This window comes from Methylophaga sp. UBA3192 (assembly GCA_002363955.1).
Classification (GTDB): Bacteria; Pseudomonadota; Gammaproteobacteria; order Nitrosococcales; family Methylophagaceae; genus Methylophaga.
Genome location: DEXE01000007.1, coordinates 1 through 115343, shown reverse-complemented (window position 1 = coordinate 115343; position 115343 = coordinate 1). Strand labels below are relative to the sequence as shown.

Annotated in this window: 103 protein-coding genes and 2 riboswitches (1 of these 105 running past the window's edge); of the genes, 84 read left to right on the top strand and 19 right to left on the bottom strand. The window is 42.8% G+C overall.

What is annotated here, in order from left to right; translation table 11 throughout:
- The 18 genes from ileS to B2337_RS11405 all read left to right on the top strand — a co-directional run.
- On the top strand, positions 1-1087 hold the final stretch of the coding sequence (gene ileS, locus B2337_RS11490) for an isoleucine--tRNA ligase (RefSeq protein ID WP_292414835.1). The gene continues 1715 nt to the left of window position 1, outside the view; only the last 1087 of its 2802 coding nucleotides appear in the window; its start codon lies off the left edge, out of view; it ends in the stop codon at positions 1085-1087.
- A gap of 10 nt (positions 1088-1097) precedes the next feature.
- Positions 1098-1565 (top strand): signal peptidase II, encoded by a 468-nt coding sequence (gene lspA / locus B2337_RS11485; protein ID WP_292414846.1) that lies wholly within the window; start codon positions 1098-1100, stop codon positions 1563-1565.
- Positions 1562-2659, top strand: coding sequence for a histidinol-phosphate transaminase (gene hisC / locus B2337_RS11480; RefSeq protein ID WP_292361687.1), 1098 nt, complete (start codon positions 1562-1564; stop codon positions 2657-2659). The genes lspA and hisC overlap by 4 nt, the downstream gene beginning before the upstream one ends.
- Positions 2656-3543, top strand: coding sequence for a prephenate dehydrogenase (locus B2337_RS11475; protein WP_292361688.1), 888 nt, complete (start codon positions 2656-2658; stop codon positions 3541-3543). Before hisC ends, B2337_RS11475 begins: the two co-directional genes overlap by 4 nt.
- An 8-nt stretch (positions 3544-3551) precedes the next feature.
- Positions 3552-4880 (top strand): 3-phosphoshikimate 1-carboxyvinyltransferase, encoded by a 1329-nt coding sequence (aroA, locus tag B2337_RS11470; protein ID WP_292414833.1) that lies wholly within the window; start codon positions 3552-3554, stop codon positions 4878-4880.
- Entirely contained in the window at positions 4873-5535 is a 663-nt protein-coding gene (gene cmk, locus B2337_RS11465; RefSeq protein ID WP_292361690.1) for a (d)CMP kinase, read from the top strand. Before aroA ends, cmk begins: the two co-directional genes overlap by 8 nt.
- Positions 5536-5645: 110 nt before the next feature.
- Positions 5646-7319 (top strand): 30S ribosomal protein S1, encoded by a 1674-nt coding sequence (gene rpsA / locus B2337_RS11460; RefSeq protein ID WP_292361691.1) that lies wholly within the window; start codon positions 5646-5648, stop codon positions 7317-7319.
- Between the two features lie 110 nt (positions 7320-7429).
- Positions 7430-7720, top strand: a complete 291-nt coding sequence (locus B2337_RS11455; protein ID WP_069296502.1) for an integration host factor subunit beta — start codon at positions 7430-7432, stop codon at positions 7718-7720.
- Positions 7721-7725: 5 nt separating this feature from the next.
- Positions 7726-8112 carry an MTH938/NDUFAF3 family protein gene (locus B2337_RS11450; protein WP_292361692.1) on the top strand — a complete coding sequence of 129 codons (387 nt, stop codon included), beginning with the start codon at positions 7726-7728 and terminating at the stop codon, positions 8110-8112.
- A gap of 707 nt (positions 8113-8819) precedes the next feature.
- Entirely contained in the window at positions 8820-10241 is a 1422-nt protein-coding gene (ccoN, locus tag B2337_RS11445; protein WP_292361693.1) for a cytochrome-c oxidase, cbb3-type subunit I, read from the top strand.
- A 10-nt stretch (positions 10242-10251) separates the two neighbouring features.
- The gene (gene ccoO / locus B2337_RS11440; RefSeq protein ID WP_292361694.1) at positions 10252-10929 is read left to right on the top strand and encodes a cytochrome-c oxidase, cbb3-type subunit II; all 678 of its coding nucleotides are present in this window, start codon (positions 10252-10254) and stop codon (positions 10927-10929) included.
- A gap of 34 nt (positions 10930-10963) precedes the next feature.
- The gene (locus B2337_RS11435) at positions 10964-11131 is read left to right on the top strand and encodes a cbb3-type cytochrome c oxidase subunit 3 (RefSeq protein ID WP_292414844.1); all 168 of its coding nucleotides are present in this window, start codon (positions 10964-10966) and stop codon (positions 11129-11131) included.
- A complete protein-coding gene (gene ccoP, locus B2337_RS11430; RefSeq protein WP_292361696.1) occupies positions 11124-12056 on the top strand; it encodes a cytochrome-c oxidase, cbb3-type subunit III in 933 nt (310 codons plus the stop codon). Before B2337_RS11435 ends, ccoP begins: the two co-directional genes overlap by 8 nt.
- A gap of 278 nt (positions 12057-12334) precedes the next feature.
- A complete protein-coding gene (ccoG, locus tag B2337_RS11425; protein WP_292414831.1) occupies positions 12335-13774 on the top strand; it encodes a cytochrome c oxidase accessory protein CcoG in 1440 nt (479 codons plus the stop codon).
- Entirely contained in the window at positions 13771-14277 is a 507-nt protein-coding gene (locus tag B2337_RS11420) for a FixH family protein (protein ID WP_292363955.1), read from the top strand. Before ccoG ends, B2337_RS11420 begins: the two co-directional genes overlap by 4 nt.
- A 30-nt stretch (positions 14278-14307) precedes the next feature.
- Complete coding sequence (locus B2337_RS11415) at positions 14308-16764, top strand: heavy metal translocating P-type ATPase (protein WP_292414830.1); 2457 nt, start codon at positions 14308-14310, stop codon at positions 16762-16764.
- A gap of 3 nt (positions 16765-16767) precedes the next feature.
- Complete coding sequence (gene ccoS / locus B2337_RS11410; protein WP_292414828.1) at positions 16768-16977, top strand: cbb3-type cytochrome oxidase assembly protein CcoS; 210 nt, start codon at positions 16768-16770, stop codon at positions 16975-16977.
- 414 nt (positions 16978-17391) lie between these two features.
- Complete coding sequence (locus B2337_RS11405; protein ID WP_292414826.1) at positions 17392-19776, top strand: EAL domain-containing protein; 2385 nt, start codon at positions 17392-17394, stop codon at positions 19774-19776.
- Here B2337_RS11405 and B2337_RS11400 read toward each other — a convergent pair.
- From B2337_RS11400 to pip, 3 genes are read right to left on the bottom strand one after another with little or no spacing between them, the layout of a single operon-like run.
- On the bottom strand, positions 19755-20381 hold the full coding sequence (locus B2337_RS11400) for a lytic murein transglycosylase (RefSeq protein ID WP_292414824.1): 627 nt from the start codon (positions 20379-20381) through the stop codon (positions 19755-19757). The genes B2337_RS11405 and B2337_RS11400 overlap by 22 nt on opposite strands.
- A gap of 12 nt (positions 20382-20393) precedes the next feature.
- Positions 20394-20837 carry a D-aminoacyl-tRNA deacylase gene (dtd, locus tag B2337_RS11395; protein WP_292414822.1) on the bottom strand — a complete coding sequence of 148 codons (444 nt, stop codon included), beginning with the start codon at positions 20835-20837 and terminating at the stop codon, positions 20394-20396.
- The gene (pip, locus tag B2337_RS11390) at positions 20834-21799 is read right to left on the bottom strand and encodes a prolyl aminopeptidase (protein ID WP_292361704.1); all 966 of its coding nucleotides are present in this window, start codon (positions 21797-21799) and stop codon (positions 20834-20836) included. The genes dtd and pip overlap by 4 nt, the downstream gene beginning before the upstream one ends.
- Before the next feature lie 140 nt (positions 21800-21939).
- On the opposite strand from pip, the gene sucC reads away from it, so the two are divergent.
- The 4 genes from sucC to B2337_RS11370 are packed head-to-tail and all read left to right on the top strand — an operon-like array spanning position 21940 to position 25972.
- Positions 21940-23103 carry an ADP-forming succinate--CoA ligase subunit beta gene (gene sucC / locus B2337_RS11385; RefSeq protein WP_292414821.1) on the top strand — a complete coding sequence of 388 codons (1164 nt, stop codon included), beginning with the start codon at positions 21940-21942 and terminating at the stop codon, positions 23101-23103.
- Between the two features lie 6 nt (positions 23104-23109).
- The gene (gene sucD, locus B2337_RS11380) at positions 23110-23982 is read left to right on the top strand and encodes a succinate--CoA ligase subunit alpha (protein ID WP_292361706.1); all 873 of its coding nucleotides are present in this window, start codon (positions 23110-23112) and stop codon (positions 23980-23982) included.
- Positions 23982-25625, top strand: coding sequence for an NAD+ synthase (locus B2337_RS11375; RefSeq protein ID WP_292414819.1), 1644 nt, complete (start codon positions 23982-23984; stop codon positions 25623-25625). Before sucD ends, B2337_RS11375 begins: the two co-directional genes overlap by 1 nt.
- 8 nt (positions 25626-25633) lie before the next feature.
- The gene (locus tag B2337_RS11370; RefSeq protein ID WP_292355467.1) at positions 25634-25972 is read left to right on the top strand and encodes a P-II family nitrogen regulator; all 339 of its coding nucleotides are present in this window, start codon (positions 25634-25636) and stop codon (positions 25970-25972) included.
- A gap of 27 nt (positions 25973-25999) precedes the next feature.
- Here the strand turns inward: B2337_RS11370 and B2337_RS11365 are convergent, their stop codons facing one another.
- Positions 26000-26782: an outer membrane protein assembly factor BamD gene (locus tag B2337_RS11365; RefSeq protein WP_292414818.1), complete on the bottom strand. Its 783-nt coding sequence runs from the start codon at positions 26780-26782 to the stop codon at positions 26000-26002.
- A 204-nt stretch (positions 26783-26986) separates the two neighbouring features.
- Here B2337_RS11365 and B2337_RS11360 point away from each other — a divergent pair, with 204 nt between their 5' ends.
- Complete coding sequence (locus tag B2337_RS11360; RefSeq protein WP_292361709.1) at positions 26987-28150, top strand: L,D-transpeptidase family protein; 1164 nt, start codon at positions 26987-26989, stop codon at positions 28148-28150.
- Positions 28151-28230: 80 nt separating this feature from the next.
- Here the strand turns inward: B2337_RS11360 and B2337_RS11355 are convergent, their stop codons facing one another.
- Positions 28231-28530, bottom strand: a complete 300-nt coding sequence (locus B2337_RS11355; RefSeq protein WP_226073992.1) for an Lpp/OprI family alanine-zipper lipoprotein — start codon at positions 28528-28530, stop codon at positions 28231-28233.
- A gap of 223 nt (positions 28531-28753) precedes the next feature.
- Between B2337_RS11355 and suhB the strand changes: the two genes are divergently transcribed.
- From suhB to B2337_RS11330, 5 genes are all read left to right on the top strand, one after another.
- The gene (suhB, locus tag B2337_RS11350) at positions 28754-29548 is read left to right on the top strand and encodes an inositol-1-monophosphatase (protein ID WP_292361710.1); all 795 of its coding nucleotides are present in this window, start codon (positions 28754-28756) and stop codon (positions 29546-29548) included.
- 64 nt (positions 29549-29612) lie between these two features.
- A complete protein-coding gene (gene typA / locus B2337_RS11345) occupies positions 29613-31445 on the top strand; it encodes a translational GTPase TypA (protein WP_292361711.1) in 1833 nt (610 codons plus the stop codon).
- 89 nt (positions 31446-31534) lie between these two features.
- Entirely contained in the window at positions 31535-31753 is a 219-nt protein-coding gene (locus B2337_RS11340) for a PP0621 family protein (RefSeq protein ID WP_292361712.1), read from the top strand.
- Positions 31753-33348 (top strand): sensor histidine kinase, encoded by a 1596-nt coding sequence (locus tag B2337_RS11335; protein WP_292361713.1) that lies wholly within the window; start codon positions 31753-31755, stop codon positions 33346-33348. The genes B2337_RS11340 and B2337_RS11335 overlap by 1 nt, the downstream gene beginning before the upstream one ends.
- Positions 33345-34712: a sigma-54-dependent transcriptional regulator gene (locus tag B2337_RS11330; protein WP_292361714.1), complete on the top strand. Its 1368-nt coding sequence runs from the start codon at positions 33345-33347 to the stop codon at positions 34710-34712. Before B2337_RS11335 ends, B2337_RS11330 begins: the two co-directional genes overlap by 4 nt.
- Here the strand turns inward: B2337_RS11330 and B2337_RS11325 are convergent.
- On the bottom strand, positions 34704-35633 hold the full coding sequence (locus B2337_RS11325; RefSeq protein ID WP_292414817.1) for a YgfZ/GcvT domain-containing protein: 930 nt from the start codon (positions 35631-35633) through the stop codon (positions 34704-34706). The genes B2337_RS11330 and B2337_RS11325 overlap by 9 nt on opposite strands.
- Positions 35634-35713: 80 nt before the next feature.
- Between B2337_RS11325 and B2337_RS11320 the strand changes: the two genes are divergently transcribed.
- A complete protein-coding gene (locus B2337_RS11320) occupies positions 35714-36151 on the top strand; it encodes a protein YgfX (protein ID WP_292414816.1) in 438 nt (145 codons plus the stop codon).
- Here the strand turns inward: B2337_RS11320 and nadB are convergent.
- On the bottom strand, positions 36126-37727 hold the full coding sequence (gene nadB, locus B2337_RS11315; protein ID WP_292414815.1) for an L-aspartate oxidase: 1602 nt from the start codon (positions 37725-37727) through the stop codon (positions 36126-36128). The genes B2337_RS11320 and nadB overlap by 26 nt on opposite strands.
- Positions 37728-37855: 128 nt before the next feature.
- Here nadB and rpoE point away from each other — a divergent pair, with 128 nt between their 5' ends.
- From rpoE to B2337_RS11275, 8 genes are all read left to right on the top strand, one after another.
- Positions 37856-38431, top strand: coding sequence for an RNA polymerase sigma factor RpoE (rpoE, locus tag B2337_RS11310; protein WP_292355489.1), 576 nt, complete (start codon positions 37856-37858; stop codon positions 38429-38431).
- 2 nt (positions 38432-38433) lie between these two features.
- Entirely contained in the window at positions 38434-39000 is a 567-nt protein-coding gene (locus B2337_RS11305) for a sigma-E factor negative regulatory protein (protein ID WP_292361718.1), read from the top strand.
- Between the two features lie 2 nt (positions 39001-39002).
- Entirely contained in the window at positions 39003-39983 is a 981-nt protein-coding gene (locus tag B2337_RS11300) for a MucB/RseB C-terminal domain-containing protein (protein WP_292361719.1), read from the top strand.
- Positions 39980-40402, top strand: a complete 423-nt coding sequence (locus B2337_RS11295) for a SoxR reducing system RseC family protein (RefSeq protein ID WP_292414814.1) — start codon at positions 39980-39982, stop codon at positions 40400-40402. The genes B2337_RS11300 and B2337_RS11295 overlap by 4 nt, the downstream gene beginning before the upstream one ends.
- Positions 40402-41841, top strand: coding sequence for a DegQ family serine endoprotease (locus tag B2337_RS11290; RefSeq protein ID WP_292361721.1), 1440 nt, complete (start codon positions 40402-40404; stop codon positions 41839-41841). The genes B2337_RS11295 and B2337_RS11290 overlap by 1 nt, the downstream gene beginning before the upstream one ends.
- Before the next feature lie 184 nt (positions 41842-42025).
- Positions 42026-42730: a response regulator transcription factor gene (locus B2337_RS11285; protein ID WP_292414813.1), complete on the top strand. Its 705-nt coding sequence runs from the start codon at positions 42026-42028 to the stop codon at positions 42728-42730.
- A complete protein-coding gene (locus B2337_RS11280; RefSeq protein WP_292414812.1) occupies positions 42727-44076 on the top strand; it encodes a sensor histidine kinase in 1350 nt (449 codons plus the stop codon). The genes B2337_RS11285 and B2337_RS11280 overlap by 4 nt, the downstream gene beginning before the upstream one ends.
- Positions 44077-44190: 114 nt before the next feature.
- Positions 44191-46161: a TonB-dependent receptor domain-containing protein gene (locus tag B2337_RS11275; protein WP_292414811.1), complete on the top strand. Its 1971-nt coding sequence runs from the start codon at positions 44191-44193 to the stop codon at positions 46159-46161.
- Positions 46162-46254: 93 nt separating this feature from the next.
- Here B2337_RS11275 and B2337_RS11270 read toward each other — a convergent pair whose 3' ends face one another.
- The gene (locus B2337_RS11270) at positions 46255-47601 is read right to left on the bottom strand and encodes an MATE family efflux transporter (protein ID WP_292414810.1); all 1347 of its coding nucleotides are present in this window, start codon (positions 47599-47601) and stop codon (positions 46255-46257) included.
- Between the two features lie 653 nt (positions 47602-48254).
- Between B2337_RS11270 and lepA the strand changes: the two genes are divergently transcribed.
- The 14 genes from lepA to B2337_RS11200 all read left to right on the top strand — a co-directional run bounded on the left by lepA (position 48255) and on the right by B2337_RS11200 (position 61919).
- Complete coding sequence (lepA, locus tag B2337_RS11265) at positions 48255-50051, top strand: translation elongation factor 4 (protein ID WP_292361726.1); 1797 nt, start codon at positions 48255-48257, stop codon at positions 50049-50051.
- Between the two features lie 12 nt (positions 50052-50063).
- Positions 50064-50825, top strand: coding sequence for a signal peptidase I (gene lepB, locus B2337_RS11260; RefSeq protein WP_292414809.1), 762 nt, complete (start codon positions 50064-50066; stop codon positions 50823-50825).
- Between the two features lie 13 nt (positions 50826-50838).
- Entirely contained in the window at positions 50839-51222 is a 384-nt protein-coding gene (locus B2337_RS11255; protein ID WP_292363956.1) for a DUF4845 domain-containing protein, read from the top strand.
- Positions 51219-51902 carry a ribonuclease III gene (gene rnc, locus B2337_RS11250; RefSeq protein WP_292361729.1) on the top strand — a complete coding sequence of 228 codons (684 nt, stop codon included), beginning with the start codon at positions 51219-51221 and terminating at the stop codon, positions 51900-51902. Before B2337_RS11255 ends, rnc begins: the two co-directional genes overlap by 4 nt.
- Complete coding sequence (gene era, locus B2337_RS11245; RefSeq protein WP_292414808.1) at positions 51899-52804, top strand: GTPase Era; 906 nt, start codon at positions 51899-51901, stop codon at positions 52802-52804. The genes rnc and era overlap by 4 nt, the downstream gene beginning before the upstream one ends.
- Positions 52805-52816: 12 nt before the next feature.
- Positions 52817-53533, top strand: coding sequence for a DNA repair protein RecO (gene recO / locus B2337_RS11240; RefSeq protein WP_292361731.1), 717 nt, complete (start codon positions 52817-52819; stop codon positions 53531-53533).
- Between the two features lie 12 nt (positions 53534-53545).
- Positions 53546-54277, top strand: a complete 732-nt coding sequence (gene pdxJ / locus B2337_RS11235; protein ID WP_292361732.1) for a pyridoxine 5'-phosphate synthase — start codon at positions 53546-53548, stop codon at positions 54275-54277.
- On the top strand, positions 54274-54654 hold the full coding sequence (gene acpS / locus B2337_RS11230; protein WP_292361733.1) for a holo-ACP synthase: 381 nt from the start codon (positions 54274-54276) through the stop codon (positions 54652-54654). Before pdxJ ends, acpS begins: the two co-directional genes overlap by 4 nt.
- Before the next feature lies 1 nt (position 54655).
- Positions 54656-55543, top strand: a complete 888-nt coding sequence (gene cysM / locus B2337_RS11225) for a cysteine synthase CysM (protein WP_292414807.1) — start codon at positions 54656-54658, stop codon at positions 55541-55543.
- A 64-nt stretch (positions 55544-55607) separates the two neighbouring features.
- On the top strand, positions 55608-57671 hold the full coding sequence (locus B2337_RS11220) for a hypothetical protein (protein ID WP_292414806.1): 2064 nt from the start codon (positions 55608-55610) through the stop codon (positions 57669-57671).
- A gap of 11 nt (positions 57672-57682) precedes the next feature.
- Positions 57683-58279 carry a YdbL family protein gene (locus B2337_RS11215; protein ID WP_292414805.1) on the top strand — a complete coding sequence of 199 codons (597 nt, stop codon included), beginning with the start codon at positions 57683-57685 and terminating at the stop codon, positions 58277-58279.
- Positions 58280-58363: 84 nt separating this feature from the next.
- Positions 58364-59692, top strand: coding sequence for a 23S rRNA (uracil(1939)-C(5))-methyltransferase RlmD (gene rlmD / locus B2337_RS11210; RefSeq protein WP_292414804.1), 1329 nt, complete (start codon positions 58364-58366; stop codon positions 59690-59692).
- A 152-nt stretch (positions 59693-59844) separates the two neighbouring features.
- A riboswitch (cyclic di-GMP riboswitch) is annotated at positions 59845-59923 on the top strand.
- Positions 59924-59942: 19 nt separating this feature from the next.
- Positions 59943-60692, top strand: coding sequence for a choice-of-anchor K domain-containing protein (locus B2337_RS11205; protein WP_292361738.1), 750 nt, complete (start codon positions 59943-59945; stop codon positions 60690-60692).
- Between the two features lie 81 nt (positions 60693-60773).
- The gene (locus tag B2337_RS11200) at positions 60774-61919 is read left to right on the top strand and encodes a DNA alkylation repair protein (RefSeq protein ID WP_292361739.1); all 1146 of its coding nucleotides are present in this window, start codon (positions 60774-60776) and stop codon (positions 61917-61919) included.
- 89 nt (positions 61920-62008) lie between these two features.
- Here B2337_RS11200 and ppsA read toward each other — a convergent pair whose 3' ends face one another.
- Together ppsA and B2337_RS11190 are read right to left on the bottom strand one after the other, a co-directional pair.
- Positions 62009-64366 carry a phosphoenolpyruvate synthase gene (ppsA, locus tag B2337_RS11195; RefSeq protein ID WP_292361740.1) on the bottom strand — a complete coding sequence of 786 codons (2358 nt, stop codon included), beginning with the start codon at positions 64364-64366 and terminating at the stop codon, positions 62009-62011.
- A gap of 5 nt (positions 64367-64371) precedes the next feature.
- Complete coding sequence (locus B2337_RS11190) at positions 64372-65262, bottom strand: pyruvate, water dikinase regulatory protein (protein ID WP_292361741.1); 891 nt, start codon at positions 65260-65262, stop codon at positions 64372-64374.
- A gap of 99 nt (positions 65263-65361) precedes the next feature.
- On the opposite strand from B2337_RS11190, the gene B2337_RS11185 reads away from it, so the two are divergent.
- Both B2337_RS11185 and lexA read left to right on the top strand, forming a co-directional pair.
- Entirely contained in the window at positions 65362-65523 is a 162-nt protein-coding gene (locus tag B2337_RS11185) for a hypothetical protein (RefSeq protein ID WP_292414803.1), read from the top strand.
- A gap of 880 nt (positions 65524-66403) precedes the next feature.
- Positions 66404-67006, top strand: coding sequence for a transcriptional repressor LexA (lexA, locus tag B2337_RS11180; protein ID WP_292414802.1), 603 nt, complete (start codon positions 66404-66406; stop codon positions 67004-67006).
- 45 nt (positions 67007-67051) lie between these two features.
- Here the strand turns inward: lexA and galU (B2337_RS11175) are convergent, their stop codons facing one another.
- From galU (B2337_RS11175) to B2337_RS11160, 4 genes are read right to left on the bottom strand one after another with little or no spacing between them, the layout of a single operon-like run.
- Positions 67052-67897, bottom strand: a complete 846-nt coding sequence (gene galU, locus B2337_RS11175) for a UTP--glucose-1-phosphate uridylyltransferase GalU (RefSeq protein WP_292414801.1) — start codon at positions 67895-67897, stop codon at positions 67052-67054.
- A gap of 34 nt (positions 67898-67931) precedes the next feature.
- Positions 67932-69683 carry a sugar phosphorylase gene (locus B2337_RS11170; protein ID WP_292414800.1) on the bottom strand — a complete coding sequence of 584 codons (1752 nt, stop codon included), beginning with the start codon at positions 69681-69683 and terminating at the stop codon, positions 67932-67934.
- Positions 69684-69692: 9 nt separating this feature from the next.
- Positions 69693-70916 carry a glycosyl transferase gene (locus B2337_RS11165; RefSeq protein ID WP_292414799.1) on the bottom strand — a complete coding sequence of 408 codons (1224 nt, stop codon included), beginning with the start codon at positions 70914-70916 and terminating at the stop codon, positions 69693-69695.
- A gap of 17 nt (positions 70917-70933) precedes the next feature.
- Positions 70934-72691: an HAD-IIB family hydrolase gene (locus tag B2337_RS11160; RefSeq protein WP_292414798.1), complete on the bottom strand. Its 1758-nt coding sequence runs from the start codon at positions 72689-72691 to the stop codon at positions 70934-70936.
- Between the two features lie 591 nt (positions 72692-73282).
- Here B2337_RS11160 and B2337_RS11155 point away from each other — a divergent pair.
- Positions 73283-73648, top strand: coding sequence for a hypothetical protein (locus B2337_RS11155; protein ID WP_292414797.1), 366 nt, complete (start codon positions 73283-73285; stop codon positions 73646-73648).
- Positions 73649-73867: 219 nt separating this feature from the next.
- Positions 73868-74884: a PQQ-binding-like beta-propeller repeat protein gene (locus B2337_RS11150; RefSeq protein WP_292414796.1), complete on the top strand. Its 1017-nt coding sequence runs from the start codon at positions 73868-73870 to the stop codon at positions 74882-74884.
- On the opposite strand, the gene galU (B2337_RS11145) is transcribed toward B2337_RS11150, so the two are convergent.
- The gene (gene galU / locus B2337_RS11145; RefSeq protein ID WP_292414795.1) at positions 74876-75733 is read right to left on the bottom strand and encodes a UTP--glucose-1-phosphate uridylyltransferase GalU; all 858 of its coding nucleotides are present in this window, start codon (positions 75731-75733) and stop codon (positions 74876-74878) included. The genes B2337_RS11150 and galU (B2337_RS11145) overlap by 9 nt on opposite strands.
- Positions 75734-75989: 256 nt before the next feature.
- Here galU (B2337_RS11145) and galE point away from each other — a divergent pair, with 256 nt between their 5' ends.
- The 14 genes from galE to B2337_RS11075 all read left to right on the top strand — a co-directional run bounded on the left by galE (position 75990) and on the right by B2337_RS11075 (position 93513).
- On the top strand, positions 75990-76970 hold the full coding sequence (galE, locus tag B2337_RS11140; RefSeq protein WP_292414794.1) for a UDP-glucose 4-epimerase GalE: 981 nt from the start codon (positions 75990-75992) through the stop codon (positions 76968-76970).
- 16 nt (positions 76971-76986) lie between these two features.
- Positions 76987-78387: a mannose-1-phosphate guanylyltransferase/mannose-6-phosphate isomerase gene (locus B2337_RS11135; RefSeq protein WP_292414793.1), complete on the top strand. Its 1401-nt coding sequence runs from the start codon at positions 76987-76989 to the stop codon at positions 78385-78387.
- A gap of 33 nt (positions 78388-78420) precedes the next feature.
- Positions 78421-79824 carry an undecaprenyl-phosphate glucose phosphotransferase gene (locus B2337_RS11130; protein ID WP_292414792.1) on the top strand — a complete coding sequence of 468 codons (1404 nt, stop codon included), beginning with the start codon at positions 78421-78423 and terminating at the stop codon, positions 79822-79824.
- A 391-nt stretch (positions 79825-80215) separates the two neighbouring features.
- Positions 80216-80298: riboswitch (cyclic di-GMP riboswitch) on the top strand.
- A gap of 30 nt (positions 80299-80328) precedes the next feature.
- On the top strand, positions 80329-80859 hold the full coding sequence (locus B2337_RS11125; protein WP_292414791.1) for a hypothetical protein: 531 nt from the start codon (positions 80329-80331) through the stop codon (positions 80857-80859).
- 137 nt (positions 80860-80996) lie between these two features.
- Positions 80997-82328 (top strand): IS4 family transposase, encoded by a 1332-nt coding sequence (locus B2337_RS11120; RefSeq protein ID WP_292414789.1) that lies wholly within the window; start codon positions 80997-80999, stop codon positions 82326-82328.
- An 87-nt stretch (positions 82329-82415) separates the two neighbouring features.
- A complete protein-coding gene (locus tag B2337_RS11115) occupies positions 82416-82967 on the top strand; it encodes a polysaccharide biosynthesis/export family protein (protein WP_292414788.1) in 552 nt (183 codons plus the stop codon).
- 26 nt (positions 82968-82993) lie between these two features.
- Positions 82994-84157, top strand: a complete 1164-nt coding sequence (locus tag B2337_RS11110; protein ID WP_292414787.1) for an autotransporter domain-containing protein — start codon at positions 82994-82996, stop codon at positions 84155-84157.
- 30 nt (positions 84158-84187) lie between these two features.
- The gene (locus tag B2337_RS11105; protein ID WP_292414786.1) at positions 84188-85960 is read left to right on the top strand and encodes a GumC family protein; all 1773 of its coding nucleotides are present in this window, start codon (positions 84188-84190) and stop codon (positions 85958-85960) included.
- A gap of 32 nt (positions 85961-85992) precedes the next feature.
- The gene (locus B2337_RS11100; RefSeq protein ID WP_292414785.1) at positions 85993-86841 is read left to right on the top strand and encodes a CpsD/CapB family tyrosine-protein kinase; all 849 of its coding nucleotides are present in this window, start codon (positions 85993-85995) and stop codon (positions 86839-86841) included.
- A 3-nt stretch (positions 86842-86844) separates the two neighbouring features.
- Positions 86845-87735, top strand: coding sequence for an ExeA family protein (locus B2337_RS11095; RefSeq protein WP_292414784.1), 891 nt, complete (start codon positions 86845-86847; stop codon positions 87733-87735).
- A 391-nt stretch (positions 87736-88126) separates the two neighbouring features.
- Positions 88127-89896, top strand: a complete 1770-nt coding sequence (locus B2337_RS11090) for a hypothetical protein (protein ID WP_292414783.1) — start codon at positions 88127-88129, stop codon at positions 89894-89896.
- A 124-nt stretch (positions 89897-90020) separates the two neighbouring features.
- Positions 90021-90758 carry an SGNH/GDSL hydrolase family protein gene (locus B2337_RS11085; protein WP_292414781.1) on the top strand — a complete coding sequence of 246 codons (738 nt, stop codon included), beginning with the start codon at positions 90021-90023 and terminating at the stop codon, positions 90756-90758.
- Between the two features lie 21 nt (positions 90759-90779).
- Positions 90780-92453 (top strand): MBOAT family O-acyltransferase, encoded by a 1674-nt coding sequence (locus B2337_RS11080; RefSeq protein WP_292414779.1) that lies wholly within the window; start codon positions 90780-90782, stop codon positions 92451-92453.
- The gene (locus tag B2337_RS11075) at positions 92443-93513 is read left to right on the top strand and encodes an SGNH/GDSL hydrolase family protein (protein ID WP_292414777.1); all 1071 of its coding nucleotides are present in this window, start codon (positions 92443-92445) and stop codon (positions 93511-93513) included. The genes B2337_RS11080 and B2337_RS11075 overlap by 11 nt, the downstream gene beginning before the upstream one ends.
- 48 nt (positions 93514-93561) lie before the next feature.
- Here B2337_RS11075 and B2337_RS11070 read toward each other — a convergent pair whose 3' ends face one another.
- Genes B2337_RS11070 through B2337_RS11060 form a run of 3 tightly spaced genes read right to left on the bottom strand, consistent with a single transcriptional unit; the run spans position 93562 to position 96621 of the window.
- Entirely contained in the window at positions 93562-95016 is a 1455-nt protein-coding gene (locus B2337_RS11070; protein ID WP_292414776.1) for a GMC oxidoreductase, read from the bottom strand.
- Entirely contained in the window at positions 95013-95204 is a 192-nt protein-coding gene (locus B2337_RS11065) for a hypothetical protein (protein WP_292414774.1), read from the bottom strand. Before B2337_RS11065 ends, B2337_RS11070 begins: the two co-directional genes overlap by 4 nt.
- Positions 95191-96621, bottom strand: coding sequence for an O-antigen ligase family protein (locus tag B2337_RS11060; protein WP_292414773.1), 1431 nt, complete (start codon positions 96619-96621; stop codon positions 95191-95193). Before B2337_RS11060 ends, B2337_RS11065 begins: the two co-directional genes overlap by 14 nt.
- A 117-nt stretch (positions 96622-96738) precedes the next feature.
- On the opposite strand from B2337_RS11060, the gene B2337_RS11055 reads away from it, so the two are divergent.
- From B2337_RS11055 to B2337_RS10985, 15 genes are all read left to right on the top strand, one after another.
- Positions 96739-98088: an oligosaccharide flippase family protein gene (locus B2337_RS11055; protein ID WP_292414772.1), complete on the top strand. Its 1350-nt coding sequence runs from the start codon at positions 96739-96741 to the stop codon at positions 98086-98088.
- 10 nt (positions 98089-98098) lie between these two features.
- Positions 98099-99013, top strand: a complete 915-nt coding sequence (locus B2337_RS11050) for a glycosyltransferase (RefSeq protein WP_292414771.1) — start codon at positions 98099-98101, stop codon at positions 99011-99013.
- Positions 99014-99309: 296 nt separating this feature from the next.
- Positions 99310-100227, top strand: a complete 918-nt coding sequence (locus B2337_RS11045) for a glycosyltransferase family 2 protein (RefSeq protein WP_292414770.1) — start codon at positions 99310-99312, stop codon at positions 100225-100227.
- A 478-nt stretch (positions 100228-100705) separates the two neighbouring features.
- Positions 100706-101860, top strand: coding sequence for a hypothetical protein (locus B2337_RS11040; protein WP_292414769.1), 1155 nt, complete (start codon positions 100706-100708; stop codon positions 101858-101860).
- 130 nt (positions 101861-101990) lie between these two features.
- The gene (locus tag B2337_RS11035; RefSeq protein ID WP_292414768.1) at positions 101991-103028 is read left to right on the top strand and encodes a glycosyltransferase family 4 protein; all 1038 of its coding nucleotides are present in this window, start codon (positions 101991-101993) and stop codon (positions 103026-103028) included.
- 31 nt (positions 103029-103059) lie between these two features.
- Complete coding sequence (locus B2337_RS11030; RefSeq protein WP_292414767.1) at positions 103060-103995, top strand: sulfotransferase family protein; 936 nt, start codon at positions 103060-103062, stop codon at positions 103993-103995.
- 10 nt (positions 103996-104005) lie between these two features.
- Positions 104006-104980 carry a glycosyltransferase family 2 protein gene (locus tag B2337_RS11025; protein WP_292414765.1) on the top strand — a complete coding sequence of 325 codons (975 nt, stop codon included), beginning with the start codon at positions 104006-104008 and terminating at the stop codon, positions 104978-104980.
- On the top strand, positions 104967-105860 hold the full coding sequence (locus B2337_RS11020; RefSeq protein WP_292414764.1) for a sulfotransferase family protein: 894 nt from the start codon (positions 104967-104969) through the stop codon (positions 105858-105860). Before B2337_RS11025 ends, B2337_RS11020 begins: the two co-directional genes overlap by 14 nt.
- Entirely contained in the window at positions 105857-106375 is a 519-nt protein-coding gene (locus B2337_RS11015; RefSeq protein WP_292414763.1) for a serine O-acetyltransferase, read from the top strand. Before B2337_RS11020 ends, B2337_RS11015 begins: the two co-directional genes overlap by 4 nt.
- Complete coding sequence (locus tag B2337_RS11010; protein ID WP_292414761.1) at positions 106368-107369, top strand: glycosyltransferase family 2 protein; 1002 nt, start codon at positions 106368-106370, stop codon at positions 107367-107369. The genes B2337_RS11015 and B2337_RS11010 overlap by 8 nt, the downstream gene beginning before the upstream one ends.
- A gap of 21 nt (positions 107370-107390) precedes the next feature.
- A complete protein-coding gene (locus B2337_RS11005; RefSeq protein WP_292414760.1) occupies positions 107391-108314 on the top strand; it encodes a glycosyltransferase family 2 protein in 924 nt (307 codons plus the stop codon).
- A complete protein-coding gene (locus B2337_RS11000) occupies positions 108307-109569 on the top strand; it encodes a glycosyltransferase (RefSeq protein WP_292414759.1) in 1263 nt (420 codons plus the stop codon). Before B2337_RS11005 ends, B2337_RS11000 begins: the two co-directional genes overlap by 8 nt.
- A complete protein-coding gene (locus tag B2337_RS10995; RefSeq protein WP_292414758.1) occupies positions 109566-110693 on the top strand; it encodes a WecB/TagA/CpsF family glycosyltransferase in 1128 nt (375 codons plus the stop codon). The genes B2337_RS11000 and B2337_RS10995 overlap by 4 nt, the downstream gene beginning before the upstream one ends.
- Positions 110694-110755: 62 nt before the next feature.
- On the top strand, positions 110756-112258 hold the full coding sequence (gene xrtD / locus B2337_RS10990; RefSeq protein ID WP_292414756.1) for a VPLPA-CTERM-specific exosortase XrtD: 1503 nt from the start codon (positions 110756-110758) through the stop codon (positions 112256-112258).
- A 15-nt stretch (positions 112259-112273) separates the two neighbouring features.
- Complete coding sequence (locus B2337_RS10985) at positions 112274-114652, top strand: tetratricopeptide repeat protein (protein ID WP_292414754.1); 2379 nt, start codon at positions 112274-112276, stop codon at positions 114650-114652.
- Between the two features lie 63 nt (positions 114653-114715).
- Here B2337_RS10985 and B2337_RS10980 read toward each other — a convergent pair whose 3' ends face one another.
- Positions 114716-115243, bottom strand: coding sequence for a cytochrome b (locus B2337_RS10980; protein ID WP_292414753.1), 528 nt, complete (start codon positions 115241-115243; stop codon positions 114716-114718).
- Positions 115244-115343: the final 100 nt, after the last annotated feature.

The following is a 115343-nucleotide window of genomic DNA, read 5'->3' as shown; positions in this document are numbered from 1 at the left end:
ATCAGTTGCCACCACTGGCAAAGCACCATACAAAACTGTGCTGACTCACGGTTTTACCGTGGACGCCGAAGGCAAGAAAATGTCTAAATCCAAGGGCAATACGGTTTCACCGCAAAAAGTGGTGAATAACCTGGGTGCCGATATTATTCGTCTTTGGGTGGCGGCGACTGATTACAGTGCTGAAATGACGGTGTCGGATGAAATCCTCAAACGCACAGCGGACTCATATCGCCGTATTCGTAATACCGCACGGTATTTATTATCGAACCTGAATGATTTTGATCCTGCCTCCAATCTGGTCGCAACTGAAAAGTTATTACCACTGGATCGCTGGGTACTGGATCGTGCCTATCATCTGCAGCTGGAAATCCTGGCAGCCTATGAAAGCTATCAGTTCCATCTGATTTATCAGAAAGTGCATAATTTCTGCGCCAATGAACTGGGCAGTGCCTATCTGGATATCACCAAGGATCGGCAGTACACCATGCCGGCAGACAGTCTGGGCCGTCGATCTTCTCAAACCGCGATGTTCCATATTCTGGAAGCGTTAACCCGTTGGATTGCGCCGGTTCTGAGTTTCACTGCCGATGAACTGTGGGAGTTTATTCCGGGCCAGCGTAACTCGTCAGTGCTACTGAATAACTGGTATTCAAATCTGGTGCCATTATCGTTGGATAGTGTTTTGTCGGTGGCGGATTGGCAGCAATTATTCGCTGTTCGTGATGCTGTTGCCAAAGAACTGGAAAATAAACGTAACCAGGGTGCAGTGAAAGGCGGTTTAACTGCCGATGTTAGTTTGTACGCTGAAGACAGTTTGCTGAACGTATTAAATAAAGTTGGCGATGAACTGAAATTTATCCTTATTACATCGTCAGCCAAGCGTTTTTCATTGGCAGATAAAACGGCGACAGCAATCGACACCGGATTAACTGGTTTGGCAGTGGATATTCATGCCTCGCCAAACGCCCGTTGCGAACGTTGTTGGCATCAAACTGATGATGTAGGTAGCCATGCAGATCATCCGGAATTGTGTGGCCGTTGCGTTGAAAACGTAGATGGCGATGGCGAAACCCGCCGTTTTGCCTGAGGCAGTTACTATGTTGAAGTGGTTATGGGTAAGTGTGTTGATCATTATATTGGATCAACTGACCAAGGTGGTCATGGCTAATTGGCTGGAGTTATACCAAACCGTTGCCGTGATGCCGTATTTCAATTTTACTTTGGCACACAATAGCGGTGCAGCATTCAGTTTTCTGGCAGGTGCCGGTGGCTGGCAGCGCTGGTTTTTTATCGGGCTGGCGGTGTCCGTTTCAATCGTATTAATTATTTGGCTGTCCCGTCTTAAGGCGCAGGCAAAAGTGGAAGCGATAGCGATTTCACTGATTATCGGTGGTGCAATTGGTAATGTGCTTGACCGGTTTTTCTATGGGTATGTAATTGATTTTATTGATATATATTTCGGTACCTATCATTGGCCGGCATTTAATGTTGCTGATGCAGCCATTTGTATCGGTGCTGTGTTGTTGATTTTGGATAGTTTCAGAAAACCAGCGGAGCAAAAATGAATCTATGTGATTTAGCGGTAGATAGCATTGCCGCGTTGCAGCCTTATGTACCCGGAAAGCCGATTGAAGAATTGCAGCGGCAATATGGTGTAAGAGATGTTATTAAATTGGCCTCAAATGAGAGTCCGATTGGCCCATCTCAGGCCGCACTGGCCGCAATTGCGCTGGCGACCCGCGATTTAACGCGTTATCCCGATGGGAATGGCTTTACATTGAAACAGGCTTTGGCCGAAAAATTTCAGCTGGATGCCGGGCAGATTACCTTGGGCAATGGTTCCAATGATGTATTAGAGTTGATTGCCCGTTGTTTTGTCTCACCTGTTGATGAAGTCATATTTTCTCAACACGCTTTCGCCGTTTATCCATTGGTGGCACAGGCGATAGGTGCTTCGCTGGTAGAAGTTCCAGCCAAGGATTTCGGCCATGATTTAACCGCAATGCAGCAAGCCATTACGCCTAAAACCAAACTGGTTTTTATTGCGAATCCTAATAATCCCACCGGCACGTATGTAGCAGCTAATGAAATTTATGGTTTTCTGCAGGCCATTCCAGACAATGTGATTGTGGTACTGGATGAAGCTTACGTTGAGTATGGCGACAATGAACAGAACAGCATTGACTGGTTGAAAGAATTTCCTAATTTAATTATTTGCCGTACCTTTTCCAAGGCTTATGGTCTGGCGGGTTTGCGGGTTGGTTTTGCTCTATCAAGTCCGGAGATTGCTGATTTATTAAATCGTCTGCGCCAGCCGTTTAATGTCAATCATCTGGCAATGAGTGCTGCGATTGCGGCGTTGGGCGATGAAGATTATCTGCAGCGAGCCAAACAGGTTAATGCCGAAGGCATGCAACAATATATTGAGGGTTTTAACAAGCTGGGACTAAGTTATATTCCCTCCAAGGCAAATTTTATCTGTGTGGATGTCGCCACCCATGCGGCTGACATTTATGAAAAACTGTTGCAACAGGGTGTCATTGTCAGACCTGTTGCAGGTTATGGTTTACCCACACATTTACGCATCAGTATTGGTCTTGAACATGAAAACCAGCGCTGCCTGGAAGCGCTGGAAAATAGTCTTGCAGAGGCCAAATGATTAAAAAACTGGCAATTATCGGGGTTGGACTGATTGGTGGTTCACTGGCTTTGGCATTAAAAAAAGCCGGGCTGGTTGAACAGGTAACCGGTTATTCACGATCGGCAGCAGCACGTGATGAAGCATTGGCATTGGGCATTATTGATAATGCAGCTGATTCATTGAAAGAGGCTGTCGCAGATGCGGATATGGTCTTTGTGGCTGTACCCATGGGCGCGATGCAAACGGTTTTTGAGCAAATGGCTCCTCATCTGAAGTCACAAGCGATTGTTACCGATGCGGGCAGTGCTAAACATCAGGTAGTTGAAGCCGCCCGTCGGGCTTTAGGTGATAAGTTTGACCGTTTTGTCCCGGGACATCCAATAGCGGGTACTGAGAAAAGTGGACCATCTGCAGCGTTTGCGGAGCTGTACCAACAACATCGCGTGGTATTAACCCCAGTTGCCGAAACGGACAAAAACGCGCTCGAGCAAGTACGTCAAATGTGGCAACAGGCCGGTGCCGACGTATTTGACATGGAAGTTGAACATCACGATGTGGTGTTGGCTGCGACCAGTCATTTGCCGCACGTTTTAGCCTTCAATCTGGTGGGTATGCTCTCCAAACGAGATGACTGTGATGAAGTATTACGTTACGCCGCAGGCGGTTTCCGTGATTTTTCCCGTATCGCTTCAAGTGATGCCGTTATGTGGCGGGATATCTGTCTGGGAAACCGTCACGCCATTTTAGAATTATTAGAACAATACCGACGTGGTCTGGATCAGATCGAACAGGCGATTCGGCAAGATGATGGTGATTATCTTATTGATATTTTTGCACGGGCCAAGCGGGCCAGAGATACCCGTTTTGCCGATCCAAGTCTAAAAGACAATAGTGAAGTGTAGTGGGAGTGATGAACAGCGTGAGCGGGCAACAGGATCGTAAATTTGTGGTACAGGCCGGTGGTCAGTTAACGGGCAGTTTTCGTGTGGCCGGAGATAAATCCATTTCACACCGTTCTATCATGCTGGGTTCATTGGCTGAGGGCGTCACCGAAATCAGCGGTTTTCTTGATGGTGAGGATGCGCTGGCTACACTGGCTGCTTTTCGAGCCATGGGAGTTAAGATAGAAGGCCCGGTCGACGGCAAAGTCACCGTGCATGGTGTCGGCATGCATGGATTGATGGCACCCGAAAATGACTTGTATGTGGGAAATTCCGGCACTTCGATCCGTTTATTAAGTGGTCTGCTGGCGGGGCAATCCTTTGACGTGATAATGAGTGGGGATAAATCCTTATCAGGCCGTCCGATGCGTCGGGTGACCGATCCATTGGCACTCATGGGAGCACAGATTGATACTACCGACGGCAAACCACCGCTGACGATTCATGGTGGTCATAAATTAGCGGCTATTAATTACGACTTGCCGATGGCCAGTGCTCAGGTGAAATCCTGTCTGTTATTAGCCGGTATGTATGCGGAAGGCACAACCTGTGTAACTGAACCTGCGCTGACACGAGATCATACTGAACGCATGCTACAGGGCATGGGATATCCAGTGAATGTTCAGGGTAATCGTATCAGTATTAAAGGTGGCGGCAAATTAACCGCCACTAGTATCGATGTACCAGGGGATATTTCTTCGGCTACTTTCTTTATGGTCGGTGCGGCAATTGCGCCGGGTTCAGATATCACTTTGCAACATGTGGGTGTTAACCCGACACGCATTGGTGTGATCAATATCCTGCGTGAAATGGGCGCCGATATCAGCCTGAGTAATGAAGCTGTCACCGGTGGCGAGCCGGTTGCCGATATTCGTGTTCGTTATGCACCATTGAAAGGCATTGACATTCCAGAAGATCAGGTGCCACTGGCAATTGATGAATTTCCGGCAATATTCATTGCCGCGGCCTGTGCGCAAGGTCGCACAGTCTTAACCGGCGCGGAAGAATTACGCGTCAAGGAAAGTGATCGAATTCAGGTGATGGCCGATGGTTTACAAGCACTGGGTATCGATGCACAGCCAACAACAGATGGGATGATTATCGAAGGTGGCGTGATAGGCAGTGGTGAAGTGGACAGTCACGGCGATCACCGCATTGCGATGTCATTTGCCATGGCCGCTTTACAAGCAGGTGGCGCTATTCAAATTAATGACTGTGCCAATGTGGCGACTTCTTTTCCCAACTTTGTCGAATTAGCAAATAACAGTGGTTTACAGATCGATGCTTTCGATGTCTGAGATACCGGTTTTGACGATAGATGGTCCAAGCGGTTCTGGTAAGGGTACTTTAGCGCAACGTATGGCAGAAAAGCTGGGTTGGCATTATCTGGATAGTGGAGCGATTTACCGTGTTCTTGCACAAGCCGCCCTGAAACATCATATTGACTTAGCCGATGAAACTGCGCTGGCAACACTGGCTGGACAGTTGGATGTAAAGTTTCTGTTAAAAGATGGTCAGCTGCAAGTTGTCCTGGAAGGTGATGATGTTTCACTGTTGATTCGTTCCGAGCAAGCCGGTAATGCCGCATCAAAAGTTGCCGCATTACCGGCGGTACGTGCAGCTTTATTGCAAAGACAACGCGATTTTCGCCAGGCCCCCGGATTGGTGACTGACGGTCGCGATATGGGGACCGTAGTGTTTCCTGACGCAACATTTAAAGTCTTTCTGACAGCCAGTGCGGAGGTTCGGGCGGAGAGACGATATAAGCAGTTGAAAGAGAAAGGAATTGATAGTAACCTTTCCGATCTCGTAGCTGAAATATCTGAACGTGATGATCGGGATATGCAACGTGAAGTAGCGCCGCTACGGCCTGCCGATGATGCCGTTATTCTGGATTCAACACAACTCGGAATAGAAGCAGTTTTAGAAAAAGTCAGTGCATTAACTGGCTGATTTATTAGGGTACTTAGTTGGGTGGTCCAGCTAGGTTTTTTTGTTAATTTCCTGCATTTGCAGGTCTAACGGGCGATTCTGTTATCTATACAGGGTCAAGGATATTTATAATGAGCGAAAGCTTTGCTGATCTCTTTGAAGAGAGTCTAAACGCAACCCCAATGCAACCAGGCAAAATTGTTACCGGTACGGTAGTCAATGTCGGTCCTGATGTTGTTATGGTTAACGCAGGTCTGAAATCTGAAGGCGCTATCCCAGTTGCCGAATTCATGAACGAAAAAGGTGAAATCACCGTTTCTGTTGGTGATTTGGTCGATGTTTCTCTGGAAACACTGGAAGATGGATTTGGTGCAACGCAGTTATCACGTGAAAAAGCCAAGGCGGCTGAAGCATGGATCAGACTGGAACACGCATTTGAAGCCAATGAAACGGTTATGGGGATCATTTCCGGAAAAGTCAAAGGTGGTTTCACTGTTGATCTGGAAAACATCCGTGCATTCCTGCCAGGTTCACTGGTTGATGTGCGTCCTATTCGCGATACTTCACACCTCGAAGGCAAAGAGCTTGAGTTCAAACTGATTAAGCTGGATCGCCCACGTAATAATATCGTCGTTTCTCGCCGTGCCATAATGGAAGCTGAGAACAGTGTTGAACGCGAAGCCCTTCTGGAAACATTGGAAGAAGGCAAAGTGGTTAAGGGTATCGTTAAGAACCTGACCGACTACGGCGCGTTTGTTGACCTTGGTGGTATTGATGGTCTGTTGCATATCACTGATATGGCTTGGAAACGTGTTAAACATCCTTCAGAAGTTGTTGCTATCGGTGACGAAATCGATGTACAGGTTCTGAAATTTGATAAAGAACGTGAACGTGTATCGCTGGGCCTGAAACAACTGGGCGACGATCCATGGAAAGATATTGCACGTCGTTATCCAAACAGCACCCGCATCCAGGGTAAAGTCACTAACATTGCCGACTACGGTTGTTTTGTTGAAATCGAAGATGGCGTTGAAGGTTTGGTTCACATGTCTGAAATGGACTGGACCAACAAAAACGTTCACCCTTCAAAACTGGTTACTTTAGGTGATGAAGTTGAAGTGATGGTTCTGGACATTGACGCTGAACGTCGTCGTATCTCACTGGGAATCAAACAGTGCCAGACAAACCCTTGGGAAGAGTTTTCCATGACTCATAACAAAGGTGATAAAGTCAGTGGTGCTATCAAATCCATCACTGATTTTGGTATCTTCATTGGCCTGGATGGTGGCATTGACGGCCTGATTCACTTGTCAGACATTTCCTGGGAAGAAGAAAACGAAGAATTGATTCGTGACTTCAAAAAAGGCGATGAAGTTGAAGCCGTGGTACTGGCTATTGATCCAGAACGTGAACGCATTTCATTGGGTATCAAACAATTGCAAGACGATCCGTTCTCTGCTTATTTGTCTGAACACCCACGTGGCACTGTTGTTACCGGTAAAGTCACTGCAGTTGATGCAAAAGGCGCAACAATTGAATTGGCTGAAGGTGTTGAAGGTTATGTTCGTGTTGCTGATATCTCACGTGAACGTATCGAAGATGCCAGCAAAGTGCTGAATATCGGTGATGAAGTCGAAGCTAAATTTACAGGAATGTCCCGTAAGGATCGCACGCTGACTCTATCTATCAAAGCGAAGGATGATCAAGAAGAATCCGAAGCAGTGAAAGAGTACAGCAATGTCAGTTCCGGCAATACCACTTTAGGTGATTTGCTGAAAGAACAAATGAATCAGAAAGATAGCTAATCTGATCATTAATAAGCATCCGGTCAAGCCGGATGCTTATTTTCTTGTTGTACAGCTGCCTTGATGTTTAAGGCATAACCCAAAGTCTACTGCCGGGAATCTAGGAAATTATGACCAAGTCTGATTTGATAGAAATACTATCCGAAAAACAATCTCTATTAAATTACCGAGACGTTGAACTAGCGGTAAAGTTAATTCTTGAACAGATGAGCGACTGTCTGTCACGTGGTGATCGTATTGAGATCAGAGGGTTTGGCAGTTTCACACTGCATCATCGTCCCCCCAGAGTGGGACGGAATCCAAAAAGTGGTGAATCCGTCAAGCTTGATGAAAAATATGTACCTCACTTCAAACCCGGAAAAGAATTACGCGATCGTGTAAATAATGCCGCTGGTTTTTAACAGAAATGAAAATTAGTCAGGAAGCCGTTACTGACGCTCTTGTAATAAAAAGTTATGGCGACGGCTTTCTACTGATTCAAGCTCCAAATCAACCGCAACAACGAATAACCCACAATTGCACACTGTCACCTGAGGGCGTATTTGATACGTTTGATCTGAAAACTTTGGCTGAGAAGCAAAGCAACACTCTCATTGAAAAAATAAAAGCCTTTAATGCTGACGTTATCATCATGGTGAATGACGAAGGTATAACTCCTCAAGTATTACAAATCACCACCAAATTGGCTGAGCATGGTATTTCACTGGAAACCATGTCACTTGGTGCTGCATGCCGTACCTACAATTTGCTCTTGAATGAAGGCAGAAAGCCGATAGTACTGGTTAGTTTTTAGTCCGGCTACCGGTTGATTTTGATCGGTGCCTCCAAGGTAACTTGAATCAAGATTTATAAACTGTGCGCAATGCCAGTTACGAAATATATCACTGTAATTGTCTTTGAGACTTACAGACAAAAACTTCGCAGACATTTCAGTACTTTTTCCAAATCAAATACCAGCCATTGTGGACAGCTTTTACAGACACAACCCAAATGGTTGGGAGTACTTTCCCGATCTCCTGCAGTGTTGGAAATCTTTCATATTAAAGTCACTCCCCAAGTTAAACAAAATTTCCAGTTGCAGTGGTGGTGTTTAGAAATAAACAGACTGCGGTGCGGGTGAACCTCTTACAGATGCAGATAACCAGATAAATACCCATATTAAACTTAAGGTTTAAATCCTTGTTTTTAGGTTACTTATTAGCGGATACTGAAATAGCTTAAATGCTAAAACTTGACCACGCTGAGTGAAGTCAGGAAAATTCTCCTAGTTTGAATATAGTTAAGCAGGAAAAGTCTTAGCGAAAGTAGCAAACTGTGGCAAAAGACTCAGCAAAACCAGCAAAATTGATCTGGATCACGGATTTGAAATCATCAACATAGTTGTTTTGCGGTAAAATTCATTGGGCTTGATTGTTAGGCAGTATGAAATTGGGTTCTGTTTCTGAAAATAATTAAAAGAAGCAGTGAAAGAGTTTTCATGAGAGAGAAGGTGTGATCGCTATGCAGGCGAAACAACAGTACAACTTTGAAGTGGTCAAATGGTTCGCCTACATGGCGGTTGTCTATTTGGTTGCTGGGACAGGCATGGGTGTATTTATTGCATCACAATTAGCCTGGCCGGATCTGAATTTTGATAATCCTTATATCAGCTTTGGTCGCTTGCGTCCGTTGCATACCAATACGGTAATCTTCGCCTTTGGTGGTTCAACCCTGATGGCGACAGCATTTTATGTGGTTCAACGTACCTCAGGCGTAAGACTTTGGAGTGATAAACTGGCTTGGTTCACCTTTTGGGGTTGGAACCTGATTATCCTCGGTGCAATTATCACACTGCCATTGGGTTTAACTCAGTCAAAAGAATATGCCGAGCTGGAATGGCCATTGGATATTCTGATCGCAGTGGTCTGGATCAGTTACATGTTCAATTTCATTATGACCTTATCCATCCGTAAGGTTTCACATATCTATGTTGCCAACTGGTTCTTCCTGGCAATGATGATCATGATCACTTACCTCCATGTGGTTAACAGCTTGTCGATTCCTGTGAGTATGTGGAAATCCTATTCTATTTTCTCAGGTGTTCAGGATGCGATGATTCAATGGTGGTGGGGCCATAACGCTGTTGGTTTCTTCCTGACGGCGGGCTTCCTTGGCATCATGTATTACTTTGTACCTAAACAGGCAAATCGCCCGGTTTACTCTTACCGTCTGTCCGTTATCCATTTCTGGGCATTGGTATTTGGTTACGTATGGTTAGGTGCTCACCATCTTCAATACACCGCGTTGCCTGACTGGACCGGTTCATTGGGTGCTGCAATTTCTCTTGCGATGATTATTCCTTCATGGGGCGGGGCATTAAACGGTATGTTCACGCTAAGCGGGGCCTGGGATAAATTGCGTACTGACTACATCTTGCGTTTTCTGATTGTTTCTTTGGCATTCTATGCAATGTCAACCTTCGAAGGTCCGGTTATGGCTTCGAAAACTGTAAACGCATTGTCACACTACACTGACTGGACTATTGGACACGTCCATTCGGGTGCATTAGGTTGGGTTGCAATGGTGTCTGTTGGTGCTCTGTACCATATGGTGGAACGTATGTGGGGAACTACCATGTATTCCGTCAAACTGGTTAATCTGCATTTCTGGATGGCAACCATTGGTACCGCTATATACATCACTGCAATGTGGGTATCCGGCATCATGCAAGGTTTGATGTGGCGTGCTTATGATGAATATGGCAACTTGGCTTATACCTTTGTCGAGTCGGTAGCTCAAATGCATCCTTATTACGCGATGCGTGCAATTGGTGGATTGATATTCTTCCTGGGTGCGGTCGTCATGCTGTTTAACGTAACAGTGACCATTCGCCGCGCGATTGCAAAACCGTCCGCCGAAATGGCAACTGCAGCGAATATTTGAGGGTATCAGCATGGCTAAAAAATCTAATAAACGCATTAGTTTTCAAGAGTGGGTTGAACAAAACGTTTGGGGACTGGTGCTGGCAACGGCCTTGGTTGTTTCAGTCGGTGGTATTGTAGAAATTGTGCCATTGTTTTATCTGCAAAATACATTTGAGGATGATGTTTATCCTGAATATGAAGAACTGCAAGGCGTCCGTCCTTATACTGCTTTGGAATTAGCTGGACGTGATGTCTATCAACGTGAAGGGTGTTACCTGTGTCATTCACAAATGGTGCGTCCATTCCGTGATGAAAAAGATCGTTATGGTCATTATTCGCTCGCAGTGGAATCAAAATATGATCACCCGTTCCAATGGGGGTCTAAACGTACAGGTCCCGATTTAGCACGTGTGGGGGGTAAATACTCCGATGCTTGGCACATTCAGCATTTACGGGATCCACGTTCTGTCGTACCTGAATCTGTTATGCCGCGTTACCCGTGGCTGGATAATGCCACCATTGACGGAGAAGGCATGATTAAACGCCTGAAAGCGATGAAGGTATTGGGTGTGCCATATAGCGATGAAGAAATCCTGGGTGCAGCTGAAGCGGTAGAGGGTAAAACAGAAATGGATGCTTTGGTGGCCTATCTGCAGGTATTAGGCACTATGATCAATTTCGAACCTGGTAGAGATTACCGTGAGTGATTTTCTATCCTACTTCAATACAAATTGGTCAGCAATGACCGTAAGCGATTGGGTTGGTACGATACTGACGGTCATAATTTTCTTACTGATGTTTGGTATGTATTTCTGGGTCTTACGTCCAAAAAACAAAGAAAAGCTTGAATCACATCGTGACTTGCCGCTGAGAGATGACGATATAAATTCGGAGAAAAATGATGGCTGATAACAATAAAAACCCAAATGAATGTCCAGATACTGGTCATGAATGGGATGGCATCAGAGAGTTAACTAATCCACCGCCACGCTGGTGGACAATAGCCCTGTATCTGAGTGGTTTATTAGTGCTGGTCTATTTTATTTTGTATCCATCTCTGCCATTGGTAACAGGAAATACCAAAGGTATTCTGGGATGGACCCAGATTAAAGAATACAAAGAAGATCTGGCAAAAATCGAAGAAAAACGTGCACCGTTTGAAGATCGTATCGCTGCACTGTCTGCTGAAGAGATTCTTGAAGATGATGAATTGTTGCGTTATGCGGTAGGTTCCAGCAAGGTGCTTTATGGCGATAACTGTGCTGCCTGCCATGGTGTTGGTGGCTATCCACAACCTGGTTCTGGTTATCCCATTCTTGCCGACGATGACTGGTTGTATGGTGGTACTGTGGACAAAATTATCGAAACACTGGCTAAAGGCCGTCAAGGCATGATGCCTGCACATGCTGAATTATTGACGGATGAAGAAGTTGATGGTTTGGTTGAGTTTGTTATAAACAGTTCTAATGGCGAAGCCACAGAAGCTGAGTGGAAGCTATATAACGAAAAAGGCTGTGTGGCTTGCCACGGTGCAGATGCCAAAGGTATCCAGCAGCTTGGTTCAGCGAATCTTGCGGACAAAGTTTGGCGTTTTTCGGGTGAGCCCGATGAAATTCGCCATACCATTCTTCATGGTGTGAATGATGCCAACGATCCGCAAACACGCGTAGCTGTTATGCCTGCCTGGAATGAAAAACTTGCCGTGCGTCTTGAGGCAGAAGAGTACGGTGATGATCCTGAAGAATATTACGAAGGTGATGAAACAGAACGTTTAACTGAAAACGAAATTAAAAAGCTGTCAATTTATGTACACCAGCTTGGTGGTGGCGAATAGTAAACGTAAACTGATTATTGCGTGTCGACAGATGCAAGGAGATTGATATGGGGTTAGATGCTGTAGCGATTGGTTCCATTATAAGTCTTGTATTGACGATAGTTGTCATTGGCGTCATTGCATACAAGGTAGTCAAAAATATGGAAGATAGTTCCAACGATAATTAAGTAAATGATAAACGCAAAAAAAGCCGATTATTTCGGCTTTTTTTGTAAATTAAAAACTAAATCAGTAAATGCTTATGTGCTCGAACGTGTTACAATTCCATCGGATAAGCTGTGAATGAGGTCCAAACTGTGTCGGAACAAGCGAAGTCAGCTGAGCTCAATATTAATGACATCTATGATGAGGTCTCTGACTGGCATGTTAACGCCGGCGGCACTAAAGTCGTAGCAAAACGTATGTCGGGCCGTTTCAGACGACTGAAATGGTTTGGCATGTCAGTGTGGTTAATCTTCTTTCTTGGTCCCTACCTCCGTTGGAATGGACAACAAGCTGTTCTTTTTGATATTCCCAATCGGCAGTTCAATTTTTTTGATATCACAATTTTTCCGCAAGATATCTGGATGTTGTCCCTTACCTTGTTGTTTTTTGCCATATTACTGGCTGCAGTCACCAGTATAGCCGGTCGCGTATTCTGTGGTTATTTCTGTTTTCAGACTGTCTGGACAGATGTTTTTACGTTTATCGAAACACGCATCGAAGGGGATACCCCTCAGAAGGCGATGAAATTTAAAAATGCGCCGGCCTCCATCAGCAAAATCTCACGTATTACTCTGAAGCACGGTCTTTGGTTGGCAATTGCCCTGTTAACAGGGGTATCGTTTGCTGCCTGGTTTACTGATGCTTACCAGCTCTGGCATGACTATTTCACTTTACAGGCTTCGTTGGTGGCTTGGATTGTATTAGGTATGTTTACCGTTGGTACCTATGTTTTTGCGGGTTTTATGCGAGAGCAGGTTTGTTTCTGGCTTTGTCCATACGCACGTTTACAGGGCGTAATGTATGACCAGGATACGGTGCTGCCAGCCTATGATGCCGAGCGTGGCGAGCCACGCGGTAAACTGAAAAAGGGGGCTGTTGATGCCACTAAAGGTAGCTGTATTGATTGCAAGGTGTGCGTGGCTGTGTGTCCGACCGGCATCGATATTCGTAAAGGCCAGCAAGAAGGCTGTATCACCTGTGGTATGTGTATTGACGCGTGTGACAGCATTATGGATAAGACCAATCAGCCTCGTGGATTGATTCGTTACGCATCCTATAAGGATTTACATCATAATGCTCAACCCGCTGCTTTATACAAGCGCCCAAGAGTTATCATTTACTCATTCATTTTAATGATGGCACTGTCGGGCGTCGGATATGGTTTTGCGACGCTTTCCACAACTGAATTTCAGGTGATTCATAACCGCCAGCCTGTCTTTGTCCAGCTTAGCGATGGGTCTATTCAAAACCGTTACACACTTAAAATGCTCAACAAGACGAATGAAAACATTGAGGTAGAATATGCCATCAGTGGTTTGGATGGAGCAACTTTGCATGGTATCGATCACAACGTTATTATCGAACCCGGTAAGGTTATTCCATTGCAGGCGCTAGTCAGAATTCCTGATGGAATGCTCAACAAAGATCTTGAGCATGTCACATTTATCGCGAATGTTGTTTCAAATCCGGATATTTCTGTGCAATACGAAAGTATTTTTATGGGGCCGAAATGATGGCTATTTCACAAGACAATAATCAGGCATTAAAAAACCCGTGGGTTTTAGGTTTTTTAGCATTTTTATGCACCTTTGTAACCGTCAATATTATCTTTATTTATCTGGCATTCAGTTCGCCGCCTAATCTGGTGGTTGATAACTATTACGAGCGTGGTAAGAAGTATGCCCAGCAAGAGTTGCAAATGGAGCAGGAAAAAAAACTGGGCTGGAGCGGCGTTATTATGGCTCCGCCCAAAAGTCGGGTAAATCAACGTCAGGCCTATGAAGTGTTTATTCAGGGCAAAAACTCAACGGCAGTACAGTTGGACTCCGTTACCCTGTTTGCTTATCGTCCATCCGATATGCGTGAAGATTTTTCAGTTGAGATGAACCCAATAGGACTGGGTCGCTATGGCACCGATGTTGAATTTGGTTTGCCGGGAAACTGGGACATCATCGTTGAAGCCAAACGTGGTGAAGATGAATTTTTAATCACTCGACGTATTTTTATCGATCCTTAAATTCGTTAGTAACTGGTAAGTTGAAACTCATTGTCTGAAGCTACTACGCAAGTTAAAGCCTGCGATTGTTTTCACTGCGGGCTTCCCGTCAGGAATTCCGGTGAATTTGTTGCACAAATTCAGTCAACCACGCATGAGTTCTGTTGCCATGGTTGCAGAATGGCCTGCCAGACGATCTATGCTGCAGGTTTACAAAGCTTCTATAGCAAAACTCCAGAGGGCGAACGACTCGCCCCACCCCCCGATACTGCAAATGATTTCCATGCCTACGATCTCGATGAAATTCAGGCTGATTATGTCGACACCGTTGATGAAAAACGCACGATAAATCTGTTAATTGATGGCATTCATTGTGCAGCCTGCGTCTGGTTAATTGAGCATGCTTTATATAAATTGCCAGGTGTATTGGCGGCGGATGTGAATCTGACAGCAAAACGTTGTCGCATCTGTTGGGATAATCGCAAAACGTCCTTATCCATTTTAATGCAGCATTTAGCTGAGCTTGGTTATGCCGCTGTTCCATTTGATCCGGAAACGGCAGAAGGGGCATTGGCTAAGCGACACCGTGGATTAATCTATCGTATGGCATTTGCCGGGTTTGCGATGATGAACCTGATGTGGGTTTCGATTGCCCTTTATTCCGGTGCTGCTGAGGATGAGTTTCGAGACTTGTTTCATTGGGTTGGTTTTTTGATTGCTACTCCAACCTTACTTTACTCGGGTTATCCTTTTTTCCGAAATTCAATCAGCGGATTACGCAGTCGTTATTTAACAATGGATTTACCGATTGCTATCGGTGCAACGGCCACTTATCTCTATTCTTCCTATATTACTTTTACTGGCTCAGTTGAAGGCGAAGTTTTCTTTGATACAGTCGTGAACTTTATATTTGTTATTCTGATTGGGCGTTATCTGGAAGCGCTTTCCAAACGCAATGCGTTATCAGCCACCCGTCGCATGCTCGAATTGCAGCCCAAACTGGCAACAGTCATTGAAGCAGGGATACAGAAAACAGTACCTATTCGTTCGGTTAAGGTCGGTGATTTGGTTTTAGTGCGGCCGGGTGAAAATATTCCAGTTGATGGCGTTGTGACAGATGGCGAGAGCGCCGTAGATGAATCGATGCTGACAGGGGAATCGCAACCTGTGCGCAAACAGGTAAACGATATGGTTGTCGCTGGAAGCATCAATAGTGAAGGTGCATTTGTGGTGAAAGCGCAGCAGGTATTACGCCATACTGCCTTAGCCAAAATAATCGCTTTGATGGATGAGGCACAAACTTCAAAAGCCCCCATTCAAACATTGGCAGACAAAATCGTGCCCTGGTTTGTCGTTATTACGCTGACGCTTGCAACGCTAACATTTGTATTCTGGGTTGGGAGTGATTTTGAAAAAGCCTTACTGGCCGCAGCCTCGGTTTTAGTGGTGACGTGTCCCTGTGCATTTGGTATGGCCACGCCAATGTCCATTGCTGTTGCCAGCGGAGTGGGGGCCAGCAATGGAATCCTGATCAAACAGGGTGTTGCATTGGAATCGTTATCCCGCGTAACACATTACGTGTTTGATAAAACCGGTACCTTGACTGAAGGACGACTTAAGCTGGTTGAACGAATTACCGCAGAAGGAATCTCCGAACAACAGTTACTGCAGATTGCGGCTTCGGCAGAGCAGCAATCCGAGCATGGTATTGCAAAAACGATTGTTTCAGCCGCTCAGCAATATGCCCTCCCGTTATTTGAGATATCTCAGTTTTATGCCTCTCCGGGAAGAGGCGTGGAAGCGCAGATTGAAGGCAATAAAATTATTGTTGGCACCGCGGATTGGATGCTTTCACATCAGGTTATTCTTAATAACGCCTGGCAGTTAAAAGTCGATCAGCTGGAGCAGCAAGGTATCAGTTGTGTGTTTGTCGCCAGCGAGAAAAAATTAATCGGCATATTAGGCCTGTTTGATACATTACGTGATGACGCCAAAGCCATGATTTCGGACATGTTAGCCAATGGTCTTAAAGTGACTGTGTTAAGCGGAGACCGACAGCAGGTAGTCAATTCAGTAACGGCCGACCTTGGAAATATTCAGCGCATGGCCGAGGTCTTGCCTGCTGATAAACGCCGGTTTATTCAACAATTACAACAACAGGGCGATTGTGTTGCCATGGTAGGGGATGGCATTAATGATTCGCCGGCATTGATTCAGGCTGATGTAGGCATTGCGCTGGCTTCCGGAACGGATGTATCTATTGAAAGTGCAGATATTGTTTTATCACACAATCAATTAAGTCAGGTGGCATTAGCGCGGCAATTGGCTGCCCGGACGTTACGCACTATTCGCCAGAATATTGTATTATCGATCAGCTATAACGTGATTATGGTTCCATTAGCAATGATGGCATTAGTCAGTCCTTTACTGGCAGCAATCACGATGCCGATAAGTTCGTTACTTGTCATTGGTAATGCTGCCAGGATTAGTCGAATATTTAAGAGGTAGGCTATGGAGGTCATATACGGACTTTTACCCGGGATGTTATTACTGGGTTTAGTGGGAGTTGTGGTTTTTTTCTGGGCCGTTCGCAGTGGTCAATATGATGATATGGAAGGCGCCGCTAATCGAGTTTTGATGGAAGATGATAATCATTCAGAAGAAACCGAAGTGGAATCAGACGTGGAAAATACAAATAATAATGAGCATAAATCTGATTAGATTATTATTCCATCCGCAACCCCGTTTATGCCAACTAACAATGGCTTGGCAGCAGAACGGTACTTTAATATGAATGGGAGTATCAACGGATCATTAGCTGTAGTTGGCCTGCATATAATTGTGCTTTTATCCAGGAAAAATCATCAGAAAAGCAATCTTTATGCAGCTTTTATATGCCCCGACTGAACAGTGCTATGCCTTGTGCAACAGGGACACTAGTTAAGATAGCGAGATGGACCTTTTCCAGTATCAACAGTATGTCCGTCTCAGTAGCAAAGTTTGACTTAGCAAATTACAAAATGGAATGTATCTCCGATTCAAATCGGATGCTTTTGAGTTTTCATACCAGCTCCATGAACGAGTGTGAATTATATGAACAGGGAAAATATGTTTAAGCATTGGAGCATCCGGACCATGCTGAATTTATGGGCTGTTATTACGCTATTAATGGTATTGGTGATTGCTGGAATTTCCATTTCTGTATTCAGTCATTACAGATGGTTGATGATCTTTAGCAGTTTAATGATTGTTTTAGGAATAACCTGGTTTGTACTCAGCATGAAAGCGCGTATCAACCAGCCTATGCAGCGATTACGAAGTGCAATGCATGCCTTGTCAGAACAAAAATTTGATACCCGAATGTCAATCAGTAATGGTCAGAGTGAATTTAATTTACTTGCCAATGACTTTAATGTCTTTGCTGCACAAACCCAGGAGTTGATTGCAAAGCTGGATGAAACCAAGCATTCGCTCGAAATCCGTGAAACAAGGCTTCGAGCCATTCTTAACGGCGTCCCTGAAGCGATTCTGGCTATCCAGGCGGATGGATCAATTAGCTCATGCAATCCTGCTGCTGAACGAATATTACAAGCGAGTGAAAACCAATTAGCTGGACAGAATATTCTGCAGTTCATTGCCCCATCCGAGCACATTAAATCACTCAACGATATTGCTGAATCACAAAAAATTAATCGTGAATTTGAAGGGCGAAACTGGTACGGGGAGACTTTTTCCATGTGGCTGTCACTTCGCCCTTTATCACAATTTGACGATGATATCTGGGTTTGCGTGATTTCAGACATCAGTTCATGGAAGCGAACCAAGTTGGCGTTGGTGCAGACTAGCAATGAATTAAACGCCATTCTGGAAAACGCCATGGTGGGTATTGCCTTTATTAAAAACCGTCATATTATTCGGGTGAATAATAAATTCGAACAACTGTTTTTGTTTCCACGCGAAGATATTGAAGGTCAAAGCACACTTTGTCTTCATCCAAGCGAGGAAGCATTTAAGCGTTTCGGAGATCAGGCTTATAACGCCCTGTCTGAAGCAGAAAATTTTGAAGCCCAGGTCGAGATGAAAAGGGCCAATGGTGAGAAATTCTGGTGTGCTGTCGCCGGGCAAGTCATTGATCCTGAAAACCCGTCAGAGGGATCTATCTGGCTATATGAAGATGTTACCAATCAACGGCAAAATGAAGAAAGACTGACACGTTTAGCCAGCAGCGATATTCTGACCGGGTTGCCAAATCGTGGCGTGTTTAAAGATCGTCTAGAGCATGCCATTCATAAAGCACAACGACAAAATGGTCGTTTGGCAGTATTTTTCCTGGATCTGGATCACTTTAAACATATTAATGATTCGCTAGGCCACAAGGCAGGAGATATTTTGCTTTGTGAGGTGGCGCGGCGAATTCGTTCCTGTGTTCGGGAGAGTGACACTGTAGCCAGGCTGGGTGGTGATGAATTTACCGTGATTCTGGAAGATATCAACTCAGCGCAATATGTCGGAAAGGTTGCTGAGAAAATTCTCAATACAACATCACTGCCCTATATGCTGGATAACATTGAAGTGAATATCAGTCCCAGTATTGGTATCAGTTTATATCCTGCGGATGGTCGTGATGTAGACATGCTGGTGAGAAATGCCGATGCGGCAATGTATTACGCCAAGAGTACAGGACGTAATAATTTTCAGTTTTATTCCTCAGAAATGAATGCACAGGCATCGCAGCGTCTGGCGATGGAAACCGCCCTGCGTCGTGCGGTTGAGTTGCAGGAGTTCTATTTGCAATTTCAACCGCAAATTGAACTTGAGACCGGTCGTGTTGCTGGTGCAGAGGTGTTATTACGCTGGCATACCGAACAATGGGGAGATGTGTCGCCCGCGATATTTGTGCCGGTGCTTGAAGATACGGGTTTGATCAGTACTGTGGGTGAATGGGTGTTAAAAAAAACCTGTGAAGCCTTCATGGCTAATTGTGATTATTTACCGGATGACTTCTTAATGGCTGTTAACCTTTCAGGGCGCCAGTTCAAAGGCAATCTGCTGGTTAACTTTATTCGTAATTTGCTGGAACAATCAGGTATGCCAGCAAAAAATCTGGAATTGGAAATCACCGAAAGCCTGTTAATGGAAAACACTGAGCAGGCTGTGCAAACCTTACGTGAATTAAGCTTGCTGGGTATCACGCTGGCAATTGATGACTTTGGTACGGGGTATTCTTCACTGTCTTATTTGAAGCAGTTTCCACTCAATGTGTTAAAAATTGATCGGACTTTTGTCCGTGATGTCACTGAAGACAGTGATGATGCGGCAATCGTTAATGCCATTTTGGCGATGTCTAACAGTCTCGCCTTGCAAGTTGTTGCGGAAGGGGTTGAAACGGCAGAGCAACTTGCATTTTTACGTAAGAGCCAGTGTAAACGTGCTCAGGGATTTTATTTCAGCAGGGCTATAAACTTAAACGAGCTGATGGAATATATAAAACAAAATGATCAAAAAGTCCGAGCTGTATAAGTCAGCACGGGCCTTTCTTCCGGATGCAGTCTGATGGTCAGTCCAAATGCAGGATAATGCCAGATTTCAGCTGCACTTTCTTCAGCTTCATCACTGATTTCATCGGGCTCACCAAAGCGATTACGAACCATCTCTGCATCTAGTCTCACGCTAGGGATATAGGTAATGGCGGTCGCCGGAGCAGACAATAAACGTTGTTTATCATCAAATGCCGGATCATAACGTCGTGCACCACTTGGCTGTAACTTCGCCGAAGCGGCCCGTGACGCCATGGATTTTAATTCATTGTCATCCAGCAATAGATTAACCACCACGCGAGCAGACAATCCCCCAAGATTGACGGATTCAAAAAAAGCTTCTGCAGTAATACGTTCGTTAACACTGATAAATAAAGCGACTTCCCCTGCTTCACGCCATAACTGCTGAATCTCGCCGTAGGAAGTGCTGCCTAAATGCACGCCCATTACTTCAATCTGTTCATCGGGCATAACCGTAATTTCCCACGGTTTTGGATCCGTCGGTTGCGGTGACGGAATCAGCATTAATGCAGCAATGCCAATGATGACTAAAGCTGTACCGAGTAAAAATTTGAGCAATATACGCATAAAAATCCGAAATTAATTAACGTGTAACCAAAAAGTGACCGGCCCGTCATTGGTCAGTGAAACCTGCATATCTGCACCAAACTGTCCCGACTCAACAGTCATTGAAAGATCTTGAGTCCGTGTCAACAGATAATCAAACAGTTTTTTGCCCTGTTCAGGGGGGGCTGCTGGGGTAAAGCTGGGGCGATTACCTTTGCGGGTATCCGCCGGCAAAGTAAATTGTGGTACCAGCAATAAATCGCCTTTTATATCCTGCAAGCTTAAATTCATCTTATCGTCAGCATCACTAAACACCCGATAGTTTACAATCCGCTGCAACAACCTGTCGGCGATAAGCGGGGTGTCAGCCTTCTCCACACCAACAAACACAAGTAAGCCTTGTTTAATTTGCGCGATGGTCTGGTTGTTGGCAATGGTGACATTTGCCTGGCTGACCCGTTGTAACAAAGCGATCATACAAATTGCATTGCTAGTTTATCGGTAGTTCGAACCAGCGCATCAATAATTGCTGGCTCACTTGCTGCATGACCGGCCAGGGGTAACACCTCAAAGCAGGCCTTTGGCCAACGCTGATAGACCTCCCAGGATTGCTGCATGGGACACACCATATCGTAACGGCCATGAATAATGGTTGCCGGGATATGGTTAATTTTTTTAATACTGTCGAGTAATGGACTCTCGGCCAAAAAACATTCATTCAAAGCATAATGCAATTGGATTCTGGCGTGTGCCAGCGGTCCCGGTGATGCCTCAGCTTCTGGTTGATAATGCTGATCGCGCATCATCACAATAGTCGCTTCCCAGCTTTGCAGGGTATTGGCGGCCATTATCTGTTGTTGTTCATTCTGGTGGGTTATTTGCTGATAAAAGTAAGTTAACGGCTTTTCCTGTTCGCTTTCAGGTACATCTTTAACCAGTGCATGCCACGCTTCAGCAAATATTCTTGATGCGCCTCCTGCAGCGTATACCCAGTTAATATCTTGCTGCCTGCCAAGAAAAGTGCCGCGTAACACCATTTTTGAGACATGCTGTGAATACTGTCGGGCATAAGCCAATGCCAACGTTGCTCCCCAGGAGCCGCCAAATAGCATCCACTTTTCAATATTCAGCAATTTACGAATAGCTTCCATATCCGCTATCAGATAATCAGTTGTATTATTTTCCAGCTCACCTGACGGCTGTGAACGTCCACAACCTCGCTGATCAAACAGAATGATGTGGTATCGCTCAGGATCAAAATAACAGCGATGCTGCGGGCGACATCCGGAGCCGGGACCTCCATGCAAAAAAATCACTGGGATCCCTTCAGGATTGCCGCACTGTTCAATATAAACTTGATGACGGCGTCCATCTGACATTTCTTCACAGGCTAATAACTGGCTGTGAAAAGGCTCGATATCAGGGTAAAGAGTACGCATAAACGGTTCCGTGTTAGTTTTCAGCAGGCAACTATATCATGTCAGATGATGGTAATTATTACCTTGATGGGCGAAAATATAACGTTTAACTGTTGGCACTGCTGGTCAGCAGTAATAAAGACATACAAGGCGAACACAACATGAACCTGCATGAGTATCAGGCAAAACAATTGTTTAACCGATATGGCATCGAGACACCCAAAGGACAGATGATATCCAGCTCTGATGAAGTAGCATCGGCCATAACGGCGATTGGTGGTCAACGTTGGGTGGTGAAGGCTCAGGTACACAGTGGGGGACGAGGTAAGGCCGGCGGTGTCAGAGTTGAAGACAGTCAATCAGCGGTAACTGACGCAGTAAATGCCATGCTGGGAAGTCAGCTGGTAACACATCAGACGACGGCCGAGGGGCTACCGGTTAATAAAGTCTGGATTGAGGCACCATCTTCAATTGAACGCGAACTCTATCTGGCTGTACTGGTGGACCGGGTGACACAGCGGGTAGTGTTTATGATTTCTGCCGAGGGTGGCATGGACATTGAAGAGGTAGCCGAGAAAACACCAGAGGCTATTCTGACGTTATATATCGAGCCGGTTGCTGGCTTGCAACCCTATCAATGTCGTCAAGCAGGTTTCTTTTTGCAGCTCACCGGTGCGGCGTTCAAACAACTGCAACAGCTGATGCAAAACCTGTATCAGCTGTTCTGTGAAAAAGATATCAGTCTGCTGGAAATCAACCCATTGGTGATAACCAATGCGGGTGATTTACTGGCACTGGACGCCAAAATCAACGTCGATGAAAATGCGTTATATCGCCATGCCGATTTGGCTGAATTATTTGATCCGACCCAGGAAAATCCTGCCGAAGTAATTGCCCGTGATTTCGGACTGAATTACATCGCTCTGGATGGCAATGTGGCGTGTATGGTAAATGGTGCTGGTCTGGCAATGGCCACCATGGATTTGATTCAGAAGCAGGGCGGAGAGCCGGCCAATTTTCTGGACGTTGGTGGCGGGACTACCGCGGATCGTGTTGCTGAAGCGTTTAAACTGATTTTATCAGACAAAAAAGTAAAATCCATCCTGGTCAATATTTTTGGTGGCATTGTGCGTTGTGATTTGATCGCACAAGGCATTATGCAAGCCGCTAAAGAAGTCGGTTTATCGTTACCGGTTGTGGTTCGGTTGGAAGGCACCAATGCCGATTTAGGGCGCACATTGCTGGAAAACAGTGGTATGAATCTGCGCGTAGCACAGGATTTAACTGAAGCAGCAGCTATGGCTGTCGCTGCGGCAGGGGAGTAATACAACGTGAGTATCTTGGTTAATAAAGACAGCAAAGTGATCTGTCAGGGATTTACCGGTAAACAGGGCACTTTTCATTCCGAGCAGGCCATTGCCTATGGCACCCAGTTTGTTGGCGGTGTAACGCCTGGTAAGGGCGGTCAATCACATTTGAATAAACCGGTCTTTAATACCGTGCATGAAGCGGTAACTGAAACAGGTGCTGATGCCAGTATGATTTATGTACCTGCAGCTTTTGCTGCCGATGCGATCCTCGAAGCGGCAGATGCCGGTATAAAGGTGATTGCCTGTATTACAGAAGGTATACCGGTACTGGATATGTTGCGGGTTAAACATGCATTGAAATCCTATGATGCCAGATTGATCGGACCAAATTGTCCGGGCCTTATCACGCCGGGTGAATGCAAAATCGGTATCATGCCGGGCAGCATTCATTTGCCGGGAAAAATCGGTATCGTCTCGCGTTCAGGAACACTGACCTATGAGGCGGTTTATCAAACCACGCAGAATGGATTAGGCCAAAGTACCTGTGTGGGAATAGGAGGCGATCCCATACATGGAATGAACTTCATTGATTGTCTGGAATTGTTTGAAGCTGATCCGCAAACCGAGGGTATTGTGATGGTCGGAGAAATCGGTGGTCAGGCTGAAGAAGATGCAGCGGAATATATCAAACAGTATGTCAGCAAACCGGTCGCAGCCTATATTGCCGGTTTAACCGCTCCTGCAGGCAAACGTATGGGGCATGCCGGGGCCATTATCAGTGGTGGTCAGGGTACCGCCAAGGCTAAATTAGCCGCATTGGAAGCCGCCGGTGTTGCCATTGCTGGATCCCCGGCAGAAATTGGTTCAACTATGCTGCAACTGATGGAAAGTTAATGGCCAATAATCAAATTCGGGTAGTGCTGGCACAAATCGATCCCATTGTTGGAGATGTGGCTGGCAATACCAGAAAGGTGATTGCTGCAACTCAGCAGGCGAGACAACAACATGCCGCTGAACTGGTGGTGTTTCCAGAATTATGTCTGACCGGCTATCCACCGGAAGATTTGTTATTAAGGCCTGGCCTGCTGAAGCGTGTTGATAAGTCACTAAAAACACTTTGTCAGCAAATAGACGATATCACGATTATTGTGGGTCACCCGTTAGGTGAAGTTGGTAAAGAGTTGTTTAATGTGGCTTCTGTCATCAGCAAACATCAGATTACCGCACAATACTTCAAACAAAAACTACCCAATTACGGGGTGTTTGATGAAAAGCGTTACTTCATCGAAGGCCATGAAGCCACCATCATTGAAATAAACCAGATTAAGATCGGTTTAACCATCTGCGAAGATATCTGGTTTGTCGAGCCAACGGCTCAGGCTGTGGATGCCGGGGCTGAAATCATTGTTAATTTGAATGCCTCTCCATTTAAGCAGGACAAAACGCTGTTGCGTGAGGCCGAAGTGTGCAAGCGGGCGCGGGAAAATAATGTCCCGATTTTATATGTGAACCAGATTGGTGGTCAGGATGAGCTGGTATTTGATGGCGCGTCATTTGCGGTCAATGCGTCAGGTGAAAAAAGCGTCCAGGCCATACAATTTGCAACAGCATTGGTGCCAATTAAGGTGCACAAAACCGGACAGGAAGTTCAACTGGAAGGACCACAACAACCATTGATGGGTGAGCTGGAAACGGTATATAACGCTTTAGTTTGTGGTTTGCGGGATTATGTGGAAAAAAATCACTTTCCGGGTGTAGTCATCGGTTTATCCGGTGGCATTGATTCAGCTTTAACCATGGCGTTGGCCGTTGATGCACTTGGTGCTGAACGTGTACAGGCAGTGATGATGCCTTCACGCTATACCTCGCAAATCAGCCTGGATGATGCAGCAGAAATGGCCGCTATCCTGAACGTTCAATATCGGATAATTGGTATTGAAAATTTGTTTCGATCATTTCTGCATGAGTTGGAAGATGTTTTTGCGGGCACACAGCCGGATGCCACCGAAGAAAATATACAGGCCCGTTGTCGCGGAGTATTGCTGATGGCGATATCTAACAAAACAGGTGCTATGGTGCTTTCTACCGGTAATAAAAGTGAAATGGCCGTTGGTTATTCCACCCTGTATGGTGATATGGCAGGCGGTTTCTCGCCACTGAAAGATGTATATAAAACCCTTGTTTATAAGCTGGCGCATTACCGAAATAGCCTGGCCCGGGCGATCCCTGAACGAATTATTACGCGCCCACCTTCGGCAGAGCTTTCAGCCGATCAGCTGGATCAGGACTCATTGCCTGCATATGAAGTATTGGATGACATCCTGGAAGCCTATGTAGCGAATGATGGCTGTTTTGAGGATCTGGTCGCATCCGGATTTAATGCAGAAACGGTTGCACAGGTCATTAAAATGGTAGATCGTAGTGAATATAAACGGCGTCAGGCTCCGCCGGGAATTCGCATTACCGGCAGAGCATTTGGCAGAGATCGTCGCTATCCGATAACATCAGGTTATACCGTAACGTCAACTATAGAGTAGGCAATCACATGAAAAAAATCGAAGCCATTATTAAACCGTTCAAACTGGATGATGTACGTGAAGCATTGTCTGATATCGGGGTCACCGGTATGACGGTTTCCGAAGTCAAAGGTTTTGGCAGACAAAAAGGTCATACAGAACTGTATCGTGGCGCGGAATATGTTGTGGACTTTCTACCGAAAGTAAAAATGGAAATCGTGCTGGCAGATGATCAGGTGGATGCGTGTATCGAAGCCATTACCAAAGCCGCACATACCGGTCGGATTGGCGATGGCAAAATTTTTGTTTCACCTCTGGAACGAGCCATTCGGATCCGTACAGGTGAAGATGGCGAAGCGGCTATCTAAATTCAGCCGGCCAATAAAACGACGCTGTTAATCAAACAGCGTCGTTCTGCGTACATCGGCTACCCCTGTATGACCAGGGTAGTTTCTTTCCAAAACGCGTAATGCGTCTTCAGACAAATCATCCAGTTCCAGAATTTTATAAGCCTTGGCCATGATCACTAATGCATCCGGCATTGCTGGAGTGCGCGGGTAGTTCTCAATGACATACTTGGCACGGTTAGCGGCCGCAAGATATGAAGCACGACGCATATAATAGTTGGCAACATGTAACTCATGTTGGGCTAAACGATTACGCAGATAAACAACGCGTTGAGCAGCATCATCACTGTAACGACTGGTTGGGAAACGATTTACCAGCGTTGTGAAATCACGCAGAGCCTGTAAGGCTGATCCGGGATCACGTTGTGTTTCATCGCGGGGAATATATTTTTCCAGAATACCCATATCGCGGTTGAAATTGATAAGCCCACGCAGGTACATGGCGTAATCAACGTTCTCGTTAAGCGGATAGACACGCATAAAACGATCCAATGTAGCGATAGCGGTTTCCGGCTCGTCTATTTTGTAATAGGCATAAGCCGAATCAAGTAATGCCTGTTGCGCATATTGACCAAATGGAAAACGCGCTTCCAGTTGTTCGTAGTATTCAATGGCTGTGCGGTAATCATTAATGTTTAAAGCCGCTTTGGCTTCGGCGTAAACCCGTTCTACGGTCCAGCTTTCTTCAGCAACTACAGGCTCTCTCCCTGAAAAGAAAGAACATGCAGTTAGTGTCAGCAACAGGAACAATGTCAGGATGTATTTCATCATTGGCTTCTATCTGTATCAAAACAAAAAATTACAGCCTGCGATTGTAGACTGTTTAACTTGGCAAAGCATCACCACGGACAGTTTATCTTTCAGTGTCACTAATGAAGGCTACTTTTTTTGTTCAACATTCCTCAGTAGTAACACTTGTCATGGAACATTGTACAATAGCTGCTGTTTATTCACCCTTAACTCTATAGGTTTGTAATGATTAGTCGTTTATTTATCGGTTTGGCCACTAGTTTATTAGTATTGCCAGTCGGTGCAACCACCTTTGAATTGCATGATGAGGAAACCCGTGTCATCGGACACAACCTCGTAGTTTACAGTCGACACGAAGATACTTTACTGGATATTGGTCGTAAATTTGATATGGGTTACACCGATATGGTTGCGGCGAATCCAAATCTGGATCCCTGGTTGCCAGGCGATAATCAACCGGTATTGATACCGAACAGATTCATTCTGCCTGATGCTCCCCAAAAAGGTGTCGTGATCAATATTCCGGAAATGCGATTATTTTATTTTCCGCCGAAACAGGCCAATCAAGCACAACAAGTCATCACTCACCCAATCGGTATTGGCCGTGAAGGCCGGGACACGCCTTTAGGTAAGCTATCTATTATTCAAAAGCGTGAAAATCCTTCATGGACACCACCAGAATCTGTACGTAGAGAACATGCGGCAGAGGGCGATATCCTGCCAGCAGTTGTACCTCCTGGCCCGGATAATCCTCTTGGCACACGCGCTATACGTTTATCCAATCCAAGCTATTTGATTCATGGTACTGCCAAACCATACGGGGTTGGTTTACGAGTCAGTAGCGGTTGTATTCGTTTGTATCCGGAAGATATTGAACATTTGTATAGCCTGGTCTCATTAAACACCCAAGTGAATATTATTCATCATCCTTATAAAGCTGCCCTGTCTAACGGCAAGCTATATCTGGAAGCGCATAAGCCGATTCCTGAAATGTATGATGGAGTGAGCGGTAATATGACCCCCATGGTGATGGCCGTATTGGATGCACAGGATTCCGTGTTATCAGAACAGGACTGGCCCTTTGCTGAAGAGATTGTCATGTCTACGCATGGTGTCGTTAAGCAGCTTAATCAGCAAGAAGAAAAGATTGTTGATAATGTCTGGTTTGTACATGGCGGTTTAAAGTTGGAAACCGGCGCGAAAATGCGCAAAGCATTACAGGAATTGAATATGCAGGACAAATTCTGGCCATTGAGAAATAAAGCGATTGATGAAGTAGTAGTAGGGCCGTTTGATAGTCTGCAAGCTGCGCGTGAAGCGGCGGATAGAATTTCTGCAGCAGCAGGTATTCCAGTTTGGCCTGCGCATCTGTCAGAAGAAATGTTCTGACAAAACAGCAAACGGCAGAATCAAAAAAGCCGGGATAAATCCCGGCTTTTTTGTTTTAGCTTTGAAAATAATTGTTTAGATTATTTGCTCATTGCTTTTTCAAACATACGGTCGATTTTTGCACAGCAAGCATCAACTTGTGCTTGTGCATCTTCAGCCGCTTTTTGAGCATTCATTGCAGCCAGTTCAGCGTCAGAAGCTGTACGTTGTGCAGTATCAGCAGTACTTTGCGCGTTGCGAGCTGCAACTAAAGCAGAATCAGCTGTTGATTGTGCAGATTCTACTGAACCTTTTAATGCTTCCATTTCAGCAGTATTTGCACATGCAGTCAGTAATGCCAAAGGCAGGATAACGGCGCTCAGTTTAGCTAATGATTTCATTTGTATCTCCTTAAAGTGTACTAGGGTTGGTAGCATTTCCATTTCGTTTGTAAATGCAGGCCTGTCAAAAGGCTAGCAGGAAATATTTCTGCTGTCTATTGCCACAAATTTAAACTGCGAATCGGTGGCGATAGTTGCTATAATTATGCTCTCTTTTTTTGGACTGGAATAGTATTTACTATTTCTGTCGCATTCTTTTTTTTGCTCTGGAAAAATTTGTTCTATGCATCCGATGCTGAATATAGCCGTACGTGCGGCTCGTCAGGCAGGTAGCCTGATTATGCGCTCTTTACAACATGTCGATCATTTAGAGGTTACCGCTAAGGGATTGAATGATTTTGTGACTGATGTTGACCGCCTGGCGGAACAGGAAATCATTAACACGATTAAAAAATCTTATCCGGATCATGCCATCATGGCAGAAGAGTCCGGTGAAACCGGACAAAATGATGTGGTCTGGATAATTGATCCATTGGATGGAACGACAAATTATCTGCATAGTTTTCCGCATTATTGTGTATCAATTGCTGTGATGGTCAAAGGTCGTATTGAACATGCGGTAGTGTTTGACCCGATGCGTGATGAATTATTTACGGCCAGTCGCGGTGAAGGCGCTCAATTAAATGACCGTCGCTTACGTGTCAGTAAACGTAAAGATCTCAATGGCGCGTTAATTGCCACCGGTTTTCCTTTCAAATATCCGCAACATTTAGATGCTTATATGCAGATGTTTTCCGCGGTTTTACCAAAAGTGGCGGATATTCGTCGCGCCGGTTCGGCAGCACTTGATTTAGCGTATGTCGCTGCTGGACGTGTCGATGGTTATTGGGAAATCGGCCTGGAAAACTGGGATGTGGCTGCAGGAAAATTGCTGGTTGAAGAAGCGGGTGGTTCGGTGACGAACTTTACCGGCGGTGACAAGGTTTTAGATAAAGGGCACGTTATTGTCGGCAACTTATCAATCCATGCTCATCTGCAAAAATGTATTGCCCCGTTTGTGATGGACAATCTGAAGTGATTGAGGTCCCCAACGGGACATTTTTTAACAGCGCATGCCAGACATGCCTTAATGAACTGATTTTATGAGTAATAATTCTAGAGATATAAACAAACTACGTAACATCGCCATCATCGCCCACGTCGATCATGGTAAAACGACCCTGGTTGATCAGCTGCTGCGTCAGTCCGGTACCTTCAGTGAACATGAAGAGTTACAGGAACGCGTAATGGACTCCAACGATCTGGAACGCGAGCGTGGTATTACCATTCTCTCCAAAAACACAGCCATCCGCTGGAATGACTACCGTATCAATATCGTTGATACACCTGGCCATGCTGATTTTGGCGGTGAAGTTGAACGCGTTCTGTCGATGGTCGATTCAGTCTTATTGCTGGTTGATTCATCAGAAGGACCTATGCCGCAAACGCGTTTTGTCACACAAAAAGCATTAGCTTTGGGTCTGAAGCCTATCGTGGTTATCAACAAGATTGATAAACCAAGTGCTCGTCCGGGCTGGGTCTTGGATCAAACGTTTGATCTGTTTGCCAATCTGGATGCCACTGACGAGCAGTTAGACTTTGATGTCATTTATGCATCAGGCCTGAATGGTTTTGCCGGTCTGGAAGATACCGTTCGTGACGGTGATATGACACCGTTATTTCAACTGGTTGTTGATAAGGTTAGTCCGCCAGCGGTTGATGCGGATGGCCCTTTCCGTATGCAGGTTACCTCGCTTGATTACAACAGCTATGTCGGTGTTATCGGTATCGGCCGCATTGAGCGTGGCAAAGTAAAAACCAATACCCCTGTTACAGTCGTTGACCCGGAAGGCAAAAAACGCAATGGTCGAGTGATGCAGGTCATGGGCTTTATGGGGTTACGTCGCGAAGAAGTTGAAGAAGCACATGCTGGCGACATTATTGCGTTTACTGGTCTGGACCCGCTAAATATTTCTGACACTTTATGTGATCCGAATGCTGTGGAAGCGCTCCCCCCGTTGAGCGTTGATGAACCGACAGTGACGATGACCTTCCAGGTCAACAATTCTCCGTTTGCCGGTAAAGAAGGTAAATTTGTCACCACTCGTCAAATTAAAGAACGTCTGGATCGTGAGTTAATTCATAACGTCGCATTGAAAGTAGAACAGCTGGTCGATGACCCGGATAAATTCCGTGTTTCTGGCCGGGGTGAATTACATCTTTCGGTATTGATTGAAAATATGCGTCGCGAAGGTTTTGAGATGGGGGTTTCCCGTCCTGAGGTTATTATTCGTGAAGTTGATGGTGTTAAAGAGGAACCTTATGAAGCGGTGACTATTGATGTGGAAGACACGCATCAAGGCACTGTGATGGAAAAAATGGGTACCCGTGGTGGCGAACTAAAAGATATGTCACCAGATGGTAAAGGCCGAGTGCGTCTCGACTTTATTATTCCGTCACGCGGTTTGATTGGTTTCCGTACTGAGTTTTTAACTGCTACCCAAGGTACTGGTTTGATTTACAGCGTATTTGATCACTACGCACCGGTGAAAGCGGGCACTTTTGGGAAACGCATTAATGGTGTTTTGATTGCCAATGGTGTCGGTAAAGCGGTGGCATTTGCCATCTTTAACTTGCAGGATCGTGGGCGCATGTTTATTGGCCATGGCGATGAAGTCTATGAAGGCATGGTGATTGGTATTCACTCACGTGATAACGATTTGGTGGTCAACCCTCTCAAGGGTAAACAATTAACCAACATGCGTGCATCAGGTTCTGACGAAGCGGTGACACTGGTTCCACCCATTCGTATGAGTTTGGAACAGGCGCTGGAATTTATCGGTGATGATGAATTACTGGAAGTGACTCCTAAATCCATCAGAGTACGTAAGAAATTCCTGCTGGAACATGAGCGCAAACGTGCTTCACGCGGTTAGGTCAGGTTGATCTTTCATACCCTGGCTGTATCACCAACGGAACAAGAAAGGGTATCCTATATCGGATGCCCTTTTTTTTGAGGTAAACCATGCGAATTTTGATCCTGCTGGCGATAGGCCTGCTTTTATATGTCATTTTCCGGAATTTATACCGGCAGATAAAAAATGAGAGGCGAATCGAGAAAACAGAAAAAATGGTGCGCTGTGAACAATGTGGCTTGCATTTGTTAGAACAGGAAGCAATACAGAAAAATCAGCATTATTTTTGTACTACCGAGCATCTTGAGGCTTATCAGCACCAAAAATAATGGCTGGCGAATATTTCACCACCACTAAATCAGAACAGGATCAGGCTTCCTGGCGGGCGCTGACCTTCTTTTCCGGCTACCGTTTATTTCTGGCAGCTATTCTGTTTGTGGTTTTTTACCTTGAGTTAACACCGGAATTCATCGGGAATAAATATCCCTTATTACATCATTATGTCAGCCTGACCTATCTGATGGTTGCTGTATTGTTGATGATATTTTCCAGTCGACACTGGGGTATATTTGTCACGCAGTGCAGTATTCAGCTGATTATCGATATTATTGCGCTGGCGCTGATTATTCATGCGGCAGGCGGTTTGCAAAGTGGTCTGGGGGCACTACTTGTCGTGGTTGTCGTGGCAGGTGGTGCGCTGATTCCTGGCCGACTGGCCGTTTTTATTGCAGCCATAGCGACCTTATCGGTTTTACTTGAAGCGGTTTATGCTGAATTGACCGGGATAGGTCAAAGCCATTTTGCTCAAGCCGGTATGCTGGGGGCGATATTCTTTATTACGGCGCTTTTGGCGCATCTGCTCTCACGAACCATGCAGCGATCCCAGTTGCTGGCGGAACAGCAAGCTCAGGATTTGAATAAACTGGCAAGCCTGAATCAACACATCATCAGCAGAATGCAGGTGGCTGTTTTGGTTCTGGATGAGCAGGGAAAAGTCACACTTTGTAATCAATCTGCTGCTCAGTATATGGGAATAGAAGATGCTCCCTCACAGTTTTTACTAAAACAATATGTACCGGAGCTGGCTGATCAGATCTGGCGTTGGAAACAACATTTACCGGATGCCTTTGAACCTTTTCAGGCCAGGGCTGATTTACCTGAATTATTAGCGCGAGCCACGCAGCTTGATTCAGGAGAAGTTTTGGTGTTTATCGAAAATACCACGGCATTGGCACAGCAAGCCCAGCAATTAAAACTCGCTTCGTTGGGACGTTTAACAGCCAGCATCGCTCATGAGATTCGTAATCCTTTGAGTGCTATCAGCCATGCCGGAGAGCTGCTGGCGGAATCGTTAAGTCATGATGCGTCAGTCAGCAAGCTTACCGGAATCATTCAACGACATAGTGTCCGGATGAACAGCATTATCGAAACCATTTTAGAAATGAGTCGGCGTAAAAATGTTGAGCCTACCGTAGTGGTATTGAGTCCGTGGCTGGAAAAACTGGTAGAAGAGTATTGCGAAATAAAACATATCCCGGCCCGGCAAATCGCGTTGATTTCGTCGGTGCCGCTGGCACGTATTTGCACTGATGAAGAACAATTGCATCAGGTGATGTGGAATTTGATTGATAATGCATGGCACTATGCTGATAAAGAGCAGGAGCAGCCAGTAGAAATCCGTATCACACTGCAAGCCGACGATATCAATATCGATGTTATTGATAATGGTGCTGGTGTCAGCCCACAGGCAATGCAACATTTATTTGAGCCGTTTCATTCTGAACGGAGCGGTGGAACAGGGTTGGGACTGTACCTGGCCCGTGAGTTATGCCAGGCCAATGGAGCCAGACTAAACTATCTGCATGAGTTCGGTAGTTGTTTCAGAATCAGTTATCCAATGCAAAGACAAGAGTTTATTCAATGAATCCACAAGCGTTGATTGTCGATGATGAGCCAGACATTCTTGATTTACTGTCAATGACCTTGTCTGGCATGTCGATAGATTGTGTTTCGGCCGAAACTATCGCAGAAGCGGAAAGACTGTTGTCACAGCAATCATTTGATTTATGTTTCACCGATATGCGATTACCGGATGGTGATGGATTACAGCTGGTCAAAAAAATCCAGGAAAGTCATCCTGACCTACCCGTTGCGGTTATTACAGCCTATGGCAATATGGATTTAGCCGTGACCGCTTTGAAGTCCGGTGCGTTCGATTTTGTTTCCAAACCTTTGAAGTTGCAGGTTTTACGTGAACTGGTGGAAGCGGCATTAAAATTGTCACCTAATCGACCCCATAAAATCGAACGGCGATCCAGAGACCGTTTACTGGGTGAAACGGAGCTGATGCGTGAACTGCGTGGCAAAGTGGCCAAATTGGCCCGAAGTCAGGCACCGGTTTATATCAGTGGTGAATCCGGTACGGGTAAGGAATTGGTGGCCAGATTAATTCATGATTTGGGAGCGCGCTCTGAAAAAGCATTTGTGCCGGTGAATTGTGGCGCTATTCCCAACGAGTTGGTAGAAAGCGAATTCTTTGGCCACAAAAAAGGGGCTTTTACCGGAGCTGTTGCTGATAAACAGGGATTATTCCAGCATGCACATGGCGGCACGTTATTTCTCGATGAAGTTGCTGACTTACCATTAATGATGCAAGTCAAACTGCTAAGGGCAATTCAGGAAAAAGCGATTCGTCCGGTAGGTGGTCATGATGAAATTAATGTCGATGTCAGGATTTTATCGGCGACGCATAAAAATCTGGCGGAATGCGTCGAAAAAGGGACCTTTCGCCAGGATTTATTCTATCGGCTGAATGTCATTGAACTACATGTACCGCCATTAAGAGAACGTCAGGCTGATATTCAATTGTTAGCTGAACATATCCTGAAAAAACTGGCGGGTAAAACCCATTCTGCGGTCACTACATTAACGGCTGAAGCCATGACGGCTTTGCAACAATATCCCTTTCCGGGAAACGTTCGTGAACTGGAGAATACGCTGGAGCGGGCGTTGACCTGGGCAGAGGGGACACGGATTTCGGCAGAGGATTTGATGCTGCCAGCTATAACACAACCCAATGGTAACGCCTTTACCATCCCTGAAACAGGTATATCTATATCTGCCCCCGCTCTGAATCAGGACTTGGAAAGTCATCTGGAAGAACAGGAGCGGGCCATTATTGAAAAAGCACTTAATGAAACCCGCTGGAATAAAACTGCTGCGGCAAAACGTTTAGGGATTACTTTCCGGGCGTTGCGCTATAAACTTAAAAAGCTTGATCTAGAGTAACCCTTCCCTCGCCGGGGCAGAAGCTTGAACCTGTTCCAGCAGCGCCCCGTCGTTTAAAAACAACTGTTGTTCCGCACCTTCCAGTTTTAGACTTAGTTGCAGTAATAACTGGTCATCATGGCCATGAACAGCCCTGACGATATGGCCGACCACCGCACCTTCTTTATCGTTAACCGTTTCACCCACCGCAGGAATGTCAGCTTTGTTTGCAACAGCGTGAAACAAACGACGTTTTGGTTCACCCAGATAGTGCAGGCGAGCGACTACTTCCTGTCCCGGATAGCAGCCTTTACGGAAACTGACACCGCCAATTAAATCCAGGTTAACTTGTTGCGCCGTAAACAGTTCGCGACTTTCTGGCACAATCAGCGGAATGCCTGCCTCAATTTCACTAATATGCCAGCTGGCTTCTGCTGCAAGCTGCCATTCCTGGTCCAGCAAAATTTCAATTCTGGAACCCATTTGTTCTGCTGAGTGAATCAATAAAGCAGATGACGGTACAGTTAATGGAATGGCATGATCGACCGGAGCATTGCCCAATAAAGCACAGACGGATAACTGTTCACTGCTATCTGCAACCTCAACTTTGCTGCGTAATTTAAACATCTGCAGTCTTTGCGCCAGAAAAGCGCATTGGCTTCTGGGTAACACTAACTGATAACTCTCTTGTGTTTTAATCAGCAGGAAAAGTGCCAGCAGGCGTCCTTTTGGATTACACATTGCTGAAATCTGACATGTCTGCTGAGTGAGTTGGTTTACATCATTTGTCAGTAAATTCTGTAAAAAACCTGTAGCTTCTTCACCGCTTACCGTTATCACCCCATAACTTGGTAATGGAATCAGATAATGGGTATCACTACTGCTTTCTGCGAGTCCGGCAGAAGCCTGTTGATGCAAAATGGATTGATAGTCAGCGGTCATGAATTTACTCTTATGGATAGCATGAAGAAGGATGAGTCATTGTAGCGAGTTTGCGGCATTAGCGAAAATAAGGGATGAAGATGCAGGAAAAAGGATTTTATCTGCCATTAACCCGATCACGGTATATCGTTATTTACAGTTTTCTAGTGCATATTCTGGCAGTGCTGAGCATATCGCTGCTAGCGGTGAGCATGATAGTGAAAATACTGTTGGTCACGGTGGTTTTAATCAGTCAGGTTTTACATAGTTACCGATTGGGTATTGTTGGTGAATATAGCAAACGCCCTGTCGCGCTCCGGACTTTCAGTGAAGAATATTGGCAGATCCGCTATGCCGATAATTCTCTGATTCCTAATCTTGTTCTGGAGTCAGCCTGGGTCACACGCTTTGCTGTCATAATCACGTTCAAAACACCTGATAAGCGAAGCCTGTCGATACTGGTCGTTAAAGATGCTGTCGATAAAGAACAGTTTCGACAGTTACGAGTGAGAATCAGACTGGCTTTTTTCCGGCAATAATACTATTACTGACCGCGGTATCAGACATTTCAGGATAATCAAGAGTGTAGTGCAGGCCCCGACTTTCCTTGCGCTGCAATGCAGATTCGATGATGAGTTCAGCCACATCTGCGAGATTCCGTAATTCCAGTAAATCGTTGCTGATATGGTGCTGACTGTAAAACTCATTAATTTCCTGCTGTAGCAGAAACAGACGCTGGCGAGCACGATTGAGCCGTTCAGTACTGCGCACAATGCCCACATAATCCCACATAAAGCGGCGCAATTCGTCCCAGTTGTGGCTAATGGCAACGGCTTCTTTAGCCGGATTTACACGGCTGTCATCCCAATGTGGAATATTTTCAGGAAACGGCTTTTTCGAAAGCGTGGCGATATCTTTTGCAGCTGCATCGGCGAAGACCAGGCATTCCAGCAACGAGTTGCTGGCCATGCGATTGGCACCATGCAATCCGGTATGTGCAGTTTCTCCAATAGCATACAACCCCTCAATATCGGTACGTCCGCGCATATCGGTCATAATGCCGCCACAGGTGTAATGGGCTGCCGGCACCACTGGAATGGGTTCTTTTGCCATATCGACACCAAATTTCAGGCAACGCTTATAGATAGTGGGGAAGTGGGTTGTAATAAATTCTTTGGGTTGATGACTGATATCCAGATACACACAATCCTGCCCCAACCGCTTCATTTCGTGGTCGATTGCCCGGGCAACAATATCTCTTGGCGCCAGTTCAGCCTGAGGATGAAATGCCGGCATAAATCGGGTGCCATCGGCTAATTTCAACGTGGCACCTTCGCCACGCAATGCTTCGGAAATTAAAAAGGATTTGGCTTTCGGATGAAATAAGCAGGTGGGATGAAACTGGATGAATTCCATATTGGCAATTCGGCAACCGGCACGCCAGCCCATGGCAATACCATCGCCGGTCGATACGTCTGGGTTACTGGTATACAAATACACTTTTCCGGCACCACCTGTTGCCAGAACCGTAACTGGCGCCAGAAAGGTTTTCGGTTGATCGTTTTTAATATCCAGAACATAACAGCCCAAACAGGTATTCTCTTCTGTGGCCAGATGTTTGCGTGTGGTGATCAGATCAATACCGATATGATAAGGAAACAATGAAATGTTCGGATGGGCTTTGGCTTTATCCAGCAGTGTGGTTTCCACTGCCCGGCCTGTTGCATCAGCTGAATGAATCACCCGTCGATGACTGTGACCACCTTCCTGAGTCAAATGATATGTCTCGGTGGTCATATCATCACGGGTAAACGAAACGCCTTGCTCAATCAACCACTCAACACTTTCCCGCGCATGTTCAACGGTAAACCTTACGACTTTCTCGTCGCATAATCCGCCGCCGGCGCGCAAAGTATCATCAATATGGGATTGCAAAGAATCGGCTTTATCGAGTACAACTGATATGCCGCCTTGAGCATAAAGTGAAGCACCTTCCTCAAGCTGGCTTTTGGATAGAACGGCAACACGGGCCTTGTCTGCCATCTTTAAAGCCAGGGTCAGACCTGCTGTTCCGCTGCCGATAATCAGCAGATCAAAATGATGAGTTGTCGTCATGGGTCCTGTTAAAGGTAGAATGCCAACAATTATTGTGCACTGATTGTGGAACAAAAATAAATGACATTGGTCAATCTAGCATTAAACAGAAATTGTCTCCGGCTTGTCGGAGTAGGCCGGATATATAAATGAACGTGGATCAGGAATTAGTTCAGCGGGTACAGGCGGGCGACAAAAAGGCGTTTGATCTGCTGATAATGAAGTACCAACAGCGAATCATACATGTGATAACCGGATTTGTTCATGACCCAGTTGAAGCAATGGATGTAGCGCAGGAGGCTTTTATTAAAGCTTATCGTGCGTTGCCGAACTTTCGCGGGGACAGTGCGTTCTATACGTGGCTTTATCGTATCGCTATCAATACCTCTAAAAATCATCTTACTGCCAGTTCGCGTCGACCACCGATGAGTGATGTCGATGCTATGGATGCAACAAATTATTACGATGCACCCGAACTTAAGGAATTTGAGACCCCTGAAAACAGTCTCATGTGTGTAGAGTTGGAAGAGGCTATCCAGCAAGCAATTGAAGATTTGCCGGAAGATACCGCTACAGCTATCAAGTTGCGAGAATTTGAAGGTATGAGTTACGAAGAAATCGCGGAAGCGATGGACTGTCCGATCGGCACTGTCCGGTCAAGAATATTCAGGGCTAGGGAAGCTATCGATAAACAAGTTAAGTCAGTGATGGGTGAAGAGGAATAACAATGGCAATTAATCATCTCGAATTAGTGTCTGCTTTGGTTGATGGCCAGCTGACCGGTAGTGAACTCGAACAGGCGTTGGAATTAATTAATAATGACAGCAGCGCCCGTGAAGCATTTATGCGCTACCAGCAAGCAAGCGATATATTGCATGGCTATACAAGAAGCATTAATCAACGTCCACTGGATTTGACATTCCGTATATCAACTGCATTGGATAATGAACCCGCTTACACGATTGCAACAGAAACAAAATCAACAGCAAAACTGTTCCGTTTCCCTGATAACTTCTGGAAACAGGCCACTGGGTTGGCGATGGCCGCTTCAGTGGGGGCACTTGCCGTCGTGGGCGTGGTTCAGCAACAATCCGGTTTTGATAATATGCCGGTGGCCAGTGTGGTAGCCAACGAAGCACCTGCTACCATGATTAGTCAGTCGAACCGGTGGACAGTCGCTGAGCCGGAAGTCGAAGACAGACTGAATAATTATCTGGTTGACCATAACGAGTATGTTGGTACATCAGGCATGTTTTCTTATGGACGTGTCGTTTCCTATGGCACGGAGCGATAAAGATGCGCCAGGTATTTCGTTTTTGCGTTGCGCTGTTGGTGTTGTTTATTCCAACAGTACAGGCTGAGTCTGCTTCGATAGAATTACTTGAGCGAATGAGTCAGGCAGCTAAGCAACTCAACTATGAAGGTGTTTTTGCCTACCAAAGTGGCAAAACATTCCAGTCGGTACGTATTTATCACCGTAATAATGACGGTACCGAATCAGAAAGGCTGATTTCACTTAATGGCGCTGCCAGGGAAGTAATCCGTTCAAACGATACGGTTACCTGTATTAATCCTGATGGTAAACAAATCAATGTCAGTCAGCGTCCTTTAGGCCGAGGATTTCCAAGCGATTTACCTCGTCGTCTTCGCTCGGCGACACCTTTCTATGAATTAACATTGGAGGGCGAGGATCGTATCGCCGGCAAATTAACTCAGAGATTGGAAATCAAACCTGTAGATAGTTATCGTTATGGCTATCGATTGTGGATGGATAAAGAAACCGATTTGCTGCTTAAATCAGAATTGATAGGTGAAAATAAAGAAGTACTCGAAACCTTTGAATTTACGGATATAGAAACCGGCATTGAGATACCGGATGCATCTTTGAAAGCACAAATGTCAGGCAATGAAATGGTATGGCACCGCACCGAACCTGGCGAAATGACAACACAGGATTTAGTCGCTTTCTCCAACTGGCAGGCAAAATGGTTACCTGATGGTTTTACCCTGGTGGCTCATCAAAACAGATTACGTGCCAACAATGGGGCACACATAGAACAACGTGTCTATAGCGACGGGTTAAGCTCAGTTTCCGTGTTTATCGAAAAAATGCGTGCGCAACACAATCATTTTCATGGTGGTTCTCATATGGGGGCCGTGAATGCATTTGGTAGCGTCATTCACGCGCATTTTGTAACGGTTGTGGGTGAAGTACCTGCGGTAACAGTAGAGAAAATTGGTGCAGCCATCGAATATGCCGGTCCTGAATCCCGATGATCGAACAAAAAGCTACGGTCATCCGTTATGATGAGTCAACCATCTGGCTGCAAGCTGAACGTCAATCCACCTGTGATAAATGTCAGGTTAAAAAAGGCTGTGGTACCGGGTTGCTAAGTGAACATGTCGGTCGACGTTTTTCGACGATTGCCGTTCCTAAAAAACAGACGGTGCAACCTGGACAGCAGATGAATGTCTCAATTCCTGAGGAAGCATTATTGCATGGTGCTTACATGATGTATCTTCTCCCAATACTGTTCATGTTTGCAGGCGCGGTAGCCAGCCGTTTTATGTTTGCAAACGAACTGGTGGAAATTATTGCCGGACTGGCTGGTCTGATGCTTGGATTTTATTGGGTCAAAAACCGACTTAAAAATCAGAAAATTGCCATCGAAACTCAAATCATAGAGGAAAAATAATGACGCAATACAAAACAACAGGTGCAATGGTTATGGCATTGCTGATGTGGTTAATGTTGAGTTCAGCTGTTCAGGCAAGGGGAGGTTTACCTGAGTTTACCGAACTGGTAGCCGAGAATGGCGATGCCGTCGTTAATATAAGTACTAAAAGTAAACCAAGTGAGAATACTGCTGGCGGGCCACTTCCATCATTACCTCCCGGTATGGAAATGCCTGAAGGCACACCATTTGATGATTTTTTCAGACGCTTTTTTGGCGACCCTTCTCAGCCACGTGCCCCAATGCCAAGTTCATTAGGCTCTGGTTTTGTACTTTCATCTGATGGATTTATTCTGACAAACCATCATGTCATCAAAGATGCCGATGAAATCATCGTGCGTTTCAGTGACCGTACTGAGCTAGTTGCAGAATTGCTTGGTAGTGATGAGCGTAGCGACGTGGCGTTGTTAAAGGTTGATGCTGAAGGCATGAACCTGAAAGCGGTTAAACTAGGCGATTCAAATGACCTGAAAGTGGGAGAGTGGGTTTTAGCCATCGGTTCACCTTTTGGTTTTGATTATTCCGCAACAGCGGGGATTGTCAGCGCTTTAGGACGCAGTTTACCGAGTGATAGCTATGTCCCATTTATTCAAACGGATGTGGCGATTAATCCGGGTAACTCGGGTGGTCCGTTATTTAATCTTGATGGTGAGGTTATTGGTATCAATTCACAGATATACAGCCGTACCGGTGGGTTTATGGGGGTTTCATTCGCAATACCTGTCGACACTGTAATGAATGTGGTTGAGCAAATTAAAGATAAAGGTTATGTCAGCCGCGGTTGGTTGGGTGTGGTCATCCAAGATGTAACACGTGAACTGGCTGAATCATTCGGACTGAGTAAACCTCGTGGTGCTTTGGTTTCTCGTGTCGTTGCAGGCAGTCCTGCTGAGAAGGCCGGTTTTGAAGCGGGTGACGTTATTCTCAAGTTTGATGATCGTAATGTTGATGCTTCCTCCGATCTTCCGCCTATCGTCGGTCGAACCGAGATTGGTAAAAAATCGAAAGCGGAAATTATTCGTAATAACAAGAAAATGACGATTTCCGTTACAGTGGAAGAATTACCGGAAGATGAACAGATTGCCAGCGGAAGCGGGCCTAAAATTAGCCAGTTCTATGATAATCGTCTGGCCATGGAAGTCACTGATTTATCGGCTGAGCAGCGCGCTGAGTTAGGACCAAATCAAAGCGGTGTCACAGTGAGAAAAATTGAGTCTGGGCCTGCTGTAGAAGCCGGTATTGCTCCCGGTGATATTATTCTCAGTATAAATAATGAGAAGATTACAGACGCTAAACAGTTTATTGAACTGGCTAAAAAGCTGCCGACCAATAAAGCGATTCCCGTGTTGGTACAACGTTCCGGAGCTTCGCAGTTCCTGGCGTTAAAAATTCCGGAATAATGTATAAGCAGCTTATGTAATAAATTATTCTTGGCAAGTTTAAAAGGCAGTTGATGGAATTCTATCAGCTGCCTTTTTTATTGTTTGCAATAAGGATGGAATAAAACAAAGTTTCATATTTTGGTGATTGGCTTTATCATTAATGATAATTATTATCATCTAGATGAGTTGAACTTCGTATTCCATGTCAGATAAAAAGAATTCCCACAGCAATATTCTGGTAATTGAAGATGATCTGGTTTTAAATCATCAATTAAAACAGCTGCTTGAAAAGAAAAGTTTTAGAGTTATTCAATGCTTTAACGGTGAAGAGGGGCTACTTAAAGCTGTAAGCGGTCAATTTGACCTGATTCTGCTGGATGTCAGCTTGCCTGGACGTGACGGTTATTCGGTATTGAATACGCTGCGACAAAGTCGACAAACTCCGGTGCTCATTCTGACGGCTCATGGTGCCGAAGAGGAACGCATTATGGGGTTTAAAAACGGCGCTGACGATTATTTGCCAAAGCCATTTAATTTCACTGAACTGGTGCTGCGTATTGAAGCGATCCTGCGAAGAGTCAGAGCTATCGACCATCCACATCAGGAAAATTCTGTTTTGGAGCATGAAGGTCTGATGCTGGATAGAAAAAAACAGAAAGTATTTTTTCATGAACAAGTTGTACAACTGACGCCTATCCAGTTCAAATTATTATGGACGTTGACGCAACATGCCAATCATCTATTAAGCAAACCACAATTGTATCGACTCGTGATGGAACGCGATTTCAGTCGTTATGATCGAAGCCTGGATATGCATATGAGCCGGGTCAGACGTAAATTGATTGATGTCGGTATGCCGGTGGACAGGCTGCAAACCGTTCACGGAACAGGTTATATGCTGTTATGAAACGTCGTCTGTTCTGGAAATTATGTGCGACGATTACGATTGGTACCATTGCCTTGTTCTGGATAATCCATCATTTGATTCTGCGCACTGAGCAGCATATGAGTTTTATTGATAAACAATATCAGCAACAGTTAGTCGACTATGCCAGAAAGGCAGAAGAATTGTATATAAAAGGCGAGGTAGAAAAACTGGCCGACTGGATCAATACCATCAAACAGCGAGAAGATACCTGGGTTGCACTGGTAAGATCACAGCTTACCCCGTTGGCAGACAGCGAAATGGACGATTACTTTATTAATAATTTCGCTTTGGGCCGGGATATTACATGGAAAATACATCTGTATTTTGCTCAGAATCCCATTATGGATGTCACTTTTGCAGATAGACATACTCATTTTCTGATCCGTCTGCCACAACGCATGCGTCCCGGAGGATATTGGACTTATGCCAGTCTGTTATTACAAATAGCCTTGCCTATGTTACTGATGGCTATCCTGAGCTTAGTGATTTACCGGCATGTCATCTCGCCTTTAAGACAACTTGAAAAAGCCACTAAACAATTCAGCGATGGCGATTTTGCCGTACGAGTGCGTGATGATTTGGGTAAACGTAACGATGAAATTGCAATACTGGCCAGTACGTTCGATAGCATGGCAGAAAGGATAGGAGAGCAGATTCAGACTCAGCGCCACCTGACTTCAGATTTATCACATGAATTACGTACTCCCTTAACACGGGTTGAGCTGGCACTAAGCATCGCTGAACAGACCAGCCCGGACAATGAAGCGCTGCAGCGGATTCGATATGAATGCCAGCAGATGCGAGAATTAGTTGAAGATGCGTTAACACTTGCCTGGTTAGAGAACGAGCGACCGGCTTTACGTAACGAGTCACTCGATCTGACCGATCTGATCGACAGTATTGTGGAAAATGCACGATTTGAATTCCCCGAACATGTGATTATTGTGAAGATGCCGGAAACAGCTTGTCTTCATCAAACAAGTGATCGAGCGTTAGGCCATGCTATTGAAAATATACTGCGTAATGCACTGTCATACACCCCGTTATCCGGGACTGTCAGCATAACTCTGCACCAGCATTCCGATCGTTATGATTTGCTGATTGATGATCAGGGACCGGGTGTGCCTGAACAGCACCTGCAAAATATCTTCAAACCTTTCTTCCGCCTGCACAGTTCTCACCCGAATGAACATAAAGGCTTTGGCGTGGGACTAGCCCTTGCCAGGCGACAAGTGGAAGCGACGGGGGGGGAGTTATGGGCACAAATTCATCAATTCGGTGGATTAACGATGATCATGCAGTTGCCCATAACCGCTAAAAGTTAACATCTTGATCACCTGCCAATTGTAACAATTGTAAATTTGGTTTTAATCTCCGTTCACTCTGACTAGAATGCGAATCTGTTTTATTTGATAATGATTATTATTCGCGAGGTTAAAGTGAAAATAAACCGGAGTGTTGTAAGTCGCCCGACTATATTGACGTTGGCAATAGCCGCTGCTTTATCAGGGCCGGCGGTTTGGGCTGCTGAAAAGGACAATGTGCAACTGGATGTTGTAAAAGTGACCGGCCAATCGATTAGCTTAGATAATAATAGCGTTGATGCAGATCAGATCGAAAAAATGCAGGCCAATGACTTGGCTGACCTATTCCGCCATTCTCCGGAGGTCACTGTAGGTGGCGGTGTGCCGATCGGCCAGAAACTCTACATCCGTGGCATTGAGGATAAACTTTTAAATGTGTCAATTGATGGTGCTAGCCAAGGCGGCAGTTTATACCACCATAATGGCCGTATCACGATCGAGCCAGAATTGCTGAAGCGGGTTGATGTAAGTGCCGGTGCCGGTTCGGCATTAAATGGCCCGGGTGCATTGGGGGGCGCGGTTAAATTTATTACTAAAGATCCAACTGACATGCTCAAACCCGGTAAAGATTTCGGTGCCTTACTCAAGGCAGGATATTTCAGTAATACAGACAGTTTTAAAACCAACACCAGTCTGTTCGGTCGTGTATCAGATAGTATCAGCGCTATGGTCTCTTATACCAAAGCGGATATAGATGACTATGAAGATGGTAATGGTATTGAACGCATTGGCACTGGCTCAGACCAGGATTTCCTGTTTACCAAAGTCGTTGGTGAAATTACTGATAGCCAGACAGTTCGGTTGAGTTACGAAAAACGCAAGGATGAAGGCGACCGTGCTGCCCGACCTCAGTGGATTGTGTCAGAAGGCTTTAATGATCTTTATCAAATGGATCTGGAGCGTGAAACCATTACGCTGAATTATGACTTCAACCCTGCTGATAATCCGTGGGTTGATAGCAAGGTGACACTGTTTAATACTGAATCCGAGTTATATCAGAATGGTCGCTTTGGACCTTACTATGGTTTTATCAAAAGTAAGGGAATGGATATACGTAATACCAGTGTGATTGGTATAAATTCAGTCACCTATGGATTTGACTATCGAGAAGATGAAACACGTGCCGGTGCCGAAACCAACAGACGTGAAGCAAAAGAAACAGGCAAGGTGAAAGGCATTTATATCCAGGATGCTATTCAACTGACTGATGCGCTGCTTTTATCTGCAGGCCTTCGCTACGACAAATATGAACTTGAAGATAATAATGGTCTTGAGCTGAATGAGAGTGAAATAAGCCATAACATTGGTCTGAATTATGAAGTCTCGGACACAGTCAATGTGTTTGCAAGTTATGCTGAAGCCTTCAGAGGCCCGATGGCACAGGATGCATTCAAACTGGATGGGTGGGCAAAAGACCCGAATCTCAAGCCGGAAGATGCTGATAACACAGAAGTTGGCATTGCTTATGATGATTCCCGTTTATTTGCTTCCGCAAAACTATACAAAACAAATATCGATAATTTGATTGCTGATCCCATTGGCAGACCAAACTTATATGAAAATGTTGGTGATTTAGAGTCAAAAGGTTATGTACTTGAAGCAGGTTATCGCTGGACTCAGTTACTTGCCAGTCTGAGTTTCCATCATAACAAAGCTGAAGTGGGTGAATTAGATGCCAATGCCTATGATCACGGTGGCATTGCTAATAGTATCGGTAATACCCTGTCAGCCAAACTGGATTATCAGCTGAATAGTACCTGGTCTTTTGGTTGGAACGGACATTTTGTCGAGCGATTAAAAGATGTCAAAACCTCTCAAGGCGACTTGGATAAACCGGGTTATGCCATTCATGACCTTTATGCGCAATGGTTACCCATGCAAAGTCAGGATTTACGAGTCACCTTAACCGTCAATAACCTGTTTGATAAAGATTATCTTAATCATGCCACCAACGCAGATTTCAGCCAGTTTGCCGATTTTGAAAATATTATCGGTTTGCCTGATCCCGGTCGTGATGTTCGATTAAGCGTGGCCTGGCAGTTCTAATCCATCAAGCTGTATCCCCTGAATGAAGGTTTGATGATTTTGGGCCGGATGTTGCAATGACATCCGGCTTTTCTTTTTTAGCGTATTAAGATCCTAATGAATAATCCTGCCGGGAGAGTATTTCCAGCAAAGTATTAAGGCCAGGATTAAGGTCAGACCTTCGGCAAGCGGAAGCGCAATAAGAAATTGTTTGTCTGGTAGCCATGCAGACAATAAGAGCAATAAACCGACAGGAAGTATAAAACCACGGCTTAACGCGACACTCATAGAGGGCAATGGTTTTTGCATGGCTGTTAAGTAAACTGACAAGGTGACGTTCAGTCCATTCACGGCAAACAATGGCCAGACCAGTTGAATAAACTCAGCCGACAACTGTTGGCTTTCCAACGCACCTTCCTGTAAAAATAATTGGATCAACCACTGCGGATAAAGCAATAAAACACTGACTAAAATGATTGAAACAGCAAAAACCATCGCCAAAGCTGTGATGACAAAATCGTGAATTCGTCTGGCTTGTGCTGCCCCATGGTTTTGACTGATCAGTAAATGCAAAGCGTCTGCAATACCGTAATAAATCATCAGACTGATAAAAATCAGATAATTAATCACGGCAAAAGCAGCTAATCCGCTGACGCCCTGGTAGATAACCAGCAACCAGTTGAGCAGCAGAATGACCATACCGCCTGACAGTTCGTTTACAAATTCTGACAGACCGTTGTAAGACACTTTAGCGACCTCAGACCAGTTGCCGGGTCGTAATATCAGTTTTAGGCGTCGTTGTTTACGGACAAAATAAACAGAAAGAATCAGCATCTGAATGATTTGCGCAGTAAAGGTTGCCCAGGCAGCACCTTTTAACCCCATCTCCAGAGCAATGATGAATATCGCATCCAGAACAATATTGATTAATGCGCCGGCTACCAGAGCCGATGTAGCCAGCTTTTGATTGTTATCCAGCCGAATAAAGTAATACAGCACCATGCTGGTTACCTGCATCACCAGCACCATACAGATAATATGGAAATAGGGCAGAACCAGTGCAATCAACTCTTCAGGTGCACCGAGCAGCGATAATATTTGCCGATCCAGCATGTATGAAATACTCATAAACAGCAGACCAACAATAAAAATGCTTATCAGACATTTACTGAATACCGCGGAAGCTGCTTCGATATTGTTTTGTCCCAGATAATTGCCGGCGCGAACGGCACCACCAATCGACAACATCAAGGCAATGGCAAAAACCAGCGTAAAAAATGGAATTAATAAGGTGATGGCTGCCAGGCCTTCTGCGCTGACAAATTGTCCGATAAAAATACCATCCACAATACTGGCAGTCGTAATGGCCAGTAATCCCAGAATCGATGGGATGGCATAGCGAAGAAAAGTAGAAATAATCGGACCGTTGAGGACGTCGTTGTCAGTTTTGCTGGCCTGCATCAGGTATCCGTTTTAAAGAAGTTGGGGTGAGGAGCACTTAATGCTAATGATCCATATTCGTTATGCAAAGGCTTTGTTGTGATTATTGTGTGATGTGAAAGCAGCGCGACAGACTATCCCAGGGTCTGTTGATCTTTCATAGCCGCCTCTGTTGTGACTTAAAATGCATCAATCAAGGCGTAAGGAATGCAGTTTGTGAGATATATCCATGTATCTTACCCCTTTGGGGCTTACGCTCAAAAACACTCCCGGCGTTTTTGTAGTCGTTCTAAATAAATGACGAGCAAAGCTTCCGCATCCTGCTCAAGCCCCTGACTTACATCCATGTAGGCCACGTAGAGTGGTGCATTTTAAGCCACAACCCGAAGGGCTGGGACTATTTTTCCGCCCAACTGCGTTAAAAATAATTTATGTAGAACACTACATCGCATCATTTCCGCCTTGTTGGACAAAAAAATAGTCTCCGGCATTGGTGGCCCTGAAAGATCAACAGACCCTAGTATTTATTATCGTTATAACTCAGTTAAGTGCGTATAATACCGGGTCATTTGCACGATGCGTGTTTCGCATTGGCAATACATTCCAAATCATGGAGATGAACACATTTTGCAACTCGTTATTTCAACCTCCAACACGTTCATAATCGCTACTCAATGAAAAATATTAGAAACTTCTCAATCATTGCCCATATTGATCATGGTAAATCCACAATAGCGGATCGTTTTATTCAAATCTGTGGTGGTTTGACTGAACGTGAAATGTCACAACAGGTTCTTGATTCGATGGATATCGAAAAAGAACGGGGCATTACCATCAAGGCGCAAAGTGTCTCACTTGACTACAAGGCGAAAGACGGTGAAACCTATCATCTCAACTTTATCGATACGCCCGGTCACGTTGACTTTTCCTATGAAGTATCCCGCTCGCTGGCGGCCTGTGAGGGTGCCTTACTCGTCGTTGATGCCGCACAAGGAGTTGAAGCCCAGAGTGTGGCGAACTGCTACACCGCTATCGATCTTGGCCTTGAGGTATTACCGGTATTAAACAAAATCGATTTGCCCGCAGCGGAACCGGATCGGGTGGCGCAGGAAATTGAAGATATTATCGGTGTCGATGCACTCAATGCTGTGCGTTGCAGTGCCAAAACCGGTGTCGGCATCGATGAAGTGCTGGAAGAATTGGTCGCTCGCGTTCCACCGCCGCAAGGTGATCCGGAAGGTCCATTAAAGGCCCTGATTATCGATTCATGGTTTGACAGCTACGTCGGTGTCATCTCATTGGTGCGAATTAAACAGGGCAGACTGAAAACCCGCGATAAAATCAGAGTGATGTCTACCGGACAGGAATACCAGGTCGATGAAGTCGGTGTGTTTACGCCTAAGCGCAGTAAGCGCACAGCATTGAATTGTGGTGAAGTGGGTTATGTGATTTCCGGTGTTAAAGAAATCGATGGGGCACCAGTAGGCGATACATTAACCACCTCTCAGCATGGCGCAACCGAAATGTTGCCTGGCTTTAAGTCTGTTACACCACAGGTTTATGCCGGTGTGTTTCCGGTCAGCAGTGATGATTACGATGCGTTTCGTGAAGCATTGGGGAAATTGCGCTTAAACGATTCTTCGTTGTTTTATGAACCAGAAAACTCACAGGCTTTAGGTTTCGGCTTCCGTTGTGGTTTCCTCGGATTATTACATATGGAAATCATTCAGGAACGACTGGAGCGTGAATACGATCTGGATCTGATCACAACCGCTCCGACGGTGGTGTTTGAGGTGGTCACCAAAAAGGGTGATGTGATAAAGATTGAAAATCCGGCTTCACTGCCCGATGCCGGTTCAGTTGAAGAAATTCGCGAGCCAATTGTGGTTGCCGATATGCTGGTTCCGCAGGATTATCTGGGGGCCGTGATAACGCTTTGCGTTGAAAAACGTGGCGTACAGAAATCCATGCAATATATGGGGAAACAGGTTGCCCTGACCTATGAATTGCCCATGAATGAAGTGGTGATTGATTTCTTCGACCGTATTAAATCAGTGAGTCGTGGTTATGCCTCACTGGATTATCATTTTATTCGTTTCGAAGCGGCAGCGTTGGTAAAACTGGATGTATTAATCAACGGTGAAAAAGTCGATGCTTTATCGATGATTGTTCACAAGGATCAGAGCGTGTCGCGTGGCCGTCAGTTAGTCGAAAAAATGCAGGAACTGATCCCGCGCCAAATGTTTGATGTGGCGATTCAGGCTGCCATCGGAGGGCATATTATTGCGCGCTCAACGGTCAAAGCGATGCGTAAAAATGTTTTGGCAAAATGTTACGGAGGCGACGTTTCTCGCAAACGTAAATTGCTAGAAAAGCAAAAAGCCGGTAAAAAACGTATGAAATCCATCGGCAAAGTGGATGTGCCGCAGGAAGCCTTCTTGGCGGTTTTGCAGTTATCCAAGAAATCTTAAAAGGAGCGTCAAGTGAGTTTCCCAGCAATAATGGTGTTACTGGTCGCGATAACCGGCCTGATATGGTTAGTTGACCGTTTTTGGTTAGCCCCCCAGCGCCCTGTCAGTGAAAATGAACCGGCGATAGTTGAATACGCTAAATCATTTTTCCCAATTATTCTGCTGGTGTTGGTTATTCGCTCCTTTGTCGCAGAACCATTCCGTATTCCTTCATCCTCCATGTTACCAACCTTGCACGTTGGTGATTTCATTCTGGTGAACAAGTTTTCCTACGGCATTCGTCTCCCCGTGATTAATACCAAAATTATCAATACCGGCACTCCGGAACGGGGTGATGTCATGGTATTCCGATATCCAGAGCAACCCCAAATTGATTACATCAAACGGGTCATCGGATTACCCGGTGATAAAGTCGGTTATTTCAATAAAACACTTTATATAAACGGACAGGAAATCAAGCAGGAATCCGGTACTAAACCCTCAGAGCTGGCAGGAATGATCGCACCGCGCGCCGAGCTTAAGCGAGAAAGTTTAACTGGCGTGACGCATGATATTTTAGTGGATCCGCAGCGACAATCGATGGAAGGGGAGATCACTGTCCCGGAAGGTCACTTCTTTGTGATGGGTGATAATCGCGATAACAGTAATGATAGCCGTGTGTGGGGAACAGTACCGGAAGAGAATCTGGTCGGGAAAGCGTTTTTTATCTGGATGAGCTGGAGTTGGGATGATGGTGGTGTCGTCTGGTCGAGGGTTGGACGTTCTATTAACTAGGGTCTAGGAGTACATGATGAAAAAACAACAGGGAATGACGTTAATCAGCTGGGTAATTGTACTGGCAATCATCGCATTTTTTGCCACATTAACTATGCGGTTGGTGCCGATGTATCAGGAATACTACGGTGTTTTACAAATCATGAAATCAATGGAAACAGAATTGAAAAATAACAAACTCACCAATGAGCAAGTGATGTTGTTACTGAGTAAGCGCTTTAATACCGGCTATATATCCAGCGTTAAAAAAGAAAATATCGAACTTTCCCGTGGTAGAAGTAATGCTTACGTCACCAAAATCGTCATTGATTATGAAGTGCGTAAACCGTTTTTTGCCCATATTGATTTAGTAGGACATTTTGTCACTGATGTGGATGTGGAACCGGCCGTTAGATGATAAACATCAAGCAGAAAAAACTGTGCCAGCAACTTGGCATTGAATTTAAAAATACAGACCTATTATTGCAGGCGCTTACTCATCGGAGTGCCGCACCAAAGAATAATGAACGACTGGAATACCTGGGCGATGCCATATTGAGCTTTGTGATTGCCGAGGAATTATTTAACCGTTTTCCACAGGCCAGAGAAGGCAAGATGAGTCGCCTCCGTGCCAGCCTGGTTAAAGGGGAAACACTGGCAGAAATCGCACGTGAACTAAAATTGGGTGAAGTGTTGATTCTTGGTCAGGGTGAATTAAAAAGTGGTGGGTTTCGTCGAGAATCCATTCTGGCAGATGCGCTGGAAGCTATTTTTGGGGCGCTGTTTCTGGATAGCGGTATCGATGTGGTAAAGCCTCTTATTTTGCGGCTTTACGATGAACGTCTGGATTCCATCGATGTCACTGAAACCATTAAAGATCCCAAAACCCGTTTGCAGGAATTATTGCAAAGCCGCAAATTACCACTACCACTTTATAGTGTAAAAGAAATCGAATCTGCCGATAAACAGCCCGTATTTGAGGCATCCTGTCAGGTGAGTTTGTTGAATAAATTAGTTGTGGCTCAAGGAAGCAGTCATCGGAAGGCTGAAAAAAAAGCCGCTGAACGCGCCCTGACGTTAATCGAGTCAAAAATATGAATGATCAACCTGCTTTTCGTAGTGGCTATGTCGCCATTATCGGTCGTCCCAATGTCGGTAAATCCACCCTGATTAACCGGGTGCTGGGACAAAAATTATGTATTACCTCTCGCCGTCCACAAACCACCCGCCATCGTATTCTGGGCATTAAAACAACAGATACGGGTCAGTTCATTTATGTTGATACGCCCGGTATCCACAGTGATGGCAAACGAGCGATGAATCGATATATGAACCGTGCGGCTGCGGCTTCGGTAGAAGATGTCGATGTCGTGGTGTTTGTTATCGAAGGCATGAAGTGGACCGAAGAGGATGAGCGGGTATTACAGAAATTAAAGGAAACCAGCAAGCCAGTCATTTTAGTGATGAATAAAATTGATAAATTAGAAGATAAAGCTACTTTGTTTCCACAGGTAGAAAAGCTGGCTGCATTGTATAAATTTACGGATATCGTGCCTTTATCTGCGCGTAAAGGCATCAATCTGGAATCTCTGGAAGAGTCGATATATAAATTAATGCCAGAAGGCGAGATGATCTTTGATGAAGATCAGCTTACCGATCGCAGCTCACGTTTTCTGGCGGCCGAAATGGTTCGCGAAAAACTGTTCCGTCATTTGGGCCAGGAGCTACCCTATTCACTGACGGTGGATATTGAACAGTTTGAAGACGATAACGGTATGTTCCGTATCAGCGCCGTGATTTATGTTGAACGCAGTGGTCAGAAATCTATCGTCATTGGTAAAAAAGGCGAGTTGCTCAAGCAAGTCGGTAAAGATGCCCGTGAAGATATGGAAAAATTATTCGGCTGCAAAGTGTTTCTGCAATTATGGGTCAAAGTACGTGAAGGCTGGTCTGATAATGAGCGCATGTTACGCAATTTGGGTTATAACGACGATCTTTGATTAGGCAATCCTGTGGAATTCACCCAGGCATTTGTATTACATCAACGTCCTTATCGTGAAACCAGCTTGTTGCTGGACGTGTTTACTGCCGATTATGGACGTTTAAGTCTGGTGGCGAGGGGGATGCGACAAAGTAAACGTCGTCATAATAATCCTCTGCAATTATTTCAGCCATTGTGGTTGAACTGGTTTGGTCGTGGTGATTTACTCACACTCAGTAAAGTTGAAACCATCAGTGCACCCTATTGGTTGCAGGGAAATGCTACTTTGTGTGGTTTGTACATCAATGAATTACTGGTCAGATTGCTGATGCAACAGCAACCTGAACCATTGGTGTTTGAGGCCTATCAGAAAGCATTGGAAGGATTGCAAGAAGCTGACCAGGCGGAACAGGTGCTGAGACTTTTTGAAAAGCGCTTGCTCGAAGCTTTGGGGTATGGTCTGGATTTGACCACAGACAGCCAGGGTGAACCGGTTGAGCAGCACCTGCATTACAGCTATCAGCCTGATCAAGGGTTGCAGCTTTGTCTGGTAAATGACACAAAGCGCATTATTTCAGGTGCCAGTTTGTTACAACTGTTGCAGGAAAATCTGAATGATCCGACTAGCCTGAATGAAACAAAGCAGCTTATGCGTTTAATAATAAACTATTATTTAGATGGCAAACCGCTGAAAAGCCGGCAGTTGTTTGCAGAAATGCAGCGTTATGCCGGAACTAAAAACAGTTAATTAAGGAACATCATGTCGATTTATCTTGGCGTCAATATTGATCATGTGGCTACGTTAAGACAAGCCCGCGGTACCCGTTACCCCGATCCGATTCAGGCGGCTATTGAAGCCGAACAAGCCGGAGCTGACAGCATTACATTGCATTTACGCGAAGACCGCCGGCATATCCAGGATCGCGATGTCAAAATGCTGGCGGATATTCTGCAAACTAAAATGAATCTGGAGATGGCGGTCACCGAAGAAATGCTCAGCATTGCCGAACATTATCGACCAGCCGATTGTTGCCTGGTACCGGAACGTCGTGAGGAACTCACGACCGAAGGTGGACTGGATGTTGCCGGTCAGCAATCACGTATGCATGATGCCTGCGTTCGCCTGGCTGAAGCTGGAGTAACAGTTTCATTGTTTATTGATCCGGAATTAAAACAGATTGAAGCAGCTGTTGCCTGCGGTGCTCCGGTGATTGAATTGCATACAGGTCGTTACGCAGAAGCCAGTTCCGCTGCAGAAGCTAAAAAGGAACTGAAAATTATCCGTAAAGCTGCTGAACAAGCTCATGCACTGGGACTGCAGGTTAATGCCGGTCATGGTTTGCATTATCACAATGTGCAGCCGATTGCAGCTATTAAAGAGTTGGTTGAACTCAATATCGGTCATGCCATTGTGGCTCGCTCATTTTTTACTGGCTTTCAGTCTGCAGTTCGTGAAATGAAGCAATTGATGCTGGAAGCCCGTCGCGGATGATCAGTGGTATTGGCACAGATTTAGTGCATATTCCGCGGATAACAGAAATGTTAAACAAATACGGCGATAAAGCGGCGCAGCGGATTCTGGATGCCAGCGAGTTCGAGCAATTTCAAAAAAACAAGCAACCGGCAGCATTTCTGGCAAAACGCTTTGCCGCTAAAGAAGCCGCAGCTAAAGCACTGGGAACTGGATTTCGTGATGGTCTGAGCCTGCAGCATATTGCAGTTCGCAATAATAGTCTGGGTAAACCAGAGCTGATATTTCATGACTATGCCGAGCGATTATTATCCCAAAAAAATATTCAGACGGCCATGCTCAGTCTGAGTGATGATGGCGATTATGCCACCGCTTACGTTGTATTAGTGGAAGGCTGAGATGGCTGAATATCCGACGATTGAATCTTTTATTGGGAATACACCGCTGGTGCGTTTGCAGCGCCTTCCCGGTGAGACCAGTAATATCATTCTGGGCAAGCTGGAAGGCAATAATCCTGCAGGCTCTGTAAAAGATCGGCCGGTCGCCAGTATGATTCGTCATGCGCAGCAACGTGGCGATATCCAACCGGGCGATACACTGATTGAAGCCACCAGTGGTAATACCGGTATTGCTCTGGCAATGGTCACGGCCATTCTGGGGTATCGCATGATTTTGATTATGCCGGAAAGCATGAGTCAGGAACGCCGTGCATCAATGCGGGCTTATGGCGCAGAAATTATCCTGACCGATGGAATGGAGTCGGCACGCGATTTGGCGTTGCAAATGCAGGCGATGGGAGAGGGTAAAGTACTGAACCAGTTCGGTAATTTTGATAATCCCCTGGCACACTATGAAACTACCGGGCCGGAAATCTGGCGTGATACAAAAGGTGAAGTAACCCATTTTGTCAGTGCCATGGGAACCACCGGCACGATTATGGGGGTATCCAGATATCTAAAAGAACAGAATTCAGAGGTGCAGATTGTTGGTGTGCAACCGGTTGACGGTGCAAAAATTCCCGGCATCAGACGTTGGCCAGAAGCCTACCTGCCGGAAATCTTTGAACCGGAAAGAGTTGATCTGACGCTGGATATAGAGCAGGAGGTTGCTGAAGAAACGATGCGTCGACTCGCCAGTGAAGAAGGTATCTTCTGTGGCGTTTCATCAGGCGGCAGTGTTGCTGCGGCATTACGTTTATCGGCAACGGTCAGCAATGCGGTAATCGTCTGTATTATTTGCGACCGTGGTGATCGTTACCTTTCCACGGGTGTGTTCCCTGCAGAGTAATGTCCGCCACGACGGGATATCCACGAGGGTCTGTTGATTTTTCAGAGTCACAACAGAGGCGCCCATGAAAAATAAACTGACCCTGTTTTTAACGGTTTTGTTACTCGTAGCAGCCACATCGGTCTGTGCAATAGAACAGGTATCAATCCAGATTGGTAACTGGTCAAGCGAACAGGTTGATATCAGTGGTTTGCAAGTGGAAATTGATTTAAAAACCACGGGGTTGGTTATTAGCGCCACTGCCAACGGTGTTCAGTTAGCTGAACCTTTTGGCCGATTATCAGATGTCAGACTTCATTGTGACACGCTACGCTGGGTATCCGGACAAATTGACTGTCAGGCCGGTCAAGTCGACTTCACTCATGCACAATGGGGCAGTCAAAAATTATCGTTTAGCGTTCAATCCCAGGTCGAAGAAGACAATTATCAGCTTTCACTTAAAAACATTCGGATTGAGCAAGGCCAATTATCCATTCAGGCCAGTTATCAACAAGGCGACTGGCAAGCTGAGCTAACCGGACAGCAACTTGCACTGGCGAGCCTGATGCGTGTTGTCAGCCCCTATATTAACCAGCAACAGCTTAATCTGTTTTCACAATGGAATGTTAATGTCATCGCCGATATTGAGGCTAAACTAAAAGGCCAGCAGCAAAATCTGACATCAGCTTCGGTTACCGGCGCACTAAGTAATGTCGGATTTTCTGACCCCAGTGGACGTTATGTAGCAGAAACAGTAGACGCGCAGCTCACGCTGGAACTGCAAGCCGAGTCGGGAAGCTGGCGCTGGGAACAAACCCTGACTGTCGATGATGGGCAGGCCTATTTTGAACCCATATTTTTAGATTTGGCTGAACAGCCCGTCATGCTAAGCAGTGAGGGGCAACTTTCTTTCAACGAACAACGTTGGCAGATACAAAAGCTGCGGTTTGAACACGGAGAATCTGTTCAGGCAGCGGGACAATTGCAGGGGCAAAATACGCAATTACAACACCTGAAAATGGATCTGAATAGCAGTGACATAAGCATATTGTATAAAGACTGGCTGCAGCCGTTTATTCCGGGATCCTCGCTGAGTCACTTGCAGGCAAGCGGGCAACTTGATGCCGATATCCAATGGGACAATGAGCAGTATCAATTCATAGTGGATCTGCAGTCAGTCAGTTTGGCAGATGAGGCTGGGCGATTCAGCATTGACAGGCTCGGAGGGCAAATGGCCTGGACCAACCAAACGGCGGTATTGCCGGTCATATTAAGCTGGCAATCCGCATCAGTTTTATCGATGCCTTTGGGCGGCTCAACATTGCAGGCAGAAGTCAGTCAGAATCAGATTCAGTTTACCGACAGTTTGTTATTACCAATTCTGGACGGTGAATTAACACTGAATAATTTTCAATTAAGTCTGGCAGAAGAACAGGGAACACGCTGGCAGTTTCAGGGCTTATTAAGTCCGGTTTCGATGGATCAGCTAAGCCGTTTGCTGGGCTGGCCTGAACTGCAGGGAAAATTATCCGGTATGATTCCAAAAGTCAGTTATGCTGACGAGATCATCAGTGTGGATGGGGCGCTGTTATTGAAGTTATTTGATGGCACAACGGTAATAAAAGATCTTCGTTTACAACAGCCGTTTGGAAGCCTGCCTCAGCTTTATGCGAATATTGATATAAACCGTCTGGACTTACAGACACTCACCAGTACCTTTGATTTTGGTAATATAAGCGGCAAAATTAACGGGCGAATACATAATCTTCGCTTATCCAACTGGCAACCCGTGCAATTTGATGCGGTATTTATGACGCCGGACAAGGATCCTGGGCGCCGCCGAATCAGTCAGCGTGCAGTGAATAATATTTCGCAGATAGGTGGTGGTCCGAGTGCGATTTTATCGCGGGGCTTTATGGGCTTGTTTGAAGATTTTTCCTATCAGAAAATTGGTCTAAGTTGTCGGTTGATGAATTCGGTCTGTCAAATGGATGGTATCGAAGCAACCGAGCAGGGTTACTATATTGTCAAAGGTGGCGGTCTGCCTCCATGGATTAATGTAGTCGGCTACACCCGGGAGGTGGATTGGCCGGAATTAATTGCCAGATTAAAAGCGGTCAGTCAGAGCGACGGACCGGTCATTCAATAAAGGAAAGTCTAATGCGTTTATTTAAATGGTTAATGGGCACTACAGCGGGCTTGATGCTGATTTCCTGCGTCACCATCAATATTTATTTCCCTGCTGCTGCCGCTGAAAAAGCCGCAGACAGAATTATTGAAGATGTATGGGGACGGGAAACCCAACCGCAACCGAGTGCGCCTGAGGAGAAGGAGACCAGTGAAGTAAACCACAATACTCCTGTTGCGTTAAAAGTATTGAACTGGATGGTGTCACCTGCCCATGCAGAAGCTAATATCAATATTAATTCGCCGGCCATTAATGCCTTACAGGCGAAAATGAAACAACGTCATGAGCGCTTACATCCGTTTTATCAAACCGGAGCAATTGGCTTAACCAGTAACGGTTTGATTACCTTACGAGAAGCTTCAGCCGTGCCGCTTAAAGATCGCAATACTGTTAATACACTGATTGCAGAAGAGAATCAGGATCGCAAAGCGTTATATGCTGAAATTGCCCGCGCCAATGGTCATCCTGAATGGGAATCAGATATCCAGGAAACCTTTGCCAGACGCTGGATAAGTAACGCAGCTAAAGGCTGGTGGTTCCAACAAGGTGGCAGTTGGAAGCAAAAATAATAATCTCATCACTGGAAAGTCCGGTTGTGCCACGGCATAACCGGACTTTTTTTATGACTATCCAATTTAAACAGGTTTGAACAAATGGCACGACGTAATCAAAGAAAACGGCTACCTACTGAAGCTGTCCAGGCAAATATCGAGAGTCTTTCACATGATGGTCGTGGCATTGCCAGAATTGAAGGCAAAACGGTTTTTGTTGATGGTGCACTAGCTGGTGAGAACGTGTCTTTTCTCTATACCCGGCTGCATAAAAAATACGATGAGGCCAGAGTGATTTCTGTCGAAAATGCTTCCGTGGATCGCGTTGAAGCTAAATGCCGGCATTTTGGTGTGTGTGGTGGCTGCAGTCTGATGCACATGTCTCCACAAGCCCAATTAAGCTTGAAACAAGATACCTTAAAGGAGCAACTTTCGCATTTTGGTCAGCTTACTCCTGAGCAGTGGTTGGCTCCCTTAACTGGGCCATTATGGGGCTATCGGCGAAAAGCCCGTCTGGGTGTTCGATATGTGACAAAAAAAGAAAAAGTTCTGGTTGGTTTCCGCGAAAAGGGATCACCATATCTGGCTGAACTATCTCAATGCGAAGTCCTCGACCCTCGGGTGGGTTTACGTCTGGAAGAACTAGGCAAAATGATTGCCGGACTGGAAGCCTACAACCGTATTGCCCAAATCGAAGTTGCAATGGATGATGCCAACACTGCACTGGTATTCCGTAATCTGGATCCATTGTGCGAAACCGATATACAGAAATTAATCCACTATGGTCAGCAACATGATTTATGGATATATCAACAACCGGGTGGGCCGGATACCGTCAGCCCGTTATGGCCGGAAGCACCACAATTGCACTATGCTCCTGAAGAAGGGCTCAGACTGGAATTTGCACCGGGCGACTTTACCCAGGTAAATGCCGGTATCAACCATAAAATGATTGCCAAGGCGATTGAATTACTGGATTTGCAGGAAACAGATCGGGTTCTGGATCTATTTTGTGGATTAGGCAACTTTACACTACCTCTGGCTAAGCGTGTCAGCAGTGTGGTTGGGGTCGAAGGTGATAAATCGCTGGTGGCGCATGCTCAACGTAATGCGCAACTCAATGGTTTGGATAATGCTGAATTTGAAATGGCTGATCTGACTGTCACCCAACTTAAAGACTATCCATGGGCAACAGCCGGGTTCACCAAAGTATTACTGGACCCGCCCAGGAGTGGCGCTTTAGAAGTTCTTGGTCAAATTGCTGATCTGGGGGCCGAAACTATTGTTTACGTATCCTGCAATCCGGCAACGTTGGCTCGTGATGCCGGAGAGTTAGTCAATCAATATGGTTACACGCTCATGCAAACAGGCATCATGGATATGTTTCCACATACCAGTCATGTTGAATCCATAGCTTTATTCAAAAAATGAATAAAAGATTCGGGTGAATAAACCTTTAAAAATATCTCAGAATGTGACTAAGTACGCGAAAAAGTGACTGATAGTACCAAGGTACAATGGTTTTCAGGTTTTTTTTCTCTAATATAGGCACCGTTGCTCAAAGTATGAGCCGCAATAATATTAATACAGAGTGCCAACCTTGGTGTGAACCAAGAGACGGAAAACCACGGGTCTTAATGAAAAGACAGCCGGGTTGCTTTTTTTCTGAAAAGGAAATTTTATGAAAAATTTGCTACTTTTTGTTTCACTTTTAGCTGTTTCATTAACCGCTAATGCCGCTACATTCCAGGGCAGTACTTCAGGCACTTTTGAAAATCCTACTGGTCCTTCCGGTATGGTTACTTCAGGTGTTGGTACTGACCATTTTACATGGGGCGAAGGTGCTCTGACTCACTATACTTACGAATATAACAAGGTTTGTCACGGTTTTTTCTGTTACAACACGAAAGATAAGGTTGCTCAATATTCAGACCCAAGTTCGTTAACTTATTACAATACTGGTTTTAATACTGAGGTTAATCAGACTTTTGTTGCGGGATATCTAAACTTCAATAACGGTATCATTTATTCTGGCACTCAAGCTGAAAGTGTTGATTTAGCACTGACTCTTGATTTCAGTAGTCCGTCTTTATTTTCTGAAACCTTTACCTATGGATTTTCACTTGATAATACAGTGAATCCTGAAGGTGACAGCATCACTTTCCTGAATTCTGTACCGACGAAGTTTTTAAGTCACGAAGGCACAGATTATTTCTTTGAATTGACCGGCTTTGGGATTCATACCAAACATGGTATTAAACTGGTGGATGAAATCTTCCTGAAAGAAGGTAAAGACAAAACAGTTAAATTGCTTGGCCAATTTACTTCAATGCCATCTGCAGTGCCTTTACCTGCAGCAGTATGGTTATTCGGTTCTGGTTTAATGGGCTTTATAGCTCTGCGTAGAAGAGCAAAATTACAACAAGCTTAAACCTCTCGTAAATACCGTAAAATAAAAAACCGTGGTTTTATACCACGGTTTTTTTATGTCTGAAATATGCGAGTAATACATATGGAAAAGTCTGATATGCCGGCTGAAACCAATGCAGCACCTTTATTGAAAGATCATATCAATGCCGGATCCATCGAAATACTAGCCCGGTTAATCAAACAATATAAGCCGTCTTTTCCGGCAGATGAGTTTATACAAAAGTCGACTGATGATCTGGAAGCTAAGCCGCTTAAAAGCCGAGTCAGCCACCTGAGCACGGTATTAACGGAATTATTAATTGAGGATTATTCAGACACGGCTAAATGGCTCAAACAGCTTGCTGACAACTGGCCAGATAAAAATATTAATAAGGGCTGGTACAGTTTTATGGCATGGCCATTAATCGACTATGCTGGCAAACAAGGATTGCATCAGCCTGAAACGGCATTGGATTTATTAAGTCATTTGACTCGACTGTTTACCGCTGAATTTGCTATCAGGCCCTATATCGACCAGCATTTTGAGTTAACCTATCATCACCTGCTGCAATGGAGCCAGGATGCTGATGAGCATGTCCGAAGACTGGCTTCCGAGGGAATGCGACCAAGATTGCCCTGGGGAGGGCATTTAACAGCCTTGAAACTAAATCCCCAGCCAATATTTACGGTACTTAATTATCTCAAAGATGATCATAGTCGCTATGTACAAAAATCGGTCGCCAACAATCTGAACGATATCAGTAAAGATCATCCCCAACAGGTTATTGAGCTTTGTGGTGATTGGTTAAACGATTCAACAGCCCAACGCCGCTGGATTATTCGTCATGGTCTCCGCAGTCTTATTAAAGCGGGGGAGCCCGCAGTATTTCCATTACTGGGATTCACTCAGAAGCCTCGAGTCCAGGTTGATTTAGTTCTCACTGAGCAACAGCTAAAACTGGGGGAATCGCTGGTTCTGCAGGCCGAAATACATTCTGCAGCAGATCAAACCCAGGTATTGGTCGTGGACTATCGTGTATGGCACGTTAAAGCCAACGGTACGACCACTGCAAAAGTATATAAATGGAAAAATATCGAGTTACTGGCAAGAGAAAGTATTCGTCTGAGTAAGTCACATGGATTTTTAAAACTCACTACCAGACAGTATTACAGTGGCCGGCACACCTTTGAAATACTTATCAATGGGGTGGTTTACAATCAAGCCTCAATGAATCTATTGCTTGACTGAATTTTACCTAAACGTATTGCCGGAAAAACGCTGAACGAACACATAACACTAAGAGCCCCGCAGGGCTCATAGTATTTGTAGTGCAAATCTTACTGTTTGGCTAATGCCTGCCAGGTACTGACGACAGTATCCGGGTTTAATGAAATACTGCTGATACCTCGCTCAAGCAGCCATTCTGCCAAATCAGGATGATCTGAAGGACCCTGACCACATATACCGATATATTTATCGGCTTTGTGACAAGCTTTAATCGCCATATCCAACATTGCCAAAACGGCTGGATCGCGTTCATCAAACGCTTTAGCAATTTGTGCTGAATCACGATCCAGGCCAAGTGTCAGCTGTGTCATATCGTTAGAACCGATGGAAAATCCATCAAAGAATTCAAGGAACTGATCGGCAAGTACTGCGTTTGAAGGTAATTCACACATCATGATCACACGCAGACCATTTTTACCACGTTCCAGTCCGTTCTTTTTCAGAATCTTAATAACAGCTTCAGCTTCAGTTAATGTACGAACAAAAGGAATCATGATTTCGACGTTGGTTAAGCCCATTACATCACGGACACGTTTGATTGCTTCACATTCCAGTTCAAAGCAAGCTTCGAATTCAGGCGAGCTGTAGCGTGCCGCACCACGAAAACCAATCATCGGGTTTTCTTCGTGAGGTTCAAATTGCGCGCCACCAATCAGATTGCCATATTCATTCGATTTAAAATCGGACATACGTACAATCACTTTAGATGGATGAAATGCTGCAGCAATGGTCGAAACGCCCTCAGTGATACGACTGATATAAAACTCAACCGGATCACCGTAGGCGGTGGTTCTTTCTTTAATTATCTGTTGTACTTCAGCATCCATTTTATCTGCGGCCATTAAGGCTTTAGGGTGAATGCCGATAGTGTTATTGATAATGAATTCCAGCCGGGCCAAACCAACACCATCGTTAGGCAGTTGTGAGAAACTCATGGCACGATCCGGATTACCCACATTCATCATGATTTTGACGGGTAATTCGGGCATTTGATCCAATGACTGAACACGGTGTTCAAATTCCAGAAGTCCCTGGTAAATATAACCTTCATCGCCTTCAGAACAGGAAACCGTTGCCGAAATGCCTTCAGCGACTTTTTCAGTGGCATCGCCACAACCAACGACTGCCGGAATACCTAATTCACGCGCAATAATGGCTGCATGACAGGTACGTCCACCACGATTGGTTATAATCGCGGCTGCTTTTTTCATGATCGGTTCCCAATCAGGATCGGTCATGTCAGTTAATAAAACGTCACCGGCTTCAAATTGATCCATTTGATCCAGGCTGCTCAAAATCCGGACCCGGCCGCGGCCTATTTTTCTGCCAATCGCGCGACCTCTTGCTAATAACTCACCTTTGTCTTTCAGGATGAATTGTTCAGTGACATTTACACTGCGGCTTTCAACAGTTTCGGGACGTGCCTGGACAATATAAATCTGACCATCATTGCCATCTTTGGCCCACTCAATATCCATTGGTCTTTGATAATGCTTTTCGATAACCATCGCCATGCGGGCCAATGACTCAATTTCTTCATCATTCAGACAAAAGTGTAATCGTTCTTCGGGGTCTACATCGACGGTTTTAACGGGTGATTTATCGTCTCCGGAATAAATCATTTTCAGCGCTTTCTGACCGAGTGTTCTGCGTAATACCGCCGGGCGTTCAGCCGCCAAGGTTGTTTTATGAACATAAAACTCATCGGGATTTACCGCACCTTGCACGACCATTTCACCAAGGCCGTAACTACCGGTGATAAAGACGACATCACGAAAACCACTTTCTGTATCCAACGTAAACGCGACACCGGCAGAAGCGATGTCAGAACGCACCATCTTTTGAATACCAGCAGATAAAGCTACTTCACTGTGCTCAAAGCCCTGATGATCGCGATAGGCAATTGCCCGATCGTTGAATAGCGACGCAAACACTTCTCTGATGGCAAACTTGATATTGTCTAAACCGGAAACATTGAGAAAGGTTTCCTGTTGACCGGCAAATGATGCATCCGGTAAATCTTCTGCAGTTGCAGATGAACGAACAGCCCAGCTGGTTGACGTACCATATTCTTGAACTAATTTGTGATAAGCCTCATCAATCGCGGCTTCCATTTTTTCCGGATAGGGAATGGTCATGATCCAATCACGGATGGTTTTGCCCGCTTTTTGCAGCGCCACGACATTGTCCACATCCAGTTCACGTAATAAATCGTTTATCTGGTCTTGTAGCCCGTCATGTTTTAAAAACTCTCTGTAGGCATCCGCTGTGGTTGCAAAACCGCTTGGTACGGCGACGCCCAAAGGTGCTAAATTCTGCAACATTTCGCCTAAAGACGCATTTTTTCCACCAACTCTCCCGACATCATTCATGCACAACTTATCGAGTGGAATTACATATTCGGTCATGGCAACTACCTTAAATTTTTAGTTTTATTAAATGTAATGGTTGATTCGCGGATGCGCTCACGCGCAAGCCCCATGGAGCGAACAACACGGCTGGATATTTCTTCAATAGAGGTATTCGTAGTATCAAATACCGGAATATCAACTTTCTCAAACATACTCATTGCTTTATCTAGTTCTCGCTGACAGATTTCCAATGAGGAGTAATTACTGTCAGGGCGACGTTGGCGGCGAATACGACTCAGGGGTACAGGTTTAATGGTCAAACCGGCAAGTTTATGCCGATGAATTTTCAGATACTCCGGCAGTTCTTCTGCTTCCAAATCTTCCGCGGTCAACGGATAGTTAGCCACTTTAAGGGAAAAGTTCATGGCTAAATATAAGCTGGTAGGCGTTTTACCGCAACGTGAAACACCCACTAAAATGATATCAGATTCTTCATATTGATCCGGGCGAATGCCGTCATCATGAGTCAGTGCATAGTCAATCGCATCCAGACGTTTTTGATAGGTGGTATCACTGATCGAAATTCGTGAAACACCTTGTTTCTGAGAAGATTGCACCTGAAGAAACTCTTCCATAGAACCGATAAACTGATGAAACAGGCTGATTACAAAGCCATCACAATCTTCGATAATCTGTTGGGCTTCGTTATTCACTAAGGTGCTGAAAACCAGAGGCGGTAGATCAGATTCTGTACACAGCGCGTTAATTTGTTCGCGAGCATCTTCTGCTTTTTCTTTGGTATCGACAAAAGCCAGTGTAATTGTTTCGAACTCAATTTCAGGAAATTGCGCTAATAAGCACTTTCCATAAGATTCTGCCGTTAAACCGGTACGATCCGATACAAAAAAAACGTTTCTGATTGGTTGGTTATAATTTTCGGTTAGTTCACTCATCTAGTAATGATGTGCTGAAATGGCTGTTTTGATCAACAAAAAGTTTGGAGGCGCTGGGGGCAAGCTTGAATACAAATTTTAGAAAACGAAGATAACTCTTTGTATCGTAAATTACGAGCGGTTATTACCTATCATATTGCGCCGAGAGAACATGAAGTTTCTGACAGAGTGGCAATGCTGAATGAACGTTATTTTGCGGCATTATTAATGGTCATTCTGGACATGTTTCCGCCGGTAAAACAGTCAGGTTTGGCAATTTAAATGTGTAGTAAGAAGGCTTTACGCAAACGCCCCAATGACATAAATATGCAGAGGCTGGGTTTTCTATTTAGCAGGGAAACGATATCCGACTGTTTGCTGCTTTAAACCGCTGAAACTGAATTATAAAAAACAAATGTCCTGAAAGAATCTTATGTTCTATTCCTCAAGGAATATGAATTCAGATCCAACTTCAGGACATCAGTGTCTGCTATGTTTCATAGCCACTACTGTAGGGATTCTTTATTTGGCCCAACAACTGCCTTGGAAATGACCCTAAAGCACCATCAAAATCAGACCAGTTTAACGAGATCTGACCCTTAAAATGTTCAGGCCATCAATAAACCGAAAGCTACAAGCCCTATGCAGGCGAGCGACATAACTATTATAAATTCGATGAAATGTTCCATTAGCCATTCTTCAAGTTTGTGCATGATAAAACTCCTTAATAACGGTTAGATATTTCGTCTATCCGTTATCAATTATCAAGCTGTATCACCCAGAAGGCATTGATCTGGATCAAATCATAGCCATTAGGTTTATCCTTGATGGCAGGCCATTTAAAGCTAATTCTGAACTACGATAAATACCATCCGATTGCGACCAAACCCAACCAGAAAACGGTGAATAGCAGAATGATATGTGGAAACTTCTGCATCAAAAATTCATCAATCTTTTTTAACATTTTTGCCTCATACACCAATCATTTTCGACTAATAAAGATACCATCTGCAAATTGATTATGCCAGTCAAAAACAATGCTTCTTCCATGATTTCAATGATATGGCCGGTGATGCAAAAGAAATAAAAATATTTCTTGTGTATGCAGTAAAAATTCTCTATATTTTCTCTTCTCGTTATATTCTCATGTCAGGTGAAAAGTATGCTAACTAAAAGACAACAAGACACGCTCAACTTTATTCGCCAATACATTAATGAAAATGGTGAAGCACCTTTAGTCACTGAAATTGCCGAGGGGCTGGGTATCAGTTCACAGGGTACCGCTCACAGATATATTCAGGCTTTGATTGATGGTGGCTATCTGGAACGGCTGACAGGCAGAACGCGAGGGTTGAAGTTGAATGAGCAGGTGTTTTCAGAGCAATCACTGGTTTTTCCGATGATGGGAAAAATCGCGGCCGGACGTTTGATCGAGGCCGTAGCCGATGAGTCTGAAATTGACCTTGGTAGTATGTTCAAAGGGAAAGGTCGTTATGTCTTGAAAATCAGTGGTGAATCCATGATTGGCAAAGGCATCATGTCGGGTGATTATGTGGTTGTAGAATCAACAAGACAGGCAAGGCATGGTGACATGATTGTGGCACTGGTTGATGGTTATGATGCCACCCTTAAAACCATGCTGGTCAATAAAGATGGCACCATTACCTTAATGCCGGCAAATGAAGCGTTTGAACCTGTGAAGATTGATGCTAAACGACTCAGTATCCAGGGGGTAGTGGTGGGGCAGTTGCGAACTTATCCCTGAATAGCGGTTGCGTGAAACTTAACAGCCGGTTTTTACCTGGCAGGCTTAACCATACTGTTGAGTATAGTAATAATTGGTTGCTTCGACATAACCCGCGATACTGCCGCAATCAAAACGATGTCCTTTAAACTTGACTGCCAGTACCGGTTTTTCCTGAGCCATTGCCCGTATGGCATCGGTAATCTGTACTTCGCCATTGGCACCTGGGGGAGTATTACGCAGGTAATCAAAAATATCGGGCGTCAAAACGTAACGCCCGATAATGGCCAGATTACTGGGCGCATCTTTCGGTTTAGGCTTTTCAACCATATCGGTAATGCGATAAATATCGGGTTCAATTTCATCACCGGATATCACACCATAGCTACCGGTTGCGTCGGCTGGAACTTCTTCTATTGCCACGATGCTGCATTGATGTTTCTGATAAAGATCGACTAACTGGCCTAATGCACGTTTGCCACCGGATTCAGGTGTCGCGCATAAATCGTCTGCCAGCAATACCGCAAAAGCTTCATCGCCTATTATCGGCTCACCTGTGAGGATGGCGTGACCCAGTCCCAGCATGGCGCGCTGACGCATAAAGATAAAATCACAGGAATCCATTACATTGCGAATGTCGTCAAGATGAGATTCCTTGCTGGTTCCGTAAATCTGATGTTCCAATTCAAAACTGGTGTCAAAGTGATCGGCAATAGCCCGCTTTCCGCGTCCGGTAATAAAGCCCATGCTATGCAATCCAGCCTCCATGGCTTCTTCAACTCCATATTGGATCAAAGGTTTATTAACAATTGGCAACATCTCTTTTGGCATTGCCTTGGTGGCTGGTAGAAAACGGGTGCCATACCCGGCGACCGGGAAAAGACATTTACGGATTGAAGCTTTTACTGTCATGAATATTGATCCTTGTGGTTTATTGCGGTGGAAATCAGCGATTACTCAACCACACACATTGGTATGGAGAGAGCTGAATTTCACTTTGCCAGGAGTCGATAGCAGCACTACTGACTAGATCATGCCAATTGTCAGTAGCGACCAGGTTGAGATCGGCAATACGCAGTGTTTGTGATTTATCACTGATATTAAATATACAGAATATGCTTTGGCGACGATCAATACTTTGTCTCCAGAAGCCAAATAAAGCATCGCCAAGTTGCAAAGTATATTGCGTAGCATTGGGATGAAAAGCCGGTTGTTGCATGCGAAGCTTAATCAGTGCAGTGAGTTTCTGATAAATCCGTGAATGATTATTGTCGGGATGTTCAAGTGCTGCCCGAATGGCCGTATCATCCCATTGATGACGATTAATTGCGCGATTATGCTGATGTTTCTCCAGCCGTTGGTAATCATTGCCGGAGGCTAACAGACTATGAATATAAATTCCCGGTATACCTTCGAGTGCCAGCATAATTGCATGGGCACAGATAAACCGGGCCTGTTGCCACTGATCGGGACCTTTTAGTGTTCCCTGCAACGCATCGAATAGCGCAATATTGATTTCATAGGGTTTTTTAATACTGTTTTCAGCGGCACGCCAGGAAATTTCACCACCAAAACCCTGCATGGTAGAGATCAGAGCGGCAATTTCACTATCCGTTAACAGACCTTCGGCAGGCCGCAGGCCAATACCGTCATGTGAGGCAATAAAGTTAAAATAGGCAGTACCATTTTGCGCGGGTGGCATACTCATAAGCCACTGGCGCAAATAAAAACATTTACCAGTTATTAAGGTGTTGAGTAATAACGGGGGTAACGAAAAGTTATAGATCCAATGGGCTTCATTGGCGTTACCAAAATAACTGAGATTTTCCCGATTCGGAATATTGGTTTCGGTAATGATTACCGCATCGTTTTGTGCCTGCTCAATCAATAAACGCAATAACCTGATTAGTTCATGTGTTTGCGGCAGGTTCAGACAATTGGTGCCAGCCTGTTTCCATAAAAACGCCACAGCATCCAGGCGAAACAGGCGTATTCCCTGATCCAGATAAAACCGAATTATTTTGACAAAGGTTTTGAGTACTTCGATATTCCGAAAGTCAAAATCGACCTGTTCATGGCTGAAGGTACACCAAACATGCTTAACACCATGAGCCGTTTCTGTTTCACGAAGCAGTGGTGTGATTCGCGGGCGTACCACAAGAGCAGTTGGCGTATCTGCCTCACAGGTATAAAAAAAATCATGACCTTCACCCTGGCCGGCAATAAAATTCTGAAACCATTGGCTACTACTTGAACCATGATTAATCACCAGATCGGCCATCAGTCGATAATCTTTAGCAATGGCATTAATGTCTGACCAGTCACCTAATTCCGCATTGACCTGAAAAAAATCTTTAACTGCAAAACCATCGTCGCTGCAGTAAGGAAAAAAGGGCAGAATGTGTACTGTGTTAATACAGTCAACAAAATAATCGTCTAAAAAGCGTTTAAGTGTCTGCAAAGGTACTTCGTCTTTTTGCAGAACGCTGTTACCGTAAGTAATCATGGCAATATCAGTGGCGTGCCATTTATTCTGGTAGGGTTCCGGAGACTGCGCTTCAGGACTGACTTGCATGATGTCCAATAATTCTTTGGCCAGAGAAGATAGCCTTTCAGCGTCTTCAAGCTCACCATAAACGGTGCTCAGATGATAAAGCACATTGTGGAAAACAGCTGGACGTTCAGAAATCTGTGTCATGTTCATCCTTTAGCCGGTAAATTCCTGATAGTCGTCCTCCACTGCCTGATAGATACGCTCAAATATATCAGGCAAAGCACTTTGCACACGGTTCCAGCTTGGTATGAAAGGAGTCTCCATCGGATTTTCCAGAAAAACCTGTCCCGCATCCATGATGTTACGCGCGAACATTTCTACCGACGCTTCTTCCTGATGAATATCGAATTTAAGGCCATTCATTACGGCATCATTTCGATAGGTTTCTACGAAATCCAGTGCGATTCGATAATAGGTAGCCTTAATACTGCGAAAATGTTCGGCACTGAAAACGGTGCCTTTGGTGGCAAGCTTACGGAACAATGCCTTGGAAATATCTATCGACATTTTCGATAAGCCAGCTTGTTGATCATCGGTAGAAAGATCCTGATGTTTATGATCATAAATATCGGCAATATCGACCTGACATAGACGGTTATTGGCATAGTTTCGGTGCATTTCAGACAGCACGCCAATTTCCAGACCCCAGTCACTGGGGATACGGATATCACTCAATACATCACGACGGAATGAAAATTCTCCCGACAGTGAATATCGAAAACTATCCATGTAATCAAGATAATCACTTGGGCCCATGACCGACTTAAGTGCACGTAAAAGTGGTGTGATTAATAAACGGTTAACACGCCCGTTCAGCTTTCCGCCTGAAATCCGCGCGTAATAACCTTTGCAGAATTCATAATTAAACATCGGATTGGCGACCGGGTATATCAATCGGGCCAGTAGTTCGGTGTTGTATGTGACGATGTCACAGTCATGCAAAGCAATCGATTCGGCTTTGCCAGAGGCTAAAATATAGCCCATGCAATACCAGACATTGCGGCCTTTGCCGGCCTGGTGGGGAGCGAGATTCAAAGCCTGCAATTCAGTATCAATAGCGCTTAATCGTGGTCCGTCATGCCACATTATCCGATGATGTTGTGGCAGATCATTAAAAAATGCCAAAGCATGTTTAAACTCATCAGCATTGGCCCGATCCAGACCAATCACAATTTCTGACAGATACGGGACGGTTCTTAATTGTTGCACAATCGCTGGAAGAGCTTCACCTTGCAGCTCTGAGAATAAAGAAGGTAATAATAATCCCATCGGCCGTTGCTGACTGAACTGCAATAGATCCTGTTCCAGATCAGCCAGATGGCGATGCGTCAGATTATGTAGCGTTGTAATAATGCCATTTTGATGAAAGTCTGCCATGGTGGCCTCTTGTAATTTTAGTGCACGAATGCCGTGCTTATATGCAGCTGTTGCAAGACTTGCTGTACACCTTCTGCCCACCCACGCGGCCCGCAATGTGAAGCCTGCATGACATTGTTATGGCGCGTTAAGGAAGGTAATGAATTGACGGGTGAAGGAATTAATAAAGCCATGTCCGCGGTTTCCAGCATGGCGACATCATTCTGGCTATCACCGATCGCCAGACTGGTAAAACGTTTATCCGGGCAAAAATGTTCGTAAACCTGTTTCAACCATTGAATGGCGCAACCTTTGTCGCATTGTCCTGAAACATGTAAAAAGCGACCGCCAATCAAAACTTGAGCACCACGTTTACGGACTTCTTCAATAAATTGTTTTTGTTTACCCGGATTGCCATGCCATGCCAGAGCTTCACCGTATTGTCTTCTGGCAGCGCGGGCCGCGGCATGCACATCCAGACCGGTCATGGCGATAATTCCATCAATACCGGCTTGTGCAAAGGTAGTGAAATCATCACTGAATAAAGGTTTAACCGAATCGATAATCGATTGCCAATGCGAACGGGGTTGGACAAATTCCTTTATCCAGTACTTGCCACAGATTTTTGTATCTGCAGGTTGGCTGGGGAAATAATTCACTGGAATAAAGACCGCAGCCCCATTTTCACAGATAAAAGGATGCAGGTTATCCAGGGATTCACTGATCTGTTCAATTTCTGATTGAGTTTTGCTACTGACAGGGATAAGTGGTATCTGCAGCTGTTTAAGGTTTGCCAGTACGGGATCGGCTTCATCGTGACGATAGTTATGATGATCCAGCAAACTGCCATCCAGATCAGTAAACACAAGCAATGAGGTTTTGGGACAGGATGCCGCTGGTGTTAATTGTTTTGGACGCGTTAAGGCCACGATATCTCTTTCCATATTAAGTTCAAAAACATAATCCATTTGCTCTGGTAATGTGTCCAGACAGTGTTGAGTGACACGCTGGTAATACTGGATAAAACGGGCGATATCATCTGCATCCATGATTTTGTTGTTTACGGATGTTGCTGTTTGTTGAAGTTTCTCTTCCTGCTGTAGCCGCCAGTCATAGACGCATTCAAAATTAGGGGCTTTGAGCATGATCCAACTATCAACCCGCTGGAATAGAGCCGGGTAGTCCTGCTCTAGTTTTTGATTTACAAAGCGCCGCCAGTTGGCGTCTGGATCTTCGCTTTGTTCTAAAGGGTTCAATGGCGTAACTAACACCTCTTCCGGTTGTGGACATGCGCCCATACACCAGCCTTCCAGGACAATGAATTTTGGTGAGTCTGTTAATACAGGCCACTGTTCAACTGGAAAGCGGTCATCATGTGCCTTATCAAAACGCGGGATCGCTATGTTTTTCCTTTCTGACAGCAATTTATCAATGGTCGATAAGGCCAGTTCAATATCATGTGTACCAGGTACACCACGAGTGGCTAATAAGGGATGAATGGTGCTGGCTAACTCAAGACGTTGCTGATGAGTGAGATAAAAATCGTCTAAGGAGAGGGCAATTGCAGATTGATGGTGTTGGGTGGTCAGTAAGTGAACTAAACACTCCGCTAACGTGCTTTTGCCAGAGCCTTGCGCACCATGGATGCCGATGATTATGGGGCGTTTTGCTCTTTTTTGGTGCAAAACCAATTCATCTGCGATTCCTGTAAACCAATCATCAATTTGTTTTGCATATTTAGCTGAGAGCTGATGCGTGCTCAGAAAATTCTGAATGTTTGCCGGGGGATTGACCATCACCATTGCCTGTTTCAATCAATAATGAAACTGCCTGACGCAAGTTTCGTACCGGTATGTGAAAAATTCCATAAACATCCCGGCATAATGATGTTTCATGACTGCCTCTGTATTAATTGAATCTGCTTTGAAAAGTTACCGAAAAATTAGACTCCATAACTCTCATTACAGAGGATTGAATCCAGCACAGAAGTGAAGAGGGAGAAGGCAAATTTTTCAAAGATAATGAACGGGTGGGAAAAATTTACCTGATCTTGATGTGCCTGATGATGTGGCTTAAGTACTGGAGCATCAAAAATGGGTGCAAAAAAAAGGGTAAACCCGAAGGTTTACCCAAAGCTCAGCACGCAGCGAGAGAGAACGAACATGCACTGAAGAAAACTACAATTTTGTTATTGCATTAACGATGCCAAAAAAATAAAACATATAAAAACAATGGGTTAACATTTTGCGTGGCGTTGAGAATAGAGTTTTCGCACCACAAACCAGCAGCTTTGCACCTAAGCAGCGCATTCATTTAGTGATGTAGGAATTTTTCCTGGTTTTATGCCAGTCATACCTGATTATGAATAACAGGTGGGATCGCTATAAATGAAAAAAATGATTGTTATTTGGTTTTCAATGTACTCAACCTTGCTTATGGCAGCAGATATGCAAAGCTCACAAAGCTTAATCACGGATTGTTATCAGGAATGGCAAAGCAGGGGATGGACCCTGGGCGAAGATCGACGGCCCGCTTCCACTATTATTGGTTTTCGCGAGGGCATCATGCGGATATGTGAAGTCCGCACCGAATTATTTTTGCAGGGTGCAGATGTTTCGCCCTACATACAGGGGCGGCTTCGTGACCTGGCTCCCTATGTGTTTACAGCAACTAAAGAAGATATCAAGCAACGAATCCTGCAGGTAAATGATCAAACTGGCTATCCTGCAGGATCAGACTATTTATCTGAATGATTATGTTTAATCCTGAGTTATGATTAAATGGATTATAGTCTGAACCCTCCAGCTAAAACTTTAGCTGTCGAGATAGATAAATAACCTTTTCAAATTATGTATCGATAAACAATGAGCCGTTATCCATTTTTTAAACTGACTAAGTCAATCAGTGGACTTTTTTTACTGGTCCTAATCAGCAGTGCATGTTCAGAAAAAACTGAAACTGAATCTTCTGCTATGTTCAGGGCGGATAGTCAACGCAGTGGAGATTTTCAGACTGAAGGTCCACTGAAAAAACCTGAAATTCTATGGCGTTATCATGCTGATGAAGGAGCCTCATCATCACCTGTCAGCAGTGGTAATCATGTATTTTCCGGGCGCTTCGATGGCTTGATGTTGGCATTAAATAAAAAGTCAGGTCAGGAGCAATGGCGGTTTGAAACGCAAGGCGGAATTTTTTCAACTCCGTCAGTAGCAGAAGAACAATTGATCTTCGGCAGTGACGACAAACATATTTATGCTCTGAACAAATTTACGGGCAGTTTGTTATGGGCATTTGAAACCCAGGACAGAGTCTTTGCCTCGCCCCTGATAGCAAAAGGCACGGTATTTATCGGTAGCCTTGATCATTATTTTTACGCAATAGACCGGCATAGCGGTGAACTTAAATGGCGAATCAAAACAGAAGGGCAAGTGGATTCATCTGCTGCGCTTATGGATGATCGCCTTTATTTTGGCAGTGACGATGGTGCTTTATATGCAGTAAATACCGATGGCGAGTTGCTGTGGACTCTGAATACCGGAGCAGCAATTGATGCATCTCCAGTGATATCTGAAGAGGATGATATGCTGTATGTCGGCAATGATGCCGGAGTGTTATTTGCTGTGGATTTGGAGTCAGGCAAGTCGCTATGGACGTTTGAATCAGGATCCAGATTGTTTGCTTCACCTGCGTTGAAAGATCAGCAGATTATTTTTGCTGCCACGGATGGACGGGTATTTTCTTTGAATAAGGAAAGTGGTGAACCCTTTTGGCAATTTGATGCTCAGGCAGTGTTATTTTCTTCTCCGGCAATAGCAGGAGAACAGGTTTATATAGGTTCAATGGATGGCTTTCTGTATGCGCTTGATATAAACAACGGTGAGCAAGTATGGCGGTTTGATTCAGGGTGGGCCATATTTGCATCACCGTTTGTCGATAACGGTACGCTTTATATCAGCAGCGATGATGGTGATTTATTTGCTTTACGCTGATTTATTTAGATGCTCATGTTCGTAGTAATAATTTGTTGCTTCAACAAATCCTTCTACGCTGCCACAGTCAAAACGACGACCTTTGAATTTCACCGCTAAAACCAGTCGATCCTGTGCCATCAAACGTAAGGCATCGGTGATTTGAATTTCACCATTTGCACCAGGTGGGGTTTTACGCAAATAGTCAAAAATTTCCGGTGTCAGCACATAACGACCGATAATCGCTAAATTGCTTGGTGCATCTTCCGGTTTAGGTTTTTCAACCATGTCTTTAATTTGGTAGATTCCCGGTGCGATCTCATCACCAGAGATAACTCCATAACTATGCGTTTCATCGGCCGGAACCTCTTCGATCGCCACAATGCTGCACTGATAGCGTTCATACAGAGCAACCAGTTGGCTGAGAGCACGATCGCTATCTTCATCGGGTTTTGCACATAAATCATCAGCCAGAATAACGGCAAAAGGTTCATGGCCAATCATGGGTTCGCCGGTCAGAATCGCATGACCCAACCCTAACATTTCACGCTGGCGCATAAATACAAATTCGCAGTTATCCATCAAATAACGAATATCATCCAAAAACTTTTCTTTGGAAGTACCTTTGATTTGATGCTCGAGTTCAAAGCTGGTGTCAAAGTGATCAGCAATGGCGCGTTTACCCCGACCAGTAATAAAACCGATTTGAGTAATACCTGCTTCCATGGCTTCTTCTACACCATATTGAATCAAAGGCTTACTGACAATCGGTAACATTTCTTTTGGCATCGCCTTGGTAGCAGGAAGAAATCGTGTGCCATAACCGGCGGCCGGGAATAAACATTTTCTTATAAGACTTTTTACAGCCATTGACGAGATCCTTATCAAACTGTGGTGGAATAAAGTGATGACGATAAGCTAAAGTAATCACTGGCGAAATTCAAGAATCACATGCGCTTGAGCTATTCTGATAAGCCATTTGAAAGCAAAATATAGTATAAAATTACTAAATGACGGTTTCATTTCGCACATGACTTGTTTCATTCATCTATCATGGTTTTAAGGTTAAAAACGACCATTTTTTGAAGAAATGCTGGTGCATTAGTCTGGAACAAGGAAAGTAAAAATGAAAATTTTGGTGCTTGGCGGTGCAGGTTATATTGGGTCACATATCTGTAAAGCACTCTCCCAGCAGTCCCACCACAGTGTCGTGGTCGATAATTTAAGCACGGGTCATCGTGAAGCCGTTCGCTGGAGTCGGTTTATTGAAGCCGACATTCTTGACCGGGATAGCTTAATCAGGATTTTGCAGGATGAAGGGCCATTCGATCTGATAATGCATTTTTGTGCGAAATCGCTGGTGGGCGAATCCATGCAAAATCCAGCCCTTTATTACCGTAACAATGTTGTTGGTACCCTAAACCTGTTAGATGCCATGGTGGCAACAGGACACGACAAACTGGTTTTTTCCTCAACGGCTGCTGTGTTTGGGATGCCTGAAAAAGAATTAATAGATGAACAGCATTCACGTCTCCCAATCAATCCCTATGGCCAATCCAAAAAAATGATTGAAGACGTATTAGGAGATTATCACGATGCTTATGGTGTAAAGTCCGTTGCATTACGTTATTTTAATGCATGTGGCGCTGATCCGGATGGTGAGATTGGTGAACGTCACGAGCCTGAAACACATTTAATTCCTAATATTCTTAAATCAGCTATCGCTGGCAAAACTGCAGAGTTAAAAGTGTTTGGCGATAAATATCCAACACCAGATGGCACCTGTATCAGGGATTATATTCATGTAAATGATCTGGCTTCAGCTCATATTCTGGCTGGTGAATATTTACAAACACATGCTGGAGCATCAGCATTCAACCTTGGGAATGGTAATGGCTTCAGTGTTTTACAGGTGATTGAAGCTGCCGGTAACGTGATTGGGCGTGACATTGCTTATACAGTTGAAGCGCCTCGAGCAGGCGATCCGCCAATATTAGTTTCTGATGCCAGACAGGCCGGAGAAATTTTAGGCTGGCAACCTGTATACACAGATATTGAATCAATTATTGCCACTGCCTGGCATTGGCATCAAAATGAAACCTTTTAGTTAAGGATAGCTTGTCATGATTCCAGTGATAATTTCTGGTGGTACCGGAACACGACTTTGGCCTTTATCAAGGAAAAATAAGCCAAAACAATTTCTTTCATTATTTGGTGAAACTTCGCTATTTCAGAATACACTTACAAGATTAGCAGGCTTGGATGATATTGAAGAACCTCTGATTGTATGCAATACCGAGCACCGTTTTATGGTGGCAGAACAATTACAGGAAATTGATTTGTCAGCTAAAGAAATCATCTTGGAACCTTGTGCCAGAAATACTGCTCCAGCGATTGCCTTAGCGGCGTTGAAAGCACTTGAAAATGGCAGTGATCCTTTATTATTGGTTCTCGCGGCAGATCATTTGATTCAAAATGTATCTGCTTTTCATCTAGCTATTGGACACGCCAAACAGCTCGCCGAACAAGGCAGCCTTGTCACATTTGGTATACAGCCTCAATCAGCCCACACCGGATATGGTTATATTGAGGCAGTAAAAAAAGATCAACCAAGTGAAGTAAAACGTTTTATTGAAAAGCCCGATCAGAAAACTGCTGAAACTTATTTAGCTGCAGGAAATTTTTTCTGGAATAGTGGCATGTTCCTGTTTAAAGCATCTTCTTATATAAATGAATTACAACAGTTTTATCCCGATATAGTGAAATGTTGTAAAAAAGCGATTGAGAAGTCTGTGACCGACCTTGATTTTATTCGTGCAGACCTTGAAGCGTTTGAACAATGCCCTAGTGATTCTATTGACTATGCAGTGATGGAGAAAACGAACAAAGCTAAGGTGGTTCCATTAGATGCTGGATGGAGTGATGTAGGATCATGGTCTTCTTTATGGGAAGCATTTCCGCAGGATGAAAATAACAATGTACTGGTTGGAGATGTCATCGTCGATTCGGTATCAAACTCGTACATACACAGTGAAAATCGTTTGGTTACGGTATTAGGTCTGGATGATGTCGTCGTTGTTGAAACGCATGATGCAGTGATGGTGGCTCATAAAGATCAGGCACAAAATATTAAAAACATTGTAGAAACCCTGAGCAATGAAAATCGCAAAGAAGTCCATACTCACCGTAAATGCTATCGGCCGTGGGGAAGTTATGACTCCGTCGACTATGGAAAACGCTTCCAGGTGAAGCGCATTACTGTGAATCCAGGCGCATCTTTGTCTTTACAGATGCACTATCATCGTGCTGAGCATTGGGTGGTGGTGAGTGGTACAGCCGAAGTAACGCGTGATGATGAAGTCATGTTATTAGGAGAAAATGAATCAACGTTTATTCCTTTGGGCAGTGTGCACCGTTTAAGAAACCCGGGGCGAGTGCCGCTGGAAATTGTTGAGGTACAGTCCGGTAGTTATCTCGAAGAAGATGACATTATTCGACTCCAGGATAGTTATAACCGTAAATAGAGTTAGTAAGGAAGAGGTTACCTGAGACAAATTATGGCGCAAACCAAGATCAGACATTTTGATTCAAAAATTAATGCAATCTCAAGACTGATTGATAGCGCTATTATTTTGGTTACATTTGTAGCCTTGATGGATTTATTTGCCATCGAGTGGCAGCCAAAACATGTCTGGTCACTCCTGTTTTCGATCATACTGTTTCATTTTTTTGCAGAGTCTCAAGATGCATACCGCTCATGGCGTGGAACGTATGTTAGGGATGAAATAACGGCTGTTTTATTTTCCTGGGGAACCAGTATTGCAATACTGGTTGCTATTGAGCGGATAGTCATTAATGAACAAACCTATGCCGCTCCTTTCCTCGTTATCTGGTTTATTGTTACCCCTATCGAACTGATTTCCTGGCATGCCATTGTGAGAATGGTTCTGGGCATCATGAAATCAAAAGGATTGAATACTCGCCGCGTAGCCATTGTTGGGGCAACCAATTTGGGTTACCGATTGGAACAGTCATTTGATGACATGGATTGGACGGGATACCGTTTTTCTGGCTTTTATGATGATAGAAAGCCTGCACCTAATCGTCGCCTGGATGATGAAGAGGCAATTGTCATTGGCAGTATCGAAGAGCTGGTGGCAGATTGCCGTAATGGAAAGATCGATATTGTATTTATTACCTTATCGCTGGCTGCCGAAGCGCGTATTCGTTTACTCACTGAAAAACTGGCTGATACCACCGCCTCCGTATATTTAGTCCCGGATTTATTTACCTTTAATCTTCTAAATTCCAGGTGGGTAGATTACCAGGGCATTACAGCAATCAGTATTTATGAAACGCCCTTTGCCGGTATTGATAGCATGATCAAACGTCTGGAAGACATTGTATTGAGTTTTCTTATTCTTTGTCTTATTGCGATTCCAATGATGTTAATAGCCATTGGCATTAAAACCACCTCCAAAGGCCCAGTGTTCTTCAAACAAACTCGCTATGGAATGGACGGTGAAAAAATCAAAGTATGGAAATTTCGGACCATGACCGTTACAGAAGATGGGGAAACGGTAACTCAGGCGACAAAAAATGATAATCGGATAACGTATTTTGGAAGATTTTTAAGAAAAACTTCATTGGATGAGCTGCCACAATTTTTTAATTCTCTTGGCGGCTCAATGTCAATTGTTGGACCACGTCCTCATGCTGTTGCCCATAATGAAGAATATCGGGCAAAAATTCATGGTTATATGCTTCGCCACAAAGTGAAGCCAGGCATTACAGGGTTAGCGCAGATAAATGGTTTTCGGGGAGAAACCGACACTCTCGATAAAATGGAAGGGCGGGTTAAGTATGATCTGCTTTATATACAGACATGGTCTTTAATCTTGGATATTAAAATAATATTTCTTACGATATTTCGTGGTTTTATGGGAAATAATGCTTATTGACACTTCGTCCGTCTACAATTCGTGAGCGTCATATTCCTGTAAGCTGGAAAATCTATACTAGTATTGGCTGAGAGTTATCAAGCGATTATCGTATACGTTTTAATGAGTTGTATATTTACTAATGCAGTGCTGCAAATTAAGAATCCTGGATTTATTGTCATGTGTAATGATTCCAGCTTATATATTCGGAAACATTCTCAGACGATTAGTGCAATAATGCAGTTCAGCAGGATGATAATGTTTTTTTGCTGCTTAGATTTGAGGTTCATCACAGTTTTTTTATGCATTAGTACCATAGTACAGTTTTAATGCAGCTGGAAAGCTGTTAACTTTTAGTCGTACTCCTGAGAGAAGTTTCTAGGGGATACACTGAACGCAAGATAGTAATATCTTGTTTTATAGCCAAACTTGTCGTGAGGCAAGGTCGGAAAGCCACGGGTCTTTAGCTATATTGAAGATGGCCGGGTTGCATTGCTTAAATTTTTCTATTTAAAGGGTATTATTATGAAAAAAGCGATGCTTTTTGTTGTTAGTTTCTTGTTTGCAGTGAGCGCAAATGCTGCGACGCTTGACTTAACACTTGCTGGTACAGGTGGTTTTCTGGGTGGAGCAACTCAGACAATCAACTCTAACAACGCAAGTGATGTTAGTGCGTCTGGTGTTGGCTTAGGTGTAACCTGGTATTCAGATTTTGTTTTACAATCTGATAAAAACACCAAAGCAGTAATCAGTTTTGAAGCTATCGGTGCTAGTTTGTCGAAGCATTCATCAGTCGGTATTCAGTTTGGTGATAATTCACCAATCTTCTCAGCTGGTGAATCACCGTTTAGTGGCATTTTTAGTTTCTCTCAAACTGTTATGTTGACTGCTGGTACTCAGTACTTCTTCTTGCTGGATGGCATCAAGAATGTTGCTGGTTACTCATTGAACGTTTCTGCAGTGCCAATTCCAGCGGCATTGTGGTTGTTTGCTCCTGCACTTCTGGGTTTCTTCGGCTTACGCCGTAAAGCAGCACAGAATGCAGCAGTTGCTTAATTAGTTCGCAAGAGTTAACAATATTGTTAGTTTAAAGAAAAGGGGGCTTCGGCCTAATGCCGATCAGTTAAGAAAAACTTGACGATTTGGCGGATGAGATCAAACTCCGATGGTAGTCATATCATCGGAGTTTTTTTATGCAACTCACTACTGCCCTTGCTCTTGCTAATGGTTATGCGCCTAATACTGAAGCCCTGGGGAAACTCAGTGATATTCTGAGCCCTGACTTTCTGGAACAATGCTTTGCCGAAGCAGGGGTTGCCACTATTCGGCGCAGAAGATTGCCCCTGGATATGGCAATTTGGGCGGTTCTGGGCATGTCTCTGTATCGCCAGGAACCCGTTTGGAGCATCGTCAGTAAACTGCAACTGATGTTGCCCGGCAAACAGGCGTTAGTCGCACCCAGTGCAGTGGTGCAGGCCCGGCAACGTTTAGGCGTTGATGCGGTGAAAGTGGTATTTGAACAGAGTCAACAGCGTTGGAATAGGGATGCTGCACATAAGCGCTGGCATGGGCTGACGTTACTGGGCGTTGATGGTGTGGTGTGGCGAACACCGGATACGGCTGAAAACCAAGCGGCATTCAGCTCAACAAAAAATCAGTATGGGCATACACCTTTTCCACAGGTACGTATGGTCTGCCAAATGGAATTGACCAGCCACATGCTAACAGGCAGTGCTTTTGAAGGTATTGCCAGCAATGAGATGCAATTAGCCACTGGCTTGATAGCGACGACGCCTGACCAGTCACTGACCTTGTTTGACCGGGGATTTTATTCTCTAGGATTATTGTATGACTGGCAGCAGGCTGGCACCCAGCGGCATTGGTTGTTACCGGCCCGAAAGGATTTGCGTTTTGAGGTGGTGACCGCCTTTAGTAACAATGATTGCCTGATTAAACTTGCCACCACACCGCCATCACGCAAGCAACGGCCTTATTTGCCCGAAATCCTCTATGCCCGCATGGTGACAACGCGTGTGAAAGGCAAAGTCCACCGGCTTCTGACCTCTCTGATAACACCTGAGCTTTATCCTCAGGCGGCTATCGCGAAGCTTTATGCCACTCGCTGGGAGATAGAGCTTGGCTACAGAGAAATCAAGCAAGGCCTGCTCGATAGTGAATTTACGCTGCGCAGCAAGCGCTCTGACATGATTGCTCAGGAGTTATGGGGAATATTGCTTGCCTACAATATCTTGCGTTATCAGATGGTGATAATGGCTAAGACCATCCCCGGGCTCAAACCTAACCAACTCAGTTTTACCACCTGCTCGTTAGCCATCATCAATTTGTTGCTATCAATGTCGCTCAATAGTGCAGGAACGATTCCGAGAAAGTTGGAAGATTTAAAAGCACAAACACGGCACCACATACTGCCCGAGCGACGAAAAAACAGGGCTTACCCGAGAGTGGTTAAGTCGAATAAAAACACCTACCCCATCAAAAAAAGAAATGCCGGTCAGCTTAACTGACCGGCATTAGGCTTCGGCCCCCTTTTTTTTATTCTGAATAGTGTTAATATCATTTCTAGATGTTTTCTGTAACAACGGAGTACTGTTATGAAAAAATTGTTCAGTGTAGTGTTTCTAATGACCAGCTTTATGTTCGGAACTGCATTTGCAGTCGATGCAGATTACACCTTAAATGCTGGTGACAGACTGAGTATTTCTGTTTGGAATGAAGACGCATTAAAAAAAGAAGTTGTCATCTTACCCGATGGGACAATTTCATTTCCGCTTGCTGGCCAATTAATGGCGAAAGACAAGACGGTTTTTCAGGTCGAAAATGAAATTCGGGAAAAATTATCCAACTACATTTCTGATCCAGTTGTAACCGTAACCGTAGATGTTGTTGGCGGTAACACTATCCATATTCTGGGCAAAGTCGTTACGCCAGGTTCATTTGCAATGAGTCAACCACTTGATGCCATGCAGGCTTTAAGTCTCGCTGGAGGCTTGGCGCAGTTTGCAAAAGAAAATGACATTATTGTTCTGCGTCGTGAAGGCACAGAACAACGGACCATTCCTGTATATTACGCTCGCATCAAACAAGGTAGATCACTTGAATCGAATATCATGCTGGAAAGTGGTGATATTATGATTGTTCCTTGAATAAATACTCATTGGAGGAGGTCAGCATGCAATACAAGAATCTAACTTACGGCATTATCCCGTCATTTATTTTGCTTTCAAGTTCAGTAATGGGCGCAGAATATCTTGTTGATGCTGATTTTTCCCCAACATTGAAATATGACGATAACGTTGAGCTTCGTGAGGATAAGGAAGGCAGCTTCAGTACTGAAATCACACCGACGCTATTTCTTTCAAGAACAACTGAAGATACATTCTTGGGTCTTGATGCCGGATATCGGATCGAAAAGTTTACCAGTCTGAGTGAGTTAGATCGCCAGGATCCATTTGTTCTGTTTTCAAGTAGTGCTACGCATGAACGAAGTGAATTTGGTTTAGATGCACAATATTCAGAACGTGCACAACGTACTATCGCAGAAGAAGATACCGGAGACTTTGCTTCAGATGCGACAGTAACCACTCGTTCAATAGCGCCTCGTTATCAGTATCAACTTACCGCGAGAGATTTTATTTATACCAACCTGAGTTATCAGGAACGAAGTTACGATGAAGATCAGTTTCTTGATAACGATACTTACGTTATGACTGGTGGTTGGAGAAGAGTTTTTACAGAACGGCTTACAGCTGGTCTTGCGTTAACTTATATTGACTATGAGGCGGAAGCAGTAAATCGAACTTCTGAATATGAAGCTTATAATTTAAATGTTACCAGTACCTATCGTTTATCAGAACTTTGGTCCTTAGCCGGGCAAGTTGGTTACAATACACTTGATAGTGAAAATACCATTATTAATGGACCAACTTTTAAAGATACCAGTTCAGGGATGCTTTATTCATTATCGGCAATTTACGAGGGTGATTTGAATAATGTTTCAGTTGAAATAGCAAAGGCACTTAATCCATCCGGTGAAGGCGTGGTAAACGAACAGGAAAGCATTACTGTTGATTGGCAACGTCGCATTGCTGATCAATTGAACTTTGGCCTTCGTGCATCGTATCAGGAAACTACTGCAGCGAGTGACTTTGATAATACTGATCGTGAGTATATGACGTTTTCACCTAGTCTAAGATGGCAATTTGAAGAAAATATTGCACTGAATATGGGATATCTATTCCGCAAACAAGAGGGTGATACCGTTCAGGATGCAGAAAGTAATATGGTGTTTGTAACGCTTAACTATGATTGGGGCGGCCTGCTTTATTCGCGCTAGATAAATCTATAAATAACAATAGAGAGTTAGATGGAAGAAGAACAAACGAAGGGTATCGGTGATTACCTGGATATCCTGTGGCGCCGAAAGTACTGGGTAATTATCCCGGCTATTATCTTAATGACAGTTTCGGCATACATTGTGATGGCTATGCCGGCAATTTATAAATCACAGGGTGTGATTCTAATCGAGTCACAAGATATACCGGATGATCTTGTCAGGACGACGATCACCAGCTATGCCGATCAGCGTATTGAATTGATACGGCAGCGTTTGATGACAACCAACCGAATCATTCCGATTATTGAGAAACATAATCTCTATACACAGCAGCGCAATAACAACGCAAGTACTTCTGATATTGTTGATAGATTTAAACAAAATATCGGAGTAGAAATCGTGCAGGCAAATGTGACTGACCCTGCAAGTGGTCGAGCCAAGCAAGCTAGTATTGCATTCAGAGTCTGGTTTATTGATGAGTCTGCTGAAAAGGCAAAACAAGTCACTGATGAAATCGTGACAGAGTTTTTAAGTGAAAATGTGCGTGTTCGAACCGCAAGAGCAGAAGAAACCACCAGTTTTTTAAAACTGGAGGGTGACCGAATGCAAAAGGAAGTTCAAAAAACCGAAACAGAAATTGCAGAGTTTAGAGATCAATACAGCGATAGTTTACCGGATTTATTGGACTACAATTTAGCCATGGTGCAGTCAATCCAACAGGAAATATCCTCAATTGAAAACCAAATCATGGTGATGAATGATCAAATCAGTACCATGGGGATTCAATTGTCTATGGTTCCAAGAGATACTGTTGGTTTAAATGCAGCTGAACCAGGTCAACCATCCACAGCCGAAATTGAACTGCAGGAGCTTAAATCAGAATATCGCAGTATGCAGAGTCGATACTCAGCCAACCATCCTGATTTGCAACGAACTAAACGACAAATTGATGCGCTTGAAGCTGAACTCGGTGTGGTTGGATCGCCAAGATCGGAACTTGAGAGTCAATTAACCGCCGCTAAATCTAACTTACAGAATTTAAAACAGCGCTATTCTTCTGAGCATCCAGATATGAAAGCAGCTGAAGCCGAAGTGTCGCGGATAGAGAGGATGTTGCAGGATTTGCCACCAGATGTTGCTAATGAATCAACTGGAGGTCAGCAACAAGGTATCTCCTCTAACCCGGTATATATAGAGGTCGCAGCTAAAATAGATGCATCCAGACGGGAAGTGGGTCGCATGCGCCAACGGCAACAGGAGTTAAGAAACAAACTCGCTGAATATGAACAACGTGTTTACAAAACCAATCAGGTGCAACGTGCATATCTTGATCTGACTCGTGATCACGAGAATAAGCTTAATCAATATCGCGAGTTACGTGCTAAACAGTTAGAAGCCGAACTTGCCCAAACGCTCGAGTCAGAAAGCAAAGGTGAGAGTTTCGTCTTAATTGAACCACCCCGAGTATCTGCAAAACCAGAAAAACCAGACCGTCCAAAACTGATGGCAATGGCTTTTGTCGGTTCTTTGGGTGCTGGAGCAGGGCTGGCTATTCTGCTTGAGCTTCTTTTCGGAGGTGTTCGGGGTTATGCCCAAATTAGTCAATTAGTTGGTAAAACCCCCCTTGTTGTGATTCCAGTGATAGCCACTGAACATGACAAACGGAGAAAAAGAGTAAACAGAATTCGGATATTAATAGTGTTCATTTTAATGGTTATTGCCGGCATAGCAGCAATTCATTACTACATTATGAATTTGGAAGTGCTATGGTTTAAAGTCATGAACAAACTCAATGTACTTTAAAAATATTACTCAATTTTTGGTAAGTAAATTATATGGATAGAATCCAAAAAGCCCTTGATAAGGCGAAACAAAGACATGCAGAAGCTGCGAGAAAGCCAGAAGTAACAGCTCCTGAACAAGATACTTCTGATACTGGTTCGAAAAATAAGTCAGTAGATCCGTTAATAGCACCGATTGATTCAATTGAATACTCCCAAACAAAAGTAGTTAATGTTTCGAACGAGCAGTTAGACCGAAAAAGATTAATCGCTGGTTTTTACAATAACCCTCAATCTGCAGTATTTAGAATGTTACGTACGCAGGTTCTGAAAAAAATGCGTGGCAATAACTGGCAATCACTCGCCATCACCTCTCCAACTGAGGGGGAGGGTAAATCTGTTGTTGCGGCCAATCTTGCCATTGCAATCGCCATGGAATTAAACCAAACCGTTTTATTGGTCGACATGGACCTCCGAAATCCGAGTATTGCTAAATATTTTGGCCTGGATGTCAAAATTGGCTTGAAAGATTATTTGTCTGGTGATTATCCATTATCCGAAGTATTAATTAATCCCGGTATCAAACGCCTGGTTATATTGCCTGGTTTAGGTCGCGTAGAGGACTCAGCTGAGCTTTTATCCAGCCCTAAGATGGCAAGTCTAGTTTCAGATATAAAATCACAATACGATTCCAGGGTAATTATTTTTGATGTACCGCCTGTACTTCAAACTGATGACGTTCTTTTGGCGAGTAATTACTTTGATAGCACGATTCTGGTGCTGGAAGATGGCAAAAATCCTGAAACAAATATTGTAAGAGTCTTGCAAATGCTTGAAGGTAATAACCTGATGGGAACAGTTGTCAATAAGTGTTCGCGTGCACCAGAACACCAAAATTATTAATTTATGTATACAGAACACTTTGGATTAACCCACAAGCCGTTTAACCTGGTTCCAGATCCTCGCTTTCTTTACCTGAGTCCAAATCATAAAAAAGCCCTGACTATGCTGGAATACGGGCTGATGAGCCATGCGGGCTTTACGGTAGTGACGGGAGAAATTGGAGCGGGTAAAACCACCCTTATTCGAGCATTATTATCCAAAATTGAAGGTGATTGTGTTATTGGGCTGATTAATAACACACATGAATCATTTGGAGAATTAATGACCTGGGTGCTTGATTCACTCGAAATTGAATCAACGGCTACAGATAATTCTGGACGTTATCGTGACTACATTAACTTTGTTGTAGAGCAGCATGCACAAGGTAAAAGAGTTGTTTTGATTGTTGATGAAGCACAAAACCTGACTGTGCAGGCATTGGAAGAATTACGACTGCTATCTAATGTAAACATAGACTCGGATATTTTTCTTCAACTGGTATTGACCGGACAACCCGAACTTATTGATAAGCTTAATCAGCCAGAACTGGTTCAGTTTGCACAACGAATCGGCGTTGAATTTCATTTAAAAGCATTAAATTTTCCTGAAACACAAAACTATATTGAATACCGACTGCGAGTTGCAGGTGCCAAGCAAAAGATTTTTTCTAATGAAGCCTGTGCGGTTATTTACTGTTATAGCGAAGGTATCCCCAGACGTATAAATAACTTATGTGATTTTGCGCTAGTCTACGCTTTCGCAGATAACAAACTCGAAATTGATGTTGCACTCATTCAGGAAATGATGCGCGACAAAAAAGCTTCCCGCATTGTTAAAACTGAAATGTCAGATAACCCAGATGTTAAGCGCGTTAAAAGCTGGTTACTCGAGCAACACAACATACAACTAAATTAAGATCAGAATCACTATAAACTGTGATTTATCTCACATTGAATTCAGAGCCAAAGAAATAGAATCACAATCAATACAGTTGTGATGTATTGATGGTGGGGGATGGCGTCTGTCATTTGTATTGTTTAAAAAATCCTCTGCCCCCCAGGGGATTTTTAGCCCGGCGGCAACGCTGGGCTTTTTTTTATAGCAAAATCATATTAGAATCAATCTTCTGTTGGCTTTTTCGAAGTCTCTCAGCAATTATTAGCGAAGATAATTGCGGTCTGTTTCACACAATGATGAATGCCATGTCAAATGAAAATAAATATGTGAATCTAATCACCTTTCCGAAACATTATTGTGCATATCATCATTCACGCAATCATCTATTAACTAATTGGGGGGAGATGACATGAGAAAGTCATTTGTATTACTTGGAATATTTCTTCTAGGCACACTCAGTGCCACTGCACAAGCACAGAACTACTACGTTTGCGATAACGGCAATGACAGTAACGACGGTCGTACTGAAGCGAAACCATTCAAAAGCTATGAAAAAGCTATGGACACGTTCAACAAAATGAATGCTGGTGGCAGTGTGCTTTTTTGTCGTGGCGGTAAATTCATTGCTACACAAAAGAAACGCCTCGCTAATTTTAACTGTTCTGCAGACAAAGTTTGCACAATTGGCGATTACGGCAACTCAAACCTTGAAAGACCTTTGATAATTGACAGAGTAGAAACAGGGTTTAATTTCCAAAATGGTAGCGATTCTAGACCTGATGGAGGTTATCATGTAAAAAATGTCATGCTTGTTGCTCAGACAGATGGTAAGGGGTACGGAATATCTTTTTACAATGATGTCAATGATATTTTAATTGAAAATGTTCATGTAGAAGGCTATCGAGTTGGTGTTAGTTCGCGGGGAGGTAATAAGGCAGCGCCTGGTTCCGGTTCAAATAGACAAACTGACAGATTGATTTTGAGAAACTCTACAATAATTAATAACAAATCTCAGGGGTTTCAAGGTGGTTGTAACGACTGTGTCATTGAAAACAACCATTTCGAAAATAATGGCTTTGGCAGACGAATTCTTGACCATAATATTTATATTAGTAGTGCAAGTAAGGATGAAAGTATAAGTGTTAAAAATATCCTTATCAGAAATAACACCCTGTATAGATCCACTATTATTAATGGTAAATGTGAGGGTGTTTCATTAGTAGTCCATGGAATTGTCAGAAATCTGACAATTGAAAATAATACAATTAAAGAAGATTTAGGCAAAGTAACACAATATTGCTGGGGTATAGGTATTGATCCAGGCAATGAAATGGATGAATCTTTTGTAGGACTTAAAATTCACAAAAACACACTTTTAAATGTGGGTAACATTGGAATAGGTTGTTCATCATGCAAAGACGCCGTAATTAGTGATAACATGATCATTGATGAAGGCGATGTTTTAAGAACAGGTATTGCTATTCCTTCCAAACCTGAAGATAGCTTGAAATCCCAAAACATAACAATTTCTGGGAATAAGATTGCTCTCAATCATGACCGTTCTACTGGAATAAATGTTAAAGACGTTTATCCGGTCAAAATTCTTAATAATGACATCAGCATCCTTAAAACGGGAGTAAATACTCAATGTATTGGTTTAGAAGGGATTAATACAAGTTTGAATATTTCTTCAAATCAATGTAAAACTCATAACGACGTATCTGTAATCGATCAGACTCTTCCCGAAACGGAGGTAGTTGAAAACACACCTGAAGTCCCTGTAGAAGAACCAGTTGTAACTGAACCTGAACCTGAAACTGAAGTAGTAGAAAATACTCCTGAAGTCCCTGTAGAAGAACCAGTAGTAACTGAGCCAGAACCTGAAACAGAAGTTGTAGAAAACACACCTGAAGCACCAGTAGAAGAGCAACCAGTTGTAACAGAGCCTGAAACTGAAGTAGTTGAAAATACTCCAGAGGTTCCTGTTGAACAACCTGTTGTAAATGAACCTGAAACAGTTGTTAGCTTTGAACGTCCATCCTGGGCTAGCCCACGGCCAACGTCTAGCAGCAATAACTTTACGGTAGATAATCTTATTGAGTCTATGCAGAATGACTATAGTAATGTGAGTGAGTCAGAATGCAGAGTATTTGCTCGTGGAAAATGTTTAATACGCTAATCTACCATCTTCACTCCAAAAGCCCGGTTTACCGGGCTTTTTTTTGTCTTCTGACTGATATTATTTAAACTATAAGTTAGAATCATCTGAGGATTTAAATTTCGTGGGTAGGATGTTTAGTAAATTGCCAGTATCTAAACGCTTCTTTGTGATTATCAGTGGTTTTTTATTTCTGATAAGTCTCATATTGCTGAAGATTTCTCACAGTATTTATACTCAAATGCTTGAAGTGAGATTGGACCCTTCACAGCAAAGTTTTTACCAAGCAGATAATTTGAAATTAAAAACTGACAGTATCAACTCAACCGCCTATCGAATAATTCTGTTTGGTGATTCACGCATACAAATGTGGGATGAAATACCACACATTGATGGCCTTGAATTTATTAATCGTGGTATTGGTGGACAAACGACCGGGCAGGCCAGGCTAAGGGTTGAGAATGATATATTGGCCATTAATGCCGATGCTGTTGTTCTCCAATTAGGTATAAATGATCTTAAGGCAATAGCTTTTTCGCCTGCCAAGCGCGATAGAATCATCAAAACTGTTCAGAATAATCTCCAGAATATAATTGAAACATTGCTAGCGCATGATATTGATGTATATTTAATGACCGTAATCCCAGCATCTTCTCCCCGAGGTGGCTGGATTTTTTTATGGTCAGATGAAATTGATACCTCTGTTGCTATTGTTAATAACTGGATAAAAACAATAGATAATGATGGCGTTTATATATTGGACCCTACTAAGAAATTAACTAACGGCTTGAAAACGAATAAAGAGTTTTCTCTTGATACACTACACCTGAATGAAACAGGTTATGGCATATTAAATAATATGTTAAAAGATACTTTCAAATAAATTTATGGATGAATAAGCCCTTTGTTATTTACATCATTTGATTTTGCAATATTTTTATTTATTGTCTTAATTGCCTACTGGGTTCTTAAAAGACAATTATTTGCTCAAAATGCACTGATTGTTATTTCAAGTTACTTTTTCTATGGTTATTGGGACGTTCGTTTCCTGTTTTTAATCGTCTTATCTACTGCAGTCGATTATTGCATGGCTCAGATGATTGACGAGGGTGAAATATCTAAAAAAGATAGATTAAAAGTTTCATCATCTTTGCTTGTCTCAGCACTGATATTCCTGGTTATTCAGTATGATGCAATCAATTTTGATTTAAATATTCTCAGGCTCACTATTGACTGGTCAAACTTGTTAGCCAGTTCCCTTGGGTGGCAGGTTTTTATAGCAACTTTAGTAGTCGTTGTTGCAGCTAATATTCTCTATTCTCAACTTTCTGGATTTATCCAACATAATAAAAAGAAAGTATTTTTATTTATAAGTATTGCTACAAATTTAGCAATACTTGGCTTTTTTAAATATTTTAACTTTTTTGCTGATAGCTTTGTTGTAATGTCGGAATCTCTGTTTGGTTATACCCCAGGGGCATTCACTTTAGACATTATTTTACCGGTTGGTATTTCTTTTTATACGTTCCAGACGATGAGTTACTCCATTGATGTATATCGGGGTGAGATAAAAGCGTCCAAAAAACTAACCGAGTTTGCAGCGTATGTTTCTTTCTTTCCTCAACTTGTTGCAGGTCCTATTGAGAGAGGGAAACTTCTTTTACCCCAGTTTCAGCAAACCCGGCCAACCCCTGAGTGGTCTGATATTAGAGAGGGCATCTGGCTGATATTTTGGGGGTTATTCAAGAAACTGGTTATTGCGGATAACCTGGCAAAGATTGTTAATCCAACATTTGAATACTATGCATCAGGAGGATCAGCAGGGGCTATACCACCGACCGACAGTTTAAGCCTGGTAATTGTTTTATATGCATTTGCTTTACAAATATATTGTGACTTTTCTGGTTACACCGATATAGCCAGGGGAACAGCGAAATTATTTGGCTTTAACCTGATGGTTAATTTCCGCCTACCATATTTTGCAACTGATCCATCCAGTTTCTGGCGACGTTGGCACATTAGTCTTTCTACCTGGCTACGAGACTATCTCTATATTCCATTAGGGGGAAACCGTCGAGGTTCACTCCTGACATACAGAAATTTGATGTTAACAATGATCTTAGGAGGCTTATGGCATGGAGCTGCTTGGACTTTTGTAATCTGGGGCTTTTATCAGGGAGCTTTACTCGCAATATATAGGGCATTAGGAATTGATGCTGAAATGAGCGGGAATTATCCACAATGGAAAAAAATATTAATGATAATTTTCTTTTTCCAGTTAACCTGTATTGGTTGGTTAATCTTCCGGGCTGACAGTCCAGCAACGATTATCAGCTATCTGGAAGGAATTATTTTTAATCCTCTCACCACACCCCAGACATGGGAACTATTAAAAACACTGCTCTTTTATTCCTGGTTTTTGATAATCTTCCAGGTTTTTCAATACAAAGCTAATAATTTAACCCCCATGCAGAACTGGCATTGGTTTATCAGACTTAATATATGGGTTTACATTATTATGGCATTGCTGGTCCTAGCCGCATCAGGCGGGCAGGAGTTTATCTATTTTGCCTTTTAATTATATGAAAATCTTTTTTAAATATATTTTTATATTTATTTGGATATTTGTTGCGGCTGAAGCTTTTATGCGTGTATTTGAACCGCAACCCATTTTGCCTCGCTATGTTGAAGCAGGTGATTTCGGTATTCGAGTCAATATGCCAAATCAGGTGTATAAACATCAATCACCTGATTTTGAAGTGATCATGCGTACAAATTCGAAAGGCATACGTTCAGATGTTGAATATCCGTATGAAAAGCCTGAGGGAACGAAAAGAATCGTTGTCCTGGGCGATTCATTTGGAATGGGCTATGAAGTCGAATTAGAAGACACTTTCACCCAGGTTATGAGACGAGAATTAGTGGGCATTCTTGGTCAGGATGTCGAGATTATTAACTTATCGGTTTCTGGCTATGGTACTGCAGAACAGTTATTAATGTTGCAGAACGAAGGTATTAAGTATCAACCAGATTTAGTTCTGGTAACCTGGCATGATACGGATCCAGATGATAATATTCGGTCTAACTTGTTTAAAGTTGAGAATAATCAACTCGTTCGCAACAGTGAAACTTATCTACCAGGTATTGAAATCCGTGAATTTCTATATCAGTTTAGTTTTTATCGCTGGTTGGCTGGTGAAAGCCATTTTTATAATTGGTTCAGGGGGTGGGCTGCAGCTACCATTAAAGAGTTGCTTGTAAAACGTAATGACCCGCCTGAAAAGCCACAGGCCACAGTTGAAGTTGCTAAAGAAGTTGAGAGAAAACAGCCTTCCCGAAAAGAAGTTTTATCATTATTACTGTTAAAAGAAATTAAAAAAGTTGCTAATAATAATCAAGCGAATTTGTTAATTCTTGAAATACCAACAAGAAAAACGCGAGTTGATTTTCAACCCAGTTTGAATGAATTTTTACGTGATGAGTTTAAAGTTGTCAGTCCGCTGGTCGAGCTTCAAAAATCAGCTGAAGCTGGCAACCTTATATATCATGAAAAATCCCATGGACACTTTACACCATTAGGTTGCCATATTATTGGGGAAGTACTTGGCGGGTATATATTCCAGCAAAAATTGCTTTAAAGTTCATTTCATCTGAAAAGTAGCTTTAGTTTTTCAGGGATGAACGTACTAACTAATTGAAGTCAGATGTTCAGCTAATCTGTAAGTCAACTGTAAAAGCGGCATTGTAGGGTTAACTGCCCCACCCGTTGAAAATACACTACTGCCAGCTATATACAGATTATTGGTTTGATGTACTTTACAATTTACATCGACTACACCAAATTCTTCAGAGGCTGACATTCGTGTAGTGCCCATTTGATGAGCATGACCTGAAATTTCTATTTTTTGTGAAGAATCTGTTATAAATGAGCTCAATTTAACGCGGCCTAAATTGTTTTCAGCAAACTCCTCAGCAATAGCTATACTCATATTACGAATAGAATCAATATCGTTTTGACTTAAGTGCCAATCTAACTCCACTCTTCTTAGCCCAAAACTATCTTTCTCATCTATTAAAGCTAACTTGCTGTCTTTGAATGGAAATTGTTCACATAACGTTGATATGACACCCTCACCGATACAGTCGTGTTCATACAAAAACTGTAAATGTTCAGAAACCCCCAATTGACATGAAAGCTTATTAAATAATGCTTTTATTTCAGCTGTTCGACCATAAGCCTTTATTTGTCTAACAGTACCAAAGGTGATATTGCTAAGGCCTGTATTCATTTCTTTTGCTAGTTTAGGTGTGGTCATAAACTGCATTGACTGTGATTCACCCCAACTGGCCTTGTTAGATACAAACTCACCTAACCGAATATTTAAATGCTCCATAAAGCATTTACCAACCATATTAGTTTGATTGCCGATTCCTGAAGATATCTGCGAGTCACAATTTAATAAAATCCTCGCGTTTTCAATTGCACCCATGGCTATTATGTAATGGGGAGCAGTGAAGCTTTGTTTTTTCTGGTTATAGTTTTGTATAACAAAGTGTTTAATTGTAGATAGATCTTCTTCGAGTTGGATATCTACCAAATTGGCATTTAAATATAAATCAACGTTTGAATGCCGCTCAAGCTCTTCAGAAAATCTGTCACGAAACCTTATCGAACTGCTTGCAGACACATCGGGCTCAAAATACTCACTTTCGATATGTGTATTTTCAACAATCTTAAATGTGTCAATTTCTTCTAATTCTAATATTGACTTTGCTTGGGGTAGGAAACGATTCATTTCTTCGAAGCTAATTGGCCAGCCAGGGAGATCATTAATTTGTTTCTCTTCGAAGTCATATTCCACAAACGGCCTGCATCTTCCAGCCCAATGGTTAGTAGTGCCGCCTAGAAAACGCAGTCTATACAAATCCAGCCAATATGGATTTTGTTCTGTAACCTTACCTTTATAAATATCTTGTGAGACTTGTGAGTATTCTCTATCTCCACCTTCAAAAAGTGCTACTCGTTTACCGCTTTCAGCAAGTCTAAGAGCCAATGCTATGCCTGCAGCTCCAGCACCAGAGATACAGTAGTCATATTCGTTGGTATTTTTATGAGAATCGTTATTAAAATCAATAATCATGAAAACTCTCTTTTATTAAGATCATTTTTTGAAATAACCCAACCATCAACAAGATAACTATTTTTACCAATGGTCTTTAAAGCGATATCATCTTTTTTAAAAAAAGAAAAAGTTTTGGTATTTAATAAACTTATTCCAATCAAACTGACCAAACCAACTTTAAGAACCTTTCTTCTATGATAATTCATGATTTAATCCAACTTTAGCAGTTTTATTGATATTAATATAAGCAGAGGACAATGCAATAAGTACCCAATAGAATGTTGGTATATAGCTGATAGAACTCACAGTGAATATTGTAAACATTACACCAGCAATGCAGCTGATAAAAATTCTTCCCATCAATTTCGATTCTATATCAATATCAGGTCTTTTAATGATTTTTCGGCACCGAAACATCAGAAACAAAAATACGCCAACAAATAGAGATAAAGCTATAAGTCCATAAGGCAATAATATCCCAATATAGGTATTGACGACGTCGATTATGCCTTGACCTTGGCGTAAAGATTCCATTTCAGGGGTGCTTCTAAAATTAATATCACCAAATAAAGGGTTTTTCTTAAAAAGAATCTCTGAATTTTCAATAAGTCGCACTCGGTAATCAAAAGTATCAGTTCTTTCGTCACCTATAAATGGCAGAAGACCAACGTATTTACTACCAGCAGGTGTTAGGCTTGCTAATATTAATAGTAATACTCCTAAAATACCGTATTTAACAAGCTTGCTGAATCCATCCCTACCCGTCCACAGAAACATCATTATCATTAGAGCGAAACCTATCCATGGACCTCTTGACTTTGATGCAAGTAAACAAAGAAAAATAATACTGAAAGCAATAAAAACTAATCTTCTATTTTTTATAAAGTGTTGCAAGTATAGTAATAGGGCGCCTGCATAAATCATGGTATAACCAACTACAATAGGTCCCATCAATAGAGAAGCTCTGACGCCACCGCCTCGGATATCTCTGTATAGATTAGCTGTTGTATCATCCAGCATTCTCATCATCGGAATGTATACTAACCAATTAGTAATGACTTCAAAAACTCCAAGTGCTGCAAATGGAATTATGCCAATAAACAACGCGGTAAGCGCCATTTTAAGACGTTCAGGTGTATTAATTAATCTTGTAATAACGAAATAAGGAACAAAAATATCAATAAATAATAGAAAGGATTCACGACCTGCATTGGTTATAGTGTTATCCCTGAATTGCAATAATGATAGTAAAACAATAAATGAAAATATGAATTTATCAGTAGGAATGGAAAATAATTTTTGTGGTGATTTTAAATTGAAGAATAATGGTAGCAATAAACTCATAATCATCAAGTTTGTATAACTTAATGGAAAAAGATTCTTAATTCCCGCAAAACCAGGTATCTGAACACTGATAAGTGGTAACGTGCATATTAATGCCAGATAAAAATAAACACGTTGTACGGATTTAACTGGTATTTTTACATTCGCAACAATGAAAACCGCTGCTGCAATAAACCATAAGTTTTTAAGTAAAATCGCACCGTACAGCATTAAAAACCATGAGAATTGCCACTGTTTAAGGTGCTTAATATCGAAATTACCAGCCAGTGCTTTATTCATCAGACTGTATGTAATTACCGTGAGAACCGTTATAACTATGAGCGTTTGAATGTATTCAGGCATGATTCCACAGTATTTTTCAAAACTTCATCTTAACAAACAAACTGATAAGCTACCATGCAAAATTTATCACTAAAAAAGCGTGTTTCAGCATCTACTTCATGGGTATTTGCAGGGCATATGACGTCACAAATTCTCCGCTTAGCCAGTAATTTGATCATGACACGATTATTGGTTCCAGATATGTTTGGGGTAATGGCGCTGGTCACTGTTTTTATAATGGGGATCGCGATGTTTTCTGATGTTGGGTTACAACAAAACATAGTTCAAAGCAAAAAGGGAGAAGAGCAGGGCTTCTTGAATACTGCTTGGAGTGTGCAGATTATCCGCGGTTTGATTATTTTCTTGTTTGCGCTACTAATTAGTTTTGCTTTGGGTGCAGCCCAGCAAAATAATTTTTTTCCTGATAATTCAGTTTATGCAGATCCGGTATTGCCATACGTTCTTGCCGTTATGTCATTTACTGCAGTATTGGCTGGTTTTAATTCTGTTAATCTTTTCGTGCTTAACAGAAAACTAATGGTAAGTAAGGTCATAACAATTGAGCTGTTCAGTCAGACAATTGGTTTGATTGTTATGGTTTCAGTGGCCTGGTTCTGGCGTGAAATATGGGTATTAGTTTTGGCGGGATTAGTGACCTCCCTCATTAAAATGCTATTGTCACACCATAGAAGCTTAGGCGAACAGTGTAAATTCAAGCTGGATAAAAATCATTTATGGGAGATTATACATTTCGGTAAATGGATTTTTTTGGGTTCAATTCTAGGTTTTTTATTATCGCAGGGTGATAGATTGTTTCTTGGTGCTTGGGTAACATCGGAAATGCTGGGTATTTATAGTATTGCGTTTTTTTTATCAATGGCTATGCAAAGCACCTTAAAGCAACTTGTAAACTCTGTTTTTTATCCTATGTTAAGTGAAATATCGAGGGAAAAACCCCAACAATTAAAATCAATATACTATCGACTACGGTTGCGAGTAGATATAGTGGCATTTATCGTTGGCGGGATAATGTATATCTCAAGCGATTTAATAATTAATATTTTATACGATTCAAGATATGTTGAAGCAGGGTGGATGCTTCAAATCTTATCAATCTCCATAATTTTTTTAGGCTATAACCTCGCTGGATCATGCATTATGGCTAGAGGAAACTCAAAAAGTAATGCAATATTAATTTTTCTATCAACGGTGTTTTTATTTATTTCAATGCCATTAGCCTATAAAATTTTTGGAATTAAAGGGGCTATTTATGCTATTGCATTAAATTCTTTAGTTGCGATACCAACCACATCTTACATGATGTATAAAGAAAAATTACTCGATGTGAAAAAGGAAATATTTTCTTTGCCAATTATTTCAATAATATTTGGGGTTTCATACTTTATTAAATTAAATTTTTTATAAGGAATTACAAATGGAGGCAAGAATTTCTGTTGTGATGACTGTCTATAACGGCTCAACTTATTTAAGAGAAGCTGTCGAATCGATTTTAAATCAAACTTATAAGAATTATGAATTTATCATTATAGACGATGGTTCAATTGATAACTCTAGCGAAATTATTAAAGAATATGCACAAAATGATAAAAGAATTAAATTAATAAGTAGACCAAATAAAGGTATTGCTGAAACCCTTAATGAAGGCGTTACAATCGCAAGTGGTAAGTATATAGCTATTATGGATCAAGATGATATTAGTCTATCTAATCGGTTTGAAAATCAGGTAAATTTTTTAGATAAGAATCCAGATTACGTTGCAGTCGGTACTTTCCCTGAGTTAATTGGCCCAGAGGGTGATCGAATCAGTTGTCTTTTCCAAATTACTGGACATGAGAATATAGATAATGAACATATGAAAGGTAAGGGGGGGGCAATAATGCATTCATCAGTAATGATTAGAAAAGAATCCTTGATGAAAATTTCTGGTTATAAGAAGGAGTATAATCAAGCAGCGGATTTTGACATGTTTCTAAGACTCGCTGAGATTGGTAAGTTAGAAAATATAAGCGAAGTTTGTTTTTTGCATAGAGTTCATCCCGATAGCGCTGGAAATTCTGCTCGAGCACAACAACAAAGTAATGCTTTTAAAGCAGTATTTGCAGCATGTGAGAGAAGAAATATTGTAAAGCCAAAGCTTACCTCAAAGCCAAATTTAAAATCTATAACTGAAAATGATATGTATCTTAAATGGGCTTGGTGGGCATTCAATGGGAAAAACTTTTCAACTTCAATGAAGTATGCTATGAAAGTTTTATTCAAAAGAGGATATAGTATCGAAGCTATAAAAATAATAATTCTATCTTTTTTAAATTATTTTAAACATGTGTGAGTACTGTAAAGAGACTTCATTTCGCTTAACTTCTAAATTCTTTACCTCAAGTCTAGGTATTGCGTGTTAAGAGTATTTACTTCTAATTTTTGTTTAAACACTTCCTATAAAAAATCCTTTTCGAAAAGTTCTTCGCATATATATACTAAACCTTTTATCAAGGCTGAAAGTTCTCTATTTTCTTGTATGCCGATGTATTACAACCAGTTTAGGTAAGAATAAAATATTTACATTTTTAATGAATTCAATTACTTTTATTGAAGATATATATGTTAATGCCGCCTAAGGACATGAAAATGGATGCTAAAATTTCTGTTGTGATGCCTGTTTATAATGGTTCACTCTATTTAAGAGAGGCTATTGAGTCGATTTTAGGTCAAACGTATAGCGATTTTGAATTTATAATTATTGATGATGGCTCAGTTGATAACTCTAAAGCTATTGTCGAGGAATATGCAAGAAGGGATAAGAGAATAAAGCTTATAAGCAGAGCTAATAAGGGATATTCTGATACAGTTAACGAGGGGGTAGAAATAGCTTGTGGCATTTATATTGCCATGATGGATCAAGATGATATTAGTCTACCTAATCGTTTTGAGAAAGAAGTCGAGTTCTTAGATAAAAATCAAGATTATGTAGCTGTAGGTACTCTTTCTGAACTCATTGGACCTGAAGGGGATAGAATAAATTGTCTTTTTCAAATTATCGGTCATGAAAATATAGATAATGAGCATATGGCATGTAGAGGTGGTGCGATAATTCATCCATCAGCAATGATTAGAAAAGAAGCTTTAATAAGGGTTTCGGGTTATAGAAAAGAATTTAAGCAAGCACCGGATTTAGATATGTTATTAAGGCTTGCAGAGATTGGTAAGCTTGAAAACATAAATGAAGTATGTTTTTTATACAGAATGCATCCTGATAGTATGGGGAATTCTGCTAGAGCAGAACAAAAAAGCAATGCTATGAAAGCCGTTTATGCTGCATGTGAAAGAAGGAATGTTCCAAGACCAGATTTTGCTGATGATTCTAACATAAACCCAATAACTACTAATGATATGTATCTTAAATGGGCTTGGTGGGCTTTCAATGGCAAAAACTACTCAACATCAAAGAAATATGCGTTGAAAATCTTATTCAAGAAAACATATACTTTTGAAGCGTTAAAAATATTAATTTTATCAAATTTAAATATAATTAAGCTTAAATTCTAACTTTTTAAGAAATATAATAGTGCTATTTTATCTGCTGTTTTATATATTAATTATTGTATTTTTTATTGATATTATAAATTTATTATTAATATCTAATCGTGATTAATTTTTTATCAGTACTTACCCAATATAATTTCGATTATTTTATGAATATGTATTTGATGTTGATTTAATTTATTGATTATCCTTTATTTGATTAAGTTTATGCTCTTTATAATTTAATCTTTCTTCACCAAGCAATTACGTAGATGATCGAGTTATTAGCTTCTAAAAACCCGAGCTGTAAATTGTTGCTTAAAATATATATGTCTTTTCTTCTGATAATGTTTCAGCTCTTTTTTTATGAGATAATTTTATTAGTTTTTATCAAAAAAGTAAGCAATAGTTTTGCTTTGTTGTAAATTACTCTAGCCATTAATGATGTAAATGAGTTAGTGTATCTCAATGATGCAAATTTTGTAATCTTGGGGGAAAGGGGATGGAGTCCAAAACAAAGATTGGTATCGTTGGTACCGGCTTTATTGCGTATGGTGTTGCAAGAATGCTACTTAAATCCAGCGATATGGCGGTATCAAAAATATTAACTCGCAGAAAGCTTGATTTTAATGCCTTACCCCAACTGCCCCAAGATTTATATACACAATCCATTCAAGAGCTGATTGATGAATCTGATCTAATTCTTGAGTGTTCAGGTGATGTTTTACATGCCACCAGAGTCATTTCTGAAGTTGCTAAAACAGATAAGAAAATTATTACCATCGATGCTGAGTTTCAAGTGACATCAGCTTCATATTTTATTAAGCGCGGTGTATCTATTAGTGAAGCTGACGGTGATCAGCCTGGTTGTTTAGCAAGGCTAAAACAAGAGCTTGAAGGGATGGGGTGTGAACCTTTAGCTTATATAAATTTAAAAGGATTTCTGAATCCAAATCCAATAGAAGAGGAAATGGAATACTGGGCAAAAAAACAAAACCTTACCTTATCTCAGGTTACGTCATTTACAGATGGTACCAAACTCCAGATAGAGCAGGCACTTGTGGCTAATGGATTAAAGGCAGCAATTGCAAAAGAAGGGATGATAGGCGCAACGGTTAAAAAGTTAGAAGACCTTGATTATTTGGTTGATGCAGCTAAAGCTCTTGGGGCACCAGTGAGTGATTATTTATTATGTAATGGTGCACCGCCTGGTGTATTAATTTTAGCAGATCATGAAGAAGCGAATTTGCTTCCGGGATATTTGGCATTAAGCAGGTTAAAAACAACAAAAAAAACTGCATATATTTTTGTACGACCTTTCCATATTCCACATCTGGAAGTAATAAATACATTTCGTCGTGTAATAAATGGCGAAGGTATATTAATCAATAACTCTTCATTTCCAACTATAACTGCAGGAGCTGTAGCGAAAAGACAATTAAATCCTGGTGATACAATCTTGCATGGTGCAGGTGGATTTGATACACGTGGTTATGTTTTAGAGATTAAAAATCATAATAAAGCTGTACCTATATGTTTATTGCAAAATACACCTGTCATTAGAAAGGTAGAGCCTGGTCAAATTATTACTTTTGATGATGTGGATTTGCCTCAAACTATGGCTTTGGAATGTTATATGGATTCATTACCGGAATAGATTTCTTGTCAAATTAAAAAATTATTTTTTTAATTTCGAACTGTAGCATTAATTATTAAGCATTTAGAAAGGAATTACATTGAGGGTAAGTTTTGTTCTCCCAGAGTTAAATCTTACTGGTGGAGTAAGAGTGGTTGGTATTTATGCTCAACTTTTAGCCGAACGAGGTCATCAGATAAGCATTATCTACCCTAAATCTCCGCGTGCGGTTAAGCAAACTTTCTTTAGAAAATGTAAGGATTTATATAAGAAAATCATATCGTCTAATTCTGAAGAGATTAATAAAAGTCCATTTTTTGATCATGGCAAAGCAGATATGTTGATGATTGATTTTTATGATGAGTTGACTGATGATTTGGTTCCCGATGCTGATGTGATAATTGCTACCTTCTGGATGACAACGGCCTGGATTAAAGATCTTAGTCCAGATAAAGGAGAAAAATTTTATTTTATTCAGCATTATGAAATGCATGATTGGTTACCTAAGCAGATTGTAAAAGGTTCTTATAAACTTCCCTTTAAGAAAATAGTTGTTTCAGAATGGATTGCAGATTCACTATTGAAGTTAGAAAACTGCTTGGTAGATGCGGTAGTTTTAAATGGGGTTGATACTAGCCAGTTTTATGCGCCGATAAGAACAAAACAAACTGCACCAACTATTGGTTTTATGTATTCAGATAGGGCCTTTAAAGGTACTGATTTAGCTGTAAAGGCGATAGATATCGTTAGGCACAGTTATCCTGAACTGAAGATAATTGTTTTTTCTTCTAAACCAGCTAATGTTAACTGTCCTTTACCTGGCAATTCGGATTTTTACCTATGTCCTGAGCAATCAATGATTAAGGAACTTTACGCTAAATGTGATGCATGGCTATTTACAAGTCGTAATGAAGGGTTTGGATTGCCAATTCTTGAGGCAATGGCCTGTCGAACCCCCGTAATTGCCACGCCTGCCGGTGCAGCAACTTCACTGATTAATTCCAAAAATGGTTATTTATTAGACGATTTTTCACCTGATAAAATTGCCAAAGCAATTATTGAGATAATAAAAATGGATAATAAACAATGGGGTACTGTTTCTGAGAATGCATTTTTATCTGCGAAACAATGTTCTTGGGAAAATTCAGTTATAGAATTTGAATCAGCTCTTATCGGTTCGTCAAGCTAATCGAACCGAGCTAAACTGGAGATACGGTCTAGTGGATAATCATTTGGTATTTGTATGTGGAGCTCTGCGATCGGGTACATCTTTACTGCATTTAATGCTGAATGCGCACCCCAACATCGATAATCCAGGGGAATTCGATTTTTTATTTGATAAAGTTAATGAATCTGGCGAGCCACCTGAACTTAAAGAGTATTATGATTGGTTACAAAATCATAGAATATTTAATTCAAAGAAAATAATTATTTCTGATGAGTTGCAGACATATTCTGAAGTAACTTCCAATTTTGTTGAACAAGTATCAACTCAAGGAAATGTTTTGGCTTTAAATGTCCACAGGCATTTTCACAAAATTCATAAATGGTTTCCTACTGCCAAGTACATTCATTTAATTCGTGATCCGCGTGATGTTGCTAGATCAAGTATAGGTATGGGCTGGGCGGGCAATGTTTATTATGGTGTTGATCATTGGATCGAGACTGAGCGATCTTGGACTAAGCTGAAACCGAAGCTGTCAGAAAATAAATATATCGAGATCTACTTTGAAGATCTTATTTCCGATCCGCAAACTATATTAGAAAAAATCTGTGAATTTTGTAATGTGCCATACGCAGATTCAATGTTGAATTACCATGAAAATTCAACATACGAAAAACCTGATGTAAATCTTATATATCAATGGAAAAGAAAACTTACAAAAAATGAAGTGAAACAGGTTGAAAGTAAGGTGAGTAATGTTCTTGAAAGTCTTAAATATGAACCAAGTAATTATGGAGATTTTAGTAATTCATTAATTCAAAAAGCTTATTTGAAAGTTCAAAACAAGCTTTATAAGCTACAATTTTCCATTAAAAGATATGGTCTTGCTTTAGTGATTCGTGAACGCATATCACGTTGGTTTAATCTCACCAATCAATCAATGACTGTACGTAAGGAAATGAATGAGATCGACAGGTCTGTAATTAAATAAAGGATTTAGTTTGCTGACTCTTGCTGTAGTTATAATTAATTACAAGACTCCTGAGCTTGTAAAAGCCGTATTAGAATCATTGAAAACTGAAATCGATGCTAATTCAATGCAGGTCGTTGTTGTTGATAATGGTTCAAAAGATAATTCCTTAAACCTCTTCAATATTTGGGTACAGGAAAATCATGCGGCAAGTTGGGTAAAATTAATTGATGTAGGACATAACACTGGATTTTCTGGTGGCAACAATATTGGAATAGGTTCTGTTCAAGCGAAGAACTATTTATTACTAAATAGCGATACAATTGTTCGTGATGGAGCAATAAAGTTGCTTTTAGAAGCCGCTGAACGAAATTCTGCAATTGGAATGGTAAGTCCAAGATTAGAAGGGGTGGACGCTACCCCTCAAGAGAGTTGTTTCCGGTTTCATTCACCAATCAGCGAATTAATAAAAGCATCCAGTACAAGTATTATAACGAAGATTTTTTCTAAGTTTGTTGTTGCACAACCTGTGATTAATAAACCTGGTTTTTATCAATGGACAAGTTTTGCATGCATATTGATAAAAGCAAAAGTGATTGAGCAGATTGGGTTATTGGATGACGAGTTTTTTATGTATTACGAGGATGTTGAATTTAGTTATCGTGCAGTTAAGGCTGGATGGAAGATCCTTAATAATCCTGATGCGCATGTTGTTCATCTTCGTGGAGGTAGCTCTCCTCTCAAGACGCAAGCAAAATTACGTAAACGTTTGCCAAGATACTTTTATGAATCCCGTACCCGTTACTTTTACCTTTTATACGGACGCAGCGGATTGCTGGCAGCTAATTTACTTTGGACCCTGGGGGCGATAATTGCTTATTTCAGATCGATCATTTCCCGAAAGTACCAATCTAATATTGCTGAAAAACAATGGTGTGATACGTGGATAAATTTCTTGGAACCGGTCAAACCTTATACTCATCCCGATAACTATGAAAAAACCTGATTTCATTATTATCGGTGCGATGAAAAGTGCCACGAGCACTTTGCACGAGCAACTGGCATTGCAGCCGGGTTTTTTCATGTCGACCCCGAAAGAGCCAAATTATTTCAGTGATGATCACGTCTATAATTTGGGTTTGAGTTGGTATTGCAACCTTTTCTCTGAGGCGAGTAAAGATGATATTTGTGGGGAATCAAGTACGCACTACACAAAATTACCTGACTACCCCCTGACTTTAGAGCGAATGAAGGCCCATTTGCCTACATTAAAACTAATTTATGTTATTCGCCATCCAATAGAACGTTTAATCTCACACTATATTCATCAGTGGTCTCAGAATGTAATCAAAACCGATATTAATCAGGCAATTGATGAATTTGATGAGCTTATTAATTACAGCCGTTATTCAATGCAGCTTGAACCATTCATTGATGCATATGGTGCAGAGAATATTCATATTGTATTTTCTGAAGCTTTTAGGGTTCGGCCGCAATATGAACTGGAAAAGGTGACAACGTTTTTGGGTTATAACAAGCCAGTTATTTGGTATGAAGATCTACCGGAGCAAAATGTCTCAAGTCAGCGACTTCGGCGGTTTAATGGTTATGAACTAGTCGTCAATAATCCTGTTTTAGCCTGGATGCGACGCCATTTTATTCCACAAAAGTTGCGTGATGCGGTGAAAAATAAACTGACTTTAAAAAGTCGTCCACTAATAGATGAACAACATACGCAAAAACTGACACAAATATTTAATGAGGATTTGGCATCATTAGGGGGGGTACTGGGGGTGGAGCTAAACCTTCAAAACTATAAAGAGAAAGCGCAAAGTATTGATGCTTCATTGTCTTTAAATAAACAAAAAGTGGGTTCCTCGACATGATCTCATCTGAAGTCGCCGATTGGGAACGTGAGCGTATAAAAACCTACTGGTCGCCTGCAAGAAGATTATTAAAAAGTATTCGTGATTATCAGCGAAACCTAAGCAAAAAAGGTTTGTTCGCCAATTTGAATAAAAAGCTGGCAGTGCTTCGCTACCGTTTCTGGTCAGTGATAACGGGAGCAGATATACCCATTAATATCCAGATTGGTGGAGGATTGTCTATTCCACATCCAAATGGAATTGTTATTCATCCTTTGTCAAAAATTGGAGTGAATTGCCTTATTCATCAGCAGGTTACTATAGGTATTAGTCATAAAGATGGTCTGGCTCCTGTTATTGAAGGCCATGTTGATATTGGTGCAGGCGCCAAAATTATCGGTGCTATTACAATTGGTGAACATGCATTAATAGGCGCTAATGCAGTTGTTGTTAAAGATGTCCCCGCGTATGCCGTGGTCGCTGGAATACCCGCTAAAATTATTGGTACCACGGCTAAGGATATACCAAGTGTCTGAGCCGATTTCTGCCCATTCATACATTGGGGCAGTCGTTATCGGCCGAAATGAAGGCCTTCGCCTGAAGCAATGTTTAACATCCTTGCGGGATGATATCGAACATATTGTATATGTTGATTCTGGTTCATCTGATGGTAGTGTTCAAATGGCACTGGAAATGAGTGTTAGGGTTGTTGAACTGGATATGACAAAACCCTTTACAGCCGCAAGGGCTCGTAATGCAGGTCTGACGGCTTTACTTGAATATAATCCACAACTGGATTACGTACAGTTTGTAGATGGCGATTGTGAAGTGCAGCGCGCTTGGTTAGATGTAGCTTTTGAATTTTTATCAATACAACAGGATTTTGCCGCAGTATGTGGTCGACGAAGAGAACGTTATCCAACAGCGACTATCTACAACCAATTATGTGATATTGAATGGGACACTCCGATCGGAGAAGCCAAAGCCTGTGGTGGCGATGCTTTATTTCGTGTTTCTGCTTTAACAGCGGTGGATGGTTATCGAGATAGTTTGATTGCCGGGGAAGAGCCCGAAATGTGTTGCAGAATGCGTCAATTGGGTTGGAAAATTATGCGGATAGATGCTGAAATGACTTTGCATGATGCCGCAATGACGCGCTTTAGTCAGTGGTGGAAACGCAACCAACGAGCTGGCCATGCTTATGCTGAGGGATATGCATTACATGGTAAGTCCTCCGAAAAATTTAAACAGTCTGAGTGCCTGAGCATTCTTTTCTGGTCTTTTCTGCTGCCTTTGGCAATTATTGTGATGTCAATAAAAGTGTCTTGGATGCTTGTGCTTTTTTTGGTTTATCCACTGCAGATTATCAGGTTAACTTTACGATATCGCCGTCGTTTGAGTGATGTTAAAGTGGCTTTTGCTTATGCTGTGTCCAATGTCGTTGGCAAATGGCCACAATTGATAGGCATGCTGCAGTTTGTCAAAAACAAAAAGCTTGGACTTAGAAGCCAGCTTATCGAATATAAATAACACTGAGTAAGGAAAAGCTTTATGTCGTATCTTTTGGTTTCTCCTTGTCGAAATGAAGCCGCATACATGCGTATCACTCTGGATAGTGTGGTGAAACAGACCGTTCAGCCTAATTTATGGGTAATTGTTGATGATGGCTCTACTGATGAAACACCGAAGATATTGGCTGATTATGCTGAACAATATCCGTTTATAAAAATTATTACCCGTGAAAATCGTGGTCATCGTAGTGTAGGCCCCGGTGTTATTGAGGCTTTTTATCATGGTTACGATCAGGTTGATGTTTCTCAATTTGATTATGTTTGTAAGTTTGACCTGGATCTGGACTTGCCACCCAAATACTTCGAAGTTTTGATTCAGCGCATGCAACAAAACCCCCGTATTGGGACTTGCAGTGGTAAAGCCTATTTCAAGGATAAAAAAACTGGCGAGTTAATTAGCGAAAAATGTGGTGACGAAATGTCGGTCGGTATGACCAAGTTTTATCGACGTACCTGTTTTGAAGCGATTGGTGGATTTGTTCGTCAGGTCATGTGGGATGGGATTGACTGTCATAAATGTCGCCAACTTGGCTGGATTGCAGTGAGTTGGGATGAGCCTGACTTACGGTTTATTCATTTGCGACCTATGGGGTCGAGTCAACAAGGAATTTTTACCGGTCGTATGCGGCATGGGTTTGGTCAATATTTTATGGGCACAGGTTTAACCTACATGACCGCTTCTTCAGTATTTAGGATGTTGCATCCTCCGTATTTTCTGGGAGGCGCTGCCATGTGGTGGGGGTATGTTAAAAGCATGCTGCAACGCAAACCACGATTTGAAGATAAAAAACTTGTTAGTTTTATCAATAAATATCAGTGGCAATGTTTATTGAAAGGCAAAACCAAAGCGACAGATGCATTGAATGCTCAACAGGCCAGTGTTTGGAATCAGAATTATGCCTGATAAGGCTGAATCTGTATTACGAATTGCCTATTTGGCTCCAGAAATACCTGCTCTCTCTGCTACATTTGTTTATAACGAAATATTAGAGCTAGGCAAACAGGGCGTGTACGTTAAGCCTTTTTCTGTACATAGGCCTATACACATTGCTGCAGAGACATCACTTTCAGAATTAAAAAATGAAGTTTTTCATTTGTATGAAACTTCAAAAAGACAGGTTTTATTAGATAACTTGGCCATGTTAGCAACGAATGCTGTTGGTTATCTGAAAGCAATAGGCAGACTTTCAGTCGATGTGATTAGGCAAGGCCTGATTTCACGTTCTGCTTTTGGTCTTGGTTATCGCTTTTTTTATGCGGCAACGCTGGCAAAACAATTAAAACAAGCCCGAATCCAGCATTTGCATGTTCATTTTGCCCATATTCCTACTGATATTGCGATGTACGCAGCCCCGATAGCCGGTATCGAATTCAGTGTACAGGCTCATGCCAATGATTTATTCGAAAGAGGGTGGTTACTCAAACAAAAAGTTGAACGATCTGCTTTTTTTGCCACCATTTCAAACTTTAATCAACAGTTTCTTGATAATTTTCAGGCGGACTCCAATAAAATAAAAATTGTTCGCTGTGGGGTAGACCAAAGTTGGCAACCTCCCGTTAAATCATCACAAAAGAATGATATTTTTACGATTGGTACCGTTGGGCGTCTGGTTGAAAAGAAAGGTATTGATACACTAATCAGTGCTATTGCTGGGTTAATTAAAGATGGACGAAAGGTTAGTTTAAAAATTGCTGGTAACGGACCGTTGGAAATGGCACTCAAAGATCAGGTAGCTTCGCTTGCATTAACCGAAGAATCCGTTCAATTTGTTGGCGCTTTGCCTCATGATCAGGTTGCAAAATTTATTAGTGGTTTAGATGTATTTGTATTGCCATGCAAAAAAGATAGTAACGGTGATATGGATGGGATACCTGTTGTGCTGATGGAGGCCATGCTTTGTGAAGTGCCGGTGATTTCGACAGAACTTTCAGGTATTCCGGAGCTTGTTATAAATAACCTGTCTGGATTAACCGTACCTCCAGAAAATGATATCGAATTATCAAAAGCTATAGTCCAGATAATGGATTCATCTGATACGCGATTACGGATTATTTCGGGGGGTAAACAAAGAGTCGAAGATGAGTTTTTATTGAATAAAAACGTCGCCAGGCTTTTAAAGTTAATTCAGTCATCAATTAACATTAGAAATTCACAATGAATTCATCTGGCGAAAAATTCCATCTAGCTGCTGATCAAAATCAATATTGCCTCATGGGACTTCCTTTTGATGCTGTGTCACTAAGCGATGCTGCTGACATTATTTCCAAATCCATTGACCGGCAAATTCCATGCTTTCTTTCTACTCCGAACCTTAACTTTACTGTTATGGCCCAGGATGATCCGGATTTTTATAATTCGGTGATACAAAGTGATTTGGTCGTTGCTGATGGGATGCCCTTAATCTGGGTTGCCAAATTTCTTAATTTACCTATATATGAACGTGTTGCAGGCTCGGATCTATTTGCATATTTGTCTGCTCAGCCACGAGAGAATAAAATCCGTGTGTTTTTCTTTGGTGGTGAAACAGACATCGCTGAAAAAGCTCACCATGAATTGAACAAAACCAGTCAAGGTATGGAAAGTTGTGGGTTTTATGATCCCGGTTTTGTTTCAATTGAAGAGATGAGCACAGAAGATATTATTAACCACATTAATGACTGTGAGCCTGACTTTATAGTGGTAGCACTTGGTGCGAAAAAAGGTCAACGGTGGATTATGCATAATCGCAGTAGGTTGAATGCACCGGTAATCAGTCACCTGGGAGCGGTCATTAATTTTGTTGCGGGTAATGTGCAGCGTGCGCCTGATAAGTGGCAGCGTTACGGTTTCGAGTGGTTATGGCGGATTAAACAGGAACCCAAATTATACAAACGCTATCTTGGTGATGGCTTAAGGTTTATAAAAATGTTGGTGACACAAACGTTGCCCTTGGCAGTTTATTCTCGACGACTGGTTAAAAAAGAAGATATTGGCAATGGCCAAGTTTTTGCTGATACGTTACCGCAACAGGATAAATTCACAGTTACATTTAAAGGTAGCATTAAAACAGGGCAGGCAATTGAGTTTGAAAATGTACTGCAATCCGCATTATTGAGTGGTAAAGACGTTATTATTAATGGTGCAGAAATACGGTATTTATCAATGTCGGCTATTGCCAGATTATTAACATTCCAGGCCCAGCTTGAACAAAAGCAAAATGAATTGCTACTTAAAAATTTCCCTGCCAAGATCATAACTTTACTGCGTTTGAGTAGCGTTTTACAAAGATTCAAGTTAATCTGATTTGAATGTGAATTACATATACCGGATGGAGCGCAAAGTTGTTAAATATTAAGATGACAGGGATGTTTATCCTAGCACTGGCATTGGCATTTATTGCCTACTGGTCGGGCCTTTCCGAGGCTGTCTCGCGCTGGAGTAATCAAGAAGAATACAGTCATGGTTTTTTGATCCCGTTGGTTACCCTGTTCATCCTGTGGGAAAAACGTCACCTGATAAGTGGCGCAATGGGGCCACCAATGTGGTCAGGTGTTGTACTGATCTTTATCGCTTTGGGTATTTTCTTTGTAGGTGAAATCAGCGCGCTTTATTTGTTAATACAATACTCATTCATATTAGTTTTGCTTGGCCTTTCAATGATAACTGTCGGTAAAGCAACAAAATATACCTATGTTCCTATTTTGTTACTGTTGTTTGCCATTCCTTTGCCTTATGTTGTTGAAGTCTTACTCACCGCAAAATTACAGCTTTTCTCATCCTGGATAGGTGTGCAGGTCATTCGCCTGTTCCAGATACCGGTTTTTCTGGAAGGTAATATTATTGATCTGGGTGTTTACAAGCTTCAGGTCGTTGAAGCCTGCAGTGGTTTACGCTATCTGTTTCCGCTGATGAGTCTCGGCTTTATCGCGGCATATTTTTATCAGGCTGCTTTCTGGAAACGCGCCACCGTGTTTTTGATGACCATCCCCATCACAATTTTAATGAACAGTTTCCGTATTGGTGTTATCGGCGTCATGGTGGATAACTGGGGCATTTCAATGGCAGAAGGTTTTCTGCATGACTTTGAAGGCTGGATCATCTTTATGGCGTGCGCTGCCTTGCTGTTTTTGCTGGTGGTATTGCTGGAAAAAATAGCGCCAAGCCGCAAGACGTTGTCACAATTATTTGGCGTTGTCGATCACGCCCCTTCGAATAATATGTTCAGCATTAATAGTAAACCCTATTCCTATAAACCATTTATTGTCGTCATTTTGATTTTAATTATCGCTTTGTTTTCAACAAAGTTTGTGGATAACCGGGAGGAAGAGGTGCCTGCACACGAAGGCTTTATCAGCTTTCCTTTGCAGTTTACTGATTGGATTGGCCAGCATGACAAACTTGATGAAAGAGTCATTGATCAATTGGGAATGAGTGATTACCTGTTTGTTAATTACACCGGTATTGATAGAAATGTGGTGAATCTCTATGTGGCCTATTATGAAACCCAGCGTAAAGGGGTCTCGCCACATTCGCCAAGGGTCTGTATCCCCGGAGGCGGTTGGGAGATCGCAGACTTCAGGCGAGATGAAGTTAATGGCCACCCCATAAACCGCGTTGTCATTAAAAATGGTGATCAGGAACAGCTGGTTTATTATTGGTTCCAGGGGAGGGGGCGTATCATCGCTAATGAGTATTCAAATAAGTGGTATCTTTTTAATGATGCGATTCTTGAAAACCGTACCGATGGCGCGCTTGTGAGGTATGTCACTCCAGTCTCTCCCGGAGAGACGCTGAAAGATGCCGATGCCAGAATAAAATTATTGATGGATCAGACGGGTCCGGAATTAAAAAGATATATTGCAGATTAAATCAGGATGATCGCTATGAAAACATTAAAAAAATCCATTATTGCCATGGCCTTGCTGACAGCTGTTACGGCTTGTGGCTCTGCTGAGGAGTCAGCCGAAAAGTTTATCGAGAGCGGTAAGGCGCTGATGTCTGAAGGTGAATATGATAAAGCGCGTTTAGAGTTCCGCAATGCCATTCAAATTAACCCAACCGAAGCAGAACCTTATTATCAGCTATCTTTAATAGATGAAAAGAACCAAAAATGGAAAGAGATGTATGCCAATCTGCGTGCTGCTCAATCATTAGATCCAGATAACCCCAAAATCATGCTTAAATTAGGTCAGATGGAGGTGGTTACCGGGCAAATTGAAGAAGCACTGAGCAGTGCTGAAAAAGTACTCGCCATTGAACCGGATAATATCGAAGCAATTTTATTGCGTGCGAATGCATTTATGAAGCAGCAAAACTTTGGCCAGGCGCAAAAAGATATTGATAGGGCGCTTGAAATTGATCCGAAATCGCTGGATGCACTTTCTTACCAGGTAATGATTTATAAAGAATTGCGACAGTATCCTGACGCGCTGAGTGCAGCAGAAAAAGCGTTAGCAGTTCATCCTGAAGCGATGCCAATAAAAATGATTCAGTTGGCAATTTATGATGAACAAAAAAGCTATCAGGACATGGAACGTCTGTACCGTGAGATCATGGTGGATTATCCGGAAGAGAGCTGGGTTGTATTTTCTTTAGTGAAATTACTAAGCGATGGCTTGAATCGTTATGAAGATGCCAAATCTGAATTACAGAAATTTATTGCGGCGAATGAGCAAGATACAGAAGCAAAACTGGTGTATATCAAGTTGCTCGAATCTCAAAATGCCGACGAGGCGATAAATCAACTGGATAAATTTATTCAACAAGAACCGGATAATATTGAATATCGCTTTGTACGCGTAGAAATGCTTATTCAACAAGGAAGATCATCCGAAGCAGTAGACGATTTGAAAACCATCATTCAGGCTGAGCCAAACAGTGAAGGTGGTTTCAGAGCCCAGATCAACCTGGCTTCTATTGAAGCCTCTAAAGGTAATTTTGATGAGGCTGAAACCATTGTGGATCAAGTGTTGGCAGAGTCCTCCGAAAATGAAATGGCATTGTTACTTAAAGCCAAACTTCAGTTAAGAGGCGAAAAATACGATGCGGCAATCAGTAATCTTCGAATTTTAGTCAGAAACAATCCTAATGCCGATGAGGCATTGGTGCTGCTGGCACAATCTTATGCTAATTCTGGTTCTGAACAATTGGCAGAAAGCAGTTACAGACAAGCTTTATCAGCAAACTCAAAAAATGTTCAGGCAGCGCTTGCTGTAGCACAGATGATGATTCGTGATAATGATTTGGACCGTTCAGAAACGGTACTGTTGAATGCTTTACGAGGAGATAGCAAAAATCAGGACTTGTTACAGGCGCTTGCTCAACTGAGAATGCTTAAACAGGATTGGGCAGGAACTGAAGATACGCTGAATAGTTTGGAAACGGATTCGGCCGTCAATCATTTGTTACGTGCACAGATGTATCAGGGACTGGAAGATTACACGCTGGCGATTGTAGAGTTTGAAAAGGCGCTTGAGTTAAATCCAGGTCTGAATCCAGCTTTACAAGGATTGGCCGCAACTCATATGAAAGTCGAGCAGCATGAAGCCGCAGTCACATACTTGCGCCAGCATATTAGCGATCATCCTGAACAGATTAATGGATATGCTGCTTTAGCAAGTGTCTATCGTGATACCGGAGATAATACAAAGGCTCTTGAGACCCTTGAGCAAGGTGCTTCACAACATCCTGGCTGGATTGAAAGTTATCGTTTTATCGCTGACTTTCATACGCGTGAGGGAAACAGCGAGAAAGCCATTGAAACTTTCAAACGGGGGCTTGCAGCGAATCCTGAAAACAATATTCTTTCAATGCAACTGGCTTCGAGTTATGAGTCAGCAGGTAACTTTGAACAAGCGCGTGTGCTTTATGAAGAGGTCATCGCTCGAGACCCTTCCGTTGATGTTGCTGCGAACAACTTAGCGAGTTTGTTATCAGAACAATTTGAATCACCGGAAAACCTGCAACGTGCACTCACGTTATCCAGCCGTTTCCGTGATTCAGAGCAACCGTATTTTGCGGATACCTTTGGTTGGGTGAATTTCAAGCTGGGTAATTATGACGATGCCAGACCGGCTTTGGAAAAAGCAGCTTCAAGTAACAATGCTATTGCATTATTCCATTATCATCTTGGCCGTTTATATATAGCCCTGGAAATGCCGCAGCAAGCTCGTGAATCCTTTGAACAGGCACAACGCATGGCAGCTGAAGAAAGTGATAATGAGTTAACGGGCAAAATAGTTGAGCAATTAAGCCAGTTATAAATTTTAAATGTCATAAAAAAGCCTTGCAGGTTTATAAGCTGCAAGGCTTTTTTTATGCCGCTGTTAACCAGCCATGCGTCTTAACAAATCATTTTTCTGGATAAAGTGATGATATAACGCCCCGGCGATATGGGCGACAACCAGAAATACCAATAAAAAAGCAAAAGGAGAGTGCCATTCACCCAGTGCGAGTGCCCACGGTACTTCATCTGCTGGTTTGCCAATCAGTTCATAACCAAAGACTTTGACCGGGTAGCCTTTACCATGAATGTAAAATGCGCCCAGAAAAGGCATAACGAGCATTGAAAAATACATCAAGCGATGCGCTATTTTGGCAATAACGCCGTCCAGGCCAGGGTTTACTGGTCGCTGTGGTTTTTGCTTTAACGTCCATAGCAATCTGGCGATAGTCAGAATTAAAATCACCGCACCCATTGAAACATGCCAGGGACCGAATGTGTCACCTAACCAGTGTTCGCCATCATTGATGCGATCTGCAAATTTGAAAAACTGTTGCAGTACTATTACCGCTATTGCCCAATGAAAAACGCGTGTTAACGTGCCATAACGTTCATGGTTGTCTTGTAACATTTCACTCTCCTTTGTTTGCCAATATTTTCTTATAGGATTATTGAGTATAGATACCTTAACTTTAAGTGTTTATTAAGAGTGTCTTGTCCTGAAATAAGTT

Excerpts from the sequence above, each read along its gene's own strand:
- B2337_RS11215 (WP_292414805.1), top strand. The coding sequence starts at position 57,683 with ATGCGTTTATTTAAATGGTTAATGGGCACTACAGCGGGCTTGATGCTG.
- sucC (WP_292414821.1), top strand. The coding sequence starts at position 21,940 with ATGAACCTGCATGAGTATCAGGCAAAACAATTGTTTAACCGATATGGC.
- B2337_RS11060 (WP_292414773.1), bottom strand. The coding sequence starts at position 96,621 with ATGAATAAAGCACTGGCTGGTAATTTCGATATTAAGCACCTTAAACAG.
- B2337_RS11150 (WP_292414796.1), top strand. The coding sequence starts at position 73,868 with ATGTTCAGGGCGGATAGTCAACGCAGTGGAGATTTTCAGACTGAAGGT.
- lspA (WP_292414846.1), top strand. The coding sequence starts at position 1,098 with ATGTTGAAGTGGTTATGGGTAAGTGTGTTGATCATTATATTGGATCAA.
- B2337_RS10995 (WP_292414758.1), top strand. The coding sequence starts at position 109,566 with ATGAATTCATCTGGCGAAAAATTCCATCTAGCTGCTGATCAAAATCAA.
- B2337_RS11305 (WP_292361718.1), top strand. The coding sequence starts at position 38,434 with ATGGCAATTAATCATCTCGAATTAGTGTCTGCTTTGGTTGATGGCCAG.
- galE (WP_292414794.1), top strand. The coding sequence starts at position 75,990 with ATGAAAATTTTGGTGCTTGGCGGTGCAGGTTATATTGGGTCACATATC.
- B2337_RS11360 (WP_292361709.1), top strand. The coding sequence starts at position 26,987 with ATGATTAGTCGTTTATTTATCGGTTTGGCCACTAGTTTATTAGTATTG.
- lexA (WP_292414802.1), top strand. The coding sequence starts at position 66,404 with ATGCTAACTAAAAGACAACAAGACACGCTCAACTTTATTCGCCAATAC.
- B2337_RS11290 (WP_292361721.1), top strand. The coding sequence starts at position 40,402 with ATGACGCAATACAAAACAACAGGTGCAATGGTTATGGCATTGCTGATG.
- B2337_RS11100 (WP_292414785.1), top strand. The coding sequence starts at position 85,993 with ATGGATAGAATCCAAAAAGCCCTTGATAAGGCGAAACAAAGACATGCA.
- rlmD (WP_292414804.1), top strand. The coding sequence starts at position 58,364 with ATGGCACGACGTAATCAAAGAAAACGGCTACCTACTGAAGCTGTCCAG.
- B2337_RS11190 (WP_292361741.1), bottom strand. The coding sequence starts at position 65,262 with ATGAGTGAACTAACCGAAAATTATAACCAACCAATCAGAAACGTTTTT.
- B2337_RS11205 (WP_292361738.1), top strand. The coding sequence starts at position 59,943 with ATGAAAAATTTGCTACTTTTTGTTTCACTTTTAGCTGTTTCATTAACC.
- B2337_RS11375 (WP_292414819.1), top strand. The coding sequence starts at position 23,982 with ATGGCCAATAATCAAATTCGGGTAGTGCTGGCACAAATCGATCCCATT.
- B2337_RS11295 (WP_292414814.1), top strand. The coding sequence starts at position 39,980 with ATGATCGAACAAAAAGCTACGGTCATCCGTTATGATGAGTCAACCATC.
- pip (WP_292361704.1), bottom strand. The coding sequence starts at position 21,799 with ATGCGTACTCTTTACCCTGATATCGAGCCTTTTCACAGCCAGTTATTA.
- B2337_RS11200 (WP_292361739.1), top strand. The coding sequence starts at position 60,774 with ATGGAAAAGTCTGATATGCCGGCTGAAACCAATGCAGCACCTTTATTG.
- B2337_RS11065 (WP_292414774.1), bottom strand. The coding sequence starts at position 95,204 with ATGAATTATCATAGAAGAAAGGTTCTTAAAGTTGGTTTGGTCAGTTTG.
- B2337_RS11300 (WP_292361719.1), top strand. The coding sequence starts at position 39,003 with ATGCGCCAGGTATTTCGTTTTTGCGTTGCGCTGTTGGTGTTGTTTATT.
- B2337_RS11170 (WP_292414800.1), bottom strand. The coding sequence starts at position 69,683 with ATGACACAGATTTCTGAACGTCCAGCTGTTTTCCACAATGTGCTTTAT.
- B2337_RS11045 (WP_292414770.1), top strand. The coding sequence starts at position 99,310 with ATGGATGCTAAAATTTCTGTTGTGATGCCTGTTTATAATGGTTCACTC.
- B2337_RS11050 (WP_292414771.1), top strand. The coding sequence starts at position 98,099 with ATGGAGGCAAGAATTTCTGTTGTGATGACTGTCTATAACGGCTCAACT.
- B2337_RS11090 (WP_292414783.1), top strand. The coding sequence starts at position 88,127 with ATGAGAAAGTCATTTGTATTACTTGGAATATTTCTTCTAGGCACACTC.
- B2337_RS11330 (WP_292361714.1), top strand. The coding sequence starts at position 33,345 with ATGAATCCACAAGCGTTGATTGTCGATGATGAGCCAGACATTCTTGAT.
- B2337_RS10980 (WP_292414753.1), bottom strand. The coding sequence starts at position 115,243 with ATGTTACAAGACAACCATGAACGTTATGGCACGTTAACACGCGTTTTT.
- hisC (WP_292361687.1), top strand. The coding sequence starts at position 1,562 with ATGAATCTATGTGATTTAGCGGTAGATAGCATTGCCGCGTTGCAGCCT.
- B2337_RS11125 (WP_292414791.1), top strand. The coding sequence starts at position 80,329 with ATGAAAAAAGCGATGCTTTTTGTTGTTAGTTTCTTGTTTGCAGTGAGC.
- B2337_RS11325 (WP_292414817.1), bottom strand. The coding sequence starts at position 35,633 with ATGACCGCTGACTATCAATCCATTTTGCATCAACAGGCTTCTGCCGGA.
- ccoP (WP_292361696.1), top strand. The coding sequence starts at position 11,124 with ATGGCTGATAACAATAAAAACCCAAATGAATGTCCAGATACTGGTCAT.
- B2337_RS11040 (WP_292414769.1), top strand. The coding sequence starts at position 100,706 with ATGGAGTCCAAAACAAAGATTGGTATCGTTGGTACCGGCTTTATTGCG.
- B2337_RS11280 (WP_292414812.1), top strand. The coding sequence starts at position 42,727 with ATGAAACGTCGTCTGTTCTGGAAATTATGTGCGACGATTACGATTGGT.
- typA (WP_292361711.1), top strand. The coding sequence starts at position 29,613 with ATGAGTAATAATTCTAGAGATATAAACAAACTACGTAACATCGCCATC.
- B2337_RS11270 (WP_292414810.1), bottom strand. The coding sequence starts at position 47,601 with ATGCAGGCCAGCAAAACTGACAACGACGTCCTCAACGGTCCGATTATT.
- galU (WP_292414801.1), bottom strand. The coding sequence starts at position 67,897 with ATGACAGTAAAAGCTTCAATCCGTAAATGTCTTTTCCCGGTCGCCGGG.
- nadB (WP_292414815.1), bottom strand. The coding sequence starts at position 37,727 with ATGACGACAACTCATCATTTTGATCTGCTGATTATCGGCAGCGGAACA.
- xrtD (WP_292414756.1), top strand. The coding sequence starts at position 110,756 with ATGTTTATCCTAGCACTGGCATTGGCATTTATTGCCTACTGGTCGGGC.
- ppsA (WP_292361740.1), bottom strand. The coding sequence starts at position 64,366 with ATGACCGAATATGTAATTCCACTCGATAAGTTGTGCATGAATGATGTC.
- B2337_RS11340 (WP_292361712.1), top strand. The coding sequence starts at position 31,535 with ATGCGAATTTTGATCCTGCTGGCGATAGGCCTGCTTTTATATGTCATT.
- cmk (WP_292361690.1), top strand. The coding sequence starts at position 4,873 with ATGTCTGAGATACCGGTTTTGACGATAGATGGTCCAAGCGGTTCTGGT.
- ccoS (WP_292414828.1), top strand. The coding sequence starts at position 16,768 with ATGGAGGTCATATACGGACTTTTACCCGGGATGTTATTACTGGGTTTA.
- ccoN (WP_292361693.1), top strand. The coding sequence starts at position 8,820 with ATGCAGGCGAAACAACAGTACAACTTTGAAGTGGTCAAATGGTTCGCC.
- B2337_RS11135 (WP_292414793.1), top strand. The coding sequence starts at position 76,987 with ATGATTCCAGTGATAATTTCTGGTGGTACCGGAACACGACTTTGGCCT.
- B2337_RS11005 (WP_292414760.1), top strand. The coding sequence starts at position 107,391 with ATGTCGTATCTTTTGGTTTCTCCTTGTCGAAATGAAGCCGCATACATG.
- B2337_RS11110 (WP_292414787.1), top strand. The coding sequence starts at position 82,994 with ATGCAATACAAGAATCTAACTTACGGCATTATCCCGTCATTTATTTTG.
- galU (WP_292414795.1), bottom strand. The coding sequence starts at position 75,733 with ATGGCTGTAAAAAGTCTTATAAGAAAATGTTTATTCCCGGCCGCCGGT.
- B2337_RS11365 (WP_292414818.1), bottom strand. The coding sequence starts at position 26,782 with ATGATGAAATACATCCTGACATTGTTCCTGTTGCTGACACTAACTGCA.
- ccoO (WP_292361694.1), top strand. The coding sequence starts at position 10,252 with ATGGCTAAAAAATCTAATAAACGCATTAGTTTTCAAGAGTGGGTTGAA.
- B2337_RS10985 (WP_292414754.1), top strand. The coding sequence starts at position 112,274 with ATGAAAACATTAAAAAAATCCATTATTGCCATGGCCTTGCTGACAGCT.
- B2337_RS11455 (WP_069296502.1), top strand. The coding sequence starts at position 7,430 with ATGACCAAGTCTGATTTGATAGAAATACTATCCGAAAAACAATCTCTA.
- B2337_RS11130 (WP_292414792.1), top strand. The coding sequence starts at position 78,421 with ATGGCGCAAACCAAGATCAGACATTTTGATTCAAAAATTAATGCAATC.
- B2337_RS11475 (WP_292361688.1), top strand. The coding sequence starts at position 2,656 with ATGATTAAAAAACTGGCAATTATCGGGGTTGGACTGATTGGTGGTTCA.
- B2337_RS11165 (WP_292414799.1), bottom strand. The coding sequence starts at position 70,916 with ATGGCAGACTTTCATCAAAATGGCATTATTACAACGCTACATAATCTG.
- B2337_RS11095 (WP_292414784.1), top strand. The coding sequence starts at position 86,845 with ATGTATACAGAACACTTTGGATTAACCCACAAGCCGTTTAACCTGGTT.
- B2337_RS11120 (WP_292414789.1), top strand. The coding sequence starts at position 80,997 with ATGCAACTCACTACTGCCCTTGCTCTTGCTAATGGTTATGCGCCTAAT.
- B2337_RS11055 (WP_292414772.1), top strand. The coding sequence starts at position 96,739 with ATGCAAAATTTATCACTAAAAAAGCGTGTTTCAGCATCTACTTCATGG.
- B2337_RS11155 (WP_292414797.1), top strand. The coding sequence starts at position 73,283 with ATGAAAAAAATGATTGTTATTTGGTTTTCAATGTACTCAACCTTGCTT.
- rpoE (WP_292355489.1), top strand. The coding sequence starts at position 37,856 with ATGAACGTGGATCAGGAATTAGTTCAGCGGGTACAGGCGGGCGACAAA.
- rnc (WP_292361729.1), top strand. The coding sequence starts at position 51,219 with ATGATAAACATCAAGCAGAAAAAACTGTGCCAGCAACTTGGCATTGAA.
- B2337_RS11285 (WP_292414813.1), top strand. The coding sequence starts at position 42,026 with ATGTCAGATAAAAAGAATTCCCACAGCAATATTCTGGTAATTGAAGAT.
- pdxJ (WP_292361732.1), top strand. The coding sequence starts at position 53,546 with ATGTCGATTTATCTTGGCGTCAATATTGATCATGTGGCTACGTTAAGA.
- B2337_RS11000 (WP_292414759.1), top strand. The coding sequence starts at position 108,307 with ATGCCTGATAAGGCTGAATCTGTATTACGAATTGCCTATTTGGCTCCA.
- B2337_RS11405 (WP_292414826.1), top strand. The coding sequence starts at position 17,392 with ATGCTGAATTTATGGGCTGTTATTACGCTATTAATGGTATTGGTGATT.
- B2337_RS11370 (WP_292355467.1), top strand. The coding sequence starts at position 25,634 with ATGAAAAAAATCGAAGCCATTATTAAACCGTTCAAACTGGATGATGTA.
- B2337_RS11015 (WP_292414763.1), top strand. The coding sequence starts at position 105,857 with ATGATCTCATCTGAAGTCGCCGATTGGGAACGTGAGCGTATAAAAACC.
- era (WP_292414808.1), top strand. The coding sequence starts at position 51,899 with ATGAATGATCAACCTGCTTTTCGTAGTGGCTATGTCGCCATTATCGGT.
- B2337_RS11115 (WP_292414788.1), top strand. The coding sequence starts at position 82,416 with ATGAAAAAATTGTTCAGTGTAGTGTTTCTAATGACCAGCTTTATGTTC.
- B2337_RS11070 (WP_292414776.1), bottom strand. The coding sequence starts at position 95,016 with ATGATTATTGATTTTAATAACGATTCTCATAAAAATACCAACGAATAT.
- cysM (WP_292414807.1), top strand. The coding sequence starts at position 54,656 with ATGGCTGAATATCCGACGATTGAATCTTTTATTGGGAATACACCGCTG.
- B2337_RS11420 (WP_292363955.1), top strand. The coding sequence starts at position 13,771 with ATGATGGCTATTTCACAAGACAATAATCAGGCATTAAAAAACCCGTGG.
- acpS (WP_292361733.1), top strand. The coding sequence starts at position 54,274 with ATGATCAGTGGTATTGGCACAGATTTAGTGCATATTCCGCGGATAACA.
- dtd (WP_292414822.1), bottom strand. The coding sequence starts at position 20,837 with ATGATCGCTTTGTTACAACGGGTCAGCCAGGCAAATGTCACCATTGCC.
- rpsA (WP_292361691.1), top strand. The coding sequence starts at position 5,646 with ATGAGCGAAAGCTTTGCTGATCTCTTTGAAGAGAGTCTAAACGCAACC.
- B2337_RS11400 (WP_292414824.1), bottom strand. The coding sequence starts at position 20,381 with ATGCGTATATTGCTCAAATTTTTACTCGGTACAGCTTTAGTCATCATT.
- B2337_RS11335 (WP_292361713.1), top strand. The coding sequence starts at position 31,753 with ATGGCTGGCGAATATTTCACCACCACTAAATCAGAACAGGATCAGGCT.
- B2337_RS11105 (WP_292414786.1), top strand. The coding sequence starts at position 84,188 with ATGGAAGAAGAACAAACGAAGGGTATCGGTGATTACCTGGATATCCTG.
- B2337_RS11220 (WP_292414806.1), top strand. The coding sequence starts at position 55,608 with ATGAAAAATAAACTGACCCTGTTTTTAACGGTTTTGTTACTCGTAGCA.
- B2337_RS11435 (WP_292414844.1), top strand. The coding sequence starts at position 10,964 with ATGACCGTAAGCGATTGGGTTGGTACGATACTGACGGTCATAATTTTC.
- B2337_RS11255 (WP_292363956.1), top strand. The coding sequence starts at position 50,839 with ATGATGAAAAAACAACAGGGAATGACGTTAATCAGCTGGGTAATTGTA.
- B2337_RS11450 (WP_292361692.1), top strand. The coding sequence starts at position 7,726 with ATGAAAATTAGTCAGGAAGCCGTTACTGACGCTCTTGTAATAAAAAGT.
- aroA (WP_292414833.1), top strand. The coding sequence starts at position 3,552 with ATGAACAGCGTGAGCGGGCAACAGGATCGTAAATTTGTGGTACAGGCC.
- B2337_RS11020 (WP_292414764.1), top strand. The coding sequence starts at position 104,967 with ATGAAAAAACCTGATTTCATTATTATCGGTGCGATGAAAAGTGCCACG.
- suhB (WP_292361710.1), top strand. The coding sequence starts at position 28,754 with ATGCATCCGATGCTGAATATAGCCGTACGTGCGGCTCGTCAGGCAGGT.
- B2337_RS11320 (WP_292414816.1), top strand. The coding sequence starts at position 35,714 with ATGCAGGAAAAAGGATTTTATCTGCCATTAACCCGATCACGGTATATC.
- lepA (WP_292361726.1), top strand. The coding sequence starts at position 48,255 with ATGAAAAATATTAGAAACTTCTCAATCATTGCCCATATTGATCATGGT.
- B2337_RS11355 (WP_226073992.1), bottom strand. The coding sequence starts at position 28,530 with ATGAAATCATTAGCTAAACTGAGCGCCGTTATCCTGCCTTTGGCATTA.
- B2337_RS11160 (WP_292414798.1), bottom strand. The coding sequence starts at position 72,691 with ATGGTCAATCCCCCGGCAAACATTCAGAATTTTCTGAGCACGCATCAG.